Origin of the sequence: Ancylobacter pratisalsi, from assembly GCF_010669125.1 — a bacterium.
In the GTDB taxonomy this organism is placed as follows: Bacteria; Pseudomonadota; Alphaproteobacteria; order Rhizobiales; family Xanthobacteraceae; genus Ancylobacter; species Ancylobacter pratisalsi.
On the sequence record NZ_CP048630.1, the window covers coordinates 3,446,153 to 3,557,647 of the forward strand.

At 67.3% G+C, this 111,495-nt stretch carries 107 protein-coding genes and 1 pseudogene (2 of these 108 only partly in view); 59 read left to right on the plus strand and 49 right to left on the minus strand.

Features of this window, described 5'->3' with window-relative positions:
• On the plus strand, positions 1-500 hold the 3' portion of the coding sequence (locus G3A50_RS16185) for a DUF6456 domain-containing protein (RefSeq protein ID WP_163076220.1). 46 nt of this gene lie to the left of the window's left edge; only the last 500 of its 546 coding nucleotides appear in the window; its start codon lies off the left edge, out of view; it ends in the stop codon at positions 498-500.
• Here the strand turns inward: G3A50_RS16185 and G3A50_RS16190 are convergent.
• Together G3A50_RS16190 and G3A50_RS16195 are read right to left on the minus strand one after the other, a co-directional pair.
• Positions 497-961 (minus strand): SufE family protein, encoded by a 465-nt coding sequence (locus G3A50_RS16190; RefSeq protein ID WP_246251779.1) that lies wholly within the window; start codon positions 959-961, stop codon positions 497-499. The two genes, G3A50_RS16185 and G3A50_RS16190, sit on opposite strands and share 4 nt — an antisense overlap.
• 58 nt (positions 962-1,019) lie before the next feature.
• A complete protein-coding gene (locus G3A50_RS16195; protein WP_163076221.1) occupies positions 1,020-1,514 on the minus strand; it encodes a DUF5330 domain-containing protein in 495 nt (164 codons plus the stop codon).
• A gap of 206 nt (positions 1,515-1,720) precedes the next feature.
• Here G3A50_RS16195 and G3A50_RS16200 point away from each other — a divergent pair, with 206 nt between their 5' ends.
• Positions 1,721-2,413 (plus strand): peptidoglycan-binding domain-containing protein, encoded by a 693-nt coding sequence (locus G3A50_RS16200; RefSeq protein WP_163076222.1) that lies wholly within the window; start codon positions 1,721-1,723, stop codon positions 2,411-2,413.
• An 8-nt stretch (positions 2,414-2,421) separates the two neighbouring features.
• Positions 2,422-2,760 carry a DUF1491 family protein gene (locus tag G3A50_RS16205; protein WP_163076223.1) on the plus strand — a complete coding sequence of 113 codons (339 nt, stop codon included), beginning with the start codon at positions 2,422-2,424 and terminating at the stop codon, positions 2,758-2,760.
• Between the two features lie 14 nt (positions 2,761-2,774).
• Here the strand turns inward: G3A50_RS16205 and G3A50_RS16210 are convergent, their stop codons facing one another.
• From G3A50_RS16210 to G3A50_RS16225, 4 genes are all read right to left on the minus strand, one after another.
• Complete coding sequence (locus G3A50_RS16210) at positions 2,775-4,097, minus strand: DUF2336 domain-containing protein (protein WP_246251782.1); 1,323 nt, start codon at positions 4,095-4,097, stop codon at positions 2,775-2,777.
• A 315-nt stretch (positions 4,098-4,412) separates the two neighbouring features.
• Positions 4,413-4,958 carry a DUF1254 domain-containing protein gene (locus tag G3A50_RS16215; protein ID WP_163076224.1) on the minus strand — a complete coding sequence of 182 codons (546 nt, stop codon included), beginning with the start codon at positions 4,956-4,958 and terminating at the stop codon, positions 4,413-4,415.
• A 10-nt stretch (positions 4,959-4,968) separates the two neighbouring features.
• A complete protein-coding gene (locus tag G3A50_RS16220; RefSeq protein WP_163076225.1) occupies positions 4,969-5,556 on the minus strand; it encodes a DUF1214 domain-containing protein in 588 nt (195 codons plus the stop codon).
• Between the two features lie 77 nt (positions 5,557-5,633).
• Positions 5,634-7,850: a transglycosylase domain-containing protein gene (locus tag G3A50_RS16225; protein ID WP_210255322.1), complete on the minus strand. Its 2,217-nt coding sequence runs from the start codon at positions 7,848-7,850 to the stop codon at positions 5,634-5,636.
• Positions 7,851-8,098: 248 nt separating this feature from the next.
• Here G3A50_RS16225 and G3A50_RS16230 point away from each other — a divergent pair, with 248 nt between their 5' ends.
• Positions 8,099-8,590 carry a YcgN family cysteine cluster protein gene (locus G3A50_RS16230; RefSeq protein ID WP_163076227.1) on the plus strand — a complete coding sequence of 164 codons (492 nt, stop codon included), beginning with the start codon at positions 8,099-8,101 and terminating at the stop codon, positions 8,588-8,590.
• A gap of 4 nt (positions 8,591-8,594) precedes the next feature.
• Here G3A50_RS16230 and G3A50_RS16235 read toward each other — a convergent pair whose 3' ends face one another.
• Positions 8,595-9,734, minus strand: coding sequence for an alpha-hydroxy acid oxidase (locus G3A50_RS16235; protein ID WP_163076228.1), 1,140 nt, complete (start codon positions 9,732-9,734; stop codon positions 8,595-8,597).
• Positions 9,735-9,935: 201 nt separating this feature from the next.
• Here G3A50_RS16235 and G3A50_RS16240 point away from each other — a divergent pair, with 201 nt between their 5' ends.
• Positions 9,936-10,772, plus strand: a complete 837-nt coding sequence (locus tag G3A50_RS16240) for an FCD domain-containing protein (protein WP_246251785.1) — start codon at positions 9,936-9,938, stop codon at positions 10,770-10,772.
• Here G3A50_RS16240 and dcd read toward each other — a convergent pair.
• Positions 10,769-11,326, minus strand: a complete 558-nt coding sequence (gene dcd, locus G3A50_RS16245; protein ID WP_163076229.1) for a dCTP deaminase — start codon at positions 11,324-11,326, stop codon at positions 10,769-10,771. The two genes, G3A50_RS16240 and dcd, sit on opposite strands and share 4 nt — an antisense overlap.
• A gap of 196 nt (positions 11,327-11,522) precedes the next feature.
• Between dcd and G3A50_RS16250 the strand changes: the two genes are divergently transcribed.
• The 10 genes from G3A50_RS16250 (at position 11,523) to G3A50_RS16290 (ending at position 19,359) form a co-directional block, all read left to right on the plus strand.
• Complete coding sequence (locus tag G3A50_RS16250) at positions 11,523-12,095, plus strand: NADPH-dependent FMN reductase (protein ID WP_163076230.1); 573 nt, start codon at positions 11,523-11,525, stop codon at positions 12,093-12,095.
• 9 nt (positions 12,096-12,104) lie between these two features.
• Positions 12,105-12,863 carry a TetR/AcrR family transcriptional regulator gene (locus G3A50_RS16255; RefSeq protein WP_163076231.1) on the plus strand — a complete coding sequence of 253 codons (759 nt, stop codon included), beginning with the start codon at positions 12,105-12,107 and terminating at the stop codon, positions 12,861-12,863.
• Between the two features lie 250 nt (positions 12,864-13,113).
• Positions 13,114-13,716, plus strand: coding sequence for a hypothetical protein (locus G3A50_RS16260; protein ID WP_163076232.1), 603 nt, complete (start codon positions 13,114-13,116; stop codon positions 13,714-13,716).
• A gap of 247 nt (positions 13,717-13,963) precedes the next feature.
• Positions 13,964-14,548, plus strand: a complete 585-nt coding sequence (locus G3A50_RS16265) for a hypothetical protein (protein ID WP_163076233.1) — start codon at positions 13,964-13,966, stop codon at positions 14,546-14,548.
• Positions 14,514-15,824 carry a DNA-packaging protein gene (locus G3A50_RS16270; RefSeq protein ID WP_163077740.1) on the plus strand — a complete coding sequence of 437 codons (1,311 nt, stop codon included), beginning with the start codon at positions 14,514-14,516 and terminating at the stop codon, positions 15,822-15,824. The genes G3A50_RS16265 and G3A50_RS16270 overlap by 35 nt, the downstream gene beginning before the upstream one ends.
• A gap of 61 nt (positions 15,825-15,885) precedes the next feature.
• The gene (locus tag G3A50_RS16275; protein WP_163076234.1) at positions 15,886-17,043 is read left to right on the plus strand and encodes a phage portal protein; all 1,158 of its coding nucleotides are present in this window, start codon (positions 15,886-15,888) and stop codon (positions 17,041-17,043) included.
• A gap of 50 nt (positions 17,044-17,093) precedes the next feature.
• The gene (locus G3A50_RS16280) at positions 17,094-17,282 is read left to right on the plus strand and encodes a hypothetical protein (RefSeq protein WP_163076235.1); all 189 of its coding nucleotides are present in this window, start codon (positions 17,094-17,096) and stop codon (positions 17,280-17,282) included.
• On the plus strand, positions 17,279-17,449 hold the full coding sequence (locus tag G3A50_RS22410) for a hypothetical protein (protein WP_170308643.1): 171 nt from the start codon (positions 17,279-17,281) through the stop codon (positions 17,447-17,449). Before G3A50_RS16280 ends, G3A50_RS22410 begins: the two co-directional genes overlap by 4 nt.
• Positions 17,446-18,018: an HK97 family phage prohead protease gene (locus G3A50_RS16285; RefSeq protein ID WP_163076236.1), complete on the plus strand. Its 573-nt coding sequence runs from the start codon at positions 17,446-17,448 to the stop codon at positions 18,016-18,018. The genes G3A50_RS22410 and G3A50_RS16285 overlap by 4 nt, the downstream gene beginning before the upstream one ends.
• Positions 18,019-18,090: 72 nt before the next feature.
• Positions 18,091-19,359: a phage major capsid protein gene (locus tag G3A50_RS16290; protein ID WP_163076237.1), complete on the plus strand. Its 1,269-nt coding sequence runs from the start codon at positions 18,091-18,093 to the stop codon at positions 19,357-19,359.
• Between the two features lie 28 nt (positions 19,360-19,387).
• On the opposite strand, the gene G3A50_RS16295 is transcribed toward G3A50_RS16290, so the two are convergent.
• Entirely contained in the window at positions 19,388-20,167 is a 780-nt protein-coding gene (locus G3A50_RS16295; RefSeq protein WP_163076238.1) for a S1 family peptidase, read from the minus strand.
• 99 nt (positions 20,168-20,266) lie between these two features.
• On the opposite strand from G3A50_RS16295, the gene G3A50_RS16300 reads away from it, so the two are divergent.
• The 28 genes from G3A50_RS16300 to G3A50_RS16435 all read left to right on the plus strand — a co-directional run bounded on the left by G3A50_RS16300 (position 20,267) and on the right by G3A50_RS16435 (position 48,120).
• Positions 20,267-20,833, plus strand: a complete 567-nt coding sequence (locus tag G3A50_RS16300; RefSeq protein ID WP_163077742.1) for a head-tail connector protein — start codon at positions 20,267-20,269, stop codon at positions 20,831-20,833.
• Positions 20,830-21,150: a head-tail adaptor protein gene (locus G3A50_RS16305; protein WP_163076239.1), complete on the plus strand. Its 321-nt coding sequence runs from the start codon at positions 20,830-20,832 to the stop codon at positions 21,148-21,150. Before G3A50_RS16300 ends, G3A50_RS16305 begins: the two co-directional genes overlap by 4 nt.
• A 70-nt stretch (positions 21,151-21,220) precedes the next feature.
• A complete protein-coding gene (locus G3A50_RS16310; protein ID WP_163076240.1) occupies positions 21,221-21,571 on the plus strand; it encodes a DUF3168 domain-containing protein in 351 nt (116 codons plus the stop codon).
• A gap of 87 nt (positions 21,572-21,658) precedes the next feature.
• Complete coding sequence (locus G3A50_RS16315; protein ID WP_163076241.1) at positions 21,659-22,066, plus strand: phage major tail protein, TP901-1 family; 408 nt, start codon at positions 21,659-21,661, stop codon at positions 22,064-22,066.
• 11 nt (positions 22,067-22,077) lie between these two features.
• On the plus strand, positions 22,078-22,431 hold the full coding sequence (locus G3A50_RS16320) for a gene transfer agent family protein (protein ID WP_163076242.1): 354 nt from the start codon (positions 22,078-22,080) through the stop codon (positions 22,429-22,431).
• Positions 22,428-22,706 (plus strand): rcc01693 family protein, encoded by a 279-nt coding sequence (locus G3A50_RS16325; protein WP_281355859.1) that lies wholly within the window; start codon positions 22,428-22,430, stop codon positions 22,704-22,706. The genes G3A50_RS16320 and G3A50_RS16325 overlap by 4 nt, the downstream gene beginning before the upstream one ends.
• Positions 22,687-23,301 (plus strand): phage tail tape measure protein, encoded by a 615-nt coding sequence (locus tag G3A50_RS16330; RefSeq protein ID WP_425483477.1) that lies wholly within the window; start codon positions 22,687-22,689, stop codon positions 23,299-23,301. The genes G3A50_RS16325 and G3A50_RS16330 overlap by 20 nt, the downstream gene beginning before the upstream one ends.
• A complete protein-coding gene (locus G3A50_RS16335) occupies positions 23,301-23,942 on the plus strand; it encodes a DUF2460 domain-containing protein (protein WP_163076244.1) in 642 nt (213 codons plus the stop codon). Before G3A50_RS16330 ends, G3A50_RS16335 begins: the two co-directional genes overlap by 1 nt.
• A complete protein-coding gene (locus G3A50_RS16340; protein WP_163076245.1) occupies positions 23,939-24,802 on the plus strand; it encodes a DUF2163 domain-containing protein in 864 nt (287 codons plus the stop codon). Before G3A50_RS16335 ends, G3A50_RS16340 begins: the two co-directional genes overlap by 4 nt.
• Before the next feature lie 2 nt (positions 24,803-24,804).
• On the plus strand, positions 24,805-25,242 hold the full coding sequence (locus G3A50_RS16345) for an NlpC/P60 family protein (protein WP_163076246.1): 438 nt from the start codon (positions 24,805-24,807) through the stop codon (positions 25,240-25,242).
• Between the two features lie 39 nt (positions 25,243-25,281).
• A complete protein-coding gene (locus G3A50_RS16350) occupies positions 25,282-29,181 on the plus strand; it encodes a baseplate multidomain protein megatron (protein ID WP_163076247.1) in 3,900 nt (1,299 codons plus the stop codon).
• Between the two features lie 38 nt (positions 29,182-29,219).
• Positions 29,220-29,909, plus strand: a complete 690-nt coding sequence (locus G3A50_RS16355; RefSeq protein WP_163076248.1) for a DUF2793 domain-containing protein — start codon at positions 29,220-29,222, stop codon at positions 29,907-29,909.
• A 17-nt stretch (positions 29,910-29,926) separates the two neighbouring features.
• Entirely contained in the window at positions 29,927-30,232 is a 306-nt protein-coding gene (locus tag G3A50_RS16360; protein ID WP_163076249.1) for a spike base protein, RCAP_Rcc01079 family, read from the plus strand.
• Position 30,233: 1 nt separating this feature from the next.
• Positions 30,234-31,103, plus strand: coding sequence for a hypothetical protein (locus G3A50_RS16365; protein ID WP_163076250.1), 870 nt, complete (start codon positions 30,234-30,236; stop codon positions 31,101-31,103).
• Positions 31,100-32,923, plus strand: coding sequence for an SGNH/GDSL hydrolase family protein (locus tag G3A50_RS16370; protein WP_163076251.1), 1,824 nt, complete (start codon positions 31,100-31,102; stop codon positions 32,921-32,923). The genes G3A50_RS16365 and G3A50_RS16370 overlap by 4 nt, the downstream gene beginning before the upstream one ends.
• A gap of 65 nt (positions 32,924-32,988) precedes the next feature.
• Positions 32,989-33,795 (plus strand): glycoside hydrolase family 108 protein, encoded by an 807-nt coding sequence (locus G3A50_RS16375; RefSeq protein ID WP_163076252.1) that lies wholly within the window; start codon positions 32,989-32,991, stop codon positions 33,793-33,795.
• Entirely contained in the window at positions 33,792-34,040 is a 249-nt protein-coding gene (locus tag G3A50_RS16380; protein WP_163076253.1) for a hypothetical protein, read from the plus strand. The genes G3A50_RS16375 and G3A50_RS16380 overlap by 4 nt, the downstream gene beginning before the upstream one ends.
• A gap of 223 nt (positions 34,041-34,263) precedes the next feature.
• Complete coding sequence (locus tag G3A50_RS16385) at positions 34,264-34,935, plus strand: response regulator transcription factor (protein ID WP_163076254.1); 672 nt, start codon at positions 34,264-34,266, stop codon at positions 34,933-34,935.
• Positions 34,935-36,314, plus strand: coding sequence for a sensor histidine kinase (locus G3A50_RS16390; protein ID WP_163076255.1), 1,380 nt, complete (start codon positions 34,935-34,937; stop codon positions 36,312-36,314). The genes G3A50_RS16385 and G3A50_RS16390 overlap by 1 nt, the downstream gene beginning before the upstream one ends.
• Positions 36,315-36,399: 85 nt before the next feature.
• On the plus strand, positions 36,400-36,867 hold the full coding sequence (locus G3A50_RS16395; RefSeq protein ID WP_163076256.1) for a glycine zipper domain-containing protein: 468 nt from the start codon (positions 36,400-36,402) through the stop codon (positions 36,865-36,867).
• A gap of 141 nt (positions 36,868-37,008) precedes the next feature.
• The gene (ccmI, locus tag G3A50_RS16400) at positions 37,009-38,142 is read left to right on the plus strand and encodes a c-type cytochrome biogenesis protein CcmI (protein WP_163076257.1); all 1,134 of its coding nucleotides are present in this window, start codon (positions 37,009-37,011) and stop codon (positions 38,140-38,142) included.
• A 4-nt stretch (positions 38,143-38,146) separates the two neighbouring features.
• Positions 38,147-38,593 (plus strand): cytochrome c maturation protein CcmE, encoded by a 447-nt coding sequence (gene ccmE / locus G3A50_RS16405; RefSeq protein WP_163076258.1) that lies wholly within the window; start codon positions 38,147-38,149, stop codon positions 38,591-38,593.
• Positions 38,590-40,575 (plus strand): heme lyase CcmF/NrfE family subunit, encoded by a 1,986-nt coding sequence (locus G3A50_RS16410; RefSeq protein ID WP_163076259.1) that lies wholly within the window; start codon positions 38,590-38,592, stop codon positions 40,573-40,575. Before ccmE ends, G3A50_RS16410 begins: the two co-directional genes overlap by 4 nt.
• A gap of 2 nt (positions 40,576-40,577) precedes the next feature.
• The gene (locus G3A50_RS16415) at positions 40,578-41,084 is read left to right on the plus strand and encodes a cytochrome c-type biogenesis protein (RefSeq protein WP_163076260.1); all 507 of its coding nucleotides are present in this window, start codon (positions 40,578-40,580) and stop codon (positions 41,082-41,084) included.
• A gap of 96 nt (positions 41,085-41,180) precedes the next feature.
• Positions 41,181-42,728 (plus strand): Do family serine endopeptidase, encoded by a 1,548-nt coding sequence (locus G3A50_RS16420; protein WP_163076261.1) that lies wholly within the window; start codon positions 41,181-41,183, stop codon positions 42,726-42,728.
• A gap of 250 nt (positions 42,729-42,978) precedes the next feature.
• Complete coding sequence (locus tag G3A50_RS16425; RefSeq protein ID WP_210255324.1) at positions 42,979-43,659, plus strand: response regulator transcription factor; 681 nt, start codon at positions 42,979-42,981, stop codon at positions 43,657-43,659.
• Positions 43,643-45,064 carry a sensor histidine kinase gene (locus G3A50_RS16430; protein WP_163076263.1) on the plus strand — a complete coding sequence of 474 codons (1,422 nt, stop codon included), beginning with the start codon at positions 43,643-43,645 and terminating at the stop codon, positions 45,062-45,064. Before G3A50_RS16425 ends, G3A50_RS16430 begins: the two co-directional genes overlap by 17 nt.
• A gap of 47 nt (positions 45,065-45,111) precedes the next feature.
• Positions 45,112-48,120 carry a bifunctional [glutamine synthetase] adenylyltransferase/[glutamine synthetase]-adenylyl-L-tyrosine phosphorylase gene (locus tag G3A50_RS16435; RefSeq protein WP_163076264.1) on the plus strand — a complete coding sequence of 1,003 codons (3,009 nt, stop codon included), beginning with the start codon at positions 45,112-45,114 and terminating at the stop codon, positions 48,118-48,120.
• A 41-nt stretch (positions 48,121-48,161) separates the two neighbouring features.
• Here the strand turns inward: G3A50_RS16435 and G3A50_RS16440 are convergent, their stop codons facing one another.
• Positions 48,162-50,483, minus strand: coding sequence for a PAS domain-containing sensor histidine kinase (locus G3A50_RS16440; RefSeq protein WP_210255152.1), 2,322 nt, complete (start codon positions 50,481-50,483; stop codon positions 48,162-48,164).
• 323 nt (positions 50,484-50,806) lie between these two features.
• On the opposite strand from G3A50_RS16440, the pseudogene G3A50_RS16445 reads away from it, so the two are divergent.
• A pseudogene (locus tag G3A50_RS16445) lies at positions 50,807-51,276 on the plus strand (formaldehyde-activating enzyme).
• Positions 51,277-51,282: 6 nt separating this feature from the next.
• On the opposite strand, the gene G3A50_RS16450 reads toward G3A50_RS16445, so the two are convergent.
• Both G3A50_RS16450 and pepN read right to left on the minus strand, forming a co-directional pair.
• On the minus strand, positions 51,283-52,686 hold the full coding sequence (locus G3A50_RS16450; RefSeq protein ID WP_163076266.1) for a sensor domain-containing diguanylate cyclase: 1,404 nt from the start codon (positions 52,684-52,686) through the stop codon (positions 51,283-51,285).
• Between the two features lie 157 nt (positions 52,687-52,843).
• On the minus strand, positions 52,844-55,489 hold the full coding sequence (gene pepN, locus G3A50_RS16455; RefSeq protein ID WP_163077750.1) for an aminopeptidase N: 2,646 nt from the start codon (positions 55,487-55,489) through the stop codon (positions 52,844-52,846).
• A gap of 211 nt (positions 55,490-55,700) precedes the next feature.
• Between pepN and G3A50_RS16460 the strand changes: the two genes are divergently transcribed.
• Positions 55,701-56,954: an acyltransferase family protein gene (locus tag G3A50_RS16460; protein ID WP_163076267.1), complete on the plus strand. Its 1,254-nt coding sequence runs from the start codon at positions 55,701-55,703 to the stop codon at positions 56,952-56,954.
• Here the strand turns inward: G3A50_RS16460 and folB are convergent, their stop codons facing one another.
• From folB to G3A50_RS16475, 3 genes are read right to left on the minus strand one after another with little or no spacing between them, the layout of a single operon-like run.
• Entirely contained in the window at positions 56,955-57,317 is a 363-nt protein-coding gene (gene folB / locus G3A50_RS16465) for a dihydroneopterin aldolase (protein ID WP_163076268.1), read from the minus strand. It lies immediately after the preceding gene.
• A 15-nt stretch (positions 57,318-57,332) separates the two neighbouring features.
• Positions 57,333-58,373 (minus strand): hydantoinase/oxoprolinase family protein, encoded by a 1,041-nt coding sequence (locus G3A50_RS16470; protein WP_163076269.1) that lies wholly within the window; start codon positions 58,371-58,373, stop codon positions 57,333-57,335.
• Positions 58,370-59,335, minus strand: a complete 966-nt coding sequence (locus tag G3A50_RS16475) for an ATP-grasp domain-containing protein (protein WP_163076270.1) — start codon at positions 59,333-59,335, stop codon at positions 58,370-58,372. The genes G3A50_RS16470 and G3A50_RS16475 overlap by 4 nt, the downstream gene beginning before the upstream one ends.
• Positions 59,336-59,361: 26 nt before the next feature.
• Here G3A50_RS16475 and G3A50_RS16480 point away from each other — a divergent pair, with 26 nt between their 5' ends.
• A complete protein-coding gene (locus G3A50_RS16480) occupies positions 59,362-60,060 on the plus strand; it encodes a HisA/HisF-related TIM barrel protein (protein ID WP_210255153.1) in 699 nt (232 codons plus the stop codon).
• Here G3A50_RS16480 and G3A50_RS16485 read toward each other — a convergent pair.
• The 6 genes from G3A50_RS16485 to G3A50_RS16510 all read right to left on the minus strand — a co-directional run bounded on the left by G3A50_RS16485 (position 60,012) and on the right by G3A50_RS16510 (position 65,894).
• Positions 60,012-60,887: a triphosphoribosyl-dephospho-CoA synthase gene (locus G3A50_RS16485; RefSeq protein ID WP_163076271.1), complete on the minus strand. Its 876-nt coding sequence runs from the start codon at positions 60,885-60,887 to the stop codon at positions 60,012-60,014. The genes G3A50_RS16480 and G3A50_RS16485 overlap by 49 nt on opposite strands.
• Positions 60,884-61,792, minus strand: a complete 909-nt coding sequence (locus G3A50_RS16490; RefSeq protein WP_163076272.1) for an ATP-grasp domain-containing protein — start codon at positions 61,790-61,792, stop codon at positions 60,884-60,886. Before G3A50_RS16490 ends, G3A50_RS16485 begins: the two co-directional genes overlap by 4 nt.
• Positions 61,789-62,757: a methenyltetrahydromethanopterin cyclohydrolase gene (gene mch / locus G3A50_RS16495; protein WP_163076273.1), complete on the minus strand. Its 969-nt coding sequence runs from the start codon at positions 62,755-62,757 to the stop codon at positions 61,789-61,791. Before mch ends, G3A50_RS16490 begins: the two co-directional genes overlap by 4 nt.
• A 7-nt stretch (positions 62,758-62,764) precedes the next feature.
• The gene (locus G3A50_RS16500; protein ID WP_246251789.1) at positions 62,765-63,904 is read right to left on the minus strand and encodes an ATP-grasp domain-containing protein; all 1,140 of its coding nucleotides are present in this window, start codon (positions 63,902-63,904) and stop codon (positions 62,765-62,767) included.
• Complete coding sequence (locus G3A50_RS16505; protein WP_163076275.1) at positions 63,894-64,790, minus strand: NAD(P)-dependent methylenetetrahydromethanopterin dehydrogenase; 897 nt, start codon at positions 64,788-64,790, stop codon at positions 63,894-63,896. The genes G3A50_RS16500 and G3A50_RS16505 overlap by 11 nt, the downstream gene beginning before the upstream one ends.
• Before the next feature lie 84 nt (positions 64,791-64,874).
• Positions 64,875-65,894 (minus strand): beta-ribofuranosylaminobenzene 5'-phosphate synthase family protein, encoded by a 1,020-nt coding sequence (locus G3A50_RS16510; protein ID WP_246251793.1) that lies wholly within the window; start codon positions 65,892-65,894, stop codon positions 64,875-64,877.
• Positions 65,895-66,061: 167 nt separating this feature from the next.
• Here G3A50_RS16510 and G3A50_RS16515 point away from each other — a divergent pair, with 167 nt between their 5' ends.
• From G3A50_RS16515 to G3A50_RS16535, 5 genes are read left to right on the plus strand one after another with little or no spacing between them, the layout of a single operon-like run.
• The gene (locus tag G3A50_RS16515) at positions 66,062-66,457 is read left to right on the plus strand and encodes a 4a-hydroxytetrahydrobiopterin dehydratase (protein WP_163076277.1); all 396 of its coding nucleotides are present in this window, start codon (positions 66,062-66,064) and stop codon (positions 66,455-66,457) included.
• A 4-nt stretch (positions 66,458-66,461) separates the two neighbouring features.
• On the plus strand, positions 66,462-67,715 hold the full coding sequence (locus G3A50_RS16520; protein WP_163076278.1) for a molybdopterin-binding domain-containing protein: 1,254 nt from the start codon (positions 66,462-66,464) through the stop codon (positions 67,713-67,715).
• Entirely contained in the window at positions 67,716-69,383 is a 1,668-nt protein-coding gene (locus tag G3A50_RS16525; protein WP_163076279.1) for a formylmethanofuran dehydrogenase subunit A, read from the plus strand.
• Complete coding sequence (gene fhcD, locus G3A50_RS16530) at positions 69,380-70,312, plus strand: formylmethanofuran--tetrahydromethanopterin N-formyltransferase (RefSeq protein ID WP_163076280.1); 933 nt, start codon at positions 69,380-69,382, stop codon at positions 70,310-70,312. The genes G3A50_RS16525 and fhcD overlap by 4 nt, the downstream gene beginning before the upstream one ends.
• Positions 70,309-71,112 carry a formylmethanofuran dehydrogenase subunit C gene (locus G3A50_RS16535; protein ID WP_163076281.1) on the plus strand — a complete coding sequence of 268 codons (804 nt, stop codon included), beginning with the start codon at positions 70,309-70,311 and terminating at the stop codon, positions 71,110-71,112. Before fhcD ends, G3A50_RS16535 begins: the two co-directional genes overlap by 4 nt.
• 48 nt (positions 71,113-71,160) lie before the next feature.
• Here G3A50_RS16535 and mgtE read toward each other — a convergent pair whose 3' ends face one another.
• The 8 genes from mgtE to G3A50_RS16575 form a co-directional block, all read right to left on the minus strand.
• On the minus strand, positions 71,161-72,561 hold the full coding sequence (mgtE, locus tag G3A50_RS16540; protein ID WP_163076282.1) for a magnesium transporter: 1,401 nt from the start codon (positions 72,559-72,561) through the stop codon (positions 71,161-71,163).
• 216 nt (positions 72,562-72,777) lie between these two features.
• Positions 72,778-73,506: a (5-formylfuran-3-yl)methyl phosphate synthase gene (locus G3A50_RS16545; RefSeq protein ID WP_246251796.1), complete on the minus strand. Its 729-nt coding sequence runs from the start codon at positions 73,504-73,506 to the stop codon at positions 72,778-72,780.
• Positions 73,503-74,069, minus strand: coding sequence for a DUF447 domain-containing protein (locus G3A50_RS16550; protein WP_163076283.1), 567 nt, complete (start codon positions 74,067-74,069; stop codon positions 73,503-73,505). Before G3A50_RS16550 ends, G3A50_RS16545 begins: the two co-directional genes overlap by 4 nt.
• A gap of 19 nt (positions 74,070-74,088) precedes the next feature.
• A complete protein-coding gene (locus tag G3A50_RS16555; protein ID WP_163076284.1) occupies positions 74,089-75,588 on the minus strand; it encodes a DUF6513 domain-containing protein in 1,500 nt (499 codons plus the stop codon).
• On the minus strand, positions 75,581-76,147 hold the full coding sequence (locus G3A50_RS16560; protein WP_163076285.1) for a flavoprotein: 567 nt from the start codon (positions 76,145-76,147) through the stop codon (positions 75,581-75,583). The genes G3A50_RS16555 and G3A50_RS16560 overlap by 8 nt, the downstream gene beginning before the upstream one ends.
• Positions 76,144-76,719: an amino acid kinase family protein gene (locus G3A50_RS16565; RefSeq protein ID WP_246251799.1), complete on the minus strand. Its 576-nt coding sequence runs from the start codon at positions 76,717-76,719 to the stop codon at positions 76,144-76,146. Before G3A50_RS16565 ends, G3A50_RS16560 begins: the two co-directional genes overlap by 4 nt.
• A 269-nt stretch (positions 76,720-76,988) precedes the next feature.
• Entirely contained in the window at positions 76,989-77,834 is an 846-nt protein-coding gene (locus G3A50_RS16570) for a TrmH family RNA methyltransferase (RefSeq protein ID WP_163076287.1), read from the minus strand.
• Positions 77,792-79,624, minus strand: coding sequence for an ABC-F family ATP-binding cassette domain-containing protein (locus G3A50_RS16575; RefSeq protein WP_163076288.1), 1,833 nt, complete (start codon positions 79,622-79,624; stop codon positions 77,792-77,794). Before G3A50_RS16575 ends, G3A50_RS16570 begins: the two co-directional genes overlap by 43 nt.
• A 203-nt stretch (positions 79,625-79,827) precedes the next feature.
• On the opposite strand from G3A50_RS16575, the gene G3A50_RS16580 reads away from it, so the two are divergent.
• From G3A50_RS16580 to G3A50_RS16595, 4 genes are all read left to right on the plus strand, one after another.
• Positions 79,828-81,270 (plus strand): FAD-binding oxidoreductase, encoded by a 1,443-nt coding sequence (locus G3A50_RS16580; protein ID WP_163076289.1) that lies wholly within the window; start codon positions 79,828-79,830, stop codon positions 81,268-81,270.
• A gap of 354 nt (positions 81,271-81,624) precedes the next feature.
• On the plus strand, positions 81,625-82,590 hold the full coding sequence (exbB, locus tag G3A50_RS16585) for a tonB-system energizer ExbB (RefSeq protein WP_210255154.1): 966 nt from the start codon (positions 81,625-81,627) through the stop codon (positions 82,588-82,590).
• Between the two features lie 6 nt (positions 82,591-82,596).
• Positions 82,597-83,100, plus strand: a complete 504-nt coding sequence (exbD, locus tag G3A50_RS16590) for a TonB system transport protein ExbD (protein WP_163076291.1) — start codon at positions 82,597-82,599, stop codon at positions 83,098-83,100.
• Entirely contained in the window at positions 83,097-83,960 is an 864-nt protein-coding gene (locus tag G3A50_RS16595) for an energy transducer TonB family protein (RefSeq protein WP_163076292.1), read from the plus strand. The genes exbD and G3A50_RS16595 overlap by 4 nt, the downstream gene beginning before the upstream one ends.
• A 110-nt stretch (positions 83,961-84,070) precedes the next feature.
• Here the strand turns inward: G3A50_RS16595 and G3A50_RS16600 are convergent, their stop codons facing one another.
• The 5 genes from G3A50_RS16600 to G3A50_RS16620 all read right to left on the minus strand — a co-directional run bounded on the left by G3A50_RS16600 (position 84,071) and on the right by G3A50_RS16620 (position 89,826).
• On the minus strand, positions 84,071-85,063 hold the full coding sequence (locus G3A50_RS16600) for a dipeptide ABC transporter ATP-binding protein (RefSeq protein WP_281355817.1): 993 nt from the start codon (positions 85,061-85,063) through the stop codon (positions 84,071-84,073).
• Positions 85,060-86,073: an ABC transporter ATP-binding protein gene (locus G3A50_RS16605; RefSeq protein ID WP_163076293.1), complete on the minus strand. Its 1,014-nt coding sequence runs from the start codon at positions 86,071-86,073 to the stop codon at positions 85,060-85,062. The genes G3A50_RS16600 and G3A50_RS16605 overlap by 4 nt, the downstream gene beginning before the upstream one ends.
• Positions 86,074-86,076: 3 nt before the next feature.
• Positions 86,077-87,012 carry an ABC transporter permease subunit gene (locus G3A50_RS16610; protein ID WP_170308644.1) on the minus strand — a complete coding sequence of 312 codons (936 nt, stop codon included), beginning with the start codon at positions 87,010-87,012 and terminating at the stop codon, positions 86,077-86,079.
• Positions 87,002-88,015, minus strand: a complete 1,014-nt coding sequence (locus G3A50_RS16615; protein WP_163076294.1) for an ABC transporter permease subunit — start codon at positions 88,013-88,015, stop codon at positions 87,002-87,004. The genes G3A50_RS16610 and G3A50_RS16615 overlap by 11 nt, the downstream gene beginning before the upstream one ends.
• A 212-nt stretch (positions 88,016-88,227) precedes the next feature.
• Positions 88,228-89,826 (minus strand): ABC transporter substrate-binding protein, encoded by a 1,599-nt coding sequence (locus tag G3A50_RS16620; protein ID WP_210255155.1) that lies wholly within the window; start codon positions 89,824-89,826, stop codon positions 88,228-88,230.
• A 269-nt stretch (positions 89,827-90,095) separates the two neighbouring features.
• Between G3A50_RS16620 and G3A50_RS16625 the strand changes: the two genes are divergently transcribed.
• Positions 90,096-91,307, plus strand: a complete 1,212-nt coding sequence (locus tag G3A50_RS16625) for an acyl-CoA dehydrogenase (protein WP_163076295.1) — start codon at positions 90,096-90,098, stop codon at positions 91,305-91,307.
• A 9-nt stretch (positions 91,308-91,316) separates the two neighbouring features.
• Here the strand turns inward: G3A50_RS16625 and G3A50_RS16630 are convergent, their stop codons facing one another.
• From G3A50_RS16630 to G3A50_RS16650, 5 genes are all read right to left on the minus strand, one after another.
• A complete protein-coding gene (locus tag G3A50_RS16630) occupies positions 91,317-91,796 on the minus strand; it encodes an RrF2 family transcriptional regulator (protein WP_163076296.1) in 480 nt (159 codons plus the stop codon).
• A 120-nt stretch (positions 91,797-91,916) separates the two neighbouring features.
• The gene (locus tag G3A50_RS16635; RefSeq protein WP_163073207.1) at positions 91,917-92,132 is read right to left on the minus strand and encodes a hypothetical protein; all 216 of its coding nucleotides are present in this window, start codon (positions 92,130-92,132) and stop codon (positions 91,917-91,919) included.
• 24 nt (positions 92,133-92,156) lie between these two features.
• Entirely contained in the window at positions 92,157-93,503 is a 1,347-nt protein-coding gene (locus G3A50_RS16640; protein ID WP_163076297.1) for an ATP-dependent DNA helicase, read from the minus strand.
• A 35-nt stretch (positions 93,504-93,538) separates the two neighbouring features.
• On the minus strand, positions 93,539-94,381 hold the full coding sequence (locus tag G3A50_RS16645; RefSeq protein WP_163076298.1) for an EamA family transporter: 843 nt from the start codon (positions 94,379-94,381) through the stop codon (positions 93,539-93,541).
• A gap of 169 nt (positions 94,382-94,550) precedes the next feature.
• Complete coding sequence (locus tag G3A50_RS16650; RefSeq protein ID WP_163076299.1) at positions 94,551-96,008, minus strand: NAD-dependent succinate-semialdehyde dehydrogenase; 1,458 nt, start codon at positions 96,006-96,008, stop codon at positions 94,551-94,553.
• Positions 96,009-96,250: 242 nt separating this feature from the next.
• Here G3A50_RS16650 and G3A50_RS16655 point away from each other — a divergent pair, with 242 nt between their 5' ends.
• Positions 96,251-96,535, plus strand: coding sequence for a hypothetical protein (locus G3A50_RS16655; RefSeq protein ID WP_163076300.1), 285 nt, complete (start codon positions 96,251-96,253; stop codon positions 96,533-96,535).
• 10 nt (positions 96,536-96,545) lie between these two features.
• Here the strand turns inward: G3A50_RS16655 and G3A50_RS16660 are convergent, their stop codons facing one another.
• Entirely contained in the window at positions 96,546-99,371 is a 2,826-nt protein-coding gene (locus G3A50_RS16660) for a DNA translocase FtsK (protein ID WP_163076301.1), read from the minus strand.
• 171 nt (positions 99,372-99,542) lie between these two features.
• Complete coding sequence (locus tag G3A50_RS16665) at positions 99,543-99,863, minus strand: GNAT family N-acetyltransferase (RefSeq protein ID WP_163076302.1); 321 nt, start codon at positions 99,861-99,863, stop codon at positions 99,543-99,545.
• Between the two features lie 197 nt (positions 99,864-100,060).
• Here G3A50_RS16665 and G3A50_RS16670 point away from each other — a divergent pair, with 197 nt between their 5' ends.
• Complete coding sequence (locus tag G3A50_RS16670; protein ID WP_163076303.1) at positions 100,061-100,672, plus strand: nitroreductase family protein; 612 nt, start codon at positions 100,061-100,063, stop codon at positions 100,670-100,672.
• Between the two features lie 68 nt (positions 100,673-100,740).
• On the opposite strand, the gene G3A50_RS16675 is transcribed toward G3A50_RS16670, so the two are convergent.
• The 4 genes from G3A50_RS16675 to G3A50_RS16690 all read right to left on the minus strand — a co-directional run bounded on the left by G3A50_RS16675 (position 100,741) and on the right by G3A50_RS16690 (position 107,502).
• A complete protein-coding gene (locus tag G3A50_RS16675) occupies positions 100,741-103,095 on the minus strand; it encodes a mechanosensitive ion channel family protein (RefSeq protein WP_163076304.1) in 2,355 nt (784 codons plus the stop codon).
• A gap of 240 nt (positions 103,096-103,335) precedes the next feature.
• Positions 103,336-105,510 carry a malate synthase G gene (locus tag G3A50_RS16680; protein WP_163076305.1) on the minus strand — a complete coding sequence of 725 codons (2,175 nt, stop codon included), beginning with the start codon at positions 105,508-105,510 and terminating at the stop codon, positions 103,336-103,338.
• A 274-nt stretch (positions 105,511-105,784) separates the two neighbouring features.
• Positions 105,785-107,083 (minus strand): isocitrate lyase, encoded by a 1,299-nt coding sequence (gene aceA, locus G3A50_RS16685; RefSeq protein ID WP_163076306.1) that lies wholly within the window; start codon positions 107,081-107,083, stop codon positions 105,785-105,787.
• A 191-nt stretch (positions 107,084-107,274) separates the two neighbouring features.
• A complete protein-coding gene (locus tag G3A50_RS16690; RefSeq protein ID WP_163076307.1) occupies positions 107,275-107,502 on the minus strand; it encodes a hypothetical protein in 228 nt (75 codons plus the stop codon).
• Positions 107,503-107,645: 143 nt separating this feature from the next.
• Between G3A50_RS16690 and G3A50_RS16695 the strand changes: the two genes are divergently transcribed.
• A complete protein-coding gene (locus G3A50_RS16695; RefSeq protein ID WP_163076308.1) occupies positions 107,646-109,061 on the plus strand; it encodes a helix-turn-helix domain-containing protein in 1,416 nt (471 codons plus the stop codon).
• 193 nt (positions 109,062-109,254) lie between these two features.
• On the opposite strand, the gene G3A50_RS16700 is transcribed toward G3A50_RS16695, so the two are convergent.
• From G3A50_RS16700 to G3A50_RS16715, 4 genes are all read right to left on the minus strand, one after another.
• Positions 109,255-109,512 carry a cysteine rich repeat-containing protein gene (locus G3A50_RS16700; protein WP_163076309.1) on the minus strand — a complete coding sequence of 86 codons (258 nt, stop codon included), beginning with the start codon at positions 109,510-109,512 and terminating at the stop codon, positions 109,255-109,257.
• Positions 109,513-109,712: 200 nt separating this feature from the next.
• On the minus strand, positions 109,713-110,006 hold the full coding sequence (locus tag G3A50_RS16705; RefSeq protein WP_163076310.1) for an acyl carrier protein: 294 nt from the start codon (positions 110,004-110,006) through the stop codon (positions 109,713-109,715).
• A gap of 360 nt (positions 110,007-110,366) precedes the next feature.
• Positions 110,367-111,248: a class I SAM-dependent methyltransferase gene (locus tag G3A50_RS16710; protein WP_163076311.1), complete on the minus strand. Its 882-nt coding sequence runs from the start codon at positions 111,246-111,248 to the stop codon at positions 110,367-110,369.
• Positions 111,249-111,266: 18 nt separating this feature from the next.
• Positions 111,267-111,495 carry the end of a CE1 family esterase gene (locus G3A50_RS16715; RefSeq protein WP_163076312.1) on the minus strand. 740 nt of this gene lie beyond the right edge of the window, so 229 of the gene's 969 nt are visible here — the last part of the coding sequence; its start codon lies beyond the right edge, outside the window — the gene reads right to left on this strand; the stop codon is at positions 111,267-111,269.

Consider the following 111,495-nt stretch of genomic DNA (forward strand, 5'->3'; position numbering starts at 1 on the left):
GCGAAACGCTCGACGTGGTGGTGGACCTCGACGAAAGTCCGCTCGCCTGGCTGGCAAGCCGGCGCGGGCGCGACGGGCGTGCGCTGATCGCGCCGGTGCAGCTTCTCGCCGGTGAAAGGCTACGGGGCGATTTCACCCGCGCGCAGATGATGCCGCGCCTCACCGCCGACTGGAGCGCCATGCCCCGCAGTGCGCGGGGCAGCCAGGGGCCGGGGCTCGCCCTGTCCGAGGCGATCCTGGCATCCAAGCAGCGTCTGGCACGGGCGATGGACGCGGTGGGGCCGGAGTTCTCAGGACTGCTGATGGATGTGTGCTGTTTCCTGAAAGGGATGGAGCAGGTCGAGCGTGAGCGCGGCTGGCCGGCGCGCACCGCCAAGGTCGTGCTGGCGCTGGGGCTGGACCGGCTGGCACGGCACTATGGGCTGTCGGGACAGGCTGAAGGGCCGCGGCACGGCCCAATCCGGGCTTTCCGCACCCAGCCGGAGGGCGGAGCCGGCTAGGGCGCCGACAGGATGGCACGCGCATCCGAGCGGATGCGCTCGACCATCGAGCGCAGTCCATTGGAGCGCTGCGGCGTGAGATGGTCTTTCAGTCCGATGCGCTCGAATACGGGGGTCGGGTCGGTGGCGGCGATCTCCGCCACCGGGCGGCCGGAATACAGCGCCAGCAAGATCGCGACGAGGCCGCGTACGATATGGGCGTCGGAATCGCCGACGAAATCGAGATGCGTTCCGTCGACCGCCTTGGTGGGGTGGCTGATGAGCCAGACCTGGCTGGCACAGCCCTGCACCTTGGTATCCTCGGTGCGCTCGTCTTCCGGGAAGGGGGGAAGCTTGCGCCCGAGCTCTATGAGATAGCGGTAACGGTCGTCCCAATTATCGAGAAATTCGAAATCCTCGATGATCGAATCGATCGTCAGTGCCGACACCGGCGAGGTCGTCGCGTTCTGCGAAGTCATCATGAGCGCCTTTCATCGCGCATATAGGGGCGAGGGCCCCCGCGGCGCAATGGCAAGGGCCTCAGGCCGGCCGCTTCGGCGGGCGCGGTACGCTGGTCGAGGCTGGGGGCGCGTCCGCGGGCTGGAGCGTGGGCGAGGAAATCGAGCCGGTCGACGCGGCGTCTAACATGGGACGCTTGGGCCCCTGCCATTCCGGCGCCAGATCATGCGTCGTCAGGGTGTCCCCGGCGGGAGATCCCATGGCGCGGGCGGCGGCCCGGCGCTTCTGCTCTGAAATCTGCTCGGAAATATAGGAGAGCGCGTAGCGCGCGCCGGCCTCGGCCCGCTGGCCGATCATATCAAAGATCTGGGCGCCGATCGCGCAGGCTTGCGGCTGGCGTCCGCAGAAGCCGCCCGCATCCGCCATTGCCGATGTCGCCGCCGACAGCGCGTCCACCGCATCGACCTTCGCCGTGCCGGCCTGCTGGGCGCCATCATGCGAGGGGCCGCCCGGAATGCCGGGAAGCAGCAGGAAGACAAGGGTCAGCCAGAATCCAATACGCAATAGAAAGAACATAACGTGCCTCGCCACCTTGGCTTGTGCCTCCGTAGGGGCAACATAGAGCCAAGGGGTTGCTCAACCCGCCAAAGGATGGCGCGAATTCCGCGCAATGTGGAAAGCCGATGTTAAGCAAGGTGAGCGCTTTAGTGATCGCTTAAGCGTGGCGTGGCACAGTTTCCCCATGACGCCGGAAGGCGTCGCGTTGAGTCCCGGTTGATCTTATGCCCCGATCCTATGCCAGCGATCTCCTGGTGGATGATATCGATCTCGACGGCGAGCGCGCCGCGGGCCGGCCCTATCGTTCCGGCCGTCGCCGTTCCGACGTCTTCATGATCGTGATGGCCGCCGCCGCGAGCGCGGCCGTCTTGTTCAACGCGCTGGCCATGCAGGACGGCAGGCGTTCCGGTGGCGCGCCAGCCCCGCTCGCCGCTCCGGCCGAGCTGCGGGAAGGGGCCAGCGCACCCGCCACCTCGGCGGCCACACCCCGGCCGATCGCGGCGCCTTCGCCAGCCTCCACGTCCGCGCCGGTCGAGGTAACACCTCCCGCGGCTCCAACGCCTCTGGCGCCAGCCATGCCGCTGCCGCCCACGAAGCCGGCCGCGCCGCCCCCGCGTGCGGTGGCCGCGCCTCAACCCAGTCTTCCCGCGCCGACGGCCTTGACGCCCGAGCCTGCCTCGCCCGCGTCCAGCCCCCGCCCACCGGCCGAGATCGCCGTCTCGCCGCGCGTGATGGAGATCCAGAAGGCACTGGCTCGTCTGGGCTATGGACCCATCCATATCGACGGTCGTGTTGGTGAGGCGACGCAGGAGGCGATCGAGCGATTCGAACGTGACCGCCGCCTCCCGGTAACGGGCCAGATTTCCGACCGGCTGGTGCGTGAGCTCAACGCGGTTGCCGGGTTCTCCATCCAATAGGTCCGGTGATGCGGCTCAAAAGTGCCATATGGGTCTCGGCGCTGCTGCGCCGGTGCACCGTGGAGGGGGCGTTTGCCGCCGTGCGCCGGCGCGGCTCGGAAGAGGCAGGGGCAATCTTCGTCAAGGTTGCGACGCTTGACGGACGGGCCGCGCTCTATGGTCCCGCGCCACCCTCAATGGATGCCGAGCGGGACGGGCGCTACTTCGCGGTGCTGGTGCCGTCGGAGGCGCCGGAAATGGATGTCGAGGAGCGGATGAGCAAGGAAATCCGCTTCGATCCGGACCTCTGGTTCGTGGAGATCGAGGACCGTGCCGGCCGCCATTTTCTGGATCTGGCCGCCAGCTGAGGCTCCTGGGCCGTTCAGCCCGGGCGGCGCGATTCCGTGAGTTCGGCGGCAGGCTGGGGAGCGGGGCGCGGCTGGGCAAAGCTGCGCATGGATGGTGTGTCCTCGGCTTTCTCGCGCGCGGCACGCCGGCCGCTACGCCAGGACGCGACGAGGTGCTGGGCGCCGGCAGCTGTCAGCGAATCGAACATGTCGGCCAGCCGGGTCATCTCGGCGGCCGAGCGCCCAGCCACCGGGTGCAGCCGGAACAGCACCCGCGACAGCACCGCGAACGAAAGCCCAAGCGCCCGCGCGGCGACCGCGAGGGCCTGTCCGCTCGGGTCGTCGACGATACGGGCCGCGTTCTCCGACGTCACGCCGAGCGCCTTTTCCACAAGCGCGCTGACCTGCGCCGGCGTGCCGTTTCGTGCCGCCTCCAGCAGGGCTTCGGTCATTTCCTCGCCGGCCGGCGCGACGCGCTCGGCCATCGGCAGAGGGGGCACGGTGACCAACCGGGCGATGATGAAAGTCCGATCTTCCGGACTGGCGGCGAGATAGTCGGCCCTTGCAAGGGTCGAACTGGGAGTTGCGATGGCGTATTCGGCCGGCTGAGGTGGCGCGGTTTCCGCCGTCGGCTGGTCGCGCTCTGACTCCGCAGAGGTGGGCGTCGGTGAGGCTGGCGCTAAGTCTTCGGGTGTCGCGCCGTCCACGTCGCGCGGCGCGGCCGGTGTGGTCGCAGATGCGTCACCGCGGGCGGGCTCTGAAGGTTCCGCGACGACTGCAGCAATCGCAGGAACCTGGGGGGCAATTTCGATATCGGCCGCAATATGGGTTTCGATCTCCTCCGCCGGAGTGTCTTCCACGACGACCTCTTCTCCGGAAGTCTGCTCTTCGGTGGGCTTGTCTTCGGCCGGCGGGGCTTCGCTGGTGCGATGGACCAGATCCGCCAGCTTCTTGGCGAGCGCGGGAGAGACCTCGCGCCGCGCGGTGATCGCGGCGGCGTGGGAGGCGGGGAGTTCCTCGGCGAGGGCGGCCAAGGTCTTGTCGTCGAGCACCGGCGAAAGGCGCAGCACGGGACCGGCAAGCGCAAGAGGCCCTTGCGCGAGATGCAGCGCGAGCGCGCGGGGAAGGTCCGGACGCGGCGCCAGGGCGCGCATCAGACGGGCGGCGACGGGAGTATCAATGGAGTCAACCAGCCGGATGGCGAGTTGGGCGAAACGGGCCTGCTCGAACTCGTCATGACCCGGCTGGTCAAGATAGAGCTCGACCAGCAGCCGCAACATATCCGGGCGCGTGTCGTCGTGCCGGCGACGCGCTTCCTCGATCAGTGATTTGAGGCCGGAGCCGGACGTGGGAGGCATGAGGCAGACAGGTTTGAGAGAACGCCGAGCCTCGCTCGGGGATTCGCGAATCCAAGCTAGGCGTTGAACGTTAGCAAGCCGTTAACCATGACGGGCTGTTACTTGTCGGGGCCCGGTCGATTTTTCAGGAGGGTGAAATGGGCTCCGTGGTTGCTTTTCCGCCGTTCCGGTCGTCGGGCGAGGCCCGGCCCGCCCGCGCGACGCCAGATCGCCCGGGCGAGGTGATTATTCTTCCCGTGGTCCAGTTGCTAAGGCCCGGCACCGTACCGCGCCTCGAAAACAAGGCTCCGGTTGAATCCCTTTGAACCTGAAAGCCTAAAGGGCCGAACCGCAGCTTGCCGCGTTCATGCGCGCGCGGATCGCGTCACGTGCGCTGCGCTCACGCACCATGGAGCGAATGAGCACGATACCTTCGTCGCTGGGCGATTCCACGACCAGGCGATCGGCGGCGGTCACTTCGCTGTTCTCAGGCAGCGCGGCCTTCTGCATCGTGTTCATAAGGTCCAGCTCGATAACCCGGCGCCCGGCCGAGCGGTCGTTGATGGCGTAGAAGGGCAGACCGAAGCGGGTGTAGAAGGACACTGAGGTGTAGTCGTCGGTTGTCGGCACCCGTACCTTAAGCGGCCCCTCGCTCAGATCATAAAGACACACCGCCGAGACGAAGGCGGGATCCGAATCCGGAAGCACCGCTCCGAACGCGTCGGGGTCGTCGATCTGCGCGAACATGTTGATGCTGCCGACGGCAGAGAGCCGCGCGTAGGCGTCCTGCTCCGCGTAATAGGGCAGGATCAGCACCGCCACCAGATGCACGATGACGCCAAGGACGAGGCCGGCGAGAACCGGCAGGGCGAGCCATTTCATCGGGGTTTCCTCACGATCCCGACCACGGACAGCGCTCGGTCACAAGGCGCGGCATTTCCGGTGCATCGCTGGTGCGGCTGGCGAGGCCGACGGGGGTGTCGTAGAGCCGGAGTGTCAGGACGATGCGATCGCGTGCGCCGGTCGGCAGCCAGTTGCCGGCGCGGGCGCGGGGGCCGAGGGCGATGTCCAGCGTGCCGTCGCGGTTCCACACCACCTCCGTGCTGGTGAAACCGCTGCGCATGGCCGCGTTGTCGATGAGCCGGCCGCGCGCATCGGTTACGGTCAGCGTCCAGAACCGGGCCTGCGGGATGCCGCCGGTAAGGCGGATGTCGCACCGCCCGTCCAGCGCGGCGCCGCTGCTGTCGGTTCGGGCGACAAAGGCGAGCCCGTCGGCGAGCTCAAGCGGGAGCTCACCCGCCCGCGCCAGCGCGGCGCGCGCATAGGGATCGGCTTCCTCGGTCCCGGCCTTCGGCCAGGCTTCCCAGGGACCGGATCGGATCAGACCGGGGCCGTAGCCGTTGACCGTGGTGACCCAGGTCAGGCCAAGGCCGACGGCGGCGCCGATGACAAGCGTCAGGAGAAAGAAGAAAGCACGCACGGCACAGAGCAATCCGGTGAGACGGGAACGCCCTCATCGATGGGCGCGTGGGGCGCTGGGGTCAATCGTGCTGGCCTTCAATTGCTGCCGGTCGGCGATATGTCGGGATCCCGGCCGGCGAGGATACGGTCTTGCTCCAGCGCGGCGGAGGGGCGGGCGAGAGGTTGGCTGGCGGCATCGCGCATCCGGGCGGACAGTCCCATCAGACGCTCGGCCGCCGCCGGCGAAAGCGTCACGGGCCGCTTCACGCCATCGATTTCGAGCAGCGAGGCCTGGGCGATGGCATTGCTTGTCGGCGCCGGCTGATCGTCGAGGCCGGGCGTCGGCTTGATCTCGATGCCCTGATGAGCGAACGCCATGACCTTCTGCCAGGTCATGGCCGGCAGGGAACCGCCGGTCATGCGGCGGGTCGAGGTGTAGTCGTCATTGCCGAACCAGATCGCCGCCGCGTAGTTACCGGTGAAGCCGACGAACCAGGCATCGCGATAGGAATTGGTCGTGCCCGTCTTGCCCGCTACCTTGACGCCGGGAATGATCGCGCGGCGGGCGGTGCCGTGTTCCACGACGCTGTTCAGCATCGGGTTGATCATGGCGATGATCTCGGGCGGGATGACGCGCTTGGGTTTTCCACCGTCCTGCGCGAAGTTCCACACCGGATCGCCATTGGGCGTGCGCATCTCGATGACGGCGTGCGGGTCGACGGCATAGCCGCCATTGGCGAAGACGCAATAGGCGGTCGCCTGGTCCAGCACGGTGACCTCGGCCGCGCCGAGCGGCAGCGAGCGGGTGATCTTGAGTTCGCTTTTCACGCCCATGGCGTGTGCGAGATCCACGATCCGGCCGCGTCCGATCGACTCCGCGAGCTTGACCGCCACGGTGTTGAGCGAGCGGGTGAGGGCGGTGATCAGGGGAATGCGGCCGGCATAGGAGTGGCCATAGTTCTGTGGGCACCAGTTGCCAATGCAGATCGGCCCGTCCACCACCATGGTCTGCGGCGTGTATTTACCCGTCATCAGGGCGGCGGTGTAGACGTAGGGCTTGAACGAAGAGCCGGGCTGACGCAGCGCATCCGTAGCCCGGTTGAACTGGCTTTCGCCATAGTCGCGGCCGCCGACCATGGCGCGCACGGCCCCGTTCGGCTCCATCACCACCATGGCGGACTGGCTGGCACCGTAGTCCTTGCCGAACTGCTTGAGGCTGTCGCGAATGGCGGTGTCGGCGGCCTTCTGGATATTGGGATCAAGCGCCGTCCGGACGACGAAGGAGCGCTCCGAATAGCTTCTGGGCAAGCTGTCGACGATCGACTTCACCTGATCGAACGCATAGTCGAGATAGTACTCGGGAACATCCTCGCGCTTGCGGTCGATCGGGGTGGCCGGGTTGCGGCGGGCGCCGAAAACCTGACCTTCGGTCATGAAACCGGCATCGACCAGATTGTCGAGCACCACGCTGGCGCGGCCGCGCGCGGCGGGCAGGTTGACGTGAGGGGCAAATTTGGACGGGGCCTTGAACAGGCCCGCCAGCATCGCCGCCTCCGCCAGGTTCACGTCGCGGGCGGACTTGCCGAAATAGTACTGCGCGGCAGCGTCGACGCCGAAGGTGCCCCCGCCCATATAGGCGCGGTCGAGATAGAGCTTGAGGATCTGGTTCTTGGTGAGATGAAACTCCAGCCACAGCGCCAGGAAGGCTTCCTTGATCTTGCGCTCAAGCGTCCGCTCGTTGGAAAGAAACAGGTTCTTCGCGAGCTGCTGGCTGATCGACGAGCCGCCCTGGACCACGCCTCCGGCCCGCGCATTGGACAGCACGGCGCGGAAGGTGCCGGGGATGTCGATGCCGAAATGCTCATAGAAGCGCCGGTCTTCGGTGGCCAGCACGGCCTTGATCAGATGGTCCGGGAATTCCTCCAGCGGCACGGTGTCGTTGTGACGGATACCGCGTTCGCCGATGGTGTTGCCGTAGCGATCGAGAAACGTCACCGACAGTTCCGAGCGCTTGAGCCAGTCGTCCGAGGTCTCCTGGAAGGCGGGAATGGCGAGCGCGAGCATCAGCACCGCCCCGACCGCACCCCAGGTCATGCCCTCAGAGGCGATCTCGACGCCCCAGCGCGCGGGACCCTGGAGATTGAAGCGCTCGGTGAAGGCGACGAAGCTTTGCCAAAAGGCCCGCAGGCGCACGCCGCCCATGTAGATCGTGCTGTCGATCCAGGAATCGATGGCGAGCAGAACGTTGCGCAGACGCTTGCCGCGCGACCGCGTGCCGGGAGGCGGCACGGCCTCCTTCGGGTCTTCCGGCATGTCGGGGTTCGGCGTCTCACTCAAGCCCGGTACTCCATGGGCGCTCTACCCGGCCCACTTTCGCGGGGCCACTCTCGAACCTGAACCACCCTCGACCAGCGGCGGCGTCTGACCTTATAGACGAGACGTCCACGCAGGACGAGGCCATCGGCGGGCTCGCCTTGTGGCACGGTGAACGCTATCTAAGCACGGGCGGCCGGTTCGTGAAGCGCGGCCCTCTCTGTTACGCACCCTCTCGCGGAAGCTTGATGACCTTAAAGACGACCGAGCCGTTCTGGCGCACCAAGACCCTCGACCAGATGGATACCGCCGAGTGGGAAAGCCTGTGCGATGGCTGCGGGCGCTGCTGCCTTGTGAAGCTGCAGGACGAGGACACCGAAGCGATCGCCTACACCGACATCGGATGCCGGCTGCTGGACGACCAGGGATGCCGGTGCCGGGACTACCCGAACCGGCAGGCGCAGGTGCCCGACTGCGTGCGCCTGACGCCGGAGACGGTGCGGGCCATCGACTGGCTGCCGCCCTCCTGCGCCTACCGCCTCATTGAGGAGGGGCGCGACCTCTACTGGTGGCACCCGCTGGTTTCCGGTGATCCTGAAACCGTTCATGCCGCCGGCGTGTCGGTGCGGGACAAGGTGGACGCCGCCGAGGACGAACTGCCGCTCGAGGACTACATCGACCACATGGTGCGCTGGCCCCTGCGCCTGCCGCGCGCGGCGGCGCGGCGCACGCGGAGCTGAGGCCTCACAGCGCCAGCACGCTCGCGTCGACCTGCTCGATGTCCTTGGTGCCGGTCAGCGCCATGGAGACGTCGAGTTCCCGGCGCATGATCTCGATCGCCTGGGCGACGCCGGCCTGGCCTCCGGCCGCGAGCGACCACAGGAAGGCCTTGCCCATCATGCAGCCGCGGGCGCCGAGCGCGCGGGCCTTGAGGATGTCCTGGCCCGAGGTGACGCCGCCGTCGAACCAGATCTCGCTCTTGCCGCCACCGATGGCGTCGACGATGCGAGGCAGGGCCGAGATGGACGAGACGGCGCCGTCAAGCTGACGCCCGCCATGGTTCGAGACCACGATGGCATCGGCCCCGGTTTCGGCCGCGATCTTCGCGTCCTCAACGTCGAGCACGCCCTTCAGGATCAGCTTGCCCGGCCAGATCGAGCGCACCCATTCGACGTCCTTCCACGACAGCGAGGGGTCGAACTGGCCGGCGATCCACTGCGACAGGGTGGTGAGGCTGTCGGCGCCGGGCACGCGCTCGGCGAGGTTGCCGAAGGAATGGCGCTTGCCCATGAGCACGCTCAGCGCCCAGGCCGGCTTGGTGGCGATGTCGATGGCGTTGGCCACCGTCAGCTTGGGCGGCACGGACAGGCCGTTCTTGATGTCCATGTGGCGCTGGCCCTGGATCTGCAGATCCAGCGTGAGCACGAGCGCGGAGCATTTGGCGGCCTTGGCGCGCTCGATGAGGGACTCGGAGAACTTGCGGTCCTTCATCACATAGAGCTGGAACCAGAACGGTTTGCTCACGGCGCCGGCCACGTCCTCGATGGAGCAGATCGACATGGTCGAGAGGGTGAAGGGAATGCCGGCGGCGTGGGCGGCGCGGCAGCCGTGGATCTCGCCGTCGCCATGGAACAGGCCGGTCAGGCCGGTGGGCGCGATGGCCAGCGGCAGGGCCACCTTCTCGCCGATCATCGTGGTTGCGGTCGAGCGGTCCGACACGTCGATCATCACGCGCTGGCGCAGCGGGATGGCGGACAGGTCCGCCTTGTTGGCCCGGATCGTCGCCTCGTCATAGGAGCCACGATCGGCGTAATGGAAAACAGCGCGGGGAACCTTGCGCATCGCGATGGCGCGCAGGTCCTGGATGTTGGTGACGACCGTCATGGACGAGGTTTCCAGATTTCAGCCCGGCACCGGTGCCGGGCGTGCCCAGGGAGAGCCGCCCCTGCGCTCACACCACAGGCCCGAGGGCCGGCGGAGTGCCGCGACGGTCAGTTGGTTTGGTAAGAAAAAATTACCATGTATGTCAACGGGTCAAGATCTCGATCCTTGGTTGAACATTGCTGCCTCGGCGGGCATAAGATTTTGAACGAGAAGGACTTGGCCGGCAACGGGCAGATCGGCCAGCCGCGAGCTGGCGGAACGACGGGGGTGCACATGGTCGAGGGGCTGCGCGCGCCGAAGCTGGCGGAAGCCATCGCCGAGCACATCGAACGGCTTATTCTGGAAGGCGTGCTGCGGCCCGGCGAAAAGCTCGCCAGCGAGCGGGAGCTGGCCGAGCGGCTGGAGGTCTCGCGGCCCTCGCTGCGCGATGCGCTGCAGATGCTGGAAGGGCGGGGCCTGCTTGCCACCAGCCGCGACGGCACGCGGGTAACCGAGTTTCTGTCCGGGCTCACCGATCCGCTGGCCGGCCTGCTGCAATCCAACGACCGCGTCACCGCGGACTATTTCGAATTCCGCGCCGCCGTGGAGCGAACCGCGGCGGGGCTTGCCGCGCGCCGCGCCAGCGAGCCCGAGCGGGCGGCCATTCGCGAATGCCTGGCCGAAATGGAGGCCGCCTCTCGCGAGCAGAGCAGCACCCGCGAGGCCGAGGCCGACATCGTGTTTCACCGGCTGATCTACGCCGCCTCGCATAATCTGGTCATTCTCCACGTCATGCGGGCGTTCTCGGAAATGCTGCGCCGGGATATTTTCTTCAATCGCACCAGCCTGTTCGCGCGCGAGGACCTGAGCGCCGGGCTTCTGGCTCAGCACCGGGAGATCGCGGAGGCGGTGCTGAAGGGCGACAGCGGGGCGGCCGAGGAGGCGAGCCATCGCCATCTCGCCTTTGTCGGCGCCAGCGTGGAGGAGTTCCGCCGCGACGAGGAGCGCGCCGACCTCGCCTTGCGCCGGCTCAATCGCTCCACCCTGCTGGGAAGCTAGCCCGCCGCGCGCTGGCCGGCGAACTGGCCGCCATAGGCGCGCTGGGGAACGCCCAGCGTCTGTTCGAGGATCAGCTGGCACACCTTCATGCCCGCCCGCAGCCGGATCGGGCGGGGGCCGAGATTGATGATCTCAAGCTGGATGCGCCCGGTGGAGCCGGCGTGGATGGTGGGTGCGGTGAGGTGGACGATGAGGCCGATGCGGGCGAGGGAGCTCTTTCCCTCGACGCGGGCGGCGAGCCGTCCGGCGGGGCGAAGGTCGACCCGCTCATGGGTCCAGCCGAGAACGAGGCGTCCGGGATCGAGCACGAAACCGTCCGGACCGATCTCGATATCGTCGGCCATGGTGCAGATCGCCTCGCTGAAACGGTACCCCGGACGGGCCGGATCGATGACCGGATCCTCGCCGGGCGCGGGGTCGCGATACAGGCTCAGGCGTGAATCCAGCCGGAGGTCGACGCCGTTGGGCGCATAGAACTCCATCGGCGGCGCCGGCTCGATCACGAGCAGGTCTTCTTTCAGGGCGTCGAGGATGTCGCGGTCTGTCAGGATCACGGGTGGCAGGTCTCCCGGCTGGGGGACAGAATCGGTAGCATGGTTTGCCGGGCCGGGCGAGCGCGGGACAAAAAGCCGTGGAATGCCGAGAAGAGCTTGCGCGATTGCAAGTTCATTCCCGCCCGATTGTGGTTAGATTGATACTGATCAGTATCAATTCGCGATGCCTCAAGCGACCACAGCCGGAGTTTTCTCTATGACCGATCGTTCACCCGTCAAGCTTCTCGGCATTTCCGGCAGCCTGCGCGCCGGCTCGTTCTCGACCGCCGTGCTGGAGGCGCTGAGCGCCGCACTGGGTTCCAATGTGCAGATGAGCGTGTTCCGTCTCAACGATGTCGCGCTCTACAACCAGGACGAGGACAACGAGCACCCGCCGGCGGGCGCAGCGGCGCTGCGGGCGGCGATCGCGGCGGCGGACGGCGTGATCCTGGCCTCGCCGGAATATAATTACGGCACCACCGGCGCGATGAAGAACGCCATCGACTGGGGTTCGCGCCCCTATGCGCGCGGCGCGCTGCTCGGCAAGCCGGCGCTGGTCATCACGTCCTCGCCCGGCTCGACCGGAGGCATCCGCGCCCAGGCGCAGCTTCGCGAGACGCTGTCGGCCGCCGGCGCGCGCGTGGTGCCCTATCCCCACCTCGCCATCCCCGGCGTCGCCGAGAAGGTGAAGGACGGCGTGTTCGTCGACGACAAGACGCGCGAGTTCGTGCTGGGCGGCGTCAACGCCCTGCTCGCCGAGATCGCGCTCATCGCCACCAAGGCGGCCTGAGGGCGCGCGATGTCCGGGCGCGCGGCGCAGGAACGGGCGGGGCGCGAGAAGACCACCGCCCCGCGCTGCCCGAGCCGGCGCACGGAACGCGGCACGGCGGCCTGCGCCGAGCTGCGTCGGGTCGCCGCCGAGATGTTTCTCGCCCACGGCTATGACGGCACCCACCTCGACGCCATCCTCGCCGAGGTGGGGGGCTCCAAGACCAATATCTATGCCTTCTTCGGCGGCAAGGAGGGCTTGTTCGAGGCCGCGATCGCCCACGCCTGCGCCGACATACTGGCGCCGCTGGAGGAGGTGGCGCTGGACGGCCTGTCGCTGGAAGACGGGCTGACCCGGCTCGGCCGCGCGATGCTCGACCTGGTGCTCACCCCCCGTTCCGTGGCGCTGTACCGGCTCGCTATCGGCTGCAGTGCGCGCTTTCCCCGCCTCGGCGCGGTGTGGTTCGCCAGCGGACCGGCGGTGTCGCAGGCCGTGGTCGCGCGCTTTGTCGCCGACCGGCTGCACGCCGCCGCGCTTCCCGGAGCGGCGCCCCCTTCCGCACACGCGTCCCCGGACCTGTCGCCCGACCATACGGACCCGTCCGGTCGCGATCCGGCACTGCTGGCGCGGCTGTTTCACGACATGACGGTGCAGGAGCTGCTGTACCGCGCCCTGTTCGAGCCGGCAGCGGGGGAGGATGCCCGCACAACGGCCGCGCGCTTGGCGGCGCGGGCGGTGGTGGCGCTGTTTGTTACGCGAAACATTCGAGCTGACCAAGAATCGATATAGTATGCTGATTTGGTATATTTAATCGTGGTTTCCGATGGATAATTATGATTCCATAATATTGCCGTCTAAATTGAAGATCGAAAGATCAAGACGTCATATCGACGAATTAAATGTAACTATAAAAAAATATTTGAATCTTAGGCCTTTTAGATTATTTAGACGTTTTGATCCCAAAAAGAAAATTGGTTATATTATAGTTAAAACCTTAATTCCTATACCATAATCAATATCAATTATAATTGGAGATGTATTGCATAATATAAGATCATCATTAGATATTATTATTTTTTCGATGATTGGAAAAAATTCAGATAAAATTCGTGAATTGTACTTTCCATTTTCGTATAATTTAGAATCTTTTGAGAAGCAGCTAATTAATGGATCAATTAAATATGCTGGAAATGAGGTTATTAATGTATTAAAAGATATTAAACCATATAATGGAGGTAATAATTTACTGTATAATATTCATAGACTAAATATAATTGATAAGCATCGTTTGTTGATAATATCCCATCGTGTTGCAGTGCTTACTGATCGTCAAATGTCTGAATTGATAGGAATTAAAATAATAAATGGAAATTTTATATTTAATGGAATTGGTGATGAGTTGGTCAGGGTGTCCTTGAATATTCAAGGGAATCGGAAAGAGCGGCGGACCGTTCGTTCCAAAGGTTCTTTTGATGTTGAGTGCGAAGGAGATGTGAAATTTTATTTAGGATTTGCCAAAGGTCAACCTTGCGCGGGGCAGGACGTAGTTGAGACGTTGGCGCAGTTTGCGAATCTGGCGGAAGCTACGGTGGATAGACTGACGCGAGCATATTTATCCCCCAGCAACCGGTTTCCGACCTAGGAAAATAGTCCTTGACAGCGTAACGCTGGCCGGGTAGGTTTTGGGCATGCTCCACAACTGTGTCGAGACGCAGAGCTTTCGGCGCGGGTGTCCGGCTTTCGGGTCGGGATGAACGCGTGGGTGGAGCGGGTCGCCCCGTGCAGGGCGAACCCTTTGATTTCGCAAGCCGGCCGAGAGGCCGGCTTTTTTATTTTCCGAACATGGTTCGCCGGCTCCGGCCTGCGAACCTCCGTCGTCGGGGGGTGCGATGTCGGTTCCGGCACGAGCCATCTCGCCGGAGGCGCTCGACGAGGCGCGCCGGCTCTATGAACTCACCAGCGTTCCGGTGCAGCAGGTGGCCGACATGCTCGGCATTGCCAAGAGCACCCTGAACAAGAGGGCGCGGCTCTGGGGCTGGCAGCGGCGCATGGCGCGCATTCCGGGCGGACCGATGCCGGGCCTTGGGCCGGGGTCTGCGCCGGATGCCGGGCCTGCTTCGGTGCTGCTTTCCTCGTCGGCGGGCGACCGGGTGGCCAGCGAGCGGGTGGGGCTGGCGGCGCCGACCTCGCGTCGTGCCCTGATCGGGCGGCTGGTGAAGCGGGTCGAGAACGAAATCGCCGCCGTGGAGCGGCTGGTGGCCCGCGCCGGGCTTTCCGCCGACGGGGCGGCCGAGGCGGAACGGGCGGCGCGCACGCTCGCCATTCTGGTGCGCTCGCTGCGCGAACTGGCGGCGCTGGAAAAGAACGAGCCGGGCGGGGATGAGGATGACGCAGGCCTGCGCGACGCCGACGCCTACCGACGCGAACTTGGTGAAACTCTTGAACGCGTGCTGGCAGGACGGACGGCTGGCTGAAGTCATCGCCGCGCTCGATGCCGGCACCATGGAATGGCTGGCCCATCACTGGCCGCTGCTCGGGCGCGCCTCGCAGCAGGCGCCGGCAACGGCGCAGGGTGGGGGCGACTGGCTGACCTGGCTGGTGCTGGGCGGGCGCGGCGCGGGCAAGACCCGGGCCGGTGCCGAATGGGTGCGCGCACTGGCGCTTGGCCATGACGGGCCGAAGGCCGGGCGGATCGCGCTCATCGCCGAGAGCCTCGGGGATTTTCGCGAGGTGATGGTGGAGGGCGTGTCGGGCATTCTCGCGGTGCATCCGCGTGCCGAGCGCCCGACCTGGGAGCCCACGCGGCGGCGGCTGGAATGGCCCAATGGCGCGGTGGCGCAGGGCTTTTCCGCCGACGACCCCGAAAGTCTGCGCGGGCCGCAATTCGACGCGGCGTGGTGTGACGAACTGGCCAAATGGCGCTACGCGCAGGCCGCGTTCGACATGCTTCAGTTCGGGCTGCGGCTGGGACGCCGCCCGCGCCAGATGGTGACGACCACGCCGCGACCGACCAGCCTGGTGCGGGCGTTGCTCGCGGATCCGCGCACCGCGGTGACGCGGATGGGTACGGCGGAGAACGCCGTGCACCTGGCGCCGACCTTCCTCGAAGGCGTGGTGGGACGCTACGCCGGCACACGGCTTGGCCGCCAGGAACTGGAGGGCGAGCTGGTGGAGGACCGGCCGGATGCGCTGTGGACCCGTGAGGGGCTGGAGAGCGGACGGCTGGCCGCGCCGCCGCCGCTGATACGGATCGTGATCGCGGTCGACCCGCCCGCCTCCTCGCGCAAGCAGGCGGATGCGTGCGGCATCGTCGCCGCGGGAATTGACCGCGAGGGGGTGGTGCATGTGCTGGCGGACGAGAGCGCGCAGGGGTTGACGCCCTCGCGCTGGGGAGCGCGGGCGATCGCGCTGTTTCACAGGCTGGAGGCCGACCGCGTGGTGGTCGAGGTCAACCAGGGCGGGGAGATGGTGCGCACCATTCTCAACGGGCTGGACCCCGGCGTGCCGGTGGCCGAGGTGCGTGCGACGCGCGGCAAGTGGCTGCGCGCCGAGCCGGTGGCCGCGCTTTACGAGCAGGGACGGGTGCGCCATGCCGGCGCCTTCCCCCAGCTTGAGGACGAATTGTGTGATTTCGGCCCCGAGGGGCTTTCCAACGGGCGCTCGCCCGACCGGCTCGACGCGCTGGTCTGGGCGGTGACGGCGCTGGCGCTCGGCCCGAAGGAGACCGCGCCGCGGGTGCGCCGGATGTAAGCGCCCGCGCCGGGCTGAAGCGGGCGCGGTGCATGGGTTTTCCTCGACCACGGAGCCTTTCATGAAGCTCTTTCCCTTTCGCCGTCCTTCGGCACCGCCGGAGGCGAAGGCCTCGCGCACCCAGGGGCTGGTGGCGCTGATTTCCGGCCATCGGCCGGTCTGGACGCCGCGGGACTATGGCGCGCTGGCCCGCGAGGGCTACCTGCGCAACGCGGTGGCGCATCGCTGCGTGCGGCTGGTGGCCGAGGCGGTGGGACAGGTGAGCTTCACGCTGCTCGACGCCGGGCGCGAGGTGGGCGACCACCCGCTTACCGAGCCGCTGGCGCAGCCGAGCCCGAAACTCTCCGGCACCGCCTTTCTTGAGGCGCTGTCGGCGCATCTGATGATCGCCGGCAATGCCTATGTGGAAGCGGTCGCGATCCAGGGCGAGCCGCGCGAGCTTCATGTCCTGCGCCCCGACCGGATGCGCGTGGTGCCGGGCGCGGATGGCTGGGCGGAAGCCTATGAGTATTCCGCCGGCGGGCGTGCGGTGCGCTTCGTGCAGGAGGGGCCGGGCGTGCCCCCGATCCTGCATGTGGCGCTGTTCAACCCGCTCGACGACCATTACGGCGCCCCGCCGCTGGAGGCCGCGCAGATCGCGCTCGACCTGCACAACGCGGCCGGCGCCTGGAACAAGGCGCTGCTCGACAATGCCGCCCGCCCTTCCGGCGCGCTGGTCTATGGCGGCAGCGGCAATCTTTCCGACGAGCAGTTCGAGCGGCTGAAGGAGGAGCTGGAGGCGAATTTCGCCGGCGCCGCCAATGCCGGGCGCCCGCTTCTGCTGGAGGGCGGGCTGGACTGGCGCCCGCTCTCGCTCAGCCCCAAGGACATGGACTTCCTGGAGGCCAAGAACGCGGCGGCGCGGGAGATCGCGCTCGCCTTCGGCGTGCCGCCGATGATGCTCGGCATTCCCGGCGACGCCACCTATGCCAACTATGCCGAGGCGAGCCGGGTGCTGTGGCGCCAGACCGTGCTGCCGCTGGCCCGCCGGCTGGGCAACGACCTCGCCGGCTGGCTCTCGCCCGCCTATGGCGAGACGCGGCTGAGGCTGGAGCCCGACCTCGACGCCATCGAGGCGCTGAGCACGGAGCGCGAGGCGCTGTGGCGGCGGGTGAGCGAGGCGAGCTTCCTGACCGACGACGAGAAGCGCCAGGCGGTGGGCTACGGCATCGCCGGCTAGCGCGTTCGCCCCATTGCATTTTCCCGCCACCGCCGAGCCGGACGCCACCGATGCAGACCCTTATCGACGCCTTCGCCGCGAAGGCGGATCTCGCGCATCTGGCGCTGCTGATGTGGGCGCTGGGCGCTTCCACGCTGGCGGGGACCGCGATGCGCGAGCTTGGCCGGGCCTCCCGGCGCTTTGACGACTTCGTGCGCGAGATCGCGCGCTTCAACGCCACGTTCGGAGACCAGCCATGAAAGGCACACCCCGCATACGGGCCTTCCTGCCCAGCCGTCCGCGCCTGCCGGCCCCGAGCCGGGCCGGCGACGCGCCGCAGGTGTTCCGCGAGTTCGGCCGCACGCTCGGCCGGCTCGAACGCGCCGCCGCCACCCGCAAGCCCAAGGGAGGCAAGGACGGCGCATGAGTGCATTCGCGATCCACAAGGCTCCCGCGATCGAGACCAAGGCCCAGTCGGGCGCGCTGGCGGCGATCGAGCCCGATGGCAGCTTCGAGGGCTATGCCGCGCTGTTCGGCCGGGTCGACCTCGGGCGCGACCTGATCCTGCCCGGCGCCTTCACCCGCTCGCTCGGCGAGCGCGGCGTCTCGGGCGTGCGCATGCTGTTCCAGCATGACCCGGCCGAGCCGATCGGGGTCTGGACCTCGATCCGCGAGGATGGGGTCGGGCTCCAGGTGCGCGGCCGGCTGACGCTGGATGTCGCCCGCGCCCGCGAGGTGCTGGCGCTGATGCACGCGGGAGCGATCGACGGGCTCTCCATCGGCTTTCGCGCCGTCGAGGGGCGCACCGACCCGCGCAGCCGGGTGCGCCGGCTGGTCCGGATCGACCTTTGGGAGATCTCGGTCGTCACCTTTCCGATGCAGCCCGATGCCCGCATCGCCGGGGTGAAGGCGGGCGCCCGCAGCCTCGCCGCCACGATACGGCGCGGCGCACGGCGGCTGCGCACGCTGCCCGGCCTCGTACCGCTGCCGAGCTGATGAGCGGCTGACACGGCCGCTTTCCACGATGCCTTTCCCACGACATGCCCTTTGAACAGGAACATGAGACACATGGATCCCAAGCATTCCGCTTTCGAGACCAAAGCCGCCGTTGAGACCAAGCACCTCGCCGGCCCGGAAGTGAGCGCGGCCTTCGAGGAGTTCATGGGCGCCTTCGAGGCGTTCAAGGACGCCAACGACCAGCGCCTTTCCGAGCTGGAGCGGCGCGGCGGCGACCCGGTGACCACCGACAAGGTGGAGCGTATCAACTCCGCGCTCGACACCCAGAAGGCGCTGATCGACGAACTGGTGCTGAAAGCCCGCCGCCCGGCGCTGGGCGGCGCCGGCGACCTGGTCTCCGACATCGCCGCCCGCGAGCACAAGAGTGCCTTCGACGCCTATGTCCGCCATGGCGAAACCGCCGGGTTGAAGCGGCTGGAGGCCAAGGCGCTGTCCGCCGGCGTCGGCGCCGATGGCGGCTATGTGGTGCCGGGCGAGACCGAGCGCGAGATCGGCCGGCGGCTCGCCGCGCTGTCCCCGATCCGCGCCATTTCCGATGTCCGGGTGATCTCCTCCGGCACCTACAAGAAGCCGTTCATGACCTCCGGCCCGGCGGTGGGCTGGGTCGCGGAGACCGCGGCGCGCACCCAGACCACCAGCCCGGTGCTGGATGAGCTGAGCTTCCCGGCGATGGAGATCTACGCCATGCCGGCGGCGACGCAGACCCTGCTCGACGACGCGGCGGTGAATATCGACGAGTGGCTTGCCATCGAGGTCGAGGCCGCCTTCGCCGCCCAGGAAGGCGCCGCCTTCGTGATCGGTGACGGGGTGGGCAAACCCAAGGGCTTCCTGGCCTATGACACCGTGGCCGAGGACAGCTGGGAATGGGGCAAGCTCGGCGTTGTCGCCACCGGCGTCGATGGCGATTTTCCCACCGCCAGCCCGGCCGATCCGCTGGTCGACCTCGTCTATGCGCTCAAGAGCGGCTACCGCCAGAACGGCAGCTTCGTGATGAACCGCCGCTCGCAGGGCGCGGTGCGCAAGCTGAAGGACGAGAACGGCCAGTATCTGTGGGCCCCCCCGCTCGCCGCCGGCCAGCCGCCGAGCCTGATGAACTTCCCCGTCCATGAGGCCGAGGAGATGCCGGACATCGGCGCCGACAGCCTGTCGATCGCCTTTGGCGACTTCAAGCGCGGCTATCTGGTGGTGGACCGCGCCGGGGTGCGCGTGCTGCGCGACCCCTATTCGGCCAAGCCCTATGTGCTGTTCTACACCACCAAGCGGGTGGGCGGCGGCGTGCAGGACTTCGACGCCATCAAGCTGCTGCAGTTCGCGGCCTGAGCGGGCGAGCGGCCCGCATGACGCGCGGCTAGCGCTGCATGGCCCGCGTGGTGGCGTCAATCCAGGCGCGCTGGGGACCTACCAGCGTCGCCCCGGTGACGCCGCCGCAGCCGCGCGCGCCGCCCGCCGCGGTGGACCAGCCGATGATGCCGGCGACCTCGCCGTCGAGATAGACCGGCCCGCCGCTGTCGCCGGTGCATCCCCCGCGCGCGGGCCCGTCCGACAGGCGAACCATGATGCCGCCGGTGGTGCCGATGCTCGGCAGCTCGGTGGTGCGCAGCTGCCCGCCCGAGGCGCCGTCGCCATCCTTCGTCACGCCATAGCCGGCGAGGGTGAAGGCGGTGCGGCGGGCGGGCAGCGCCATCTGCGAGGACAGCCGCGCCGGATGGAAGCTTGCGGGCAGGGCTTCCGTCAACCGGACCACGGCGAGGTCCGGGGTCGGCCGCCGGGTTTCGAAGGAGTGCGGGTCGAACGAGGGATGCAGCGCGATCCGCGCCACCGGGATCAGCTTCGGGTTTGAGCCCTCGAACACCAGCGCCGCATAGTCCGCCGCCGGCTGCACGCAGTGGGCGGCGGTGAGCAGCACGCCCGGCGCCAGCACCACACCGGTGCAGAAGGCGCCGCGCGTCGAGGTGATCATCACGACCTCGCTCTTCAGCGCCGGGTCCGCCGGGCGTCCGCCAATGATGGCGTGCGCGGGCAGGGCGAGCGCCATCGCGCCGAGGGCGGCGAAGGCGAGGCAAGCGAACAGACGGCGCGCAAAGAGCGATCGGACGAAGTGCGGGCGAATGGGGAGCGGGACGCGCATCGGGACTTCCGTGTGAGGGACCGCCGCCGTTCTGGCGTCCAGGGCCGGGCACGTCAATCGCCGCCGCTTCCCGCAGACACCACCATCCGGAGATCCATGATGCCTGCGATCCTTCTCACCGGCCCCGCCGCCGAGCCGCTCACGCTTGCCGAGGCGAAGACCTATCTGCGCGTCGACCATGACGGCGAAGACGCCATGATCGGCTCGATGATCACCGCCGCACGGGCCACCGTGGAGGCCCTGACGCGGCGGGTCCTGATCGACCAGAGCTGGCGCATCGTGCGCGATGCCTGGCCGGCCTCCGGCCTCATTCCGGTGCCGGTGAACCCGCTGAAGGCGATTACCGGCGCGCATGTGATCGACGCCGCGGGCGCCGAGATCGAGGTGCCGCTGGCGGCGCTGATTTCCGATACGGCGCGCCTGCCGGGCCTGATCCGGGTCGAGCGGTGTGCGGTGCCCGAGCCGGGCAGGGTCCTTGCGGGTATCGCCATCGACGTGGTGGCGGGCCATGGCGCGGATGCCGACCATGTGCCCTCGCCGCTGGTGGAGGCGGTGCGGGTGGTGCTGGCGCACTTCTACGAGCACCGCGACGAGCCCGGTGCCGGCGCCGCGTTTCCCGCACGGCTGGACGCGCTGGTCGCCCCGTTCCGGGTCACGCGGCTATGAGCGGGATTTCGGAGCTGCGGCATCGCTTCATTCACCAGGTGCCGGTGGAGACGCCGGACGGCATGGGCGGCGTGAGCCGGAATTTCCTCGCGGTGGATTCGCTCTGGGGGGCGGTGGAGACCTCTGCCAGCGCCGCCGAGATCGCGGACCGTCCCGGCGCGGTGCTGACCCATCAGGTGAACGTACGCGCGCCGGCCACGGTGCAGCCGGGCGACCGGCTGCTTCTGGGGGCGCGGTGCTTCCTGGTCGAGACGGTGCACGACCGCGACGGACGCGGTCGCCGCCTTGTCTGCGGCTGCCGGGAGGAGACACCATGAAAATCGACATGCGGCTGAAGGGTCTCGCGGCGCTGCGGCGCCGGCTGCTGCAACAGATCGGGAGACGGCCATGAGCGCGGCAACGGCGCTGCGCGGGGAGCGGGTCTACGACGTGCCCCCGGCCTCGCCGGAATTTCCCTATGTCACGCTTGGCGAGGCGCAGGTGCTGGACTGGTCGACCGCCACCGAAGCGGGCGAGGAGCACCGGCTGACGCTGCATGTCTGGTCGCGGCAGGGCGGGCATGGCGAGGCCCATGCGATGGCTCACCTGGTCCAGCAGGCGCTGCACGACGCGCCGCTGACGCTGGCGGGCGCCCGGCTGGTCAATCTGCGCTTCACCCAGGCCGACATCCGCCGCGAGGCCGGCGGGCGGACCTACCACGGGCTGGTCCGGTTCCGCGCCGTGATCGAGACGGCCTGACGGCCGCGCGGGCGGCGTCTCCCGCCAGCATGGTTAACACAACCTTTACGCCGCGCAGATCGCGGCCAAGCAGGAAAGGATCCGCCCATGGCGGCGCAGAAGGGCAAGGACCTCTTGCTGAAGATCCACGACGGTGCGGCGTTTTCGACGGTGGCCGGGCTGCGCTCGCGCCAGATCGCCTTCAATTCCGAGACGGTCGACGTGACCCACGCCGAGAGCGCGGGGCGCTGGCGCGAACTGCTGGCGGGGGCCGGGGCGAAACGGGCCTCGATCTCGGGCTCGGGCGTGTTCAAGGACGCCGAGTCCGATGCGCTGATCCGGCAGACGTTCTTTGACGGGCTGATCCGCAACGCGCAGCTCGTGGTGCCCGATTTCGGCACCCTCGCCGGGCCGTTCCAGATCACCACGCTGGAGATCGCGGCCGAGCACGATCGGGAAGTCACCTTCGACATCGCGCTGGAAAGCGCGGGCGAGATCACCTTCACCGCGCTCTGAGGGAGGCTGGCATGGCGAACCGGCATCGCGGCGAGATTTCCGCCGAACTGGACGGGCGTGCGCGCACGCTGGTGCTGACGCTTGGGGCACTGGCGGAGCTGGAGGATGCCTTCGGCGCCGACGATCTGGTGGCGCTGACCGAGCGGTTCGGGCACGGCCGGCTTTCGGCCCGCGACGCGATCCGCGTGGTGGGCGCGGGGCTGCGCGGGGCGGGGGAAGAGGTGAGCGACGCGATGGTGGCGCAGATGCGCGCGACCGGCGGCGCGGCCGGGTTCGCCCGTATCGTCGGCGAGCTTATCGCCGCGACCTTCGGCGCCGGGGAGGGCGCCGCACCCGCCCCTTTGCCGCATCCGCCGACCGGCTGAGGCCACCGGCCCGCAGGGAAGGGCGCACGCCGTTTCCCTGGGCCGAGGCGATGGCCTTCGGCCTGGGGCGGCTGGCGCTGTGCCCGCGCGACTTCTGGCGAACCACCCCGCGCGAACTGGCGGCGGCGATGGAGGCCGTGCTCGGCCCGGCCCGCGCCCCGCTCGACCGGGCGGGGCTCGCCGCGCTGATGGCGCGATTCCCCGACACGCGGCGCGTCACCGCGCCCGCCCCGCCCACCTCGCCAATGGAGAATGATGATGGCCGACATCGATAGCGGCGGCGCCGTGGACGGGCTGACGGTGGAGATCACCGCCGACACCTCGGCCTTCCGGCGCGAGATTTCCGAGGCCGAGCGGCTGGCGCGCGGCTTCGGGCGCGTGGTCGGCGACGCGCTGACCGGGGCGGCGCTGAAGGGGCGCGAGACCGACGATGTGTTCCGCTCTCTGGTGAGCCGGCTGTCCACGCTGGCGCTCGATTCGGCGTTCCGGCCCATCGAGCAGGGCGTCGCGGGGCTGTTCCAGAGCCTCACCGGCGGCGCGCTCGGCTTTGCCCATGGCGGCGTCGTCAGTGCCCTGCCGGGCGGAGGGCGCGTGGTGCCCTTCGCGGCCGGCGGCGTGGTGTCGGCGCCGACTTATTTTCCCCTCGCCGGCGGCCGCACGGGCCTGATGGGCGAGAGCGGCGCCGAGGCGATCCTGCCACTCCGGCGCGGGCCGGATGGCCGCCTCGGCGTCGCCAGCCAGGGGCAGGGACGGGCGACCCATGTGACGGTGAACGTCACCACGCCCGACCCGACCTCGTTCCGTCGCTCCGAGAGCTATCTCGCCGGCCTCGTCGCCCGTGCCGTGGCGCGCGGCGAAAGGAGCCTGTGATGGCCGCGTTCCATGAGATCCTGTTTCCGCTCGACATCGCGCTCGGCGCCGCGGGCGGGCCGGAGCGTGCGACGGAAATCGTCACCACGCTGACCGGGCGCGAGGAGCGGAACACCCGCCTGCAGCATTCGCGCCGGCGCTGGGATGCCGGCTACGGCGTGACCTCGCTCGACCAGCTCGCCAGCGTGGTCGCCTTTTTCGAGGAGCGGCGCGGGCGGCTCTATGGCTTCCGCTGGCGCGACCGGCTGGACCATTCGTCGGCTTCGCCGGCCGCCGCGCCGACGCCGTTCGACCAATTGCTGGGCACCGGCGACGGCACGCGCACCGCGTTCGCGCTCGCCAAGACCTATGGCGCCGCCCATGCCCCCTATGCGCGCCCCATCGCCAAGCCGGTCGCGGGCACGGTGCGGGTCGCGGTGGGCGGGGCCGAGCAGGTGGAGGGTGTCGCCTTTGCGGCCGACGCCGGAACGGGGGTGGTGAATTTCCTGGCCGGGCATGTGCCGCCCGCAGGGGCCCCGGTGACAGCGGGTTTCCTGTTCGACGTGCCGGTGCGCTTCGACACCGACTTTCTGGAAGTGAACCTCACCGCCTTCGAGGCCGGGGCGATCCCCCGCATTCCCGTGCTGGAGATACGCCCATGAGGGAGATGGCTGACGGCCTTGCCGCCTCGCTGGCGGCGGGCGTGACCACGCTGGCGCGGTGCTGGCGCCTGACGCGCGCCGACGGCGTGGTGATCGGGCTGACCGAGCATGACGAGGATCTGGTCGTCGACGGCACGCTTTTTCGCGCCGGTGGCGGCGTCGGCGGCAGCGAGGACCGCTCGACGCTCGGCTTCGCGGTGGGGGGCGGGGAGCTTTCCGCGGCGCTGACGAGCGAGCTGATCGAGGAGGGCGACCTTCTGGCCGGCCGGTTCGACGGCGCCAGCGTCGAGCTGCTGATCGCCGACTGGAACGTGCCGGCGGATTTCATCCTGCTGAGGCGCGGCACGATCGGCGAGGTGCGGCGCGAGAACGGGGCGTTCGTTGCTGAACTCCGAAGCCTTGCCACCCAGCTCAACGTGGTGCGCGGGCGGCTGTTCACCGCCGGCTGCGATGCGGATCTGGGTGACGCGCGCTGCGCCGTCGCGCTTGGGTCACCCGCCTATCGCGGGACAGGAAACATCAGCGCGGTGGAGGGCGCGGGCCTGTTCGTCGCCAGCGGCCTTGATGGCTTTGCCGGGGGCTGGTTCACCCAGGGGCGGCTCGAATTCACCAGTGGCGCCAATGCGGGCTTTGCCTGCGAGGTGAAGAGCCACCGGGCCGATGGCGGTGTGCGGCTGGACCTATGGCAGCGCCCGCCCGAGGCGCTGGCGCCCGGTGATGCCTTCACCGTGTCCGCCGGCTGCGACAAGCGCTTCGAGACCTGCCGCGACCGCTTCGCCAACACGCTCAACTTCCGTGGCTTTCCGCATATGCCCGGCAATGACGCGGTGCTTGCCGTCTCCCGCCCCGGGGAGGGCTGAGCATGGCGGAAAGCGACCTGCGCACGCGTCTGATTGCCGAAGCGCGCGACTGGATCGGCACGCCCTATCGCCACCGGGCCTCCTGCAAGGGGCATGGCACGGACTGCCTCGGCCTGGTGCGCGGGGTCTGGCGGCAGGTGCTGGGTCCGGAGCCGGAGACGCTCCCCGCCTACGCGCCCGACTGGGCCGCGGCCACGCGCGCGGAGCAGATGATGGAAGCCGGGCGGCGGCATCTCCGGCCGGTGCCGGTGGCGGACATCATGCCCGGCGACGTGCTGCTGTTTCGCTGGCGCGACCACCTGCCGGCCAAGCACGCCGCGATCCTGGTGACGCCGCAGCGCATGGTCCACGCCCATGACGGGGCCGCGGTGGCGGAAGTGTTCCTCGCGCCATGGTGGCGGCGTCATCTCGCCTTCGCCTTCGCCTTTCCCGAGGCCTGATACCGGCCTCGCGACATCCTATTCCAGGGACCCGTAACGATGGCCACACTTCTTCTCGGCGCGGCGGGAGCCGCGGTCGGCGGGGCGCTGCTCGGCCCTGTTGGGGCGGTCGCGGGGCGCGCGCTCGGCGCTCTCGGCGGCACGGTGCTCGACAATATGCTGGTCACACGGGGCCGCCATATCGAGGGGCCCCGGCTCAACGACATCGGCACCATGACGTCCACCGAAGGCGCACCGATTCCGCGCCTGTACGGTCGCGCGCGGATGTCGGGACAGGTGATCTGGGCGGCCCCGGCCGAGGAGGTGGTCTCGACCCAGGTCCAGTCCGGCGGGAAGGGCGGCACCAGCTTTGGCCCCAGTGCCACGACGACGACCTACAGCTATTTCGGCAGCTTTGCGGTGGGGCTGTGCGAGGGGCCGGTGAACCGGATCGGCCGGATCTGGGCCGATGGTCAGCTGCTCGATACGCAGGGTTTGACGCTGCGCCTGCATACCGGCGGGCCGGACCAGCTTCCCGATCCGCTGATCGAGGCCAGGGAGACCGCGCCGCCGGCCTATCGCGGGCTGGCCTATCTGGTGTTCGAACGCCTGCCGCTGGCGGATTTCGGCAATCGCCTGCCGCAGATCTCGGTCGAGGTGGAACGGGCGATCGGCGCGCTTGAGACCCGGCTGACGGCGGTGACGCTGATCCCCGGGGCGACCGAGTTCGGCTACGACACCCGCGAGATCCGCCGGGTCCAGCACCCCGGCGCCTATGAGCCGGAGAACCGGCACAACACGCTGGCCGACACCGATTTCGACGCGGCGCTCGACCACCTGCTGGCGCTGTGCCCCAATCTCCGGCGCGTGGCGCTGGTGGTGTCCTGGTTCGGGGACGACCTCAGGGCCGGCCAGTGCCGGATCCGCCCCGGCGTCGAGCGGCGCGACAAGACGACGAGTGCCGCGCAGCCGGTGGAGTGGCGGGTGGCGGGCGAAATTCGCCCCGGCGCCTATCTGGTGACCCAGCATGACGGCCATCCCGCTTATGGCGGTACGCCCTCCGACGAGAGCGTGCGCTATGCCATCGAGCGACTGAAGGCGCGGGGGCTGGCGGTCACGCTCTACCCGTTCGTGATGATGGACATTCCGGTCGGCAACACCCTGCCGGATCCCTGGAGCGGGGCGGGCACGCAGCCGACCTATCCCTGGCGCGGGCGCATCACCTGCGATCCCGCGCCCGGCCGGCCGGGCACGCCCGACGGCACCGGCGCGGCGGCGTCCCAGGTCGCGGCGCTGTTCGGCACGGCGGCGGCGGCGGACTATGCGATCGGCGGCGGACAGGTGATCTACACCGGCCCGGAGGAATGGACCTTGCGGCGCATGGCGCTGCATTACGCCAAGCTCAGCGTGCTGGCGGGCGGGGTCGAGGCGATCCTGATCGGTTCGGAGATGCCGGCGCTGACGCGGGTGCGTTCGGCCTCGGGGATGTACCCGGCGGTGAGCGCCTTCGCGGCGCTGGCCACCGATGTGAAGGCGATCGTCGGTGCGGGAACCAAGGTCGGCTACGCCGCCGACTGGACCGAATATGGCAGCCATGCCCTCGATGGCGGGACCGAGCTGCGCTTTCCGCTGGATCCGCTGTGGGCCTCGCCCGCCATCGATTTCATCGGCATCGACTGGTACGCGCCGGTCGCCGACTGGCGGGACGGCGACGCCCATCTGGACGCCGCGTCCTTCGCCAGCGGCTATGACCGCGCCTATCTCGCCGGCAATGTGCGCGGGGGCGAGGGGTTCGACTGGTACTACCCCGACGACGCGGCGCGGCTGGCGCAGAACCGCGTGCCGATCACCGACGGCGCCTATGGTGAACCGTGGGTCTTCCGGCAGAAGGACATCGCCGCCTGGTGGGGCAATGCGCATTTCGAGCGGGTTGGGGGGGTACGTTCCCCGACGCCGACCGCCTGGGTGCCCGGCGCCAAGCCGGTGCGGCTGACCGAGTTCGGCTGCGCGGCGGTGGACAAGGGCGCCAACCGGCCGAGCGTGTTTCCCGACCCGAAATCGGTCGAAAGCGGCGTGCCGCCGTTCTCCAACGGGCAGCGCGACGACCTGATGCAGCGCCGGCACCTGGAAGCCACGCTCGACGCCTTCGAGACCGTGGCGGCGAACCCGGTGTCCGGCCTGCCCTCCGGCCGCATGCTGGACACCGCCTCGCTCTATGCATGGACGTGGGACGCGCGGCCCTATCCGGTGTTCCCGCTGGCCGGGCAGGTGTGGGCGGATGGCGCCAACTGGGAGACCGGCCATTGGCTGAGCGGGCGGCTGGGTGCGGCGCCGCTTGCCGAACTCTGCGCAACCATGGCCGCGGATTTCGGCGTTGGGAACCTCGACAGCTCGACCTTGCGCGGCGTGGTCGACGGCTATGTCGTGGACCGGCCGATGAGCATGCGCGCGGCGCTGGAATCGCTGGCCGCCGCCTTCGCCTTCGATCTTGTCGGCGACGGGGCGGTGCTTCGGCTGCGCCCGCGCGGCGGGGCCGAGGTGATGAGCGTTCGCGACGACGACATCGTGGCCGGAGACGACGTGGCCGCGCCGTCCTTCACCCGTGCCGCCGAGAGCGAGCTGCCGCTTTCGGTGACGCTGAGCTTTCTTGACGGTACCGCCGATTATCGCCGCATCACCGCGGCCTCGCGCCGGCTCGCCGGGCAGGCCCGTGCCGATGCCGGGCTGGACATCGCCATGGTGGCGCCGAGCGGGCTCGCCTCCGGCCTCGCGGAGATGTGGCTACAGGATGCCTGGGCGGGGCGGGAGAGCGTGCGCTTCACGCTGCCTCCTTCCGCGCTGGCGCTGGAGCCCGGCGATGTGGTGCGCTTTGAACGCGACGGCCGTGCGCGGCTTCTGGAGATCACCGAAATCGAGGATCGGGAGGCGCGCGTGGTGAGCGCCCGGGGTATCGATCCGTCGATCTTCGCGCTGGCGGTGCGCAGCTCGCGCGCCGTGACCATCGCCCTGCCGCCGAGCCCCGGGCCGCCCGAGTTGATGGTGATGGCGCTGCCGACACTGTCGGCGTCCGAGCCGGCTCCCGTGCTGGCGCATCTGGCCGCCTTCGCCGACCCCTGGCCGGGCTCGATGGCGGTGTGGCGCAGCCTCGACGGGGCGAGTTTCCAGCGCGTCGAGACCGTGGCGGCGCCGACACCGATGGGCGAGACCGTGACCGAGCTGGCGCCCGGTCCCAACTGGCACTGGAATCGCGGGGCGACGCTGGAGGTCCAGCTCTATAGCGGGGCCATCGCGGCGGCCAGCGAGGAGACGGTGCTGGGCGGCGCCAATGTTCTGGTGCTGCTGGCGCCGGGCCGGGCGGCCGAGATCATGCAGTTTCAGGACGCGGAACTGATCGGCGCCATGCGCTGGCGGCTGCGGGGGCTGCTGCGCGGCCAGGTCGGCACGGAGGCGGCCTCGCGCGCGCCCTGGCCTGTGGGGACGCGGCTTGTGCTGTTCGATGACAATCTGGTTTCGGCGGCAACGGGGCTCGACCTGCTCGGGCGTGCCGTCACCTACCGGGTGGGACGCGCGGATCGCGACCATGGCGATGCCGGGGTGAGCGAGGTCTCGGCGCAGATCGGGCCGGCGGCGCTGCTGCCGCTGTCCCCGGTCCATGCCCGTGCCCGCCGCACCGGTGCGGGTGTCGAGATCAGCTGGATACGGCGCACGCGCATCGACGGCGACTCATGGGAGCTGCTGGAGGTGCCCCTGGGCGAGGCCAGCGAGGGCTATCTCGTCGAGGTGCTGAACGCAGGCGCCGTGGTGCGCTCCTTCACCGTGGGAACACCCGCGCTGCTCTATGCGGCAGGGCAGGAGATCGCCGATTTCGGCGCGCCCCAGAGCTTTCTCGACCTTCGCATTGCCCAGCTCTCCGCGAGCGTCGGCCCCGGCGCCGCGCTGGAGGCGCGGGTGCGGCCGTGATCGGTCGCCCGATTTCGTGACAGCGGACGGATTTCATCATGAGCGAGACCACACCCCTGCTGGCGCTGCCGCTGATCGCGGCGGCGCAGGCGCAGAAGCATGTGACCCATAATGAGGCGCTGATGCTGCTCGACGCGGCGACCCAGCCCGCCGTCATCGATCGCGGGCGCACCACGCCACCCGGGGCGCCAATGGCGGGCGATCGTCATCTCGTCGCGGCCGGCGCCAGCGGGGAGTGGGCCGGGCATGACGGCGAGATCGCACTTTACGACGCCGGCTGGCGCTACCTCCTGCCGCGCGCGGGGTGGCGGGTCTATGTCGCGGCCGAGCGGATCACGCTGGTGCACACCGGCGTGGACTGGTCCGACCTGATCGCCGGCACGCCCTCGGGGGGCATGGCGGCGCTACGCGCCAGCGAAATCGAGGTCGATCTGGCGGGCGCGTGGGTCGCCAGCGGCCTTGTCATTCCCAACCGAGCCATCTGCCTCTGCGTCGCCAGCCGCACTCTTGTCACCGTGACCGGTGCGAGCGCCTACGAGGTCGGCATTGCGGGCGAGAGCGACAAGTTCGGCGCCGGGCTGGGTGCCGCCGCCGGCTCCAGCAACATCGGCGTGATCGGACCCCAGGCTTTCTACGCCGACACGCCGCTGCGCGTGAGCGCCGTGGGGAGCGCTTTCACCGGCGGGCGGGTGCGGCTTGTCCTCACCACGCTTGCCTTCGCCATCTGACCCATCGGGAGCCTGACATGCCCTATGACCCCGCCAAGGACCCCTGGCGTGGCAACGCCGTCTCGCCCACCAGTCTCGGCCGCGCCGGCGCGCTGGTGACACCGAGCGACGCCACCGACCTCGCCCGCTACGCGCGCATCCGCGTCTTCGTTCCCCCCGGTGGGGAGAGCGCGGAGGTCTCCATTCTTCCCCTCGACGCGGCCGATGGAGAACCGCTGACCCTGCCTGTGCCGGTGGGCCAGGTCAGCATTCTCGAATTCCTGGTTCGGCGCGTCCTCGCAACCGGCACCACTCCTGGTCTCATCATACACACGGTGAACTGACATGACCGACACCATCCAGATTCCGCTTCACTGGAACACCAACGCGCCCATGCCGGAAATCCGGCTGGAGGCCTATGACTTCACGGACAAGCAGATCGAACTCGCGATCACCCCGGACGGTGGGCCGCTCGCGCCCTTCGTGCTGTCGACCGAAGCCGAAGGCGGGCTTTCGCTGCTCGCGCCCAATGGCGAGGGGCATATCGAGGGCTGCCGCATCGACGACTACAGCGCGTTCGTGAACCAGCTGCCGCTGGGCGAGAACACGCGGGTGGACATGTTTGCCCTCACCGGCGCGCAGCGCCAGAAGGTGGCGGCCGGTACGATCACCATTGGTGGGGCAGGTGAGTATCTCGGTGCCGAGATGGCGCTGGTGCAGGTGCCCGGCATTCAGGGCGCGCCGGGCGTGTCTCTTTTCACCGGCGACGGCGCCCCCGCGCCCGAACTCGGTGTGACCGGCGATCGCTATATCGACAATCTGACGCTCGACCTGTGGGGCCCGAAGAGTGAGGGCGGCTGGGGTGCGTCTGCGGCGGGGTCGTGGCTCGGCCCGATCGTGAGCGCGCCGAACGCGTCCTACCTCATCACGGGCGACATCACCTTCGATCATGCGGTGCATGTCGGTCAGGGTCGGGTCACCGTGGCCGGCGAGGTCGAGATCACCCTTCCCAATGACACGCCGGTCGGCTTCGGGGGCATCGCCTTCTCGCCCGACGGTTCCACCATTGCGATGGTCGCGGCCTCCGGCGCCAGTCTCGAAAATCCCTATGACCACACCCACAGCCTCCCGAAGGGGCTGATCGTCTGGCAGTGCGTCGCCAATGCCGACGATGAAAGCGCGGTGTGGGCGATTTCCGGAGCGACCCAGCCATGAGCCTCAATCTCGGCATTTCCCTCTTCTCGCTGGCAAGCCGCGTGGCGCTTGCCGGCCCGCATTACGAGCCCTGGCGCGACACCGTCACCGCTCTCGCCCGCCAGATCGAGGCGCGGGGCGGGCAGCCTCCCGCCATGGCCGCGTCACCTACTGTGTCCATCAGCGCCACTTCGGTGCTGGCGGGTCCGCTTATCGACAAGGGCGACGCACGCATCAAGGCGTATGGCGGCATCCTGCGGAACCCGGCCGGGGATGTGTACCCCTCAAACCAGTTCTCGCAGATCGACAATCTCACCTATGAGAGCGGCGACCGCACCGCGCGTCAGGTGCAGCGCAAGTTCGGATGTTCGTCGCCGCGTTTCGAGATCCTGGTGTCGAGCGGCGAGCTGCTGCGGATCATCGTGGATGGCGAGGAAAGCGCGAACTATCTCAGCGCCGGTATCCTGCCCGGCGACACCACGCCCCGCTGGCTGCTGGTCGACTTCAGCGCGATCGACCCGGGCATCAAGCGCCGGGAGATCCGCATCGAGGGGCAGAGCACCCGCATCGGCGGCATCAAGCTCGACACTATCGGCCAGCTTTACGCACCCCGCGACGATGCCGGCCTGCGGGCCATTGCCCTGACCGACAGTTTCGGTGAGGCCGGCGCCGACTTCGCCTGGACGACGCTGTTCGCGAAGTCGTTCAAGGACCTCGGCTTTGAGGACTACGGCGTCTCCGCTTTCGGCGGGACGGGAATCAACACGGGCATCGCATTCGGCGGCCAGTACCGGCCGGCGCTGATCGACCGCATCGTGGACGACGGCGTGAATGCCAATGCCGACGTCTATGTGCTGGCGGAGGCGCTCAACGACAGCGCGGGCGTCGGCCCGTCCATGGTGTCGATCCTCAACCAGCTCCGCGCGGCACGCCCCGCCGCCGTCATCCTGGTGGTCAAGGCATGGTGCCCGACCGCGCCGACGCCCACGCCGACCAAGGTCATCGTCAATGCCGAGATCGAGGCGGCAGCGGCCGGGCGCGGGGGCGTGTTCCTGTTCGACCCGACCACGGTCAGCTACGAGAAGGTGGGCGGCGGCGACGAGACGCACCCCAGCCAGAACGGCCATAACACGTTGCAGGCGTGGCTCACCTCCGTGGTGACGACGGCCATGGGCGAGGCGGAAGCGGGGCTCTATCCCCCGGTCAACACCGTGGCGCCGTCGATCCAGGGCACGTTCCTGGAGGACGACATCCTCTATGCCGACGTGGGGACGTGGCGGAATGAGCCGACCGCCTTCAGCTACCAGTGGCTGCGGGATGGCGTCGACATCTCCGGGGCGACGCAGGAGTACTACACGGTCGGCCCGTCCGATCCGGGGACGGCTCTCTCGGTGCGCGTGACCGCGACCAACGCCGATGGCAGCGCGGTGCTCACCAGTGCCGGCATCACCAGTCTCTATGGGCCGAACCTGATCAGCAACGGCACATTCGATGCCGCCACCGGGTGGACGCTCGAAACGGGCTGGAGCATTTCGGGCGGCAAGCTGGTCGGCACCGCCGTGGGGAGCCCGAACGCGGCGATCAATGTCAGCGCCCCGGCGGGCAAGGTCTACCGCATGCAGTGCGACGTGGTGCGGACCTCCGGTTCCGGCACGTTCAATGTGCAGGTTGGGGGCGTTGGGGTGACGTTCGGCGGGGTGACCTTGAGCAGCACCGGTCAGAAGGTCTCTACGGTTGACCTAACGCTGACCGGGCCGGCCACACAGTTCCGCGTCTTGGGTAATTCGGCCCAACCCTTCACGGGCGAGATTGATAACCTGAGCCTGCGCGAAGTGCTGTAGCGCCGCGCGGGCGCGGCCTGTGATGGCCGCCTGAACATCTGCTCCCTGACAATCCGGAGACTGCCATGACCGCGTCGAGCTTCGACGAGGCGCTGAAGCGCGTGCTCGTCCATGAGGGCGGCTATGCCAACCATCCCGCCGACCCCGGCGGGGCGACCATGAAGGGCGTGACGCAGCGCGTCTATGACGGCTGGCGCCGACGCAAGGGCACGGTCACGCGCTCGGTTCGCCTCATCGAGGCCGTCGAGGTCCGGGCGATCTACCGGAAGCAATATTGGGATGGGGTGAGGGCGGATGAGCCGCCCACCGGGCTCGACTACTGCGTCTTCGATGCCGCGGTGAATTCGGGGGTCGGGCAAGCCGTCAAATGGCTGCAACGCGCCCTTGGGGTTGCGGCCGACGGACAGATTGGCGAGGTGACGCTCGCGGCCCTCAATGGTCGGCCTGTCGTGCCGCTCATCGAGGGTGTGTGCGATCGCCGCCTTGCCATGCTCAAGTGGCTGACGACCTTCCGCACCTTCGGCGCTGGCTGGCTTCGCCGGGTCGGCGAGGTGCGCGAGGTGGCAATCCGGATGGCGCGGGGTGGACCCGACCGGGCCATGCCTCGCGCCACCTTTCCCACCTCTTCGGAAATCGCGAAGGCGCAGCCTTCCGATATCCGGCTGGACCGGACACCGGAAGGGGCGGGCGGGTTGATGGCGGGCGCCGGCGGCGTGGCCTCCATCGTGGCCGAACAGGCGGATCGGCTGGCACCGCTGGCGGGTTTCGCCGAGCCGCTGAAATGGGTTTTCGTCGTTCTGATGCTGGCCGGGATTGCGCTCACGCTCCATGGAGCCCTGGCGCGCATCCGGGCGGGGGAGGCGGTTCAATGAGCCTTCTCCTCGGCCTTCTCGCCGGCCGTGCCGGGCGTGCGGCCGGCCTGTTCGTGCTCGCGGCTGCGATGGCGGGCGGGCTTTATGTCAAGGGCAGGTCCGACGGCCGGGCCGCCTGCCTGGCGCAGGGAGAGCGCGATGTCACGAAGACCATCCAGCGCGCAGATCGCGCGCGTGCTGCTGCTGAGCGGCGCAACGCTGACGAGCGCCGGTTGCGCGACGACGACACCTTCCGCCGCAACTAGGGGCGCGTGCGGATCCTTCCGCGCCATCAGCTGGGCCAGCGCCGATACCGATGAGACGATCCGCCAGGTGAAGGCGCACAATGCGGTGGGTCGCACGCTGTGCGGATGGACACGGGCCGATGTCTCGGCCGGGGCAAAATGACGCCGACCTGACAGGAGCGCTTCACGATGGCATTCTCCGCGCGCCGTACGCGTGGTGCGGCGCTGCCGTGAGGAACGATTCGTGCGCCTGCTCGTCGTCGAGGACGATCCCGATCTGAACCGCCAGATGTATGACGCGCTGGTGGAGGCCGGCTACGCGGTCGACCGCGCCTATGACGGCGAGGAAGGCCATTATCTGGGAGAGACCGAGCCCTATGACGCGGTCGTGCTCGATATCGGCCTGCCGAAGATGGACGGGCTTTCCGTGCTGGAATCCTGGCGGCGGGCGGATCGCAAGATGCCGGTGCTTATTCTCACCGCCCGCGACCGCTGGAGCGACAAGGTGCAGGGTTTCGATTCCGGTGCCGACGACTATGTCGCCAAGCCCTTCCACATGGAGGAAGTTCTCGCGCGGATCCGCGCCCTGCTGCGCCGTTCCGCCGGGCATGCCGCGAGTGAACTGAGCTGTGGACCGGTTATGCTGGACACCCGCTCCGGGCGGGTGACGGTGGACGGCAAGCAGGTGAAACTGACCTCCCACGAGCATCGCCTTCTCGCCTATCTGATGCATCACACCGGGCGGGTGGTCTCACGTACGGAGCTGGTCGAGCATCTGTATGATCAGGATTTCGATCGCGATTCCAACACCATCGAGGTGTTTGTCGGCCGTTTGCGAAAGAAGCTCGGCATTGAGGTGATCCAGACCGTTCGCGGCCTCGGCTATCTGCTCACGCCGCCGGAGCCGCCGCGCTGATGCGCGCCGGCTCGCTCGCACTCCGCCTTTTCATCTCGGCGACGGTAGTAGGCGCGCTGGTGATGCTGATCACGGGTCTCGCGCTGTCCTCGATCTATCGGGATGCGGTGGAGCGTTCTTTCGACCAGCGGCTCGACGTCTATCTCAAGACCATCGTCGCCGATGTCGCCAATGCGCCGGCCGGCACCATGCCCGAGCCGACCACGCTGGGCGACCCGCTTTTCAATTTCCCCATTTCCGGCTGGTACTGGCAGATCGCCCGCGTCGACGGCCCCGCGCGGCAGGTGAAGACCTCGCGCTCTCTGCCCGAAGGGACATTGCCGCTGCTGTTCGAGCAGCGCACCAAGCCCGACCTCACCGGCATGCGCTACGGCTATGTCAAAGGACCGGAGCAGCAGAACCTGCGGATCGTCGAGCGAATGGTCGACCTTGGCGAGGACGGCCGCTACGCGGTTGCTGTCGCCGCCGACGCCGGCGAGATCGAGGATGAGGTCACAGGCTTCAATCGCGCTCTGATGGTGACGCTGGCCGTGCTCGGCGCGGCGTTTGTGCTGACCCTTCTGTTCCAAGTGGTGTTCGGCCTGCGCCCGCTCAAGCGCATGCTCGTCGCACTTCACGAGGTGCGCATGGGCCGGGCAGACCGGATCGCGGGTGCTTACCCGGTCGAGATTGCGCCGCTCGTGGCGGAGGTGAACGGGCTGATCGAAACCAACCGCGAGATTGTCGAGCGAGCACGCACCCATGTCGGCAACCTCGCCCATGCGCTGAAAACGCCGATTTCGGTGCTGCAGAACGAAGCCGCGCGCGGCGCGGATGCCGGCGATGCGTTCGCGGTCAAGGTGGCCGAGCAGGCCGATGTCATGAAGGGACAGGTTGCCCACCATCTGGAACGCGCCCGCATGGCCGCGCGCGCCTCGGTGGTCACGACGATCGAGGACGTTGGCCCGGTGGCCGAGAAGCTCGCGGCCACGCTCGCCAAGGTCTACCGCGCCAAGGGCGTGGCCGTGGAGACGGATGTCGCCGGGCGGATCCGATTCCGCGGCGAGCGACAGGACCTGGAGGAAATTCTCGGAAATCTCGTCGACAATGGCTGCAAATGGGCCCGTTCGCTGGTCGAGATCACGATTTCACCCGCACCGGGCGCTGCCGGAGGGCGCGACTTCTTCGAGATCGTCATCGACGACGATGGGCCCGGCCTGACGGCCGAGCAGCAGGCGCAGGCCCTGAAGCGCGGAAAACGGCTCGACGAGACCAAGCCGGGTTCGGGGCTTGGCCTTTCTATCGTCTCGGAACTGGTTTCGCTCTATGGCGGACAACTCGGCTTCGCGCGCTCGCCTTTTGGCGGGTTGCGCTGCGTGGTGAGGCTGCCGGCGGCGTAACTCTGGTGACGGAGCCTAGGTTTCGCCCTATTCCTACCGCTTCGTGCCACAGATGCTTCGTGACCGAGTTTGAGGGAACTGTTTCATGCGTGCTTACCACCTCGTCGCCATTGGCCTGACTGCCGGGATGCTGGCTGGCTGCACCACAGCACAGGACAATCCGAACACCGTTGGCGGTGCGGCGATCGGTGCCCTCGCAGGTGGCGTGATCGGCCAGATCGCTGGCGGTAATACCGGTGCGACGCTGGCCGGCGCGGCGATTGGCGGTCTCATCGGCGGCGCCATCGGCAATTCCCTGGACGAACAGGATCGGCAGCGCGCGCAGGCCGCGCAAATGCAGGCGCTCGAATATGGCTCCCCCGGCGCTCCGGTAAGCTGGCGCGGCGACAGTGGCGCATACGGCACCATCGTGCCCGGCCCGACCTATGCCCGCGGCGGCTCGCCCAAGTGTCGCGAGTTCACCCACACCATCTACATCGATGGCCAGCCGCAGACCGCGCGCGGCACCGCCTGCCGCAACCCGGACGGCACCTGGTCGCCGGTTGCGGGATGATGTTCGCCCCGGTTGCATCACGCTCGCGTGAAGCGGCGCCGCAGACGCTTGCTAAGGTGAGCCTGCGGCGATCCGACTGAGGGTGTTACGGATTGGCGATAGCCTGCCGGTCGGCTACCTCAGCGCATTAGAGGAAGACTAATGTTGCTGTGGATCGCCTTTTCGCTGATGACCGGTGCCGCCATTCTGGCGGTGCTGTGGCCGTTGCGCACGGGTCTGGGTGTCGCTCGCTCGTCCGGCAGTGCCGCCGAGGCGGACCTTGCCGTGTACCGCGACCAGCTTGCCGAGATCGAGCGCGACCGGGTCAGCGGACTGATTGGCGCAGGGGAGAGTGAGGCCGCGCGCTCGGAAGTGGCGCGCCGCATCCTGCGGGCCTCCGCCGAAGTGCAGACGGTGGGCGAAGCGGATAGTGGTGCCGCGTTCCGCCGGCGCGCCGTGGCGGTCATTGCCCTCATCGTTCTACCCGTTCTGGCGGGCACGCTTTATGTCGTGCTTGGCTCGCCCCAGCTGCCTCCCCAGCCGCTGGCCGCACGGCTTCAGGCGCAGCCCGACAGGGCCGATGTCGCCGTATTGATCCGCAAGGTGGAGGATCATCTCGAAGCCAATCCGCAGGACGGGCGCGGCTATGAGGTGATCGCGCCGATTTACCAGCGAACCGGGCGCACGGGGGATGCCGTACGGGCCTGGTCCAACGCCATCCGCCTGCTCGGCCCAAGCCCGGCGCGGCAGACAGGGCTCGGCGAAGCGTTGATCGCCGAGGCCGGCGGGGTGGTGACCAGCGAGGCTTCCGCTGCATTCAAGCTGGCTTTGAGCGAAGACCCCAAGGATCCCAAGGCCCGCTATTTTCTCGGTCTTGGTGCCGAGCAGGATGGCAAGCCTGCCGAGGCTGCGTCCTATTGGAGCGCCCTTGTTGCCGATTCGCCCGCCGATGCGCCCTGGCTGCCGATGGTGCGTGCGGCGCTGGCAAGGGTAGGGGCAGAGGCTCCCGCGCCGCTGTCAGGGCCGAGTGCGGCCGATGTCGCCGCGGCTCAGGAAATGACGCCCGAACAGCGCAGCCAGATGGTGCGCGGCATGGTCGACCGGCTTTCCGCGCGGCTTGCCGAGGATGGCAGCGACCTTGAAGGCTGGCTGCGGCTTATGCGTGCCTGGACGGTGCTCGGAGACACGGACAAGGCGAAGAGCGCCGCCAGTGACGCGCGAACCCATTTCGCCAAGGACGACGGTGCGCTGACACGCATCGACGCGCTGGCGCGTGAACTTGGCATCGGGAGCTGACGACATGACCCGCAAAGGACGGCGCCTCCTGCTCATCTCCTCCGCGCTTGGCGTGCTCGGCATTGCCGCCGGCCTGGTACTGTTCGCGTTGAACGACACCATTGTGTTCTTCCGCACCCCAAGCGAGCTTGCTGCCGAGCATGCGATGCCGGGGACCCGGCTAAGGCTCGGCGGACTGGTGAAGGATGGCAGCGTCGTGAAGCAGGACAATGCCCATGTGAGCTTCGTCGTCACCGATGGTGGCGGCGAGATTGCCGTGAATTTTGCCGGGCTGCTGCCCGATCTGTTCCGCGAAGGACAGGGCGTGATCGCGGAGGGGACGCTCACGCCGGACGGCAGCTTCCGCGCGGACACCGTGCTGGCCAAGCACGACGAGAACTACATGCCGAAGGAGGTCGCGGACGCGCTGAAGAGGCAGGGCGTCTGGAAGGAAGGCGAGGCGACCCCATGAACCCGGAAATCGGCCATTACGCTCTCGTGCTCGCCCTCGCCGTAGCGATCCTGCAGACGACGATCCCGATATGGGGCGCGCGAGCCGGAGACGCGGCATTGATGCGCGTGGGGCCGGCGCTAGCGGTGGTGCTGTTCGGCTTCATAAGCCTGTCCTTCGCCACGCTGGTCTCGGCCTATGTCCAGTCCGATTTCTCGGTACTGAATGTCGTCGAGAATTCGCACTCGATGAAGCCGCTGCTGTTCAAGATCACCGGAACCTGGGGGAACCACGAGGGTTCCATGCTGCTCTGGGTGCTGGTGCTGGCCCTGTTTGGTGCGCTGGTCGCGGTGTTCGGTTCCAACCTGCCGGCGACCCTGAAGGCGAATGTGCTGGGCGTGCAGGGCTCGATTGCCACGGCTTTCCTGCTTTTCATCCTGCTCACCTCGAACCCGTTTGTCCGGGTGATGCCGGCACCGGCCGAGGGGCAGGATCTCAACCCGATCCTCCAGGATATCGGCCTCGCGATCCATCCACCGCTGCTCTATCTCGGCTATGTCGGTTTCTCGATCACCTTCTCTTTTGCCGTCGCTGCGCTGATCGACGGGCGCATCGACGCCGCCTGGGCGCGCTGGGTGCGTCCCTGGGCACTGGCGGCGTGGGCCTTCCTGACGGTGGGTATCGCGATGGGCTCCTACTGGGCCTATTACGAGCTCGGTTGGGGCGGATGGTGGTTCTGGGATCCGGTCGAGAACGCGTCGTTGATGCCCTGGTTCGCCGGCACCGCGCTGATCCATTCCGCTGTCGTGATGGAAAAGCGCGACGCGCTGAAGGTGTGGACGATCCTGCTGGCCATTCTGGCTTTCTCACTCTCGCTGCTTGGCACCTTCCTGGTGCGCTCCGGCGTGCTGACCTCGGTGCACGCTTTCGCCACCGATCCCTCGCGCGGCGTGTTCATCCTCTGCATCCTCGTATTCTTCATCGGCGGCTCGCTGGCGCTCTATGCGCTGCGCGCCCCGATGCTCCGGCAGGGCGGCCTTTTCGCGCCGGTTTCGCGCGAGGGCGCGCTGGTGCTGAACAACCTGCTGCTGACGGCGGCGGCGGCGGCGGTGTTCGTGGGTACGCTCTATCCGCTGGCGCTGGAGGCCTTTAACGGCTCCAAGATCACCGTCGGCCCCCCCTATTTCAACCTGACCGTCGGGGCGCTGATGCTGCCGGTGGTGTTTGCCATGCCGTTCGGCCCTCTGCTGGCCTGGAAGCGTGGCGACCTTGCCGGCGCGGCGCAGAGGCTGATGGCAGCCTTTGGCGCCGCCATTATCGCCGCGACGCTCGCCGCCTATGTGCAGGGTGGGGGCCCCGCACTTGCGCCCATCGGCATGGGACTGGCGGCGTTCATCATCATCGGCGCGGTGGTTGATCTTGCCGAGCGCTCCGGTTTGGGACGGGTGCCAGCGGCGACGGCGTTTGCACGCTTCAGGGGCCTGCCGCGCGCGACGTTCGGCGCCGCGATCGCCCATGCCGGCGTGGGCGTTTGCCTTCTCGGCATCATTGCCGAGACAAGCTGGAATGCCGAACGCATCATCGGAGCGAGGATCGGCCAGGCCTTCGAACTGGGCGGTTACGAGCTGACGCTTGACCGGCTGGAGCCGCGCCAGGGTCCGAACTATCGCGACGTTGTCGGCGTGTTCACGGTGCGTCGGGGCGGTGTCGATGTCGGCACCATTGAATCGGCCAAGCGCCTGTTCACCGCGCGCAACATGCCGACGACGGAAGCAGGCATCCGTACCTATGGCTTCAGCCAGCTCTATGTGAGCCTTGGCGACGAGCTTCCCAATGGCGCCATCGGGGTCAGGGCCTACTGGAAGCCGCTGGTGACGCTGATCTGGCTGGGTTCGATCGTTATGGCGCTCGGGGGGGTGCTTTCGCTGTCCGACCGTCGTTTGCGGGTCGGCGCCCCCAAACCGGCACGCAAGCCGAAATCCGCTCCGGTGCCAGCGGAATGAGCATGAAACGCCTTCGCTTCCTGTTGTGCGCGGCGGTGCTGATGGTCGCCCCCACCGGGCCGCTGCGTGCGGTTCAGCCTGACGAGGTACTGCCCGATCCCGTACAGGAGGCCCGCGCGCGCACGCTCTCCAAGGAACTGCGGTGCATGGTCTGTCAGAATCAGTCGATCGACGATTCAGACGCGCCGCTGGCGAAGGACCTGCGTATCCTCGTGCGTGAGCGGATCAAGGCGGGCGACAGCAACGACCAGGTGCTGGATTATCTCGTCTCCCGCTACGGCGAATTCGTTCTGATGCGGCCGACCTGGCATGGCACCAACTGGATCCTGTGGCTGGCGCCCTTCCTGGTGCTGGTGGTGGGCGGAGGCGGGCTGGTGTTTGCTTATCGCCGTCGCCGCACCCCGGCGCCTTATGCGCCGCTCAGCGCGGAGGAGGAGACGCGGCTGCGCGAGCTCCTCGACGCAGAACCGGCTGCGGACCACAAGGGCGGCAACGTTACAAATGTTTAAGCTCGCCGCCAGCCTGCGTTAAGGCGCGGGGCTCTACGTTCTCGTTCAAGCCTCCCCGGTCGGGGAGTGACACGACCGTCGAACGAGGACATCCCCATGTCGCGCAACGCGCTTCCCGAGAATTCCAAGCCCGCCTCTTCCACTCTGCGCCGCAGCCGCACGCGGCTGCTCGCCGGTGTGTTTACTCTTGCCCTCGCGGGTGGCGCTGTTGGCGCCTACGTGCTTCCCGAGGCCGTCACCCCGGCCTTCGCCCAGCTGTCGACCAACCAGCCGGCCAGCACCTTCTCCTTCGCCGACATCGTCGAAAAGGTCTCGCCTGCCGTGGTGAGCGTGAAGGTGAAGAAGGACTCCGAAGAAGACGTCGCTATGGGCGACGACAGCATGGAAGGCAAGGTTCCCCCGCAGATTGAACGCTTCATGCGTCGCTTCGGCCTTGGCCAGGGCGGCCCCGAGATGGGCCCGCGTCGCGGCGGTCCGGGGCATGGTCGTGTCGTCGGCCAGGGTTCTGGCTTCTTCATCTCCGCTGATGGCTACGTCGTGACCAACAACCACGTGGTCGAGGGCGCCTCGGAAGTCGACGTCACCCTGACGGACGGCAAGTCCTACACCGCCAAGGTGATCGGCACCGATCCGCGCACGGATGTCGCGCTGCTGAAGGTTGACGGCCGTACCGACTTCCCGTGGGTGAAGCTTGCCGAGAAGGCGCCGCGCGTCGGCGACTGGGTGGTTGCTGTCGGTAACCCGTTCGGCCTGGGTGGCACCGTGACGGCGGGCATCGTCTCCGCGCGTGGTCGCGATATCGGTTCGGGCCCGTATGACGACTTCCTCCAGATCGACGCTCCGATCAACCGCGGCAATTCGGGCGGTCCGACCTTCAGCCTCGACGGCGACGTGATCGGCATGAATACCGCCATCGTCTCCCCCTCGGGCGGCAATGTCGGCATCGCCTTCGCGATCCCCTCGGAGACCGTGTCGCAGGTTGTCGACGCGCTGAAGAACGGCGGCCAGGTGGCGCGCGGTTATGTCGGCGTGCAGATCCAGCCGGTGAGCGATGAAGTCGCCGAAGCCATGGATCTCAAGGACGCCCAGGGTGCGCTGATCGCCCAGGTCCAGCCCGGCACGCCCGGCGAGAAGGCCGGTCTGAAGCCTGGCGACATCGTCACCGCGATCGACGGCCAGAACATCAAGGACTCCCGCGAGATGTCGCGTGAGGTCGCCAGCCACAAGCCCGGCTCGACCATCAAGCTGAGCGTGCTGCGCGACGGCAAGCCGATCACGGTCTCGGTGACGCTCGAGCAGCTCCCCGAACAGGTGGCCTCGGCTGATGGTCAGGATGCCGAACAGGGCACCAATGATCTGCCGCGCCTCGGTCTGTCGCTGGCTCCCGCAAAGGGTGTCGCCGGCGCCGGCGAGCAGGGCGTCGTGATCACCGAAGTGGATCCCAATGGCCCGGCAGCCGAGCGTGGCCTGAAGGCGGGCGATGTCATTCTCGACGTTGCCGGCAAGCCGGTGATGAACCCGAGCGATGTTCGCGATGGCCTCGCCGCCGCGAGCAAGGAGAACCGCAAGGCCGTGCTGATGCGGGTCAAGAACGATCGCGGCACGCGTTTCGTGGCGATCTCGCTCGGCAAGACCAAGGGCTGAGGATCGGTTCCGGCTGCTGCCCGTTCCGTCGCCCCCCTGGGTTGCAGTCGGTCCGGTGGCGCGGGGAGCCCCGAAAGGGCTTCCCGCGTCGTCATTTCTCCCGCCGCGATGCGCGGCTCCGATAGGCGCGAGGCTCGAAATGACGTACATGGAGACGAGTTCGAATCCTCACTCGACCCATCCGGTCGGCTCGGCACCGGAAACCACGCTGGAGCCGGCGGACCTCAGGAACGCGTCCGAAGCCTCTGCCATGCGCCTGCTCGTCGTTGAAGATGATCGCGATGCCGCCGACTATCTGCGCAAGGCGTTCCGAGAATCCGGCCATGTTGTCGATCTCGCCTCCAATGGCGAGGAGGGGCTGACCTATGCGTGTGAAGGCGGCTACGACGTTCTGATCGTCGATCGCATGCTTCCGCGTCGCGATGGCCTTTCACTCATCACTGAGCTGCGCGCGCGCGGCGACCAGACGCCGGCGCTGATCCTTTCCGCGCTGGGACAGGTCGACGACCGTGTCACCGGCCTGCGTGCCGGCGGTGACGACTATCTTCCCAAGCCCTACGCCTTTTCTGAACTTCTGGCGCGGGTGGAAGTGTTGGCGCGCCGCGGTGCGCCGCAGGCGGCCGACACGGTCTATCGCGTCGCCGATCTGGAGCTCGACCGGCTTGCTCATAGCTGCACGCGAGCGGGCCAGGAAATCCCTCTGCAGCCGCGTGAATTCCGGCTGCTGGAATATCTGATGCGGCATGCCGGCCAGGTGGTGACCCGCACCATGCTGCTGGAGAATGTCTGGGACTACCATTTCGATCCGCAGACCAATGTGATCGACGTGCACGTGTCGCGGCTGCGCTCAAAGATCGACAAGGGCTTCGACCCGCAATTGCTGCACACGGTGCGCGGCGCCGGATACATTATCCGTGACGTCGCTCGGTAGGCTCATCCGCACGACGGCGTTCAAGCTGATCGCAGCGTATCTTCTGGTGTTCGCGGTCTTCGCAGGATCGGTGATCGCCTATCTGGGCTGGCACACACAGCGATTGGTGACCCGGCAGGCGATCGAGGCGATCGATGCCGATACGCGCTACATGCAGACGCAGTTCGAGCGCGGGGGCATCACCCGGCTGGTACAGGTGGTGAACCGCCGGGCGCGTGCGCCCGATGCCGGCCTGCTGCTCGTGACCAGCTTTAATGGCGATCCGTTGGCGGGAAACGTGCTGAATCTCCCGTTGGAGGTTCTCAGCCGACCAGGCTGGAGCGAGATCGGTTATGTGCGCTCGGAAGAAGCCCAAGGCCCCCTGAGCCGGGCCCTCGTCAATGTCATCTATTTGCCAGGCGAATTCAGGCTCCTGATCGGGCGCGACGTCGTCGAGCGCGAAGAACTGCGGAAGATCATCATTGGTCCGGCGGTGTGGGGGCTCGGCCTTCTGGTCGTGCTTGGTGTGGCTGGCGGACTGTTCGTGACGCGACGCGTGCTGAAGCGCATCGACCAGATGACGGCGGTCTCCGAGAGCATCATGGCGGGAGATCTTTCCGGCCGCCTCGCCGTCGCGGGTACGGGCGACGAGTTTGACCGCCTCGCCCTCAGCCTCAACGCCATGCTGGAGCGCATCGAGACTTTGATGGTCGGGCTGAAGGATGTCTCCGACAACATCGCCCACGACCTGAAGACGCCGCTCACGCGATTGCGCAACCGCGCGGAGGACGCGTTGCGCACGGCCGAGGGTGACGATGAGTGGCGGCTTGCGACAGAGAAGACCATTGAGGAATCCGACGGGCTGATCCGCACCTTCGACGCCTTGCTGATGATCGCGCGAGCTGAAGCCCGGCAGGCGACAGCCGCTATGGTGAGCATCAATCTGGCGGATATGGCAGCGAGCGTTGCCGAGCTTTACGAGCCGGTCGCCGACGAGCGCGGTCTCGACCTCGTCCTGCGCGCCGAGGCAGAGTTGCGCGTGACCGGCGTGCGGGAATTGCTGGCCCAGGCGCTCTCAAATCTGCTCGACAATGCGATCAAGTATTCCGCGCCGGAACCGGATGGGGGCCGGCGCAGCATCAGCCTCGTCGCTGAACGGATCGACGGACGGGCGCGAGTGATTGTCGCGGATGCGGGGCCGGGTATTCCGGAGGCTGATCGACCGCGCGTGCTGGAGCGCTTCGTGCGTTTGGAAGCGAGCCGCACCCTTCCAGGCTCCGGCCTTGGTCTGTCGTTGGTGTCGGCGGTCGTGCACCTGCATGGCGGGAGCCTGACACTTGAAGACAATGAGCCCGGCCTGAGGGTAATTGTCGAGCTGCCGCTGGAACCCGCTGCCGACGAAGAAGCCCCCGCTAGCTCTTTTTGAACGAAACGCTCCTAGAGTGTGTTTGGCATAAAGAAAGCGGGGCATGAATGGCGCTTGCGAGCGGAAGGAAGGCGGCGGTCAAGACGGGCGTGCAGACAGCGGGGCTCGCCGCGAACCTGCGTGGCACCAGTTCGCCGGTCGCCGGTTCCAGGCTGGCGCCCGCGCTGGGTCGGCTGTTTGAAGATGCGTCCGTTGAGCAGCGCCGCCATCTCACGTCGATCATGAAGGCGCATCCTGCGGCCCATGCGGTGCTGGCTGCGGTCGCCGAGCATTCTCCCTTCCTTTCCGATCTGATCCGGCTGGATCCCGACCGGATTCTTGGCATTCTGGAAAGCGATCCGCACGAGTATCTCGGGCAGGCGCGCGCGGCCGCCACGAGGGCCGTCGGCTTGAGCCGGGACGAGGCCGAGGTGATGGCCGTACTCCGTCGGCTGCGGGCGCAGACGGCGTTGGGCGTCGCCCTTGCGGACATCGGTGACGTGTTCGACCTGGCGAGCGTCACGCGTGAACTGACCGCGACGGCCGATGCCGCGATATCTGCCGCGGTCGCCTTCCTGCTGCGCGACGCGGCAGACGCGGGCAAGCTCGATAAGGCGCGGTTGGGTGAAGGGGGTGGAGGTTCGGGCTACGCCGTGCTCGCCATGGGCAAGCACGGTGCGGGTGAGCTGAACTATTCCAGCGATGTCGATCTGATTGTGCTCTTCGATCCTGAAGTCGCTCCACTCGCCGACGGTGTGGAGGCGGCACCTTTTTTTGTGCGGCTGACGCAGCGTCTTGTCCGCCTGCTCCAGGAGCGCACAGCCGACGGGTACGTGGCGCGCGTAGACCTGCGTCTGCGTCCCGACCCGGCCTCGACGCAGGTTGCTCTCTCCATCGATGCCGCGCTCGATTATTACGAGCGCGAGGGCGCCACCTGGGAGCGGGCGGCCTATATCAAGGCGCGGCCAGTCGCCGGTGACATCGAATTGGGCGATAGCTTCCTGAAGCGGCTTGCCCCCTTTGTCTGGCGCCGCTCACTGGACTACGCGGCCGTCGCCGACGTCCATGCCATGAAACAGGACATTCACGCCTTTCGCGGTCATGAGGCGATTGCGGTCGAGGGGCACAATGTGAAGCTTGGGCGCGGTGGCATTCGTGAGATCGAGTTCTTTGCCCAGACCCAGCAACTGATCGCCGGCGGCCGCGACCCGCGCCTCCGCACGCGGCGTACCCTCGAAGCACTTGTCCTGCTCGCTGAATCCGGCTGGATCGGGGAAGCGGCGCGCGCCGAACTCGACGAAGCCTATCATTTCCTGCGCCGGGTCGAGCACCGGCTCCAGATGGTCGCTGACGCCCAGACCCATACCCTTCCGGAGGGCGCTGAAGATCTCGCGACCTTTGCTCGCTTCATGGGCTACGCAAACGGTCGCGACTTCGCCGAGGCCCTGACACGACGGCTGACATGCGTTCAAAATCACTATTCGCGGCTGTTCGAGGATGTGCCTCCCCGGGCGGCAGTCGATGGGCGGTTGGAATTCCCCGCCGAAAGTGACGATCGCGAGACCCTCGCCACCTTGCACAAGCTGGGCTTTGCAGACCCACGCTCGGCGAGTGCCACGGTCCGGGGCTGGCTTTCCGGCGAGCATCGCGCGTTGCGCCCGCCCACCGTGCGCGCAAATCTCGCCGTCGTGGTCCCGTTGCTGATCGACGCGTTGGCGCGCGGCGGTGCGCCCGATGCCGCACTGAACGCGACGGATCGCTTCTTTCGCGACCTGCCGACCGCCCATAGACTGTTGCCGGCGCTGGTCCGCCATCCTGATCTGGTGCGCCTGTTGGCGACGATACTCGGGACCGCGCCACGGCTGGGAGAGATGCTGGCGCATCGCCCCTCGCTGATTGATGCCTTGCTTGATCCTGCCTTCTTCGGCGCGCTGCCTGACGAGGCCGCACTTGCCGATAGACTGTCCTCCTTGCTCGATCAGGCGGAGGATGAAGAGGATCTGCTCGACCACGCGCGCCGGTTCCGCCAGGAACAGCATGTGCTCATAGGTGTGCGCATCCTTTCCGGCACGCTGCCGGCGGCGCGTGCAGGGGAGGCCTTCGCTCGGCTGGCAGGCGTGATCATTCGTGCTCTTTTCGGTGTGGTGGAGAGACGGTTTCGCGCGGCGTATGGCGTTATTGCCGGTGGCGAAATCGCGGTACTTGCCATGGGCAAGCTTGGTGGCCGCGAGATGACGGCCGGCTCGGACCTGGATCTGATCGTGCTCTACGATTTCGATCAGGATCACCCTGAGAGTGATGGTGCGCGTCCCTTGTATGGCGGGCAGTATTTCGCACGCTTCACCCAGCGTCTCATAAGCGTCCTGACGACGCCGACCAATGCCGGCCAGCTTTATGAGGTCGATCTTCGGCTTCGCCCCTCGGGTCGCTCAGGTCCGGTGGCGACCAGCCTGCCACGCTTCGAGGTCTATCAGGCCGAGGAAGCCTGGACCTGGGAGCACATGGCGCTCACGCGCGCGCGTGTCGTTTCAGCGTCTCCCGCCTTCGCTGGCAAGGTCGAGGCGACCATCAGGCAGGTACTGCGGCGAAAGCGCGACCTGCCCCGGATCGCCGCCGACATTCGCGACATGCGCATCGCCGTCGCCGAAGAGAAGGGTGAGGATGAGCCGTGGGACCTCAAATATGCGCGTGGCGGATTGGTTGATATCGAATTTGCCGCCCAATTTCTGGTGCTTGCCCACGCTTCGCGGCATCCTCAGGTCATCAATACCTCGACATTGCGCGTGATCGAGGCGGCGCGATCGATCGGTCTCATTGACGCGGAGGATGGACAGGTTCTGGCGGATGCCTGCCGGTTACTGCACGACCTCACACAGGTCCTGCGCCTCGCGCTCGTTGGTCCGTTCCAGCCCGCCGAGGCAAGCCCCGCGTTGCGCCGGCTTCTGGCGCGGGCGGGTGGCATGCCGGACTTCTCCACTTTGGAAGCCCATCTTTTCGAAACGCAGGCCGAGGTCCGCCTGATTTTTGAGCGGGTGCTGGCTCAAGCGGAGGTCGTGCCCGTGCGCCGCAAAGGCTGACGCCCTTATTTGCCGCATTGTGGAGTGCGCGCAGGAGAACTTCAGTTCACGGGGGCGTGGCGTGCGCTGCGATAGTGCAGGGCGGGACGGCCGTTCAACGGCAGGCGGATGACAACCGTCGTGCCGACTCCCTCCGAAGAGCGGATCCTCATCGTGCCGCCATGCAGTTCGACAAGTGACTTGGCGATGGCAAGGCCAAGGCCCGACCCCTTGTAGGTCTTGGTGAACTGGCTCTCGACCTGCTCGAACGGCTTGCCGATCTTGGCCAGCGCGCTTTTCGGGATGCCGATGCCGGTATCTTCGATGACCAGCAGCGCCGCGCGGGCGAACTGCCGCGTTCGCAGCGTGATGCGCCCGTGCTCCGGCGTGAACTTTATGGCGTTGGAGATCAGGTTGAGCGCGATCTGCTTGAGGGCGCGCTTGTCCGCCTCGACGGCGACGGCTTCTTCGCTTTCACTGGTGATGGTGAGGTGCTTCTCGTCCGCGCGGACCGACATCACCCGTATCGCGTCAGTGACGACTTCGTCGAGTTTGACGGGCTGGAGGTTGAGCTGGAAACGGCCGGCCTCGATGCGCGACATGTCGAGAATGTCGTTGATGACATCGAGCAGGTAGCGCCCGGAATCGCGGATGTCGCGGCAGTACTCATTGTACTTGTCGCTGCCGAGGGGACCGAAAAGGCCACTCTCCATGAGTTCGGAAAAGCCGATGATCGCGTTGAGCGGCGTGCGCAGCTCGTGGCTCATATTGGCGAGGAACTCGGATTTGGCGCGGTTGGCGTCTTCGGCTTTGGTTTTTTCATCGGCGTAGTTCTGGGCGAGCTCGGCGAGCTGGAGCGCCTGCATCTCCAGAGTCTGCTGGGACTTTCGAAGGTCGGCGACCAGCGCCATCAGGCGCTTCTCGCTGTCCATGAGGCGTTCTTCGTGGCGTTTAAGCGCTGTGATGTCGGTACCCACCGACACGAAGCCGCCATCCTTGGTCCGGCGCTCGGCGACCTTCAGCCAGCGGCCACCTTCCAGTTGCGCTTCGAAGGCGCGTGCGCCTTCTTCCGGGCGGTCTTCCGTGCGCAGTGGAATGCGCAGGAGCGGCTTGCGGGCCTGTTCAGCCACGGTTTCGAATGGTGTGCCGGGGGCCACGTTCGCATCCCCGAAGCCGTGCAGGGACTGGAACTTCGAATTGCACATCACCAGCCGGTTCGTGCTGTCCCACAGCACGAAGGACTCGGAAATGCTCTCGATGGCATCGCGCAGGCGCATATCGGCGGTGGCGGTGCGCTCGGCGAGCCGTCTTTCCTCGGTAATGTCGACCGCGATGCCAACAAGATGAGGCGGCTCGCCATTCTCCTGCGCCACGACCTCGGCGCGGGCGCGCAGCCACAGCCAGTGCCCGTCCGCATGCTTCATGCGAAACATGCGGTCGATGGTACGACCGGGCTTGTCGGCGATTTCCTTGGCGATGTCGTAGAGATTGGTGTCGTCGGGATGGACGAGGGCGGCCACTTCACCGAACGAGATCAGATCATCGCGTGGCGGATGGCCGAGCATCTCGAACATGGACTCCGACCAGAACATCCGCCCGCGCCCCATATCCCAGTCCCACAGACCGCAGCGGCCACGCGAGAGTGCGGTGTCGATGCGGGCGCGCACCGTGTCGTAGATGCCGTCCGCTTCCCGGGCACGGGTCGCCTGCCAGTGGAACGCAAAGCCGAGGATCAGCAGCACCGCCCCGGTGGTGCTCAACAGGGTCACGGTGAGAATGGTATCCGACTGCCAAGTCGACAGCGCGCGGCCCAGTGGCTGGATGGCGACGAGCTGGAATGGGGCGCCACGCAGATTGTGCACGGTGGCAAGCGCCGTGGAGCCGTCAGGCAGTCCGACTTCCAGCACGCCAGCATCCTCAGCGAAGATGGCAAGTGCCTGCACGCTGGTGAGCAAGTGGCGAATTTCGTCCGCGATATCGGTATGGCTGTCGCCGTCATGAGTCGCGACGACACCGCCGGCGCTGTCGATCAGACCATAGCGCCGACCATCCTCGGTCGCTCGCGGCGGGAGGCTGGACGTCAGCAGGGTATTGGGGGCCGATATATCGGCGCCGGCGCGCCCGATTTCGCTGGCGATTGCCGCGGCGAACAGCGCGAGTTCGTCCTTGGCGTTGGCCACGGCATCGGCGCGATAGGCGCGCGTTTGCACAATCGCCGCAATCGCCACGATAGCTATAAAGGCGACGATAAGCGCCGGCACAGCCTTGCGCATGAAGGGTTCGGCGTCGACCAGCCGCTGATATGCGGGACGCGCAACCGAACGTGCCAAACCTCGCATGGCCTGTACACGCACAGAGCTTCCCGCAGCGTTGGCGCGAGCCATCGCCGGCCTCCCCCGAAGTCCCAGAACCCTTTCCCAGTCGACCTGGAGTGATGTGCCGCATCTCTCCGAATCACCCCGATTTGAATCGAATCCGCCCCCTCGTGTCCAGAGTCCTCGGGAGTCAAGTTTGAGGTGTGATCAACTTAGGGTAGCGGTGTGGTGTTTTGGTAGGGCATGTCCGGCATTGGGCGATGGGCGCGCAGATGGGCGCGATGCTATGCGCTGGATGCCGATAGCACCTCAGGGAGACGACGATGAGCGAGATCTGGTTTCGCACAGGAGAGGCCACCGTTCTGGCAGCCGATGGTCAGTTCACCGACGCTATGCCTGAGGTTCTGATTGGCTCGGTGCGCGGGCCTGCCGGGAATGCCTTCGCCTCCATGATGGGGCAGGTGCAGGGGCATACGCGCATGTTCGAGTCCGCGATCTCAACCAGATGGTGCGCCCGGCTACGATGATGACAACAAAGGCGACAATCGAGTCGCTGGCGTATGTTGAGCTGCTTGGCGGTGTTGTTCAGGCCGCTATCGGCGATGCAATCGTGGACGCGCTCTCGGAGGGTATCCTGCCGAAGGAGCAGGCCGATGACATCTGCATGATTGTGATGGTCTGGCTCGATCCGCGTTGTGCGGAGGATGCGAACCTCGACAAGGCGGATCTTTACCGCACCAATTATGAAGCGATGAAGATCGCGGTAGAACGAGCGATGACCGGGCGTCCGACCGTTGATGAGCTCATCGCCAACCGCAAAACCGTCAAGCACTACGCGCTTGAGGATGTCATCGAGTACTGAACCCGCCTAGCCGTGGGCGTTGTCGCCGTCGTCGATGTGCTTGGGCGGGGAGGGTGCGCCGCTCTCGGTTACGGCCGCGGTGCGCAGCGCACCGCTTGGATCCACGCTTGACGTGACGATGCAGTTGCGCCCCGCCTGCTTGGCAGAATAAAGCGCGCGGTCAGCGGCGGCGATCAAGTTGCCTATGGGCATGTAATCGTGCCGGGAGGCGGGCAGTTCGTAGACGGTGACTCCGATACTCACCGTGACGATGCCCATCGCGCTGCCGGAATGCGCGATCCTGAGGGATCGAACCGCCTCCAGCATGCGGCCTGCGAGGACAGTGGCATCGGCTTCATTGGTGTCGGCGAGAATGGCGGCAAATTCCTCGCCGCCATAACGAGCGATGACGTCACCCGCTCGGCGTGCGCAGCCACTCAGGGTCTCTGCCACCTTGCGCAGGCACTCATCGCCCTCCGGGTGGCCATAGAGGTCATTATAGCTTTTGAATTGATCGACATCGATCATGAGAAGGGCCATCGCTGGCGAATGGCCCCTATTGCGACGCATCTCGCGCGAGAGCACTTCGTCGAATTTACGCCGATTGGGTAATTCGGTGAGGGAGTCCATTTCCGACAGCGCCGTCAGCCGCCGATTGGTGGCAACAAGCTCGCGTTCCAGCTCTTCGCGCCGGCGCACAGTGGCCGCCAACTCCTGTTCCGTCCGCTTCTGCCGACTGATATCGACGCTGGTGGCCAGCAGGCGGAGGGGCTCTCCGTCGGGGGACCGCTCCACGATGCGGCCACGGCCCATGATCCAGAGCCAAGTGCCGTTTCTATGCTGTATCCGATAGGTCGCCTCAAAAACGTCGGTCCGACCGTCGATGAGATTCTTGTAGCTTTTGAGTACCTGCGGTAGGTCCTCCGGATGCACCACACTCCAGGCGACATGTTCGGCTCCGCCGATGGTCTCCTCCGGCAGGTAGCCAAGTCCGGACTTCCAATGTGATGAGCGGCGGACGCGGTTCGCCGGAATGTCCAGTTCCCATATCCATTGGTTTGCGCTTTCCATCGCGAATGCGATGCGCTTCTCCATTTCGACGAGCGCCTCCGCCATTCGTTTGCGCTCGGTTATGTCCACCAGACCGATGGAGAGGCCCGTCAGCACTCCACTCTCTCGGAAGGCTTCGGCGGAGGCGAGGAATACCTTGCCGCGTTCACCGACCGGAAGTTCGTAGTCGTTGAAAGCCTCCCCACCCTCGGCTTTTTCCAAGGCGGTGATGACAAACTCTTTTGATCCGGGAAGCAGCGAGTTCAGGTCCTCGCCACGGATTCGGTCGAGAGGGCACTCCAGAGCTTCGGCGAAGCGCTCATTGGCGGCCAGGCAGCGTCGATCGCGATTGACCACACATAAAGCCAGAGGCGCGCTCAAGTAAGCCGCCGCGAGTGTCGTGCCATCCCTTGAAGCTACCGAAGGCTGAGAGTTTTCCATTGGCCGCTAGGCTGTACATTCTGTCACAGCTTATCGCTGGAATTTGCATACTGAAACGATCAATGTGCGTGAAGCCTTTGGAATATTAAGTCTTTGGCTAGCCCAGCGAGCGCGCCACGATATCGGCGACATCCGGCGACAGATCCCGCTTGTCGGCCACGCGCTTCAGGTTCCGTTCGGCAGATGCGCGGCGGACAGGCTCCAGCGAACGCCAGCTTTTGAATGCGCCCAGAAGGCGTGCGGCAACCTGCGGGTTGCGGGAATCGAGTTCCAGTACGGCATCGGCGACAAAGGTGTGCCCCGCCCCGTCGAGGCGATGGAACTGGGTCTGATTGGCGGTTGCGAAATTTCCAATGAGGGCTCGGACCCGGTTCGGATTTCCCATCGAAAAGGCAGGGTGTCTGGTCAGCTCACGCACTCGGTCCAGCGCGCCCGGTTCGGCGATCTGTGCCTGCAGGGCAAGCCACTTGTCGACTACCAGCGGATCGTCCTTGAAGCGCTCATGGAACGCGGTGAGTGCCGCTTCGCGTACATCAGGTGCATTGTGGGCGAGGACAGACAGAGCGAAGAAACGATCCGTCATATTGTCAGCGGTCTCAAAATGCGTGAGCGCCCGGGCGATATCGGCCTCTCCGCCGGTACAGGCGAGCAGGTCGAGGCTCGCATTGCGCAGAGAGCGCCGTCCCGCTGAGATCGCGTCAGGGGAGTAGGTGCCGGTGGGTGCATGCTGAACGTAGACGCGCTCCAACGTCGGCCGCAGTGCCTCGCCAAGCGTATGGCGGAGCGTACGGCGCGCGGCATGTATGGCATCGGGATCGACGTCCGTCCCGATCTCTCGCCCGACTTCTCCTTCGGACGGTACCGAGAGCACCTGGGCAACGAAGGCAGGATCGAGTGAAGCGTCGTTCAGGCTCGCGTCCATCGCCTCGACCAGAGCGGTCGGGTCATCGATCCTGATTCCCTCACGGGATTGGCCGCTGGCCGATACCAGATGATGGAGCGCCAAGGTCTGGCCGGCCTCGAAGCGGTTAAACGGATCGCTATCATGGCGGGCAAGGAACGTCAGATCCTCGGTGCCGAGGTTCGCGTTGAGTTTGACGGGTGCGGAGAAGCCGCGGTTGATCGAGGGAACCGGGCGCTCTGGTACATCGCGGAACAGGAAGCTCTGTTCCGGCTTGCTGACAAGCAACACCGTTCCCGCGGTATTCGTGCCGTCATCCGGATTGAGCGGCATGTCCTTCCCGTCCGGCCCAACCAGACCGAGCGCGAGCGGAAACAGCATGGCGTGCTTGTCGGGCTGGCCGGGCGTCGGGGGGAGTGTCTGCCGGATATCGAGCCGGTAGCTCCGTGCATCTGCGTCCCAGTGGCCGCTCACCTCGACCTGCGGGGTTCCCGACTGTGCATACCAGAGCGCGAACTGCGAGAGGTCGACACTGTTGGTTTCGGAGAAGCAGGTCAGAAAGTCCTCAACCGTCGCCGCCTGACCGTCGTGACGGTCGAAATAAAGATCCATGCCGGAACGGAAGCCTTCTTCGCCGAGAAGGGTCTTCAGCATGCGCACGACTTCGGCACCCTTCTCGTAGACGGTGGCCGTGTAGAAGTTATTGATTTCGCGATAGGTCGAGGGGCGTACGGGGTGAGCCAGCGGGCCGGCGTCTTCGGCGAACTGGTGACTCTTGAGTAGGCGCACATCGCCGATGCGCTTCACTGGACGCGAGCGCTGGTCGGACGAGAATTCCTGGTCCCGAAAGACCGTCAATCCCTCTTTGAGGCAGAGCTGGAACCAGTCTCGACACGTAATGCGGTTGCCGGTCCAGTTGTGGAAATACTCGTGGGCGATGATCGCCTCGATGTTCGCATAATCGGTGTCTGTCGCGGTCTCGGGGCTTGCGAGAACGTATTTGTCATTGAAGACGTTCAGACCCTTGTTCTCCATGGCGCCCATGTTGAAGTCTGCGACGGCGACGATGTTGAAAACGTCGAGGTCGTATTCGCACCCGAAGGCTTCTTCATCCCAGCGCATCGAACGCTTCAGCGCGTCCATGGCGTAGCTGGCACGGTCGGCCTTGCCGGGTTCGACATAGATGCCAAGCTCGACGGGCTTGCCGGTGGCGGTGACGAAGGGTTCGCTGATGCCGTCGAGCCGTCCGCCCACAAGAGCGAACAGATAGCAGGGCTTGGGCCAGGGATCGTGCCAGACGGCATAGTGGCGTGTGGTGCCTTCCACGTCGCCGCGTTCGACCGGGTTGCCATTGCCGAGCAGCACGGGGGCCTCGTCGCGCTCAGCCTCGATGCGGGTGGTGTAGACCGCGAGAACGTCCGGACGGTCGGGGAAATAGGTTATGCGGCGAAAGCCTTCGGCCTCGCACTGGGTGCAGTAGGTGCCGCTCGATCGATAAAGTCCCATGAGCTTTGTATTGGCTGAAGGGTCGAGCACGGTCTCGATCTGCAAGGTCACAGCGGCCTGTGGCGGCGCCAGAATGGTGAGCGAGGACGGGGTGGCCGCGTAGGCGGAGCCTCCCAGCGGCGTACCATTGAGGGTGATCGATTTCAGTTCGAGTTCGTCGCCATCGAGAACGATTGGTGAGCCGTGGCGACCGAGCGGATTGGGGCGCATCCCTAACCGGGCGATGACCGTCGTCACGCTCGGATGAAGCCGCACGTCGAGATCAACCGTGTCCACGAGCCAGTCCGGTGGGCGGTAGTCGGTCAGACGGACGGGCTTGGGATCGGCGTCGCGCATCGCATTACTCCTACAGGTGGGCATCCAAGAACTAGGACTTTGACCAGACGACAGGAAGCCCCCAAATGGCGCGAATGCCGTCCCATATAGGAGGCTACGCTGAACAAGCCGCATTGGATGAATATCGGAACCTCGAGCGTTCTCTCTGGTTAGGGAGACACTACCCACTCGCATAGGCGGGATCGCTGCTGGTTCAACGAAGGCTTTCGGTATGGGGTCGATCACGAAAAGCGGTCGCTTTGAAGCGCTGGATGCTTGGCGTGGTATAGCTGCGGTATTTGTATTATTATATCATTTTATATTAATATTCAAAATAGATGTCTTAAATTCGAAATTTACTTTGAACGGATATCTTTTCGTCGATTTCTTTTTCGTCCTTTCCGGCTTCGTTGTGTGCCATGCCTATCGCGGAAGGCTCCGTGACGTTCGGCAGGCTGGCGGATTCCTGATGCGTCGGGTCGGCCGGCTTTGGCCGCTGCACCTTGTGATGCTGTTCGCACTCATGATTGCGGTGATCGCCATCAACATTGCCGGCCACCATCCCGATCGACTGATGATCGAAGCGGACAGCGGTAGCTACTCCATGAAGGGACTGCTGCTCAATCTGGTGCTGCTGAATTCCATGGGGTTCTATGGTGTGGCGTGGAATGGCCCTGCCTGGAGCATCGGCGCCGAGTTCTATACTTACGTTCTCTTTGCGACAGTTGTGCTCGCAGTGGGTTCACGTCGCCTGCTGCTCGCAGCTATCGGGCTGTCGTTGACCTCTGCTGCGACCCTTCTGGTCGTCGCCCCCAGCTATATGAACTCTACGGCGGACTTCGGCTTCATCCGTTGTGTCGCGGGCTTTTTCGCGGGTGTCGGCGCCTGCCATGCATACGACTATCTGCGTGACAGGGAGCTGCCGCTGGCGAGTGTTTGGGAATTCGCGGTGGTTGCTCTCGCCGGCCTGTTCATTGTCGCTGCGGGATCTGGTCCGGACGAGGTGCGCCCGCTGAGCGTCGCCGCGCCATTAATCTTCGCCCTTGCCGTGCTTGTCTTCGCTCGTCAGCGGGGAGCTCTATCCCGGCTGCTGTGCACGCGGGTCTTCCGTGCACTGGGCGAGTGGTCGTTCTCGATTTACCTCATCCACATGCCGCTGCTCATCCTGCTCAGCTACGGGCTTTGGCTTTATGGCGATCGGTCCGGAACGTCCCTACGCGTCGAGGTTGACGTGTTTGGTCACACGAAGCTTCTCTATGATCTTGGGAGCCCACTCGCGACCTTCTGTCTGCTCGTCGTCTTTGCCACGGTCGCCATCGGCCTTGCGGCACTCAGCTATCGGGTGATCGAGGTGCCCTGGCGCGACCGCTTTGCCCGCCTTGCGCGCAACCATGAAACGGGTGGCCAGGCCTTCGCGCTGTTGCCGTCCCGCTCGACAATGGGGTCGCCCGTGCCGGTGCGCCTGCGCTCCAATGGCGGGCGCTGATTACCGCGAGCGGGTAATCTCGACGCCCGCATCACGGAAGATGCCGGCAATCGGAGCTGCAGGTTTGTGAACCTCGACCCGGACCTTTTCAACGATCGGATAGCGGTCGAGCACGAGGCGAGCGATGGCATCCGCAAAGGCTTCCAGCATCTTGAAGCGCCGGCTGTTCGAGGCTTCATGGATGATGGCGAACACCTTCTCGTAGCCGACCGTCCTGTCATAATCGTCGTGCGTCGCGGCAGGTCCGGTATCAAGCCACCAGTCCATATCCACAATGAAACGCTGCCCCAGTCGCGCCTCCTCCTCATGAAGCCCGTGATGGGCATGCAACTCGACACCTCGGAGGAAGACACGGTCGATCATTGAGGGTTCCTGTGTTCAAGCAGGCGTAAGGGCGGCAGCAAGGAGACCGACGGCTACGGCTGGTGCGCAATCGGCGGCGTCGCCGGCAAGCGCGGGATCGTCTGTAAGCACGTCGGCGAGATCGAGGTAGGCGCTTTCTCGCCGTTCCGCGAGCCGAGCGGCGAGAAAGCGCCCCACACCCGCCCCGACCACAAGCCCCAGCTCACTCTCCATGCCCGAGGTGACGCAGTCCAATGCCCGCGACAGGCGATGAAGCTGTGCTTCGGAAAGATGCCGGGCGAGATTGCGCGCTCGGGGAAGGTTCGTCGCAGTGAGGTCCTGCCCGACCGTACGCATCAGGCGCCGTGCGCTCGCGTCTTCGGTCTTGGGTCCATCATCAGCGCTGGGGTGAAGGTCGGCCTTGGCAGGCAATTCGCCGGTCAGTCGGTGAACATCGGCGGTGGTGGCGTAGAGCTCGGCCATCATCGGCACCCACCGCCCTCCGAACGGGGCCTCGCCGGCAAGTGCCATAACCGGTGTGCGGGCGACGCCGCTATAGATCAGTTCATTATTGGCGAGCCTTTCGGCGTCGCTGAAACCGCGTGCGGCAACCCGGCCCGACCTGAACGGGATGATGTCCGTAGTGGTGGAGCCGATGTCGACAAGCACTCCTTCGGGCAGAAGATGGGCGAGTACTGCGGCCGTCGCGTACCAGTTTGCCGAAGCGATGGTTCCTGCATGTCCCGTGGCCTGATCCGCGGGCACAAAGCCTTCCGGGCCCGCGAACAGCGCAAGCGGGGCAGGGCCCAGCTCTTCAATCATGATCGCCGCGGTTCCGATCACACCTGCATGCCGATCGGGCCAAAGATCGGCGAGTTCGGCCGTCATCGTCGCTGCGGAAGGTATGTCCGGCGCGAACTCCGCGCGCAGCGTGCGCAGGGCCTGGCGCAGGTGGTGTTCGCCCTTCCACACAGGGCAGGGTGCGATCCGAACCGCGCGCAGTCGGCCATCCTGACCGAAGGCGGCGAGCTTCACATGCGCTCCCCCGACATCCCATCCCAGACGCGCGATATTCATCTTGCAATCACCTCGACCGATACGGTGGGCGGCAGGCGCGGCAGGTCGGGCACCGCACCATCCCGGATTAACTCGGCAACGAATGCCAGTGGATTGATGCCGAGTGCCTGCCGCAACCCGGCGTAACTGGTGGTCAGGCGCGGGTTGACCTCGACCACAACGGGACCCGTCTCGGTGACGATATAGTCCATCCCGACAATGCCATGCAGCCCCGGGAACGCCGCACCGACCCTGTCCGCCAACGCACGCAACGTGTCGTCGATGGGCAGAGCGCCGACGCTGACGCCGCGAAAGCTCAGCCGGTCCGCGGTTCGGCCGATATTCTGACGGTTGGCCGCCAGCACATGGGTACGACCACTCTGGCACAGCAGGGAGAGGCTTGCCGGCATACCTTCCACGTAGGGTTGAATGATGGTTTGTTCGGGAAGGTGCATCTGGGGTCGGTCAGAAAACACGAGCACGCCCAGCGCTCCAGCGCCGTCATCGGGTTTGACGACGAAGGGACCTGCCTGATCCTCAGGTATTTCGTCAACGCGCCAGGTTGGCACGGCACGAACACCCGCAGCCGTCAGGATTTCAGCTGTGCGTGTCTTGCTCGAACAGTCGCGCAATGTTTGTAGGTCGGGGGCTATGACGCGTCGGTTGTGTGTGCGCAGTGTGGCTACGAACCGCTCCAGAATGCCGTCGGTTTCCGGCGCAATGGGCCAGCAGCAGTGGGCTTGGCGGGCCAGGGCATCCCATGTTTCGTGAGGGTCGTCACCCGCCTCCAGAGGCGTCGAGTGGCCGCGGGGGGGAGGGGGGAGGCGGGCGTCGTGGGTGGTGAGGACGCTGACGCCGGGCAGATCCTCCAGATCGCCGATAAGCGCGTCGCGCATCAGCATTCCTTCGGCTATCAGACCCTGTGGCAGGTCCTGGCCGATGAAGCCGCCGGCCGTGACTGTTTCGCAGACGAAGACGAGCATCAGGGCATCCTGAGGGGAACCGAGCAGTGGAACTTATACCGGTGATCGACCTGATGGGCGATGCGGTCGTGCACGCAAGGCGCGGCGCGCGCGCGGCGTATGGGCCGATCCGCACGCCGCTCTGCGCGGGGGCGGCGCCGCTCGACGTGGCGGCCGGCCTCATGGCGCTGGCGCCGTTCAAGCATCTCTATGTCGCTGATCTTGATGCCATTTCCGGGCAGGGTGGGCATGACCAGACACTTGCCGCGCTGGCCGCCGCCCACCCGGGCCTCGCGCTCTGGGTCGATGCCGGCGAGGCGCAGGCGCAGGCGGTGGCCCGCCGGGCCGAGCAAGGGCCGGGGCGCGCCGTGGTCGGCAGCGAGACCATGGTGGACCTCGGGTCCGGGCTGAGCGCGCTCGCGGCCGGCGCGGTGGCGCTCTCGCTCGATTTTGGTCCCGAGGGGCCGCGCGGGCCGGCGGCGATCCATCACCGGGCCGAGCTGTGGCCGGAGTCCGTGATCGTGATGACGCTGGCGCGGGTAGGGGCCACGGAGGGACCCGATTTCGCGCGCCTCGCCGACATCGTGGCGCGCGCGGGAGGCCGGCGTGTGTACGCGGCGGGTGGGGTTCGTCAGGCGGACGATGTGGAGCGTCTGGCCGATATGGGTATCGCGGGCGTGCTGCTGGCGAGTGCGCTTCACGACGGGCGCCTTTCGCCGGCGGAGATCGCGCGCTTCATGGCGTGAGCCTGCCCGGCCATCAGGCCATGGGCGAACAGGGTCGCCACCGTGAGGTCGGCGCTGGTGCCGGGGTTCAGGCCGCGCCGCTTGAGGGAGGCGTCGAAGGCGAGCAGCGGGGGATGGCGCACCGCCTCGGGGGCGTGAAAGTCGACAAAGGCCAGCAGCGCTGCGGCTTCCTCCCGTACCGTCTCGGCGACGGCGGGGCCGAATTTGCGCGCGATATGGCTGTCGGGGAACGCGGCCATGAAGCCGAGATGGGTGGCTTCCGCCTGCGCCTGCGGCCGCGCATCGGCAAGGGCCTCCAGCCTGGGCAGGCCGCGCTCGAAGATGTCGGCAAACCCGGTCACGTACTGACAGGCGATACGGTCGCGCTCGGCCGCCAGCGCCATTGCCTGCACCAGCCCGATGGTGGCGGGGGTGGAGACGTCATGGGCTTTCGCGCGCCCCAGACCGCCGGGATTGGCCCGCGCGATCGCCCTGAAGGCAGCCTGCGCATCGGCGAGGTCGAGACCGGCGAGCACGGCCCGCAACTCGTCGCGCAGCGCGCCGCCCCGCTCGGCGGCCGCCGCCAGCGGCGCGCAGAGCAGCACGATGCCGAGATTGGTGTTGAGGCCGGTCGCCGCGAAGGAGGCGAAGACGGCCTCCTCGATGCGGGCGCCCACGCGCTCGCCTGGGGCGGCGATATAGGGCGCGGCGGCATCGGCGGCGGTTTCGAAATGGCCGACATCCATGCCGTGCCCGCCGCTGAAGCGGTGGACATTTCCCGCCTTCAGCGCGTCCAGTTCGGCTCGGCAGGCCGCCCGGAAGGCGGCGGCAATGTGTGCCGCCTTCACAGGGCGGGCACCGGTTCCAGAGCGCGCACCAGATGGCCCGCCATGGTGGCGGCGATGTCGATATCGGTGGTCTTTTGCAGGCCCTTCCAGGCCGGCATCGAGTTCACCTCCAGCACGGTGAAGCTGCCGTCCGCGGCCTCGATGAGGTCGACGCCGGCATAGTCCGCGCCGACGGCGGCGGTGGCGCGGATGGCGAGATCGTACGCGCGTTCGTTACGCGGGGCGGGGGCGCCGACCGCGCCCTGATGGATGTTGGTGATCCAGCGCGGCGAGCGGCGCAGCATTGCCGCGACAACGCGCGCGCCGACCACGAAGACCCGCCAGTCCTCGAAGGCGTCACCCGGCTTCTGGGCGACGAATTCCTGGAGATAGTAGACCGCACCGACCTTTTCCGGCTCGGGCAGCGCCGCGCGGGGCGGGACGCGCTTGATGCCGCGCCCCTGCGCGCCGAACAGGGGCTTGAGCACCATGTCGCCCGGCGCCTCGTCGACCAGCGCCTGCATCGAGGCACGATGCTCGCCGACAAAGGTGCGCGGCGTCGGCAGCCCGGCCTTGCCGATGAGAAAGCTGGTCATGCTCTTGTCGACGCAGCGCTCGACCGCGCGCGCGTCGTTCATCACCTTCACGCCCAGCTCGCGCAGGGCATGGAGCAGGCCGAGCCGGGCGGTGATCTGCTCGGTGGTGCCGTTGGCGATGAGGCGGATGAAGGCGGCCGCCGGCAGCTGGTCGCCAAAGCCCGGCAGCAGCAGCCCGTGCGCGGTTTCGCCGATGGCGAAGCCGCAATCATTGAGCGAGAGCACGGCCACGCCGAAGCCCTCGGCCTCGATCGCCGCCTTGAGCCTGCGGGTGTGCCAGTCGGCATCTTCGGTGAAGATGACGACGGTATCGCTGATCGCGGCACTCATGCGAAGGAGCGTTCCAGAATGTCTTCGTGGAAGGCGCCGAAGGTGAAGCTGCGCCCGGTCTGCAGGGCGGTCACGGTCACCCGCGCCGGGCTGAACAGCATCGGGTCCATGGCATAGAAGTCGCCCTTATAGGCGGTGAAGATCTCCGCGAAGGTGCGGCCATGGTCCCGCGAGGACGAGCTCGGCAGCCCTTCCGCGAGGGCCTCGGCCTCGTCTTCCGGCCCCTCGACGAAGAGCTGGACATTGCCGCCATACAGCGTGGCGTCGTTGGTGCGCCCCATCGCCGAGACGAAATCGGGCGCGGGCGGGGGCAGCGGCGAGGAGCCGATGCCGTCCACCACGCGGTCCAGCGGAAAGTGCAGGGCGTGGGTCTTGTGCAGCGCCACTTCCAGCACCCGCGCCACAATCTGCACCGTGCCGGCGAGGCTGGAGGTCGGCGTCAGGATCAGCGTCAGCTGTTCCGGCGCGACGCCGCAATCCTGCGCGACGCGGGCCACCAGCATGTCCGGGGGCATGCGGTCGACTTCGAGCACCAGGCAGGCATGGTCCGCCGCGTCGCGGTAGCCCAGCTCCTGGAACAGGGTCTCCTTGGCCCACAGCGCGCGGGCGGGCCCGGAGCCGAGCGCGAAGAAGTCGCCTTCCGACAGGCTCCAGCCGGCATACTGGCTGCCCAGGCACGCCAGCACCGGATCCGCCGTGGTCACGGTGATCATGCTCATCCAGCGCGAGAAGCGCGCGCCCGAGGCGATGTTGACCGAGCCGAGCCCGCCAAGGCAGATCTCGGCGATGCGCCGGCCGGCTTCCATGCCGCCCCGCGCATTGATGCCGGCGTCGATGATGCGGGCACCGCAAGGGCTGCGGGAGATGCCGAGCCGCAGCACCGCGGCGTTCTCGACAAGGTCCTCGACCAGAGGGCGGGTCAGGTTTGAAACGCTGGGGCGCAAATTGCGCAATTGCTCGCCCATGAAACGGTTACTCCGCAGCCTTGCGGCTGGCCATGCTCAGGTCACGCCACAGTTGATCCCTGCGCCGGGCCAGGGTGTCGCGAACCTCGCGCACATCCCGTCCGGCAGCGAAAAGCGTACAAATAGGTTCCCCGGTCTCGATCCGGGTGCCTTGCGGCGGCCGGTCCGCCACCCAGTCCGGCAGCGGGTCGAGCCGCATTTCGAAGCTGAACGGGGCGTAGAACACGCCGGCCCCCCTCACCATGCCGGCCGCCTCGGGGGTGAGCAGGGCAAGATCGGGCAGCTCGCCACGGCAGGCCTCGAAATGCAGCCGCAGCAGCGGGGGCAACGGCTCGTGGTCGAACACGTCCAGCGAGGCACCCGGACGCGGGTTGATCTCGATCAGGCTCCAGCCATCGCCGGTCAGCATCAGGTCGGCGCTGGCAAGGCCGACAATGCCGGCGGCGTTCACGACGGCGTCGAGCGCGGAGGCGATCGAGGCTTCGATCGAGGGATCGAGGCGGATCGGTCCCGCCGCGCCGCCATAGCGGTAGGGCGCATCCTCGGAGGGTTCGCACCACTGCTCCGAGAAGGCGAGAAGACGCGCCTTGTGCCCATTGCCCAGGAACAGCGCCGACACCGTGCGGCCCTGAAGCTCTTCCTGGAGATACCAGCCCCATCCGCGCGACTCGCTCGCGGGTTTGACGTGCCAGCCGCCCGAGCCGCCGATGCGCTTTTCAAGCGTTCGCATTCCCGCCGGCGCATGGTCGGCGAAGACCTGCGGGTGGGGAATGCCGAGATTGTGCAGCAGCCGCGCCAGCATCAGCGGCTCCTTGGTCCAGGCGAGCGTCGGCGGACCGTTGCCGACCAGCCGGAACCGCGCGGCGAGCCGCTCCACCACCTCGGGCTGGTGCTCGAACCCGGTGCCGAGCACGACAGGAATGTCGGGTCCGGCGTGGATCGCGAGCTGCTCGTAGAGGTCGGCCGGGTCGATGGCGAAAGCACCGATACGGCGCAGCGGGATCGCGGCGAGCGCGAGCTCGCGGGTGTCGTCGTCCCCGAACAGGTCGAGCACCAGGGCGCGCAGGCCCGCGCGCCGCGCCGCGGCGGCGAGGCCGCGAGCGGCGACGCCAACGATGACGACATCTGCCGCATCCTTAGGCGACAAGGGATCGTGCGAGAATGAAGGCATCCTCGAATCCGAATGTGAGGGATTTGGTTGCAACCCGCATGCGTTGCAACAGCTCATGCTGCACACGGTATTTGAGGTGCCCGATGGTCAGTGCACCAATACCGAGCGTCCCGTTCGCAAGAACCTTGCCATCTGCATGGGCATCGATGCCGGCAATACCGGAGGGCGGCACGGCGTTCACATCCGCCGCGACAGCGAGCTTGCGCGCGCCGGCGAGCAGATCGGCCGAGAGGATTTCGACGCCGGCGCGGCCGCAGGCGAGCACCACCTCGGCCTCCGCCAGGAGCGCGCGCTTGTCGTCGTCGGTGCGGCCCGCGGCGCCGGCCAGGTCGACGCCGAAGCGCTGCTTGAAATCGCCCGCCTTGGCGGTGACGGCCTCGATCTCGCGATGGCTGACCAGCGTCACCTCGGCGCCGGCCTGCGCGGCGATGACGCCGGCAATGCCGCCGACCACGCCGGTGGCGCCATAGACCTGGACCTTGGCGCCCTTGATGCCCTCGGGGCGGGTGGGGCGCAGCTTCTTTTCCACCTCGGCCACCATGGCGGCGGCGGTGGTGAAGGAACCGGCGGGGTCGACGAAGACCGAGATCTCGAAGGGCGGGAACAGCACGCTCCTGGCCTTGTCAGCCATGTCGAGCGCGAGGCCGGCATCCTTGCCGCCGATGAAAAGCCCGGTGCGGGCGGCGGCGTCGGGGTGGCGCGAGAACATCATGTCCTGCGTGAGGTCACCCACCTCGTCCAGCGTCACGCCGTCATAGGGCAGGATGGTCGCGTAGCCGGCATCAACCGCCATGTTGACGTCGAAAGGCGAGACGTGGCGCAGCGGCGAGAGGATGTGAAGAATCGGGGCGTAGTCCGCCATGTCGTTTCATTCCCAGGTCGAATCGGGCCTTGCGGCCTCTGTTGAGGAGATGAAGAGCGACGCGGGCTTTCTGCCAATCCGCCGCTAGCACTGCTCGACGCAGGCAAGCCATTCGATCCGTGCACCGGCATTGCCGCCGCGCACGCAGTCGAAAGCCAGAGCGGGCCGCCCCGCAAAACGGGTACGGGCCTCGCTGATAATCCGTTCGCCGTCTTCGGGGCTGCCAAGGATGGCAAACCCGGTGGGGCCCCAGGAACTTTGGCCAAGGCCGCGCAAACCGCGACTCTCCAGCCAGTCCATCACCTCGGCTACGGAAGTGCTTGTATAGCGGCCACCCTGGGCATCCGCATAGTGCTCGCCGAGCAGACGCTGCATTTCACCCACCGCGGCGCTGAAGTAATCCACATCCGCTTCGGCGAGCGCGGGCAGCGCGACCATGACCGCGAGCCGCGCCATGTGGCCGGCCAGCGTGTCCGCGAAGACGGGAAGGGTCTCCATCGCCGTGGACTCGGCGGTGCCGCTAAGCCCTTGATGGTCGGTGTCATATACCAGAAGGATGCGCCAATCCTCCGGGAAGGGCAGGCGCGAAAGGATGGGCGGAGGGGCGTTGGAGCCCTGCTTCTTGCCGCCGTCGAGGATGACGCCGCCCTCGGTGAAGGCGCCGATGCCGATCGAGGAGCGGGCCCCGCGACCCAACGCCGCGCCGATTTCGCGCGGGGTCAGTTCAAGCCCGCCCAGCAGACAGAGCCCGGTGGCGACGGCAAGGCCGAGCTGGGTGCCCGAACCGAGGCCGGAATGCGGGGGCAGGGCGGCTTCCACCGTGACCTCGACGCCGGTGCCAAGGCCGAAATGGCGCGCCGCCTTCTCCACCGCCGCAACCGCGCGCCCCGCGTCCGGCCCGGTGGCGGTGAGCCGCGCGGCGGGGCGCATGCGCACCACGGTGGCCGGGCGATCGAGCGTGATGCCGAGGCTGCCGAAACGGCGGCCCAGCGTGCCGGCGAGATCAAGGAATCCCAGATGCAGGCGACCCGGCGCGGTGATGCGCACCACGCGGTTCTCCTCCTGCTTGTTCGCCGCTTTCAGATCGAGCGTCGTCTTGTTCACGGGCGTTTCCTCAGGGCGCATGGTAAGGCGCGAAACAGGGCGAGGACAAGCGCCCTCGATTCCGCCATCGGCAGAACGGCGTTTGCCGCCGGCCCCGGGACCGTGCTACCGAATCGGGTAACGCAGCCCACGACAGAATGGGCGCGACGCCCAGGAGGACGCCCGAGATGGCGGTGGACCCGACCAAACCGGATCCAAAGAAAACCCTTGCCGACGGGGAGGTGATCGCACGCCTTGCCGCCGAGCTTCCGCGCTGGAAGCTTGAGGACGGGTGGATCCGGCGCACCTACCGCACGAACAGCTGGAAGGGCACGCTGATGGTGATCAACACCGTCGGCCACCTCGCGGAGGCCGCCTGGCACCATCCTGACCTCACCGCCTCGTATGCCTGGGTCGAGGTGCGGCTCATGTCGCACGACGTCAAGGGCATTACCGAGCGCGACCTTCAGCTCGCGAAGAAGATCGAGGCCGTCGTCGACTGGCAGCCCGGCACCGAGCCGGGCAGTGCGCTGGAAGGCACGCCCCGCAGCGATCTGCGCTTCGCCTACATCAAGCACGATTGACGCCATGGCAGATGCATCCCTCCAGACGATCAACGACGTGGTCTGCGGCTTCTGCGGGCTCGGCTGCGACGACCTCATCGTCGAGGTCGAGGGCCGCGACATCCGGGCCAAGGGCGCGGAAGGCGGCCCGATGTGCCCGGAAGCGGCCCGGCTGCTGCGGCGCATGGACGTGCCCGACCAGCCGGCCCGCATCGCCGGCGCCGAGGCGAGCCTGACCGAGGCCGCAGGGGCGGCGCGGCGGCTGCTGGGCGAGGCGCGCGCGCCGGTCTTCGCCGGGCTCGGCGTCGACATGGCCGGTGCCGGGGCGCTGGCCGATCTCGCGGTGCGCTTCGGCGGCGTGCTCGACCATTATGCCTCCGATGGGCTGTTCGCCAATTACGCCGCCGCCCAGCGCACGGGCTGGCTTGCGAGCACGCTGGCGGAGGTGCGCAACCGCTGCGACCTGCTGCTCGTGGTCGGCGAGGACCCCTCCCAGACCTGGGCCCGGCTGTTCGAGCGGCTGTTCCCGGAAAACCCGCTGTTCGCGGGGAGCCCGCGCAAGGTGGTGTTTCTGGGAAGTGCGCCGGGCGAGAAGGCGCGCCAGCAGCTCGCCGGCACGGAAATCTCCCATATCGCGAGCGATGATGTCGTCGCCACGCTGGAGGCGCTGGGCGTTCTCGTCGCCGGCAAGCAGCCGCCCGGCGCCAGTTTCGGCGGCGTATCGGCGGATCAGGCGGGAGAGCTGGCCGCAGCCCTGCGCGCCGCGCGCTATGCCGTGGTGACCTGGAATGCGGGCACGCTGGACGAGGGTGCCCTGGTCGCCGAATACGCGACCAAGCTGGTCGACGTGATCAGCGTGGAGACCCGCGCCGGCGTGTTCCCGCTTGGCGGGCGCGACAACATCATCGGGGTGAACCAGCTTCTGCTGTGGCGGCTGGGCTATCCGATGCGCACCGCGGTGCGCGGCCAGACCAGCAGCCATGACGGCACGCTCTACGCGAGCGGGCAGGCGCTGGCCGATGCCGACCTCATGGTCTGGGTTTCGGCCTTCCGGCCGGAGCCGCCGCCGTCCTTTGCGGGCAAGGTGATCGCCCTTGCCCATCCCGATACGGTGTTCGACAAGGAACCGGACATACTGATCCCGGTTGGCACCCCCGGCGTGGACCACGCCGGCACGGTGTTCCGAATGGATTCGATTGTGAGCCTGCCGCTCGGCGCCTTGCGCGTCGCGACGCTTCCCAGCGTCGCCGAGGCTGTGCGATGCCTCGCGGAGGGTTAAATGAGACTGAGGCTCAAGGGCGGGCGTGTGCTCGATCCGGCCAATGGCGAAAACGGGGTCGCGACCGGCGCGCGTCGTGACATCGAGATATTGGACGGGCGGGTTGTCGCCCCGACCGACCTGCCGGCCCAGGCCGAGTACGAGCTGAACGGCGATGTCGTGATGGCGGGCGGCATCGACCTGCACAGCCATATCGCCGGCGGCAAGATGAACCTCGCCCGCCTGCTGATGCAGGAAGACCGGCGGGCCTACCCCGAAATGCCGGGCAATTTCTGCGGCTGCGGCGGCGGACGCGCGGCGCCGACCGCCCACGCCACCGGCTGCCGCTATGCGGAACTCGGCTACACCACGGTGTTCGAGCCGGCGATGGTGGGCGCCAATGCGCGCGCCGCGCATCTGGAAATGGCGGACATTCCCAATCTCGACACCGGCGCCTATCTGGTGCTGGGCAATGACGACTTCTTCCTGCGCCTGCTCGCCGCCGGCGCGGGGCAGGAGCAGGTCAACGCCTATGTGGGCTGGATGATCGAGGCGACGCAGGCCTTCGCCATCAAGATCGTCAATCCCGGCGGAATCAACGCCTTCAAATTCAACGCCCGCAAGATGGACCTCGACGAGGCCAGCCCGCATTACGAGGTGACGCCGCGCAAGGTGCTGACCACGCTGATCCGGGCGGTGACGGAGCTGGGCCTGCCCCATCCCATCCACCTGCACGGCTGCAATCTCGGCGTGCCGGGCAATGACGAGACCACGCTCGCCACCATCCGCGCGACGGAGGGGCGGCGGCTGCACCTGACCCATCTGCAGTTCCACTCCTACGGCACCGAAGGCGACCGCAAGTTCTCCTCGTCGGCGGCGCGCATCGCCGAGCTGGTGAACGCCAACCCCAACATCTCGGTCGATGTCGGGCAGGTGATGTTCGGCCAGACGGTGACGGCCTCGGCCGACTACATGTCGCAGTACCGCAACCGCGGCATCGCCACGCCGAACAAGTCCATCGGCATGGACATCGAGCTGGATGCCGCCTGCGGGGTGGTGCCGTTCGAGTATCGCGACAAGTCCTTCGTCAACGCGCTGCAATGGGCGATCGGGCTGGAGCTGTTCCTGCTGGTGGAAGACCCCTGGCGGATCTTTCTCACCACCGACCATCCCAATGGCGGGCCGTTCACCACCTATCCGCACCTGATCCGGCTGCTGATGGACCGGGACTTCCGCAACGCCCAGCTCGCCACGCTGCACAAGGCGGCGCAGAAGCACACGCTGCTGGGCGGGATCACCCGCGAATACTCGCTGGAGGAGATCGCCATCCTCACCCGCGCCGCGCCCGCCCGCATTCTCGGTCTGGCGGACAAGGGCCATCTCGGCCCCGGCGCGGTGGCCGACATCGCGGTGCACCGCGAGGATGCGGATCGCGAGGCGATGTTCTCGACCACGCGCTACGTGTTCAAGGACGGGCGGCTGATCGTGAAGGACGGCCTGGTGGTCGAACTGGCGCAGGGCACGACCCATGTCGCGCGTCCCGGCTTCGACCGGGGAATCGAGAAGGATATCGGGCGCTGGTTCGACGAGGCGGTGGGCCTGAAGGCCCGGCATTTCCGCGTCGCCGACGGTGAGCTGAGGGGCGGCGCGGGGCCGACCATTCTCAGATGCGAGGGGGTGGCGCCATGATCATCAACGGCGTCGAGATCCGCGATACCTTCGCGGAGGCGTTCCCGATGGTCGGCACCCGCCTCATCGTCACCGCCGACACGCCCGAATGGGCGCTCACCGCCGGGCGCACCACCACGGGCTTTGCCACCTCGGTGATCGGCTGCGGCTGCGAGGCGGGGATCGAGCGCACGCTGGCGCCCGAGGAGACGCCGGACGGGCGGCCGGGCGTGTCGCTGCTGATCTTCGCCATGGATTTCAAGAGCCTGAAGTCCGTGGTGCCGCTGCGGCTGGGGCAATGCGTGCTGACCTGCCCGACGACGGCCTGCTATGCCGGTGTCGAGGGCGGCAAGCGGGTGCCGCTGGCCAAGACCATCCGCTACTTCGCCGACGGCCACCAGATCTCCAAGAAGATCGGCGACAAGCGCTTCTGGCGCCTGCCGGTCATGGAGGGCGAGTTCGTCTGCGACGAGGACACCGGTTCGGTGGAAGGCGTGGGCGGGGGCAATTTCCTCATCCTCGCCCATACCCGCGGTGCGGCGCTGAAGGCCGCCGAGGCGGCGGTCGCGGCGATGACCAAGGTGGAGGGCGTGATCCTGCCGTTCCCCGGCGGCATCGTGCGCTCGGGCTCAAAGGTGGGCTCCAAGTACAAGGGCCTGTTCGCCTCCACCAACGACGCCTATTGCCCGACCCTGCGCGGCACGGTGCCGAGCCAGCTTCCCGCCGAGGTCGGCTCGGTGATGGAGATCGTGATCGACGGCTTCAGCTTCGAGGCGGTGGCGGAGGCGACGCGGGTCGGCATCGCGGCGGTCTGCGCGCTGGGCGTGGAGGGCGGTGTGGTGGCGATCGATGCCGGCAATTACGGCGGCAATCTGGGACCCTTCCATTTCAAGCTGCGCGAGATCATGGCCGGCGATGGTGCGGCGAACGGCGCGGGAGCGGGGACATGAGCGGGGTCAGTCTGAAACCGCGCGCGCCTTTCGAGGCCCGCGTCGACATGGCCGGCATCACGCCGGCCGTCACCTGTTCGCTCACGCTTCGCGAGCTTGAGCCTCTCGCGGTTCCCTATGGCGCGCGGAGCGTGCCGCTGGCCGAGCTGTTCTTCATCGAAAGCGCGCCGGAGGGCGTGCTGCTGATCGAGATCGGCGATGCGCGGCTCGACGGCGTCGGCGCCGGCATGACCCAGGGCGAGCTGATCGTGGACGGCACGGTGGGCGCCTGGGCCGGGCGCGGCATGACCGGGGGAATGCTGCGCATCGGCGGGGATGCGGGCGATTTTCTCGGGGCGGAGCTTTCCGGCGGGCGGATCGAACTCGGCGGCAGCGCCGGGGCGTGGGTGGGCACCGCCTCGTCCGGGTCGCGACGCGGCATGTCGGGCGGAACCATCGTCATCGCCGGGTCCGCGGGCGCGCAGGCGGCGGCACGCCAGCGTGGCGGGCTGATCGTCATCGCCGGGGATGCCGGCGAGAGACTGGCGACCGACATGATCGCGGGCACCGTCAGCGTGGGCGGGGCCATCGGCCCGCTGATGGGACGGGGCATGCGCCGGGGCACGATCTTCGCCTCCGCCGTGCCCGACGCACTTCCCGCCGGCTTCATCGACACCGGGGCGCATGAACTGGTAGCGGTCAGCCTGATGGCCCGCCGCGTGCCCGAACTCAGCGCCATGCTCAAGGGCTGGACGCTGACGCGGCGCATCGTCGGCGATACGCTGATGGGCGGGCAGGGCGAAGTGCTGGTGAGCGCCTGAGGCAACAATGCGGATCGGCCGCGCGCGGCGCGGCCGATCGTTTCCGCCTCAGAGCAATGTGCCGTGCAGGATCACCAGCGCGACGCTGAAATAGATCACCAGCCCGGTGACGTCGACAAAGGTGGCGACGAACGGGGCCGAGGCGCTGGCGGGGTCGAAGCCCAGCCGGCGCAGCACGAAGGGCAGCATCGAGCCGATCAGCGAGCCGAAGGTGACGATCGCCACCAGCGCCGCGCCGACCGTGGCAGCCACCAGCCCCCAGTGCTCGCCATAGTCATGCAGCTCCAGCAACTGCCAGGCCGTGATGCGGGCCATGCCGAGCGTGGCGAGGATGGCGCCGAGCACGAGGCCCGAGGGCAATTCGCGCAGCGCCACGCGCCACCAGTCCTTCAACGTGACCTCGCCCAGCGCCAGCGCGCGGATGATGAGCGACGTCGCCTGCGAACCGGAGTTGCCGCCCGAACTCATGATCAGAGGGATGAACAGGGTGAGCACGATGGCGCGCTCCAGCTCGCCCTCGAAATGCTGCATGGCGTTGGCGGTGAGCATTTCGCCCAGGAACAGGATGGAGAGCCAGCCGGCACGCTTCTTCAGCATGGCGAAGAACGCGATCTCCATATAGGGCTCGTCCAGCGCTTCCATGCCGCCGAACTTCTGCGCGTCCTCGGTGCCTTCCTCGATGATGGCGTCGATCATGTCGTCGACCGTGACGATGCCGAGCACATGGGCGTCCTCGTCGACCACCGGCACGGCGAGAAGGTCGTATTTGGAGATCAGCCGGGCCACGTCCTCGCGGTCCATCCGCGGATCGGCGGTGATCGGATCATGCTCCGGGGCCACCGACAGGATGGACTGGCCGGCCTCGCCGGTGATGAGGCGGCGCAGCGTCACCGCCTTGAGCAGCTTCAGCGAGACCGGATCCAGCACATAGATGGCGTAGATGGTTTCGCGCGTGCGCTCGATCTCGCGCAGGTAGCGCAGTGTTTCGCCCACGCTCCAGGTGGAGGGCACGGTGACAAATTCGGTCGTCATCAGGCTGCCGGCGGTGTGCTCGGGCCAGGCAAGCAGCCGGTTCAGCTCGGCCTGCGTCGCCGGGGGCAGGCGCGCGAACAGATGGGTGCGGGCCGGCTCGTCCATCCAGCGGAACAGGTCGGCGGCACGGTCGGCCGACAGCTCGGTGAGCAGATGCACCGCTTCCTCGACGGGCAGCGCCTCGATGAGGTCGCTGGAAAGGTCGAAGTCGGGAAGGTCCAGAATCTCCACCTGGCGCTCGCGCGGCAGGCTGGCCAGCACGGCGGAGGCGGTCGCGGGTTCTTCCCCGTCAAGCACCTCGGCGATGTCGGCGGGATGCTCTCCGGCGAGTTCGGCGGCAATCGAGGCCGCGCGGGCGGCGGTGGTGGCGAAGGCGTCGTCGCGGCGCGGGTCCGCCGTGTTGCGCAGGTCTTCCATTTCGGCTCGCTTTCCGACGTCCGATCCGTCGGCGGCGGAGCGCGGAGCCGAGCCTCAGGTCATGCCCGTGGTCGGCTCACGGCGCCGGCCGCCAACGGCCGGACGTTCGACTGTAACTGTCGCTGGGCATGGGTAGAGGGTTCCGATTGCGCCACCGTGACGGGCGGCGGCGGGGACATGGACCTTGTGGCGCGCTGCGTCAAGCCGGGGAGTTGTTCAGCCGCCGGCCTGCGCCAGCAGCCGTGCGCGGACCTGCGCCAGCCGCTCGGGCTCGAAACGCCCGGTACGCCCGCCGCTGCACAGCGCGCCGCGAAAGCCGAGATAGTCCGCCCCCACGCCTGCCAGCGTCGCGATGTCCTCAAGGGCGAGCGAGCCGGCGAGGCCGCTCATCAGCCCGTGGCGTTTCGCCTCGGCGATGAACTGGCCAAGGGTGAGCGCATCGAAATGATCGGTCAGCCGGCCGGCCGTCTTGTCGGCGGTGTCGATCATCACGCCGGTAAAGCCGGCGCGGCTGAGACTGGCGAGGATGGCGAAGTCCGGCCTCTGGTCGGCGAACAGCACGCCGATCATCCGGGCGCGGCTGGCGAGCGGGGCCAGCGCTTCCACGCACTCATTGGTGTGTTTGGAGGCGAACAGCCCGACCTTGACGATGGGCACGCCCGTCGCCGCCACGCGCTCGGCGGCGGCGCGCAACAAGGCGGGCACCATCGGCTGGTCACCCGCCGTGGCGCTCAGCAGGGGGCGGACGGAGGAGACATCCTGCGCTTCCCAGGCGTTCCACAGCATGACGGCGGCGGTGAGCGATTCGCTGCTCCATGCGCCGAGGGCTCCGAAGGCGGGCTGCTTGAGATCAACGATATCGGCGCCGCCGACGCGCGCCAGCTCCATCTCGTGGAGATCGGCAACGCTGGCCAGCAGGCCGGGGGTGGGGGCGGCGTTCATCATGACGCCCGCTGACGCCGGTGCTCGTCGATCGCCTCGATCATCCAGCCCCAGGCTTCCAGCTCCTCGGGGCCGGCGGTTTTTTCAACCGCGATGGCGAGATAGGCCATCTCCTGGTCGACTTTCTCGTCGGGCAGCAGGCTCAGCCGGCTTACCAGAACGGCGGCCTCCAGCACGGCCGCCTTGGCCCGGTTGAGGCCCTCGAAGCGCTTGTGGCCGTCGGAGAAATAGGTCTTGCAGAAGAAGCGCGGGCGTTGCGGGTCGTCCTCCATCCGCTCCACGGTCACTTCGTCATGGGACAGCGCGTCGGCGAGGCGCGGGCAGTCGATATTGTTCGCCCGGCGCACGTCCACCGCCACGCGGCGACCCACCACGCAGCCGGCGAAAATGCGCACGTCGTCGGTGAAATTGACCACGGCAATGCGCGTGGTGGCGAGGTTGGTGAGGGTGCGCGAGGGACGGAAGGGCTGGAGCAGATAACCGCCCTCGATCACGGTCGCCCCCATCGGCGCGATGTGCGGTTCGCCCTCGATCGAGCGGGTGGTGACGATGACTTCGCGGATCATGGGCGCATCTTCTCGGGCATCAGGTCTCGTTGGAACCCGTCCCGTGGGGGCGGTTCTGCTCGGGGCCGGTCGGTTCGGGGGCCGCACGGGCGGCTTTGGGCGCGAGGGTCGTTCCCGCCTGCTTGAATGTCAAACGGTGGGCCGCCTCGGGGCTGCCGGCGATCTCGCCCGCCGCGCCCCATTTCAGGCCCTCGTCCTGCGCATAGCGCTTTCCGAGCTTGTAGGCGATCTCGGCCCGTGCCGTCTCGACGCCGAGATAGAAGGCGTGGGCGCCGTCGGCCTCGACCTTGAGGTGGGGGAACAGCGCGAACGGGTCGTCGCCGACATGGTGGCCGTCGCGGTTGTAGATGTGGACGCCGGCCTCGGTGACATCGATGCGGAAATTGGGGTCGCGCACCGCGCCCGCCAGCCGGGCGATCTCCTCGGGCGTGGCGGCGTAGGGCTTACGGTCGCGCAGCGCCATCAGCCCGCCGCCGAAGCCCTGCGGCAGCGCGCCGGCCTGCCGGGCGGCGAAGAACTCGCGCCGGGCGCGGTCGAATTCGCGCACCGCCGTGCGGCAATGCGGACTGACCTGCACCGCGAGCACAGCGGTGATGTGCAGTTCCGAGATCATCCCCATCAGGATGGCGTTGATGCCGGTGGTGTCGGCATCCGTCAGCTCGGTGACATTGCCGATGCCCATGAGGATCGGGATCTCGGGAAAGCGGCGTCTCAGCTCGGCATAGCGAACGATGGACGCGGTGAAGCCGTAATGGATCGGGTCGAGGATCGGGTCGGCGTAGAAGGGCTGGCCGCTGGCGAGGCAGGTCTCGACGGCGCGCACCAGCGAGTCCAGATCGCCCTGCCGGGCCGGCACCAGCACCGGCACGGCGGGGCCTTCCTGCGCGATGTGCAGGGTGTCCTCATTGAGGCTGAGCAGGAAATCGGCGCCGGCGCGGGTGGCGCGGGAAAGCTCGGAAAGGTCGAAGGAATCGACGCTGACCTTCAGCCCCTCACCATGGAGCGCGGCGATGGCTTCCTCCAGATGGGGAAACGGGGTGTCCGGCAGGCAGCCGAGATCGATGACATCGGCGCCTTCGCCCTTGAGAAGGCGCGCCCGCGCCAGCAGCCCCTCGATGTCGAGCCGGGTGGCGTCGACGATCTCGGCGAAGATGGTGACGTCGTGCTGCGAGAGGTCGGCGGCGCGGCGCTTCTGGCCGAAGAAGTCGGGGAGGTCCGCCATCTCGTCCGGCCCGCGCGCGAAGGGCACGCCGAAGAAGCGCTCCAGCCGGTCGAGGTCGCCGCTAAAGCGGCCCGGCATCAGCACCCGGTCGGTGCCCTCGGGCAGCTTCAGCCGCCGCTCGATGATTTCCGCCGTCATCAGCGCCGCGACCTTGACCCCGACATTGACCACGACCGGTTCCAGCGCCGCGTCCGAGATCTCCCCGGCGATCCGGGTCAGGCGCGGTTCGGCCAGCGAGCCGGTGACGAGGGCGACCCGTTCGGGTTTGTGCGCGAGGGGGGTGTCCTTGTCAGCCATCGACCGGGGCCGCCGTCTCCGCGAGAAGGCGCCGGCGGGCGGCGATCGCGTCCTCCAGCGCGCGGATGGATTCGACCACGGTGGTGTCGTCGAATTCCTTGAGCTTTTCCGTGTTCTCCAGGTCGATCCGGCGCGGATAGACCGGGTAGAGGCCCTTCGGCGCCATGGTGATCATTTCCGGCGCGGTGTCGCAGGCGAACACGATCGCATGGACGCGGCACTTTCCGGCCTGCGCGAAACAGTTCGTCACCAGCGTGTCGGAGATGCCGAACACGCATTTCGCGACGGTGTTGGAGGAGGCCGGCGACACCACGAGCGTGTGGTAGAGCTGCTCGTAGAAGCGCCCCACCGGGGCGGAACTCGCCGTCGTTTCCTTGAAGATGCGCGTGTGCTTCGGCAGGTCCTGCTTGTACATGCGCAGCACCTCGTCGGCGGCCCTGGAGACGAACAGGTCGACGGCGCCCAGCTCCTTGATGAGCGCGATGGACTCGGTGAAGAAATGCCCCGAGCCGGTCAGCGCCCAGGCCCAGCGCGGATAGGTTCCCTTGTCGCCGCTCATGCCGCGAGGCTCCCCTTGGTGAAATGACTGAGGGCGTCGTCGAGGGTCATCACCTCGACAGGGCCCGGCACGCGTGCGGCATAGCGCGGAAACAGCGGATCGACGAGGCCGGCCTCGGCCCACTGGTTCGGGCCCGAGCCGGGGGCGGGGGGGGCGGACTTGACCAGCGTCAGCCGTTCGGCACCGCTCTCGCCTGCGATCCAGGCCGCGAGGCTGTCGGATGTCAGCTCCCAGCTCTGCGGCAGCTCGCTTGCTTCCAGCGCCAGCCGCGCGGGCCGCCAGATCGCGACGCGCTTCGCCGCGCCCGCCTCCGCAATCGCTTCAAGGCTGTCCACGGGCACAAGGCCGGGGGCGAGGTCGGCAAAGGCGAGGGCGGTCTGTTCCATGGCCAGGATCGCCATCCGGTGGCAGGCGGGGTCGGAAAGCCGAAGCGTCGGCTGGAGATCGCGCACGGCGTCGGCGAAAGGCCCGCCTCCGGTGACGAGCAGCGTGGGGGACGCATGGCGCGCCAGGGCGCGCAGCAGCTCGGGCAGGCGCGGCGCTCCGAGCAGGCTGCCACCCAACTTGACCACATGCCCTCGCCGGAGGGCGGAGTGTTCTGGCATCGTCGCGTCCTTCATGCAGTACCGGCAATACCGGAACGGAGGCCGCAAAACTAACGCAGGTTGTGGTTGGATCAATCGGACCGTATGCCGCCGAAAAAAAGACCCGAAGCAGAGCTTCGGGTCTTGAAAAGGTAGACGGTCATTCAGACGGAAGGTCCGTCCGGCATTTCACTTAGGAGTGTGAGCCTAGTTTTCCGGAATGTCGAGAACTGATTCGCGCTATCACGCGGCCGTTATCACGTGAAATTTGTCAATGCGTGTAGCGTGATACCGCTGGTCGTGGCGACGTTCAGCGAGTCGAAATCGCCCTTCATCGCAATGCGCACCGTGCGGGCGCGGGCCATCACGTCCGCCGGCAGGCCCGGCCCCTCGGCACCGAGCAGCACCGCCGTGCGCGGCGCGCGGGCGAGATGCGACAGCTCCACGGCGCCCGCCGGGCTCAGCGCCACAAGCTCGAAACCGTTGGCGCCGAGCAGGTCCAGCAGGTCGTGCGCGGTGCCTTCCCGCGCGAAGGGAACCACCAGACTGCCGCCCACCGACACACGGATCGCCTTGCGGTACAGCGGATCGCAGGAGGCAAAGTCGAACAGCGCCGCATCCGCCCCGAAAGCGGCGGCGTTACGCATGATGCCACCGGCATTGTCGTGGTTGGTGATGCCCAGCGCCACGACCACGAGCGCTTCGGCCGGCAGTCCGGCGACGACCTGCGCCGCGGTCGGCATGTCGCCGCGCAGCCCGACACCGAGCAGGCCGCGGTGAATGTGGAAGCCGGTGATGCCGTCGAGAATCGGCTGGCTCGCGGTGTAGATCGGCACGTCGGCCGGGGTCTGCGCCAGAAGCGGCGCCAGCGCGTCGGCGCGGCTCTCCGCGATCAGCAGCGATTCCACCGCGAAGCGGTTGCGCGGGGACAGCGCCACGTCGAGCACCGTGCGCCCTTCCAGAATGAAGCGGCCGCCGCGCCCGACGAGATCGCGCTCCTTGATGACGCGATAGGCGTCGATGCGCGGGTCGTCCGGCGAGGCGAGGGCCGTGAGCGGCCTCAAGCGCCCAGTTCCTCGCGCAGCACTTCCAGCTCCAGCCATTCCTCCTCGGCCTTGGCCAGCTCGTTCTGGGTACGCGTGAGCTCGGCGGTGGCCTTGGCGAAGCCGGCGGGATCGCGGGTGTAGAAATTCGGCGTATGGAGGGTGTTGCTCAGCCGCGCAATGTCGGATTCCAGCTTGGCGATGCGCTTGGGCAGCTGCTCCAGCGCGTGCTTTTCCTTGAAGGACAGCTTGCGCTTGGCCGCCGCCTTGGGGGGCTCCGCAGCGGCAGGGGCATTCGCGGCCTTGACGGTGCTCTTGTCGGTCTTGGCGGCCTTCTCGGCCTGCGCGCGGGCGGTCACGCCGCGTCCGCGCTGGGCCACCATGTCCGAATAACCGCCCGCATAGACCTCCCAGTTGCCATCGCCCTCGAAGGCGATGGTGGCGGTGACCGTGCGATCGAGGAAGTCGCGATCATGGCTCACCAGCAGCACCGTGCCGGCGTAGTCGTCGATCATCTCCTCAAGCAGGTCGAGGGTTTCCAGATCGAGGTCGTTGGTCGGCTCGTCCAGCACCATGAGGTTCGAGGCCTGCGCCAGCGCGCAGGCGAGCAGGAGCCTTCCGCGCTCGCCGCCCGAGAGCCGGGAGACGGCGGTGCCAGCCTGTTCCGGCGTGAACAGGAAGTCCTTCATGTAGCCGATGACATGGCGCGGATTGCCGCCGACGAACACCTGATCGCCGCGCCCGTCGGTGAGCGTGTCGCGCACCGAGCGGGTGGGATCGAGCGCCGCGCGACGCTGGTCGAGCGTCGCCATCTCGATATTGGTGCCGAGCTTGGCCTTGCCGCGATCGGGGGCCAGCTCGCCGGTGAGCATCTTCAGCAGCGTGGTCTTGCCGGCGCCATTGGGCCCGACAATGCCGATGCGGTCGCCGCGCTGGATGCGGATCGACAGGTCGCGCACGATGACGCGATCGCCATAGGCCTTGGAGATGTGCTCGGCTTCCATCACCAGCTTGCCGGAGACGTCGGCCTCCGTGGCGGTCACGGAAATGGTGCCGACCGCACCGCGATGGTCGCGGAACTTCGCGCGCAGATCCGCCAGCTCGCCGACGCGGCGCACGTTGCGCTTGCGCCGCGCGGTGACGCCGTAGCGCATCCAGTGTTCTTCGGCGACGATCTTGCGGGCGAGCTTCTGCTGGTCGCGCTCTTCCTCTTCCAGCACCTGGTCGCGCCATTCCTCGAAGAAGCCGAAGCCGCGTTCCATGCGGCGCGTGGTGCCGCGATCGAGCCAGACGGTGGCGCGGGTCAGGTCCTGCAGGAAACGGCGGTCATGGCTGATGAGCACGAGGGCGGAGCGCAGCGAGGCGATCTCGGCCTCCAGCCATTCGATGGCGGGCAGATCGAGATGGTTGGTCGGCTCGTCCAGCAGCAGGATGTCCGGCTCGGGTGCCAGCACGCGGGCCAGCGCGGCGCGACGGGCCTCGCCGCCGGAGAGATTGGCCGGGTCTTCCTCCCCGGTCAGCCCCAGCTCGTTCAGCAGGTAGATGGCGCGGTATTCCTGGTCGCCCGGTCCCATGCCCGCTTCGACATAGTCGAGCGTGGTCTTGAAGCCGGAAAGGTCCGGCTCCTGCGGCAGGTAGCGCACGGTCGCGCCGGGCTGCACGAAGCGTGCGCCGCTGTCGGCCTGGACGAGGCCGGCGGCAATCTTGAGTAGGGTGGATTTGCCCGAGCCATTTCGGCCGACAAGGCCGACGCGCTCGCCGGATGAGACGGACAGCTCCGCGCCCCCGAGCAGCGGGGTACCGCCGAAGGTGAGCCGGGTGTCCTGGAGCAGAAGAAGAGGAGGAGCCATGGCGCGGGGATAGGAGGAAAGCCCCGGCGGGGCAAGGGGCGAGCGAGGGCCAAATGGCCAATGCACGGCAAACAGCGCCGATGAGCCGCGGGCGGGCGGGTGTCGTTGATCTCCGGCGGTCCTTGCCCGGCGCCCCGGCGGACCTATGGTGGGAACGGCCGACCCGAACCGGCCGCCGTGAGCGCCAGCCAGTTGAGAGTTCCATGCCCGTCACCCCGACCACCGTGCCGCCCGCTTCCGCCGACCTCTCCCGGCTTCTCGACGCCATTGCCCAGCGCATCGGCGCCGCGCATGTGCTGAGGGCGGCGGACGACATGGCGCCCTATCTGCGCGAGGAGCGCGGGCTCTATCAGGGCCGCACCCCGGCGGTGGTGCGGCCGGGCACGACCGAGGAGGTGGCGTTCATCGTTTCAGCCTGTGCCGAGGCGGGGGTGTCGATCGTCCCGCAGGGTGGCAATACCGGGCTGGTGGGGGGGCAGATGCCGTTCGGCGAGCTGCTGGTCTCGCTGGCGCGCCTCGACCGGATCCGCGACGTCGACCCGGTGGACATGACGATGACGGTGGAGGCCGGCGTCATCCTCGACACCGTGCACCGGGCGGCGGAAGAGGCGGGATGCCTGTTCCCGCTGCACATCGCCTCGCAGGGCTCCTGCCGGATCGGGGGAAACCTGTCCAGCAATGCGGGGGGCACGGCGGTGCTGCGCTATGGCAATGCGCGCGAGCTGGTGCTGGGTCTCGAGGTGGTGCTGGCCGACGGCCAGGTGTGGAACGGGCTCAGGTGCCTGCGCAAAAACAATGCGGGCTACGATCTCAAGCAGCTGTTTCTCGGCACCGAGGGTACGCTCGGCCTCATCACCGCTGCGGTGCTGAAGCTGTTTCCCCAGCCCGCGCAACGCTCCACGGCCTTTCTCGCCGTGCCCGATCCCGCCGCCGCGCTGGCGCTGCTGAAGCGGCTGCGCGGCGAGGCGGGGGATGCGCTGACCACTTTCGAACTGATGGCCGGCTTCGGGGTCGAGACCGTGCTGAAGCACATGCCCGGCACCGTCCGCCCGTTCCGCGACGCCTACGCGTGGTATGTGCTGGTCGAACTTTCCGCGCCAACGCGGGCGTTCGACCTGCCTGCGCTGCTGGAGCAGGGCCTCGCCGATGCGCTGGAGGCGGGCGAGGTGCTGGACGCGGTCATCGCGGCGAGCGAGGCGCAGGCGCAGGGGCTGTGGCGGCTGCGCGAGGACATGTCCGAGGCGCAGAAGCACGAGGGCGGCTCGATCAAGCACGATGTGTCGGTGCCGGTGTCCCGGGTGCCCGAATTCCTTGAGCGTGCCCTGCCGGCAGTGATGGCGGCACTGCCGGGCCTGCGACCCTGTCCATTCGGGCATGTCGGCGACGGCAACATCCATTTCAACCTGAGCCAGCCGGTGGGCATGGAGAAAGCCGCCTTCATCGCGATGTGGGAGACGTTCAACCGCATCGTCCATGACATCGTGGTGGAGATGGACGGCTCGATCGCCGCCGAGCACGGCATCGGCCTTCTGAAGGCGCATGAACTGGCCCACTACGCCGACCCTGTGAGCCTCGACCTGATGCGGCGGCTGAAGGGCGCGCTGGACCCGGGCGATCTGCTTAATCCCGGCAAGGTTATTGAGTGACAGGCGACAATATTGATCTTTCTAGAATGATGATAATGTAGAATTCAGCATCGACTTCACTGTTTTGAAGAATTCTACATTAAAGGAGTTGAACGTTTTCGTATTGTCGGCAGCGTACTCGCGGGTCTATGGAAGCTGGTAACTGACAAGACCGGCGGCCCGACACGTCTATGCGTCCTGTGCATTGCGGGCGGGCGGCCAGAACTGCGGGTCACCAGCATGTCGAACCTTCGCCGCACCGCTGCCTGTCTGCCGAGACGTCAGGCTCTCGTGGCCGTCCTTTTGTGCGGTCTGCTGACGCCGGCCACGGCGCAGCAAGTTCCGCCAGAGCCGCAGTCGCCGGTGCAAACGCAGATGCCCGCCCCAGCGCCCGCATCGGTGCCGGCGGCGCCAGCGGTGACGCCTTCGGCCATAGCCTCTCCCCCGCAGGCGGGTAACGGCGCCGGGGGCGACGACGGGCTGGTGCCGCCGATGTCGGCTGCCGATGGCGCTGCGCCCTCCGTCGTTCCTTCCGCCGAGACGTTCTCCTTGACCGGGGGCGAGGCGGTGCCGGAACCGGGCTTCGATGTCGGGGCCGCTTCCCCCGCGGAGGAAGACACGTCCATTTCCGCCCAGCTTCCCCATGACCTGTCGCCCTGGGGCATGTTCATGGCGGCGGACTGGGTGGTGAAGGCGGTGATGATCGGCCTGGCCTTCGCCTCGGTCGTCACCTGGACGGTGTGGCTGGTGAAGACCTTCGAGCTGCTGTTCGTGCAGCGCCGGCTGCGTGTCGCGCTGCGCGGCTTCCTCGGCTCCGCCTCGCTGGACGAGGCGCGCCGCGTGGCGCCGAGCGGTCCGGCCGGCGCCATGCTGCGGGCGAGCGATCTTGAAATCATGCGTTCGGGTGACCTGCCGGCCGAAGGCATAAAGGAGCGGGTATCGATCTCGCTGGGCCGGATCGAGGTCGCGGCCGGGCGGGCGATCACGCGTGGCACGGGGCTTCTGGCGACGATCGGCGCCACCGCGCCCTTCGTCGGCCTGTTCGGCACGGTGTGGGGCATCATGAATGCCTTCATCGGCATCTCGAAGGCGCAGACCACCAATCTCGCCGTGGTGGCGCCCGGAATCGCCGAAGCGCTGCTGGCGACCGCGATCGGCCTGGTGGCGGCGATACCGGCCGTGGTGATCTACAACCATTTCAGCCGGCAGGTGTCGGGTTATCGGGTGCTGATGGGCGACGCCGCCGCCGAGGTGCTGCGCCTGCTGTCGCGGGATCTCGACCGTCGCGATGCCAACCACACCCGCCACCCGCCGGCGCGGCTGCGCGCGGCGGCGGAGTAACGCGCCATGGCGGCGAAGCTGCAGAGTTCCGACAGCGACGAGCTGGTCGAGAACCACGAGATCAACGTCACCCCGTTCATCGACGTGATCCTGGTGCTGCTGATCATCTTCATGGTGGCGGCGCCGCTTTCCACCGTCGACGTCAAGGTGGACCTGCCGGCCTCCAACGCGGCGGTGCAGCCGCGCCCGGATACGCCGGTCTATCTCACGGTGAAGAGCGATCTCATGCTCGCGCTGGGCAATGACGATGTCGCGCGGTCCGCGCTCGGGGCCGAGCTGGCGCGTGTGACCGAGGGCAAGAAGGACACCCGCATCTTCCTGCGGGCCGACAAGACCGTGGCCTATGGCGACCTGATGGAGGTGATGAACCTTCTGCGTGCCGCCGGCTATCTGAAGATCGCGCTGGTGGGACTTGAGTCCGTCGCGGGCGCCGCCCCCGCTTCCGACGCCGCGCCTGCTTCCGACGCAGCCCCCGCTTCCGAAACGTCACCGGGAAGCGCAGCACCATGAGCCTGCTGCTGCTCAAGGGCGGCCCCGGCCACAGGCTGCGCGTGGCCGCCGGCTGGGCGGTGTGCGGCTGCGTGGTGCTGGCCGCCCATGGCGGCGCGCTGGGCTATCTCCTGTCCAAGCCTCCCGAGGTGGCCGCCGACGCGCCGGCCGCGATCATGATCGAGCTGGCGGAAATGCCGGTGTCGCCGGAATCCGAGCCGACCGAGACCGCGCCGGGACCGCCCATGGTGGAAGCGCCCGAAGAGGTGGAGGAGGAGGTGAAGCCCGACCCGTTGGCCGAGGTCGAGGACGCCCCGCCGCCTCCACCGATGCCTGAGCAGGAGCCGCTGCCCGAAGTGGCGGAATCCCCCGCGCCCGATATCGAGGTGCCCCTGCCGCCGCCCCCGCCTCTGGCTTCCGAGCTGACCCCGCCGGAGAAGGAGATCGAGAAGCCGAAGGAGCGGCCGAAGCAGAAGCCGAAGCCGCGCAAGAAGAGCAAGAAGCCGCCGGCGCCGCGCACCGCCGCCGCGCCCGCGCTGGACGCCGCGCGCGCCGACCGTGTCGCCGCGCCCTCGCAGGGGGCGAGTTCGTCCAACAGCCGGGCTGCCGCCACCTGGCGCTCGCGGCTGATGGCGCATCTCAACCGGCACAAGCGTTTTCCTGCCGGGGAAAACGGCAGCGGCAAGGCCCGCGTGGCTTTCACCATCGACCGCTCGGGGCGGGTGATCGCGGCCCGCCTTGTCGGCAGCTCGGGCGTCTCGACGTTCGATCAGGAGGCGGTGGCGATGATCCGCCGGGCGTCCCCGGTGCCGCCGCCGCCGCCCGATGTGGGCGGCAGCCGGATCTCGTTCACGGTGCCGGTGGACTTCGCGCGGCGCTAGGGCGTTTTCGTTGAACTCCCGTTCACCCGAAATGCCGCAGCTGCTTGTTTCGACACGTAGTGGTCATGCGAGCCGCAGACCGCTTCGCCCGAAAACGCTCCCGCCCCGGCTTACTCGGCCGCCCAGCAGGCGACGAGCTGTTCGCCCTTGCGCTCCAGCGGGGGCATCTCGACGCGGCAGCGGTCCATCACCAGCGGGCAGCGCGGGTTGAAGGGGCAGCCGGCCGGTGGGTTGAAGGGCGAGGGCAGCTCACCCTGCAGCACAATGCGGTCGCGCTTGGAATCGGGGTCGGCGACCGGCGTCGCGGAGAGCAGCGCGCGGGTATAGGGGTGTCGGGGCGCGTCGAAGATGGCGTCGCGCGGGCCGTGCTCCACCGCGCTGCCGAGATACATCACCAGCACCTCGTCCGCCATGTGCCGGACCACGCCGAGATCGTGGGAGACGAACACATAGGCGACGCCCAGGGTCTGCTGCAGCTCGACCAGCAGGTTCAGCACCTGCGCCCGCACCGAGACGTCCAGCGCGGAGACCGGCTCGTCCAGTACGAGGATCTTCGGGCGCAGCACCAGCGCGCGGGCGATGGCGATGCGCTGGCGCTGGCCGCCGGAGAACATGTGCGGGTAGCGCCCGTGATGCTCGGCGCGCAGGCCCACATATCTCATCATGTCGAGCGCCCGCTCGCGCCTCTCCGGGGCGGATAGCTTGGTGTTGACGAGCAGCGGCTCCTCGATCGCCTTGCCCACTGTCTGGCGCGGATTGAGCGAGCCATAGGGGTTCTGGAACACCATCTGCACCTCGCCGCGATAGCGGCGCAGGGTGGAGGTGTCCGCGTCGGCGACGTCGACATCGTCGAGCAGGAGCGAGCCCTCTCCCGGACGCTCGATCATGGTGAGCATGCGGGCCAGCGTCGACTTGCCGGAGCCGGATTCGCCGACAATGGCCAGCGTGGAGCGTGCGGCGAGGCGGAAGCTGATGCCGGCGACGGCCTTCACCACCGCGGACTTGGCGAACATGCCGCGCGCCACCTCGTAGGACTGGGCGAGGTTCACCGCTTCCATGACCGAATCTGCGGCGGAGGGTTCGGACGGGACGATCTGGTTCACGCGGCGATCTCCCTGGTCTGGGGCACGCCATGGATCAGCGGCGTGTGGCAGAGCGCGAGGCCGAGCGCGGCGCCGGCGCGCGGCGGCGGCATGGTGCGGCAGGTCTCGGTGGCGAAGCGGCAGCGCGGCGAGAACAGGCAGCCCGCCGGCCGGTCGGAAAGGCCCGGCACGACGCCGGGAATGGAGGGCAGGATGCGCCCCTTGGCCCGCTCGGGCAGCGCCGCGAGCAGGGCGGCGGTGTAGGGGTGATGCGGGTCCTCGAACAGACCGCGCGTGGTCTGCATCTCCACCTGCTGGCCCGCATAGTGGACGCATACGCGTTGCGCGGTTTCCGCGACGACGCCCATGTCATGGGTGATCAGCACCAGTCCGACGCCGCTTTCCTTCTGCAGCCGCAGCAGCAGGTCGAGGATCTGCGCCTGGATGGTGACATCGAGCGCGGTGGTCGGCTCGTCGGCGATGATCAGCTTGGGGCGGCAGGCGAGCGCCATTGCGATCATCACGCGCTGGCTCATGCCGCCGGACAGCTGGTGGGGGAAGGCCTTGAGCCGGCGCTCGGGTTCGGGAATGCCGACGAGTTCGAGCAGGTCCACGGCGCGGGCCTGCCGGCCGGCGCGGTCGAGATCGAGATGGGCCTTCATCGCCTCGCGGATCTGGAAGCCGACCGTGAAGCACGGGTTGAGGCTCGACATCGGCTCCTGGAAGATCATCGCCAGGTCGCGGCCGATGATCTTGCGCCGCGCCCGCGCCGACAGGGCGAGCAGGTCGTGGCCGTCGAAGGTCATGACATCGGCGGTGATGGTCGCGGTCCAGGGCAGCAGGCCCATGACCGCGAGCATCGCGACCGACTTGCCCGAGCCGGACTCGCCGACAATGGCGACCAGTTCTCCGGTATCGACATCGAGATCGACGCCGTCCACCGCCTTGAACGGCCCGCGCGAGGTGGCGAAGGTGACGCAGAGATTGCGGATGGACAGCAGCGGATCGGGACGGGTCAAAAGCTCCGGCATCGCTCAGCTCCTCCTCAGCTTCGGGTCGAGCGCGTCGCGCAGGCCATCGCCCATCAGGTTGATGGCGACCACCGTGGAGAGAATGGCGAGGCCCGGCAGCGTCACGATCCATGGCGCGGCGCGGATGAACTCGCGTGAATCGGCCAGCATGGCGCCCCATTCCGGCGTCGGCGGCTGGGCGCCAAGGCCCAGGAAGCCCAGCGCCGCCGCTTCCAGGATGGCGTCGGAAATGCCGAGCGCGGCCTGCACGATGAGCGGGGCCAGGCAATTCGGCAGCACGGTGACGAACATCAGCCGCAGCTTGCCCACGCCCGCCACCTGCGCGGCGATGACGTATTCCTTCGACAGCTCGGAAATGGCGGCCGCGCGGACCAGCCGCACATAGCGCGGCAGGTAGACCACGGTGACCGCGATGATGGTGTTGAGAAGGCTGGGACCGAGCACGGCGACCACGAGGATGGCGAGCACGAGGCTCGGTATCGCCACCACGAGGTCCATGATGCGCATCACCACCACCTCGACGACGCCGCGCATGAAGGCGCTGGCGAGGCCGAGCACGATGCCGAGCGCAACCGACACCAGCATCACCGACATGCCGATGCCGAGCGAGATGCGCGCGCCGTAGATCAGACGCGAGAGCACGTCCCGGCCCACCGCGTCAGTGCCGAAGGGAAAGGCCCAACTGCCGCCGGCCCAGACCGGCGGCTGCTGCACATGCTCGCGGAACTGCTCGATCGGCGAATGCGGGGCGACCCACGGCGCGAACAGCGCCAGAAGGGCGATGAACGCCACCACGATGAGGCCAAGCACCGCGCCGCGGTTCTCGCTGAAGGCGGACCAGAAGGCGGCGAAGGAAGAGACTTCGGGCGGCACCGTCTCGATGACCGGATCGGTCATCGTCTCGGGAGCGCCGGCGGCGAGCAACGGTTCATCCGCCATGCCGGATCCTCGGGTTGATCGCGACATAGAGCACGTCGACGATGAGATTGACGAGGATGACGACACCCGAGATCAGCATGATGCCCCCCTGGAGCGCCGGGTAGTCGCGGCGCGAGATCGATTCGATCAGCCATTTGCCGACACCGGGCCAGGCGAAGATGGTCTCGGTCAGCACGGCGCCCGCGAGCAGCGTGCCGGTTTGCAGGCCGATGACGGTGACGACCGGGATCAGGGCGTTGCGCAGGGCGTGAAGCCCGACCACCCGGAGCGGGGAGAGGCCCTTGGCGCGGGCGGTGCGCACATAGTCCTCGCTCAGCACCTCCAGCATCGAGGAGCGCGTCATGCGCGCGATTACCGCGAGAGGGATGGTGCCGAGCACGATGGAGGGCAGAATGAGATGGGCCACGGCCGCGCCGAAGGCGCCTTCCTGCCCCGAGAGCAGGCTGTCGATGAGCATGAAGCCGGTGACGGGCTCGAAATAGTAGTTGATGAGGTCCATGCGGCCGGAAACCGGGGTCAGACCCAGATATTCCGACATGAACATGATGAGCAGCAGGCCCCACCAGAAGATCGGCATCGAATAGCCCGCGAGGGCCACCGTCATGACCGAATGATCGATGATGCCGCCGCGCTTGACCGCCGCGATGACACCGGCGGGGATGCCGAGGATGACGGCGAACAGCAGGGCGCAGATCGACAGTTCCAGCGTGGCCGGGAACAGGGTCGCGAACTCATGCAGCACGGGGGTCTTGGTAACGATGGAGACGCCGAAATCTCCGTGGGCGAGGCCGTTCACGTAATCCAGGAACTGCTTCCACACCGGCTGGTCGAGGCCGAGGTCGTGGCGCAGCGCGGCGAGGCGTTCCGGGGCGATGCCGCGCTCGCCGGTGCGCGCCTCGATCGGGTCGCCGGGCACGAGGCGCACTGCGACGAAGGTGACGAACATCAGCGCCACGAAAGTCGGCACCGTCAGCGCGACGCGGCGTATGAAGAGTTTCAGCATGTATTTCCCGGGCTAGGCCAACCCCAGATCAGCCCCGCGTCGCACGCCGCGCGCGCATGCGGGCGCCGAAGACGACAGGAACGGGGGTCAGGGACCGTCGCGAACGACGGAATGCGCGAGGCGCGCCGCTTTCCTAATGGCACGGAAGCGGCGGCCGTTTCGCAAAAGCACGGCGCCGGCGGTAGGCTCCTCCCCGCCGGCGCCGCCTCACATCACTTCAGGTCGACGCCATAGAACTCGTGGCGACCGAACGGGCTCACCTTGTAGTCGACGACCTCGGTGCGGGTCGGCTCGTAGACCACCGAGTGGGCGATGGTGAACCAGGGCGCCTCTTCCTTGAAGATGACCTGTGCCTGCTCGTAGAGCTTGGTGCGCTCGTCGATGTCGGAGATCGTACGTGCCTTGTTGATCAGCGCGTCGAAGTCCTTGTTGCACCACTTGGCCAGGTTCTGCCCGCCCTTGCGCGCGGCGGGGCAGCCGAGAAGGAAGAAGAAGTTGTCCGGGTCGCCATTGTCACCGGTCCAGCCCAGCTGGCCGGTCGTGTGCTCGCCTTCCTGCATGCGCTTGCGGTACTCGCCCCACTCATAGGAGACGAGCTTGGCATTGATGCCGACCTTGGCGAGGTCCGACTGCATCATTTCGGCGATGCGCTTGGCGTTCGGGTTGTAGGGGCGCTGCACCGGCATCCACCACAGGTCGATCTCGAGCGGATCGCTCACCCCGGCGTCCTTGAGCATGGCCTTGGCCTTCTCGGGATCGTAGGGGTAGTCCTTGATCGAGGTGTTGTAGGACCAGATGGTCGGCGGGATCGGGTTGATCGCGGCCTGGCCGGCGCCCTGGTAGACGTCCTTGATGATCGCGGCCTTGTCGATCGCCATGTTGAACGCCTGGCGCACCTCCTTCTTGTCGAAGGGCGGCTTTTCGTTGTTCAGCGCGAGATAGGCGATGTTGAGGCCCGGCTGCGAGAGCAGGTTGATCGTGGAGTCCGCCTTCATCGCCTGGATGTCGGCCGGGTTGGGCGCCATCATGACGTGGCACTCGCCCTTCTTGAGCTTGGCGTAGCGCGCGGTCGCGTCCGGGGTGATGGCGTAAACCAGATTGTCGAGCGCCGCCTTGCCCCCGAAATAGTCCGGGAAGGCCTTGTAGCGGATCACCGCGTCCTTCTGGTAGGCGACGAACTGGAACGGGCCGGTGCCGACCGGGATCTGGTCATACTGCTCCGGGGTGCCCTTCTTCAGCAGGTAGTCGGCATATTCGGCCGACATGATGGTGCCGAAGTCCATGGCGAGATTCGCCAGCATGGGGGCGTTTGGCTCGTTCAGCGTGAACTTGACCGTGTAGTCGTCGACCTTGTCGATCGACTTCAGAAGGTCGGGCATGCCCATGTCGTTGAAGTAGTCGTAAGCACCGCCCGTGACCTTGTGGTAGGGATTGTCTTCCTTCCACTGGCGGTTGAACGAGAACAGCACGTCGTCGGCGTTGAATTCGCGGGTCGGGGTGAAGCCGTTGACGCCGGAGTGGAATTTCACGCCCTTGCGGAGCTTGAAGGTGATTTCCTTGCCGTCGTCGCTGACCGTCCAGCTCTCGGCGAGGGCGGGGACGACCTTTGTCGTGCCGCGCTCGAATTCGACCAACTGATTATACACCGGCCGCGCCGCGTCGAAGCTCGTACCCGTGGTGTTGAGCGCCGGCGTGAAGTTCTCGGGGCTGCCCTCCGAGCAATAGACCAGGGTCTTGGCGGCATAGGCGGGCGCCGCAAGAACCGTCAGCATGGCGGCCGCAAGGGCCACTTTGGCATTGAATACCGGCATGATTGGATATCCCTCTCGTGGACAATAACGGCAGCTGCCCGTTTGGCGGGCGCGCTTAATTGTTGATCTCCGTCGTCCTGAATTGGACTCAATCATGCCATTTCGAGTTGCGCAATCTCATCTCACCCCTAGACGAAGGTCGAATAAGGTATTCAAGTAGCTCTAATGACGTCTCCCGGAGTGGGGATGCGCGCGGTGGAACGACGTTGTATGACCAGACGCGCCGGTGTTAGGCCGGTGGTTCGTGCATCCGTTCGGAGATCCGCCTCATGAGTGCCGCGTCGTCCACCGAAAAACCCGTCCGCGCCATGTTTGACTGGGTCGACCCGTTCGACATCGACAGCCAGCTCACCGAAGACGAGCGCATGGTTCGCGACACCGCGCACGACTACGCCCAGGAGAGGCTCCAGCCGCGCGTCACCTCCGCCTATATGGAGGAGCATTTCGACCGTGCGATTATGGAAGAAATGGGCGCGCTCGGGCTGCTCGGGCCGACCATACCGGAGGAATTCGGCGGCGCCGGGCTCGGCTATGTGGCCTACGGCCTGGTCGCGCGCGAGGTGGAGCGGGTCGATTCCGGGTATCGCTCGGCGATGAGCGTGCAGTCCTCGCTGGTGATGCACCCGATCAACGCCTATGGCTCGCCGGAGCAGAAGACGAAGTTCCTGCCCAAGCTGGCCACCGGCGAATGGGTTGGCTGCTTCGGACTGACCGAGCCGGACGCGGGCTCGGACCCCGCCGGCATGCGCACGCGGGCGGAAAAGATCGATGGTGGCTACCGTCTCAGCGGCGCCAAAATGTGGATCACCAATTCGCCGATCGCCGATGTCGCCGTCGTGTGGGCGAAGTCGGCGGCGCATGACAACGGGATTCGCGGCTTTCTGGTGGAACGCGGCATGAAGGGATTCTCCACCCCGAAGATCGAGAACAAGCTCTCGCTTCGTGCCTCGATCACCGGCGAGATCGTGCTCGACGGGGTCGAACTGCCGGAGGAAAATCTCCTTCCCGCCGTCTCGGGGCTGAAGGGTCCATTCGGCTGCCTCAACCGGGCGCGGTACGGAATCGGCTGGGGCACGATGGGTGCGGCGGAGGCCTGCTATGCCGCCGCGCGCAACTATACGCTCGATCGTCAGCAGTTCGGCAAGCCGCTGGCCGCGATGCAACTGGTGCAGAAGAAGCTCTCGGACATGGCGACCGAGATCGCGCTCGGCCTTCAGCTGGCGCTGCGCGCCGGACGGCTGTTCGATGAAGGACGCCTGCCGCCGGAGGCGATCTCCATGCTCAAGCGCAACAATTGCGGCAAGGCGCTCGAGATCGCGCGCAACGCCCGCGACATGCATGGCGGCAACGGCATCTCGGCCGAGTTTCCGGTGATGCGTCACATGGTGAACCTGGAAACGGTGAACACCTATGAGGGCACGCACGACATCCACGCGCTGATTCTCGGCCGGGCGATCACCGGGCATCAGGCGTTCTATTGAGATTGGCCGTCAGAGGTCGATCAGTGCCTCGACGGGCGTGCTGCCGGAACCGGATCTGCCGGGGCCGCCCTTTTCCGAGGAAACGACCATCTCGGCCAGCGTCATGCCGTCGAGAATGTCGGACATGGCGTCGCGCACCCGGCTCATGGTCAGGCGCACGGCGCAGCTCTGCAGGTCCTCGCAGTCCTGGCAGGGCACATAAGCGCTCTTGCTGGCGCAGCTGATCGGGGCCAGCGGGCCGTCGAGGGTGCGGATGATGTGGCCGATATTGATCTCGGCCGAGGTGCGCGCCAGCGCGTAGCCCCCGCCCGGCCCCTTCTTGGAGCGGAGCATGCCGGCGTTCCGCAATTCCAGAAGAATCGCGTCCAGGAACTTCTTGGGAATGTTGTTGGCGGTGGCGATTTCCTGGCCCATCGCGCTCGCGCCGGGCTCGAGATGAGCCAGATACAGCATCGCCTTAAGGCCGTACTTGCCTTTGTTGGTCAGCATAACCGCTTGAAATCCGACGAAACGTGCGTGCCTAGGGCGAATCCCTGAAGGCCGAATATAGGAGAGAGTGGGCCGATCAGGCGGAGACTTAGCAGATTTCGCCGGAATTGCCGAATAGCTTCAAGGTGCTGGGGTCATCGCCGCGGCGACGACGGGCGCGGCACGCTCACCGGCAAAGGGATGGGCGTAGACGATCGCGACGATGATGGCCCCGTAGGCGAGGGCGAAAAGCAGCTTGTCGCGATAACGGCGGAAGCCGGCACGGCCCATCTGCATTCCCCCGTTGCCCCGCGTCGCCTCGACCCTGCGACGTCCGCCGCTCGGCAGATTTCCCATGAAGTAGTCTACGGAAGACGTGGATTATGTAAAGTCGGGAAGCTCCTGCATGGCCGGCGCTGTGGACGACGCCTCGAAGGCGGCGGTGAAACCGGCCACGCGCCGGTCGATGCGGATGTCGCTGGCGCGCAGCGGGCGGGCGAGCGAGAGCCCTTCCAGCGAGCGGGCGCGCGACAGCGCGACATAGGCCTGGCCGGCGGCGAAGGCGCCGGTGTCGAAATCGATCCGCACGTCGTCGAGCGTCAGGCCCTGCGCCTTGTGGACGGTGACCGCCCAGGCCGGCACGAGCGGGAGCTGGGTATAGGTGCCGACCACCTTGGCGGCGATTCCCCCCGTCGCCTCGTCCCAGTCGTAGCGGATGCGCTCCCAGCTGGTGCGTTCGATCTCCACCACGCCGGCCCCGTCGAGCCGGACGAAAGCGCTGGTCGGGGCGAGGCCGATGACGGTGCCGACCGAGCCGTTGACCCACTGCTTTTCCGGGTCGTTGCGCACGGTCATGACGCGGGCGCCGACCTTGAGGACCAGCAGCTCGGGAACCGGCAGGCGGTCATTGGCAAGGTCGAACTCGCCCTCGCTCTTGCTCTCATAGATGCGCCCGGCCTCCGTCAGGGTTTCCATGCCGCGCCGGTTATAGGCGTCCACGCGCATGTTGGTGGGCGCCAGCACCACGGGAATGCGCCCCTCGCGATGGGGACGATAGGAAGCCGCGTTGATCGCGGCGACCGCGCGCTCCACCTGGCGCCCGGCCCGCAGGTCCGCGAGATGGCCGACAAAGGCGGCGTCGGTCTGGCGGTACACCTGCAGGAAGGGCAGGCGCGCGACCTCGACCTCGCGCAGCACCCGCGCGTCAAAGGCGAACGGGCCCTCATAGCCGAGCCGGCCGAGGATCTCGCGCTCGGCATAGGGCACCACGGGAGGCAGCTGGAGGAAGTCGCCCACCAGCACCACCTGCACACCGCCGAAGGGCGAGGGGTCGCCGCGTGCCAGCCGGAGAACGCGGTCGACGGCATCGAGCAGGTCGGCGCGCACCATGGAAACCTCGTCGATGACGAGGCGTTCCAGCTTCTTCATCAGCCGTCGCTTCTGCGCGCGCGGTTTCACCTCGTCGGGATCGAGCAGGCGCGGTGGCAGGCCGAAGAAGGAATGGATGGTCTGCCCACCCAGTTGCAGGGCGGCGACGCCGGTCGGCGCCAGGAAGGCCTGTTTGGTGCCGCCATGCTTGCGCAGCGCGTGCAGGAAGGTGGTCTTGCCGGTTCCCGCGCCTCCCAGCACCATGACCAGCGGCGCGCCGCGTCCGACAATGGCGAGGGGGCCGGCGAAAGAGTCGTCGGTCGGGACGGGGCGAATCTCGGTGGAGCTTGATGCGATCATGGCCCCAATGGAGCACAGCCGGGCGCGCGAAGGAATCAGTGCAGCTTGATCAGCACAAGACCGGCCAGGATTAGCGCCGCCGCGACGATGCGCTCGGCGCGCAACGGCTCGCGCAGCACGACCACGGCGATGACCGCGCCGAACAGCACGCTGGACTCCCGCACGGCGGCGACAAGGCCGATCGGCGCGCGCGTCATCGCCCAGATCGTGATCCAGTAGGCGGTGAGCGACATCGCCCCGCCGGCAAGGCCCGGGCCGAGGAAGGACAGGGCGGGTTTGAGTTCGCGCCGGCCTTTCCACGCCAGCCCGACGGCAAGCAGCACGAGGCTGTCCACCACGAAGAGCCACGAGGTGTAGAGATGCGGGCTCGCGGAGCTGCGCGCGCCCAGCCCGTCGACCAGCGTGTAGATGGTGATGCTGACGCCGCAGGAGAGCGCGAGGCGCAGTGCCGTGCCGTTGAGTGCCGCCATGCCCCGGCGCCGCCACGCGATGGCGAGAATGCCGGTGGCGAGAACCACCACGCCGAGAAATCCCTGCGCGTCGACCGCCTCGCCAAGCAGCGCCACCGACAGGATGGTGGTAAGCAGCGGCGCGGTGCCGCGCGCGATCGGGTAGACCACCCCCATGTCGGCCAGCCGGTACGCGCCGCTGAGCGTCAGGTAGTACATCAGGTGGACGACGACGGAGGCGAGGATCCAGAGCCAGACATGAGGGTCGGGCAGGCCGAGATAGAGCGCGACCGGCAGCGCGATGATTCCGCAGGCACAATTGACCAGCACGACCGCGACGAAGGGGTCGAGCCGGATCTTGAGGATCGCGTTCCACCCCGCATGCATGGCGGCGGCGGCGATGACCGCCATGAAGACGCTGGGATCCATGAAAATGCCGGGGGAGCGAGGGACGCGCGTGCTCTAGCCGATTCCGCGCCGTCTGCCGAGTGGCGTCCGCGGCCGCCATGCTGCAATGCCGGAACGCAAGGGGCGCGCGGTGAGGTCGCGTTGACCGCTTCCCCGCCGCGCGCCCCCGTTTTCAACGCCGGATCGGGTGTCAGACCCCGAGCTGGGTGACGAACTTGGTGTTCACATAGGCTTCCATGGCCTCGATGCCGCCTTCCGAGCCGTAGCCGGAATCCTTGATGCCGCCGAAGGGCGTCTCGGGCAGGGCGAGGCCGTGATGGTTGATCGAGATCATGCCGCTCTCGACGCGGCGGGAAAACTCGTCGGCGTGCGCGGAGGAGGTGGTGTAGGCGTAGGCCGCCAGGCCGTAGGGCAGGCGGTTGGCCTCCTCGATCATCGCCTCGGTCGAGGTGAAGGGCATGATCGGCACCAGCGGACCGAACGGCTCCTCATTGAGGATACGGGCGTCGGGGGCGAGGTCGGTCAGCACGGTCGGCTGGAAGAAATAGCCCTTGTTGCCGATCCGCGCGCCACCGGTGCGCAGCGTCGCGCCCTTGGCAAGCGCGTCGGCGGTGAGCGCTTCCATCGCCTCGACGCGGCGGGAATTGGCCAGTGGGCCCATGCGCACGCCGTCCTCCAGGCCGTTGCCGACCTTTATGCCCTGCACCGCCTCGGTGAAGCCGTCGACGAAGCGCGCATAGATGTCCTCGTGAACAAGAAAGCGGGTGGGCGAGACGCAGACCTGGCCCGCGTTGCGGAACTTGGCGCCCGACAGCATCTTCACCGCCAGGTCGACATCCGCATCGCCGAACACTACCGCGGGGGCATGGCCGCCAAGCTCCATGGTGACGCGCTTCATGTGCGCGCCCGCCAGCGCGGCAAGCTGCTTGCCGACCACGGTGGAGCCGGTGAACGTGATCTTCTTCACGATCGGATGCGGGATGAGGTACTGCGAAATCTCGGCCGGCACGCCGAACACGAGGCTGATCACGCCCTTGGGCAGGCCGGCATCCTCATAGGCCTTCACCAGCGCGGCGCAGGAGGCGGGGGTTTCCTCCGGACCCTTCAGGATGATCGAGCATCCGGCGGCGAGCGCGGCGGAAATCTTGCGCACGGCCTGGTTGATCGGGAAGTTCCACGGCGTGAAGGCGGCGACGACGCCAACCGGCTCCTTGTGGACGATCTGCTGCACGCCGGCGGCGCGGGCGGGAATGAGCCGGCCATAGAGGCGGCGGGCCTCCTCGGCGAACCAGTCGATGGTATCTGCGGCGGCCTGGGTCTCCATGCGCGCCTCGGGGAGCGGCTTGCCCTGCTCCATGGTCATGAGGTGCGCGATGTCTTCCGCGCGCTCGCGCAGGATCTCGGCGGCCTTGCGCATCAGCTTGTAGCGCTCATGGGCGGAGACGTGGCGCCAGGTGGCGAAGCCCTTTTCGGCGGAGAGCAGGGCGGCGTCGAGATCGGCCCGGCTGGCGTGGGCGAGCGTGCCGATCACTTCCTCGGTCGCCGGATTGATGATCGGCTGGCTACTCACCGTCCCGTCATGGCCATGACCCTCGCGCCAAACGCCGTCAATGAAAAGCTGGACGTCGGGAAAGCTGACGGTGGACATGGGTGACCTCTCAAGGGAACAAGGGGCGCGCGCGGGCGCCGGTCTGGCGGGTTCGGTGCACAGGTAATGTGCCGGACGGGACGGCGAAAGGGGGGCTGGCTGGAATACCAGCCCTTCGCGCGGCCTGATGCGACGGAACGCCTTGGGGACGCTGCGGCAGGGAGGGCGAAAGTTGGAACCCTCCGGCGGCGGGCCCGTTTCCCCGAGGTGGGTATCGATCCATCGACGAACGGGACGGCACGATGAAAACGGCCGAAAGACTGGGCGAGGATATCGATCGGGGGCGCGCCGGGGACAAGGTGCCCGACGGCGATCCGGCTGCGGTGCTGCGGGAGGCGGATGACGAGGCCGCCGGACCGCCCCCGATACCTGAGCGGGTCGGCCCGGGAATAGGGCGCCCGCCCGCGCACGGCAGGACGCCCTGGCCGCGTGGAAAGCGGCGCAACTGGCGCGCCGCCTTCATGCTGGGCAGCGCGGTGTTCGTGATGAGCGCGCTGCTGACGCTCTGGGCCTGGCTGACGGCCTGACCTGAAAGGCTTAGTGCGAGTCCCTCAGGATCTCGCGCTTGCCGGCATGGTTGGCCGAGCCGACGATGCCCTCATTCTCCATGCGCTCCATCAGCGAGGCGGCGCGGTTGTAGCCGATCTGCAGGCGGCGCTGGATGTAGGAGGTGGACGCCTTCTTGTCGCGCAGCACGAGCGTGACGGCCTGATCGTAGAGATCGCCGCTGTCCTCGCCCATGGAGGTCTTGTCGAACACGGCGGCATCGTCCGGGACCGGCTCGTCCTCTTCCTCGGCCGTCACCTCGTCGAGATATTCCGGGCGGGCCTGGCACTTGAGGTGCTCGACCACGCGCTCGACTTCCTGGTCGGAGACGAAGGGTCCGTGGACGCGGGAGATGCGGCCACCGCCGGCCATGTAGAGCATGTCGCCCTGGCCGAGCAGCTGCTCGGCGCCCATCTCGCCGAGAATGGTGCGGCTGTCGATCTTGGAGGTGACCTGGAACGAGATCCGGGTCGGGAAATTGGCCTTGATGGTGCCGGTGATGACGTCGACGGAGGGGCGCTGGGTGGCCATGATGAGGTGGATGCCGGCGGCGCGGGCCATCTGGGCGAGGCGCTGGATCGCGCCTTCGATGTCCTTGCCGGCGACCATCATCAGGTCCGCCATCTCGTCGACCACGATGACGATATAGGGGAGGGGCGAGAGATCCATGATCTCCTCCTCCTCGATCAGCTCACCGGTCTCCTTGTCGAAGCCCTTCTGCACCGTCCGAGTGATGATCTCGCCTTTGGCGGCCGCCTCGGCGACGCGGGCGTTGAAGCCGTCGATGTTGCGCACGCCGAGGCGGCTCATCTTGCGGTAGCGGTCTTCCATCTCCCGCACCGCCCATTTCAGGGCGACGATCGCCTTCTTGGGGTCGGTGACGACGGGGGTGAGCAGGTGCGGGATACCCTCATAGACCGAGAGTTCGAGCATCTTGGGGTCGATCATGATCAGCCGGCACTGCTCGGGCTTGTGGCGGTAGAGCAGGCTGAGGATCATGGTGTTGATGGCGACCGACTTGCCCGAGCCGGTGGTGCCCGCGACCAGCAAATGCGGCATGCGGGCGAGATCCACGATCACCGGCTCGCCGCCAATGGTCTTGCCAAGCCCGATGCCGAGCTTGGCCTTGGCGCCCTCGAATTCGTGGCTCGCCAGCATCTCGCGCAGCCACACGGTCTCGCGGCGCTGGTTGGGAAGCTCGATGCCGATGACGTTGCGCCCTTCCACCACGGCGACGCGGGCGGAAATGGCGCTCATGGAGCGGGCGATATCGGCGGAGAGCCCGATGACGCGGCTCGACTTGATGCCGGGCGCGGGCTCAAGCTCATACAGCGTCACCACCGGGCCGGGATTGGCGTCGATGATCTCGCCACGCACGCCGAAATCGTGCAGCACCTGCTGGAGCTTCACGGAATTGCGGTCGAGGAATTCCTCGGAGAGCTCGTAGTCGGGCTCGTTCGCCGGGGGCTCGGTGAGTAGTTCGAGCGGGGGGAGTTCATATTCACCGGTTTGCCCGACAGCGCGGGGAGCGGGACGTGGCGGCTCGGCCGGCCGGGCGATGGCGACCGGCTGCGGCGCCGGTGCGATCTGGACCGGCTCGGGAACCGGCGCGACCACGGGCGCGACCGGAGCGGCCGTTGCGGCGGGCTGGGCGGCGGGCTCGGCGGTGACCGTGAAGACCGGCCAGGAGAACGAGGCCGGCGTCGGCGCGACATCATAGCTGGCGAGCCTGGCGATCGGCGCGGCGATCCAGGCCGGCACGGGCACGGTCGACGCGCCTGCCTCCGCGGGGGCAGGCCGGGGCATCTCTGGCTCCGGCGATGTATATGCCTCGACCGGGCCGGCGACGGGGGATGCGGGGACAGGGCGCGAAGCCGCGGTTTCGGGCGTCGTGTCCTGATGCGAGGGGGCCACGGGGGGCACCTCCCAGCCGAGCCGGATCATTTCGCCGATGAGCTGTATCGAGCGCGGCTGCTCGCCACCCGCGTCGACATGGGACGGGGCCACAGCGAGCGGGGGCACAGCGAGCGTGGGAACGTGGACTGCGCCGGTATCGATCAGCGCGGCGTCGATCGTCTGCACCACGTCGGCCGGAGGCGCGACACTCTGGGCGGCGGCGGGCGGAGCGGCAACCATGGGGTCGGCGTGGCTCTCGTCGGCCTGAATTTCGGAGGCGCCCGTCGCCGGGGTCTCTTCGGGGGCGTGACCCGTGGCGGGCTCGGCCGGCGCCGGGGCGGCGTGCTGTTCCGCCTGCGCGATGAGCCGGGCGGCACGGGCCTCGCGGGCGAGCGCGGCGATCAGCGGCTGTGCGCCGGCGGCAATCGGGGGCAGGCGCGGGGGAGCCCGCAGCACCGGTGTCTGCGAGGGGCGCGGCGGGAGGACCGGCGGCACGTCTGCCTCCGCCGTCGCGGGAGATTCGAGTTCAGCGGTCGGCTGGGCCACGGGGGGCGCGACGGTTTCGGGCACCTGGGGACGCAGCAGATAGTCCGGCGTGCGGGTGAAACGCGTGTTCGAGGGAAGGGTGAAAGGCTGAAGCCAGCTGGGAACCGGCGTGCGCGGGGCCACGGGAGGCTGGCTGGCGAGTGGCACACCCATCAGCGGCATGGGCGGCAACGGGGCATTGGGCTGCGGCTTCGCGCTCCGTGTGCCATCGGCGCCCTTGGGGCGCTTGGACGGGGCCGGAAGGTGCATGGTCTGCGGATTGGCACGCGTGAAGCGATGCCCGCTCACGCCCGAAGTGCCCGCAGGCTGGTCGCGCGTCTCGTCCTCGGAAGGGGTGGTCTCATAGGCGGTATAGGGACGCGCGGGGTTACGCATGGGTACCGGAACCTTTGCCACTCAGGAACATCTGGCATCAACCGGCGGGTGCGATTGCTCCCTGCCGGTCGTGTTCCCATGGTTAGGTGCACAGCGTTAATGAAGGGTATGGAACGCCCCTTTTTCCCTGCGCGAATGGAGGCTGGGCGCCGATCGGGCGCCCGCCCTCGCTCAGACCGGAAGGCCGAGTGTGGCGCGGATCTCGGGCGCCAGCATGTCGTGGGTTTCCGGGTGCTTCATCATGTAGCGGCCGAACATGGAGCAGCGGGGAATCACCGACAGTCCGCGCTCGCGCGCGCTGGCAAGGCCGGCCTCGACAAGGCGCGTGCCAAGGCCGCGGCCACCCAGCTCGGGCGGAACCTCGGTGTGGGTGAAGATGATATGGTCCGGCGCGAGGATGTATTGGGCGATGGCGAGGTGGCCATCCTGCTCGATTTCAAAGCGATCGGCGGCGCGGTTGTCGCGTACCGGGATTTCGCCATTCATGCTCATGCGGATTCCTCCTCGTGGCGCCTGTTGTGGATGACGGACCGTCAGGTGGCGCTCATGGGATAATGTCGACCATAACGGCCACCATGTCGCCCCTCTACCCGGTCAGCCGACGACTTTATCGCCACTGTCCTATCTAGGGTGCGCGCGCGGGATTGAAACCTGCCGCCTTACACGCCTCGCCGAACAGGAAGTCCTTCATGTCGACCACAACCGATCTGCCCCCTTCCGCCCACTGGCTCAACGCGATGGCGCGCCGACGTTCCGTGCCGGCGGCGGGGCTTGTCGAACCGGGCCCGGATGGTCCGACGCTGGAGCGCCTGCTGGAGCTGGCGACGCGTGTGCCCGACCACGCCATGCTCACGCCCTGGCGCTTCATCGTCATCGAGGGCGACGCGCGCAGCCAGCTTGGTGCGCGTCTGCCGCAGGCCTACCGGGATGCAAATCCGCAGATGGACGAGGCCAAACGCGAGAAATTCGCCGGCATCATGTCGCGCCTGTTTCCCGCGCCGGTGGCTGTGGTGGTGGTGAGCCGGCCGAACCGGGACACCATGATCCCGGTGTTCGAGCAGGAGCTTTCGGCGGGGGCGGTGTGCATGAACCTTCTCCACGCCGCCCATGGCCTCGGCTTCGCGGGGATCTGGGTGACGGGGTGGGCGGCGACCAACGAGAAGGCGCTGGGCCTGCTCGGCGTGGGCGAGGACGAGAAGGTCGCGGGCATCATTCACCTGGGCACGGCGCGCGAGGCCCCGGCCGAGCGCCCCCGTCCCGACGCCCGTGCGCTTACCGCGCGCTGGACGCCGCCGGACTAGAGCGCTCTGATCCGACGCGTGTTGTCCACGCGAACCGGAACCCGCTTCGGTTGGGAACGCCCGGAGGCTCAGCTCGCCGCGGCCTCTTCTTCCGCCTGGCGGGCGAGATCATTGGCGATCCGCGCCCGGGTGACAGCGGCGGCCGCGCCCTGATCGGCCGCTGCGTCCCCGCTCATCGACTGCACCGGCACCATGTTGTTGGCGAACTGGATGCCCTGCTGGGGCAGCTGGTTGACCATGCGCTTGATCGCCTCGCGGCGCACCACTGTGGGTTTCACGGGTCGCACCGTGAATTTGAAGCGCACGACCAGCGCGTTATCGGCGATGTCGGCGACGCCCTGCATCTTGAGCTGGGTCAGGAACTCGTCCTTCAGCTCGGGGTCTTCCAGCATTTCCGCGCCGATCTTTTTCACCGCCTTGCGAAGCTGTTCGAGATCGGTATTGCGGGTGAAGCGCAGGTTGAACTTCATCGTGGTCCAGTCGCGGCTGAAGTTCGTGACCTGGCCCAGCTGGCCGAAGGGGATGGTGTGAATCATGCCGTTCTGGTGGCGCAGCTTCAGCGAGCGCAGGGTGAAGCCTTCCACCGTCCCCTTGGCCTTGCCGCAATCGATGTACTCGCCGACACGGAAGGCATCGTCCACCAGGTAAAACACGCCCGAGACGATGTCCTTCACCAGCGTCTGGCTGCCGAAGGAAATCGCGAGGCCGATGATGGAAGCGCCGGCGATCAGCGGTGTCACGTCGATGCCGAGCTGTCCCAGCACGGTGAGGCCGGCCAGAATGATGATGGCGAGCATGAGTGTGACGCGCAGCAGCGGCATCAGCGTGGTCATGCGCGAGCGCGGCCCGTGGTGCCCTTCCTCGACGTCGGCGCCCGGCGCCGCCGCCGCGCTGCGTCCGGGATGCAGCCCGGTGAAGTACTCCACACCCTGCCACGCGCAGTAGGCGGCCAGGAGAATGGCGCCCGAGGGGAGCGCGGCGCGGGCGATGGCGTCGTAGCGGCTCATCTCCATCATGCCGACGCCGTGCACCAGCCAGATGCGCACCAGCAGCGCCAGGGACACAAGGAGGATGGCCATGCGCACGCAGCGCATGATCGCCTCGATGGCCGCCTCCCGGGACCCCTTCTCGGTATCAGGGTCCGCGCGCATCAGCCGGCAGACCTTGTCCATGAAGGATTCCAGCGCGAACAGGCCGATCAGCACGTTCATGGTCAGCAGGATGGCTGTATGGATCCCGTCCCACGTCGTCAGCGTGCCGTAGATGCGGGCGAGGCCAAGAGCGAGGAAGGCGGGCACCGCGACCACCAGCCACCAGCGGGCGAGCATGGTTACCAGCGGGCCGGGCTGGCCGTCCTGCGACAGGCCGTGCAGCCATTTCGCCACCGGCTTGCGCACCACCACCACGGTCGTCAGCAGCAGCGAGGTCAGCAGGATGGTGTTGATCACGATGGCGCAGGCCACCACGAGCGGCGAGGACTGAATCGCATCCAGAATACGCCGGAAATCGGCGAGGATGATGGCCACCGCGATGACGAGCGAGGCCCAGCGATAGATGGTGCGCGCCTCATGGTCATTGATCATCGCCAGCCGGGCCGGAGGCAGGCCGGGGCGCAGGGTGATGTGGAAGACCAGCAGGTAGAGCCGCCAGTAGAACACGCTGGTCAGCACCAGAAAGCCGAGCCGGGACTGGGGCAGGGTGCCGTCGAACAGGCCGATGACGAGGCCGTGCGTCACCAGCCACAGCGCGCTCAGCATCACGATGTCGATGCCGACCAGCGCGCTCAGCGCCCAGATCGATGCCGCGCCTTCCACCCGGCTGCCCAGATACTCGCGCACTGGCTTGAGGGCGAGGCGCATCAGCGCCTCGGCGCCCAGCAGGACGATGACGCAGCCGAGGAGCAGCAGGAGGAAGGTGCCGCGCTCGCGTCCCTCGTTCATCCCGGGGCCGAGCAGGTGCGGAATGCGCGCGCTCTGCTCAATCAGCCCGGGAAACTGCGCCAGAACATCGTCGCCGCGCTCGATGATCTCGATGAAGACCTCGCTGAAGGGTTCCTCGTCGGTCATCTCCATCATCGGCGTTTCGGGGGTCGATGCTGCGGTGGAGGAGGTGGATGTGGCGGGCGTGGAGGCGGCCGGGATGTGAGGGGAGGGCGCGGACGTCGCCGGGGCCGACGTGCCGAGGCGTTCGGCGACGGATTTGGAGAGCGCGTCGACCAGCGCGTCGAATTGCTGTTGCGACAGGGGCAGCGGCGCGCGCGCCGATGGGGTGGGTGACTGCGCGGGGGTGGTTGCCTGCGTCGAGGCAGGGTCCGAGGCAGCGGTCTGGCTCGCCGCTGCCTGGGCCCACGCTGTCGCGGGCGCCCCGACCGTGACCAAGGCGAGCCAGACGAGCAGAAGGCACCAGAAGCGATTGAACATCATAGCCAGAACCGTGCACACGACCGCCGGGGTACGCCGCCCTGGGCCTGTCGGCCCTTTCAAGCAGGTCGCGTCAAGGCAGTCATCAACAGGCGACGTTGCAATATCTTGTGCTCGGCGCGGCGTGTCCATCCGCAATTGCCGGAACGACAGCGCCGCACGGCATCGATGCGGGGCTATCCCATGAAAAAGGGCCGCGCGGCGGGTTCCGCGCGGCCCTTGATAGGCACGACTTCAGACGGGTCAGGCCGCAGCCTGGGCCTGCTTGGCCTCGCGGCGGCGGCGGGTGAGGATGAACTCGGTGTAGCCGTTGGGCTGGGTGCGACCTTCGAGGATCAGGTCGCGCGCGGCCCGGAAGGCGAAGCCGTCATAGGCCGGCGCCATCGGCGTGTAGTCGGGATCGTCCGCGTTCTGCGCGTCGACGACCTTGGCCATGCGGCGCAGCGTCTCCTCGACCTGCTCGCGCGTGACCACGCCGTGCATCAGCCAGTTGGCGACGTGCTGGGAAGAGATGCGCAGCGTGGCGCGGTCTTCCATCAGCCCGATATTGTGGATGTCCGGCACCTTGGAGCAGCCAACGCCCTGGTCGATCCAGCGCACGACATAGCCGAGCACGCCCTGGATGTTGTTGTCGAGTTCCTCCTGAACCGCCGCCGGCTCCCAGTTGCCACGGTCGACAACCGGAATCGTGAGCAGGTCGCGCCGCGAGGCGGGCTGGCGCGTGCGCAGTTCTTCCTGGCGCTCGAACACGTCGACCTTGTGATAGTGCAGCGCGTGGAGCGTGGCCGCGGTCGGGGAGGGCACCCAGGCGGTGTTGGCGCCAGCCATGGGGTGCGCGATCTTCTGTACCAGCATGTCGGCCATGCGGTCGGGCATCGCCCACATGCCCTTGCCGATCTGGCCGTGCCCGTCGAGATGCGCGGCAAGGCCGGCGTCGACATTGTTGTCCTCATAGGCCTTGATCCAGGGCTGCGCCTTCATCTCGCTCTTGCGCACCATCGGCCCCACCTCCATCGAGGTGTGGATCTCGTCGCCGGTGCGGTCGAGGAAGCCGGTGTTGATGAACACCACGCGCTCGCGGGCGGCATGGATCGAGGCGGAAAGGTTCGCGCTGGTGCGGCGCTCCTCATCCATGATGCCGATCTTGAGGGTGTTGTGATCGAGGCCCAGCAGTTGCTCGACGCGGGCGAACAGGTCGACCGCGAAAGCAACCTCCTCCGGCCCGTGCATCTTCGGCTTCACGATGTAGACCGAGCCGGTGCGACTGTTGCGCAGCGCGGCATCGCCCTTAATGTCGTGGATCGCGATCAGTGAGGTGACGGCGGCGTCGAGAATGGATTCGGGGATTTCACGTCCCGCCTCGTCCAGCACCGCATCGGTCATCATGTGCTGGCCGACATTACGCACCAGCAGCAGGCTTCGCCCGTGAAGGGTCAGCTCCCCGCCATTGACGCTGTGATACTGGCGGTCGGCGGCGAGGCGCCGCTCGAACGTATCGCGGCCCTTGGCGACGGCCGCGCTCAGCGTGCCGGTCATCAGGCCCAGCCAGTTGCGGTAAACGTGGACCTTGTCCTCGGCATCCACCGCCGCGACGCTGTCTTCGCAATCGACGATGGTGGTGACCGCCGCCTCCATCACGATGTCGGCGATGCCGGCCGGGTCGGAGCTTCCCACCCGGTGGCCGCGGTCGATCTCGATATCGATATGCAGTCCGTGATTGACCAGCAGCACCGAGTTCGGCGTCTCGGCCGCGCCGCGATGGCCGGCGAACTGGGCAGGATCCTTAAGGCCGACGCGCGCCCCGGTGTTCAGCTCCACCTTCAGCGCCCCGTTCTCGACCCGGTAGGCGACGGCGTCGACATGGCTGCCGGTGGCGAGCGGAACGGATTCGTCGAGGAAGATGCGTGCTCGCTCGATCACGCGCTGGGCGCGGATCGGGTTGAACGCGCCCGCGCGGGTGGCGCCATTGTCCTCGGGCAGGGCATCGGTGCCGTAAAGCGCATCATAAAGGCTGCCCCAGCGGGCATTGGCCGCGTTGAGCGCATAGCGGGCATTGGTCACCGGGACCACGAGCTGGGGGCCGGGAATGCGGGCGAGCTCGTCGTCAACCTTCGCGGTCACGACCTCGAAGGGCTCGGGCTCGGGCAGCAGATAGCCGATTTCGGCGAGGAAGACCTCATAGGCGGCCGGGTCCACCGGCTTGTTGCGGTGGGCGCGGTGCCAGGCGTCGATCTGCGCCTGAAGCTCGTCGCGGCGTTCCAGCAACTCCTTGTTCCGTGGCGCGAAATCCCGCACGAGACCGGCGAAGCGCTCCCAGAACGTGGCACCCTCCACCCCGGTGCCGGGGATCGCCTCATTATTAATGAAGTCGACAAGTGCGGAATCCACCTTCAGGCCGGCGACGTCGGTGTAGCTCATGTGCGGGGTTCCTCCGTTGGTCTGGGAGCCGCCCGTGGTGACAGGGAACGACTCACTTTGTGCTATGCGGCAAATATTAGATGCGACGCAATATCGCAGATAGTCGGATAGGCGCCCCACGCAAGGGGCGCCTGCTCGCGGCCGCCACGGAGCGAGGCGGGCCGGCTGGTGAAAATGTCATCCCGGGGCGCCCGGCCAACGCCGGACCGTGAGGCGGGCTCTCCCCGAACCCGCGCCAAGGCTCGCCACGCTCGCGCCCCGGGACGACAAGCCCTCAGAACTGGGCGGTCTCGGTCGATTCCTTCATCGCCGTGGTCGAGCTCATGCCTTCGCTGAGCACGGTGGCGATGGCATCGAAATAGCTGGTGCCGACCTCGCGCTGGTGGCGCGTGGCGGTGAAGCCATCCTTCTCCGCGGCGAATTCGGCCTGCTGCAGCTCCGAATAGGCGGCCATGCCCTCCTCACGGTAGCGGCGGGCCAGATCGAAGGTTGTGTAGTTGAGGTTGTGGAAGCCGGCGAGGGTGATGAACTGGTAGCGGTAGCCCATCGCCCCCAGCTCGCGCTGGAAGGTCCTCATCTGCGCGCGGTCCATGTGCTTGGACCAGTTGAAGGAAGGCGAGCAGTTGTAGGCCAGCATCTTGCCGGGGTGGACCTTGTGCACGCCTTCGGCGAAGCGCCGGGCGTCATCAAGGCTCGGCGTCGAGGTTTCGCACCACAGCAGGTCGGCATAGGGCGCGTAGGCGATGGCGCGGGCGATGCCTGCCTCGAAGCCGCCCTTGTAGCGGTAGAAGCCCTCGGGCGTGCGCTCGCCGGTGATGAAGGGGCGGTCGATCTCGTCGATGTCCGAGGTGATCAGCCGCGCCGATTCCGCGTCCGTGCGCGCCATGATGACGGTGGGCACGCCCGCCACATCCGCCGCGAGGCGCGCCGCGTTCAGCGTGCGGATGAACTGGCGCGTGGGCACCAGCACCTTGCCGCCGAGATGGCCGCACTTCTTTTCGGAGGCGAGCTGGTCCTCGAAGTGGACCGCCGCCGCACCGGCCTCGATCAACGCCTTGGTCAGTTCATAGGCGTTGAGCTGACCTCCGAAGCCGGCTTCGGCGTCGGCGATGATCGGCACGAAATAGTCGAGCTCCGGCCCGATGACGCCGTCCGCCTTCTCCATGGTCTGGATCTGGTCGGCGCGGGTCAGCGCCTTGTTGATGCGCTTGACCACGGCGGGGACGCTGTCCACCGGGTAAAGGCTCTGGTCCGGGTACATGTCGCCGGAAGAGTTGCCGTCAGCGGCGACCTGCCAGCCGGAAAGATAGATCGCCTCAAGGCCGGCCTTCACCTGCTGCACCGCCTGGCTGCCGGTGTAGGTGCCGAGGGTGGGCACGAAGTCCTGGGTCTGGAGCAGCTCCCACAGCCGCCGCGCGCCGTTCTGAGCCAGCGTGTGCTCGATGCGCAGCGAACCGGAAAGGCGGGCAACATCCGCGGCACGATAGGAGCGGTGGATGCCCTTCCAGCGATCCGGGGCCCAGGGGGGTGTCGGGATCCGGTCAGGCGAGGTCTCGCGGATGGTGTCAAGCATGGTCGTTTCCTGCGGCTGAAGTGTCGGTGGCAAAAGAACGTGTCGCCGGCTTCGTCGCCGCGGGGCGCTGTGCCGCGCGCGGCGTCGGGCGGATCACGGGGCGAGGGAGCACGGATGCCGCGGAGGAGGCGGCACCCGTGTCGTGCCAGCCAGCCCGTCCATCGAGGGCGTGGCGGGCATGGAAGCGCGGTCTAGCGGCCACGGCGGGTGTAGGTCGCGGCGACCAGGGCGCTACCGTCGAGCAGCGAACCAACGTCACGGCCCGGTGCCATCGCAAAGCGGTGGCGGCCGATGCGGTGAACAATGGTGAAATCCTTGTCGGCGAGACCTTCCGCCTGGAAGGCCCGACCGATCTCCTCGGCGTCGCCGCCGACGATGGTGACGAATTCCTCGTCGCCGTTGTGATGGTGCTGTCTCATGTCAATTCCTCCGCTTGAGGTGTGATGTAAAGATTTCACACTCGACACGGAGTCACAAGAAATATAGCAATAAGAGCATGTTAAGCTGAAAAGGCTTGTAAAGTTTACAGGCCTGTTTTGTAAACTGAGCAAAGGAGCGGGCGATGTCCGCCACGGAAACGCGCATTGGCGGCCGGGTGCAGAGGCTGCGTCGGGCCAAGCGCATCTCGCAGGCGGACCTGGCGAGCGCGCTGGGTATTTCCGCGAGCTATCTCAACCTGATCGAGCACAATCGCCGGCGCATCACCGTGCCGCTGCTGATGAAGCTGGCCGGCTATTTCGGCATCGAGCCGGGCGAGTTGGTGGAGAATGACGAGTCCCGTCTCGTCGGCGACCTGATGGAGCTTTTCAGCGACGACATCTTCGCCGAGAACGCGCTCACCAATCAGGACATACGTGATCTCGCCGCCTCCAACCCCACGGTCGGGCGGGCGGTGGTGCGATTGTTCGACCAGTACAAGACCATGCGCGACGCCCGGCGCCGGGGCGGCGATGTGGTGCAGGAGGATGGAGGCTATCACCCCGCCACCGACGCGGTGTCCGACTTCATCCAGGAAAACGCCAACTATTTCCCTACGCTGGAGGCCGCTGCCGAGCGCGTGCGCCGGGATGTGGATGTGGCCTCCGATTCCTTCGAACACGGGCTGAAGACCTATCTGTTCAACGTGTTCGGTCTGAACTGGCGTTCTGCGTCGCTGCCGGCGGGTATCGCGCGGCGCTACGATGCGCATGCGCGCGAGCTGATCACCGCCGAAGTCCTGCCACCCGAATCCGCGCTTTTCGCCGTGGCCCACCAGCTTGGCCTGCTTGCGGCCTCGATGGAGATCGAGGCGCTGATCGAGGCCGGCAATCTCGGTGGCGATGCCCCCGTGCTCACGCGCAATGCGCTGGCGAGCTATTTCGGTGCGGCGCTGGTGATGCCCTATGAGCCGTTCCTGCGCGCCTGCCAGGAAACCCGCTACGATATCGAGCGCATTCAGCGCCGCTTCCGCACCAGTTTCGAGCAGGTGTGCCACCGCATGACCACGCTGCAGCGTCCGGGACTGGGCGGCATTCCGCTTCACCTGGTGCGCACCGATATCGCGGGCAACATCTCCAAGCGCTTCTCGCTGTCGGGCATCCACATCTCACGCCATTCGGGTGCCTGTCCGCGCTGGAACGTCTACTCCGCGTTTCTGCATCCCGAGCGCATCAACGTGCAGATCAGCCAGATGCCGGAGGGCCAGCGTTACTTCTGCATCGCGCGTTCGATCACCAAGGGCGGGTATCGGCACAACGCGCCGCGCCGGCATCTGTCCATAGGGCTGGGCTGCCACATCAGCCATGCCACGTCGATGGTCTATTCGGACGGGATGAACCTGGCGGATCCCTCACAGACGGTGCCGATCGGGGTGGGCTGCCGCATCTGCCCGCGGCTCGACTGCGAGCAGCGGGCCCAGCCGCCGACCGACCATCGTTTCACCCTGAACGAGACCGACATGGCGGAAAGCTTCTACGCCACCGCCCGTCGCGGCCTGTGACCCCTCCTCGGGCAGGCCTATGCCCGCCGGAGAGGCTGCGCTGGGGAATTGACCGCGCCAGCGTGGGCGGGCGCGGCATTGCGGCACGCGGCGCCCTGCCGGGCATGGGCGCACGGCTCCGGTCGTCTTCCTTGCCGCCGCGCCTCTTCCCGCCCGTCGGGTGGGCCGAAAGAGCGTTGAGGCGTTGACGTGACTACTGCTGGTTGCGCTGGGCCATCACCTGCCGGAGCGCGGACTGGCAGGGCTGCGAGAAGCTGCGGAAATTGTCACGCACACATCCCTTCACCGCGCCGTTCCCCGGCTGTACCCCGGAGCAGTGGGTGGCGATGTCCTGGCGGCAGGTCTGGACCAGCACCTGCTTCATTTCCGGCGACATGGCGTTCTGCGCCGAGGCCGCGCCGGCGAAAAGCAGGCCGCCGAACAGCGCGCCGATCATGATTGGATGTCTCATTGGCGATCTCCCAGGGGTCGCGGCAGGCGCGAGAACATAATGGCACGCGAACAACGTCCCGTCGCCGGCAAGGGTTCCATGCCGGTGGGCCGAAGCGTCATTCAGGGTGTTGATTATGGTCGCCTGATGGCGCCGACAGCCCGCGCCGTCGGGCGGTTTCGTGCCTGCTGCCGGGACGCGCCTCTGAGGCGCGGCTCGCGTCAGTGGACGCCCAGTTCCTTGCAGAGGAAGTCGCTCACCTCGCGCAGCTCGACATCGTCGACATACTCGCCTTCCTTCATGAACAGCTTCTCGAAGGGCAGGCCCTTGCGCTCGACCGCCTGCTCGATGGCGACGGCGAACTGCACGACGTCGATCGATTCGAAGGACAGGTCCTCCATCAGCTTGGTCTCTGACGTGATGCCGTTGGGCAGATCGATATCCCAGCCAGCGACCATGTCGTTGGCGACATTAATGACAGTAACTTCGACATCCGCACGCGTCGCAAGGCTCATAACAGACTACCCCCTCAAGGCAGGCTCCGGCTTCTGCCGACGCCCCCGCCACCCCAGTATGCAATATTCCTCATAGTGCCTGTGCGGCACCTGAGGAAGTCTCAAGACGCTGCAGGCAATGTTCGGGCCGGCGATGCGACGATTCTGCCGCACCTGGAAGCAAACATCATGCGGGCGGCATGGTGGCTCGTCCTACAGGACAACGGTACGCCGCCATCGGCATGGCCGAGGTCGCCGCAAGCCTGCACGTTTGACCCCTCTTTCCGCGCAACAATTCCGCATCATGAAAAGGCCTGACGCGCCCAGCGCACCAGGGCGGTCATTCGTCTTCCGGCGCCTGCGCGAGGAGGCCGCGCGCGGTCAGCGGCGGGCCTTCATTTCCATCCAGTATCTGGGCACGGACTCGATGCCCATTTCATCGAACGCCCGGTCCACCCCCTCGAACAGGCACGCGGCTGCGATGTCGACGGGATAGCCGCTCATCAGCACTTCCGCGAGGCCACCATAGGCCCCGATGAGCTGGAGGCCGCTGCGCGAGATAATCGACTCGCTGCGGCCCACGCTGGTGACCGTCATGCCGGCGGCCGCCACCTTCTCGGCCCAGCCCTCGGGCGACAGCCAGCCCTTGGCGAAGGCGCGCCCGCCACCCCCACGCTTGCGCGGGATCGGCGGTTCGCCGGCTGCGATGCGGGCCCGGTTCTTTTCGTCGAGAATGATCGCCGACTGCTTCAGCCATTCGGTGTAGATCGGCTCGCTGCCTTCCGGGAAGGTGCCGACATAGAACAGCGAGTTGAAGATGAATTCGCCACCGGGCCGCAGGATGCGGGCGACCTCGGCAAGGAACTTGTCCTTGTCGGGCATCAGGTGGATGGCGTTGCCGATCATGACGAGGTCAACCTCGCCATCTTCCAGCGGCAGTTCGTCCGCGCTCTGCGTGAGGAAACAGGCGCCCTTGGCCCCCTCGGCGCGGAACGCTTCGAGGCCGGAAAGCAGACGTCCGCGTCCGGCGAAGGTGCGGCCGGCGATGCCGGTCTGCTCCGGGTCAAGGTCGACGCCGCAAATGGCGACATCCGGCGCGCGGTCGAGCAGCAGGCCGGAGAGCAGCCCCGTGCCGCAGGCGAGGTCCGCGACGCGCCTCACGCCGTCAAGATCGATCTGGTCGATGAGGACCTGATTGACGGAGATGTATTCGGGCAGGTTGGCGTAGGATTCGTAGGTCGTGTCGACCAGGTTCAAGCTCATGAGACTGCCCCCCTTCGGCTAGGCTCTGGCGGATCGTGAAGCGTCACGCTGTCGAGCACCGACCGAGGGGCCGACGGCGTGGGCGAAGAAGTCCAGCGCGACCTCGCCGGCGTCGAAGCCGGTGGTGCCGCGATAGGCCGGCCAGCGCGGCCAGCGATGCCCCTCGCCGGTGACAGCGGCGAAGCGCAGCGGCGCACCGCCCGGCTGGGCGCTAAAATCCTGGATGTCGACAAAGTGGCCTTCCGGG

Excerpts from the sequence above, each read along its gene's own strand:
- G3A50_RS16190 (WP_246251779.1), bottom strand. The coding sequence starts at position 961 with ATGATGACTTCGCAGAACGCGACGACCTCGCCGGTGTCGGCACTGACG.
- G3A50_RS16195 (WP_163076221.1), bottom strand. The coding sequence starts at position 1,514 with ATGTTCTTTCTATTGCGTATTGGATTCTGGCTGACCCTTGTCTTCCTG.
- G3A50_RS16200 (WP_163076222.1), top strand. The coding sequence starts at position 1,721 with ATGCCCCGATCCTATGCCAGCGATCTCCTGGTGGATGATATCGATCTC.
- G3A50_RS16205 (WP_163076223.1), top strand. The coding sequence starts at position 2,422 with ATGCGGCTCAAAAGTGCCATATGGGTCTCGGCGCTGCTGCGCCGGTGC.
- G3A50_RS16210 (WP_246251782.1), bottom strand. The coding sequence starts at position 4,097 with ATGCCTCCCACGTCCGGCTCCGGCCTCAAATCACTGATCGAGGAAGCG.
- G3A50_RS16215 (WP_163076224.1), bottom strand. The coding sequence starts at position 4,958 with ATGAAATGGCTCGCCCTGCCGGTTCTCGCCGGCCTCGTCCTTGGCGTC.
- G3A50_RS16225 (WP_210255322.1), bottom strand. The coding sequence starts at position 7,850 with ATGCCGGAAGACCCGAAGGAGGCCGTGCCGCCTCCCGGCACGCGGTCG.
- G3A50_RS16230 (WP_163076227.1), top strand. The coding sequence starts at position 8,099 with ATGACCTTAAAGACGACCGAGCCGTTCTGGCGCACCAAGACCCTCGAC.
- G3A50_RS16235 (WP_163076228.1), bottom strand. The coding sequence starts at position 9,734 with ATGACGGTCGTCACCAACATCCAGGACCTGCGCGCCATCGCGATGCGC.
- G3A50_RS16250 (WP_163076230.1), top strand. The coding sequence starts at position 11,523 with ATGACCGATCGTTCACCCGTCAAGCTTCTCGGCATTTCCGGCAGCCTG.
- G3A50_RS16255 (WP_163076231.1), top strand. The coding sequence starts at position 12,105 with ATGTCCGGGCGCGCGGCGCAGGAACGGGCGGGGCGCGAGAAGACCACC.
- G3A50_RS16265 (WP_163076233.1), top strand. The coding sequence starts at position 13,964 with ATGTCGGTTCCGGCACGAGCCATCTCGCCGGAGGCGCTCGACGAGGCG.
- G3A50_RS16275 (WP_163076234.1), top strand. The coding sequence starts at position 15,886 with ATGAAGCTCTTTCCCTTTCGCCGTCCTTCGGCACCGCCGGAGGCGAAG.
- G3A50_RS16280 (WP_163076235.1), top strand. The coding sequence starts at position 17,094 with ATGCAGACCCTTATCGACGCCTTCGCCGCGAAGGCGGATCTCGCGCAT.
- G3A50_RS22410 (WP_170308643.1), top strand. The coding sequence starts at position 17,279 with ATGAAAGGCACACCCCGCATACGGGCCTTCCTGCCCAGCCGTCCGCGC.
- G3A50_RS16285 (WP_163076236.1), top strand. The coding sequence starts at position 17,446 with ATGAGTGCATTCGCGATCCACAAGGCTCCCGCGATCGAGACCAAGGCC.
- G3A50_RS16290 (WP_163076237.1), top strand. The coding sequence starts at position 18,091 with ATGGATCCCAAGCATTCCGCTTTCGAGACCAAAGCCGCCGTTGAGACC.
- G3A50_RS16295 (WP_163076238.1), bottom strand. The coding sequence starts at position 20,167 with ATGCGCGTCCCGCTCCCCATTCGCCCGCACTTCGTCCGATCGCTCTTT.
- G3A50_RS16300 (WP_163077742.1), top strand. The coding sequence starts at position 20,267 with ATGCCTGCGATCCTTCTCACCGGCCCCGCCGCCGAGCCGCTCACGCTT.
- G3A50_RS16305 (WP_163076239.1), top strand. The coding sequence starts at position 20,830 with ATGAGCGGGATTTCGGAGCTGCGGCATCGCTTCATTCACCAGGTGCCG.
- G3A50_RS16310 (WP_163076240.1), top strand. The coding sequence starts at position 21,221 with ATGAGCGCGGCAACGGCGCTGCGCGGGGAGCGGGTCTACGACGTGCCC.
- G3A50_RS16315 (WP_163076241.1), top strand. The coding sequence starts at position 21,659 with ATGGCGGCGCAGAAGGGCAAGGACCTCTTGCTGAAGATCCACGACGGT.
- G3A50_RS16320 (WP_163076242.1), top strand. The coding sequence starts at position 22,078 with ATGGCGAACCGGCATCGCGGCGAGATTTCCGCCGAACTGGACGGGCGT.
- G3A50_RS16330 (WP_425483477.1), top strand. The coding sequence starts at position 22,687 with ATGATGGCCGACATCGATAGCGGCGGCGCCGTGGACGGGCTGACGGTG.
- G3A50_RS16335 (WP_163076244.1), top strand. The coding sequence starts at position 23,301 with ATGGCCGCGTTCCATGAGATCCTGTTTCCGCTCGACATCGCGCTCGGC.
- G3A50_RS16340 (WP_163076245.1), top strand. The coding sequence starts at position 23,939 with ATGAGGGAGATGGCTGACGGCCTTGCCGCCTCGCTGGCGGCGGGCGTG.
- G3A50_RS16345 (WP_163076246.1), top strand. The coding sequence starts at position 24,805 with ATGGCGGAAAGCGACCTGCGCACGCGTCTGATTGCCGAAGCGCGCGAC.
- G3A50_RS16350 (WP_163076247.1), top strand. The coding sequence starts at position 25,282 with ATGGCCACACTTCTTCTCGGCGCGGCGGGAGCCGCGGTCGGCGGGGCG.
- G3A50_RS16355 (WP_163076248.1), top strand. The coding sequence starts at position 29,220 with ATGAGCGAGACCACACCCCTGCTGGCGCTGCCGCTGATCGCGGCGGCG.
- G3A50_RS16360 (WP_163076249.1), top strand. The coding sequence starts at position 29,927 with ATGCCCTATGACCCCGCCAAGGACCCCTGGCGTGGCAACGCCGTCTCG.
- G3A50_RS16365 (WP_163076250.1), top strand. The coding sequence starts at position 30,234 with ATGACCGACACCATCCAGATTCCGCTTCACTGGAACACCAACGCGCCC.
- G3A50_RS16370 (WP_163076251.1), top strand. The coding sequence starts at position 31,100 with ATGAGCCTCAATCTCGGCATTTCCCTCTTCTCGCTGGCAAGCCGCGTG.
- G3A50_RS16375 (WP_163076252.1), top strand. The coding sequence starts at position 32,989 with ATGACCGCGTCGAGCTTCGACGAGGCGCTGAAGCGCGTGCTCGTCCAT.
- G3A50_RS16380 (WP_163076253.1), top strand. The coding sequence starts at position 33,792 with ATGAGCCTTCTCCTCGGCCTTCTCGCCGGCCGTGCCGGGCGTGCGGCC.
- G3A50_RS16390 (WP_163076255.1), top strand. The coding sequence starts at position 34,935 with ATGCGCGCCGGCTCGCTCGCACTCCGCCTTTTCATCTCGGCGACGGTA.
- G3A50_RS16395 (WP_163076256.1), top strand. The coding sequence starts at position 36,400 with ATGCGTGCTTACCACCTCGTCGCCATTGGCCTGACTGCCGGGATGCTG.
- ccmI (WP_163076257.1), top strand. The coding sequence starts at position 37,009 with ATGTTGCTGTGGATCGCCTTTTCGCTGATGACCGGTGCCGCCATTCTG.
- ccmE (WP_163076258.1), top strand. The coding sequence starts at position 38,147 with ATGACCCGCAAAGGACGGCGCCTCCTGCTCATCTCCTCCGCGCTTGGC.
- G3A50_RS16410 (WP_163076259.1), top strand. The coding sequence starts at position 38,590 with ATGAACCCGGAAATCGGCCATTACGCTCTCGTGCTCGCCCTCGCCGTA.
- G3A50_RS16415 (WP_163076260.1), top strand. The coding sequence starts at position 40,578 with ATGAAACGCCTTCGCTTCCTGTTGTGCGCGGCGGTGCTGATGGTCGCC.
- G3A50_RS16420 (WP_163076261.1), top strand. The coding sequence starts at position 41,181 with ATGTCGCGCAACGCGCTTCCCGAGAATTCCAAGCCCGCCTCTTCCACT.
- G3A50_RS16425 (WP_210255324.1), top strand. The coding sequence starts at position 42,979 with ATGCGCCTGCTCGTCGTTGAAGATGATCGCGATGCCGCCGACTATCTG.
- G3A50_RS16435 (WP_163076264.1), top strand. The coding sequence starts at position 45,112 with ATGGCGCTTGCGAGCGGAAGGAAGGCGGCGGTCAAGACGGGCGTGCAG.
- G3A50_RS16440 (WP_210255152.1), bottom strand. The coding sequence starts at position 50,483 with ATGGCTCGCGCCAACGCTGCGGGAAGCTCTGTGCGTGTACAGGCCATG.
- pepN (WP_163077750.1), bottom strand. The coding sequence starts at position 55,489 with ATGCGCGACGCCGATCCCAAGCCCGTCCGTCTGACCGACTACCGCCCA.
- G3A50_RS16460 (WP_163076267.1), top strand. The coding sequence starts at position 55,701 with ATGGGGTCGATCACGAAAAGCGGTCGCTTTGAAGCGCTGGATGCTTGG.
- folB (WP_163076268.1), bottom strand. The coding sequence starts at position 57,317 with ATGATCGACCGTGTCTTCCTCCGAGGTGTCGAGTTGCATGCCCATCAC.
- G3A50_RS16470 (WP_163076269.1), bottom strand. The coding sequence starts at position 58,373 with ATGAATATCGCGCGTCTGGGATGGGATGTCGGGGGAGCGCATGTGAAG.
- G3A50_RS16475 (WP_163076270.1), bottom strand. The coding sequence starts at position 59,335 with ATGCTCGTCTTCGTCTGCGAAACAGTCACGGCCGGCGGCTTCATCGGC.
- G3A50_RS16490 (WP_163076272.1), bottom strand. The coding sequence starts at position 61,792 with ATGAGTGCCGCGATCAGCGATACCGTCGTCATCTTCACCGAAGATGCC.
- mch (WP_163076273.1), bottom strand. The coding sequence starts at position 62,757 with ATGGGCGAGCAATTGCGCAATTTGCGCCCCAGCGTTTCAAACCTGACC.
- G3A50_RS16505 (WP_163076275.1), bottom strand. The coding sequence starts at position 64,790 with ATGGCGGACTACGCCCCGATTCTTCACATCCTCTCGCCGCTGCGCCAC.
- G3A50_RS16515 (WP_163076277.1), top strand. The coding sequence starts at position 66,062 with ATGGCGGTGGACCCGACCAAACCGGATCCAAAGAAAACCCTTGCCGAC.
- G3A50_RS16520 (WP_163076278.1), top strand. The coding sequence starts at position 66,462 with ATGGCAGATGCATCCCTCCAGACGATCAACGACGTGGTCTGCGGCTTC.
- G3A50_RS16525 (WP_163076279.1), top strand. The coding sequence starts at position 67,716 with ATGAGACTGAGGCTCAAGGGCGGGCGTGTGCTCGATCCGGCCAATGGC.
- fhcD (WP_163076280.1), top strand. The coding sequence starts at position 69,380 with ATGATCATCAACGGCGTCGAGATCCGCGATACCTTCGCGGAGGCGTTC.
- G3A50_RS16535 (WP_163076281.1), top strand. The coding sequence starts at position 70,309 with ATGAGCGGGGTCAGTCTGAAACCGCGCGCGCCTTTCGAGGCCCGCGTC.
- mgtE (WP_163076282.1), bottom strand. The coding sequence starts at position 72,561 with ATGGAAGACCTGCGCAACACGGCGGACCCGCGCCGCGACGACGCCTTC.
- G3A50_RS16545 (WP_246251796.1), bottom strand. The coding sequence starts at position 73,506 with ATGATGAACGCCGCCCCCACCCCCGGCCTGCTGGCCAGCGTTGCCGAT.
- G3A50_RS16550 (WP_163076283.1), bottom strand. The coding sequence starts at position 74,069 with ATGATCCGCGAAGTCATCGTCACCACCCGCTCGATCGAGGGCGAACCG.
- G3A50_RS16555 (WP_163076284.1), bottom strand. The coding sequence starts at position 75,588 with ATGGCTGACAAGGACACCCCCCTCGCGCACAAACCCGAACGGGTCGCC.
- G3A50_RS16560 (WP_163076285.1), bottom strand. The coding sequence starts at position 76,147 with ATGAGCGGCGACAAGGGAACCTATCCGCGCTGGGCCTGGGCGCTGACC.
- G3A50_RS16570 (WP_163076287.1), bottom strand. The coding sequence starts at position 77,834 with ATGGCTGGAGCTGGAAGTGCTGCGCGAGGAACTGGGCGCTTGAGGCCG.
- G3A50_RS16575 (WP_163076288.1), bottom strand. The coding sequence starts at position 79,624 with ATGGCTCCTCCTCTTCTTCTGCTCCAGGACACCCGGCTCACCTTCGGC.
- G3A50_RS16580 (WP_163076289.1), top strand. The coding sequence starts at position 79,828 with ATGCCCGTCACCCCGACCACCGTGCCGCCCGCTTCCGCCGACCTCTCC.
- exbB (WP_210255154.1), top strand. The coding sequence starts at position 81,625 with ATGCCCGCCCCAGCGCCCGCATCGGTGCCGGCGGCGCCAGCGGTGACG.
- exbD (WP_163076291.1), top strand. The coding sequence starts at position 82,597 with ATGGCGGCGAAGCTGCAGAGTTCCGACAGCGACGAGCTGGTCGAGAAC.
- G3A50_RS16595 (WP_163076292.1), top strand. The coding sequence starts at position 83,097 with ATGAGCCTGCTGCTGCTCAAGGGCGGCCCCGGCCACAGGCTGCGCGTG.
- G3A50_RS16605 (WP_163076293.1), bottom strand. The coding sequence starts at position 86,073 with ATGCCGGAGCTTTTGACCCGTCCCGATCCGCTGCTGTCCATCCGCAAT.
- G3A50_RS16610 (WP_170308644.1), bottom strand. The coding sequence starts at position 87,012 with ATGGCGGATGAACCGTTGCTCGCCGCCGGCGCTCCCGAGACGATGACC.
- G3A50_RS16615 (WP_163076294.1), bottom strand. The coding sequence starts at position 88,015 with ATGCTGAAACTCTTCATACGCCGCGTCGCGCTGACGGTGCCGACTTTC.
- G3A50_RS16620 (WP_210255155.1), bottom strand. The coding sequence starts at position 89,826 with ATGCCGGTATTCAATGCCAAAGTGGCCCTTGCGGCCGCCATGCTGACG.
- G3A50_RS16625 (WP_163076295.1), top strand. The coding sequence starts at position 90,096 with ATGAGTGCCGCGTCGTCCACCGAAAAACCCGTCCGCGCCATGTTTGAC.
- G3A50_RS16630 (WP_163076296.1), bottom strand. The coding sequence starts at position 91,796 with ATGCTGACCAACAAAGGCAAGTACGGCCTTAAGGCGATGCTGTATCTG.
- G3A50_RS16635 (WP_163073207.1), bottom strand. The coding sequence starts at position 92,132 with ATGGGAAATCTGCCGAGCGGCGGACGTCGCAGGGTCGAGGCGACGCGG.
- G3A50_RS16640 (WP_163076297.1), bottom strand. The coding sequence starts at position 93,503 with ATGATCGCATCAAGCTCCACCGAGATTCGCCCCGTCCCGACCGACGAC.
- G3A50_RS16645 (WP_163076298.1), bottom strand. The coding sequence starts at position 94,381 with ATGGATCCCAGCGTCTTCATGGCGGTCATCGCCGCCGCCGCCATGCAT.
- G3A50_RS16650 (WP_163076299.1), bottom strand. The coding sequence starts at position 96,008 with ATGTCCACCGTCAGCTTTCCCGACGTCCAGCTTTTCATTGACGGCGTT.
- G3A50_RS16655 (WP_163076300.1), top strand. The coding sequence starts at position 96,251 with ATGAAAACGGCCGAAAGACTGGGCGAGGATATCGATCGGGGGCGCGCC.
- G3A50_RS16660 (WP_163076301.1), bottom strand. The coding sequence starts at position 99,371 with ATGCGTAACCCCGCGCGTCCCTATACCGCCTATGAGACCACCCCTTCC.
- G3A50_RS16665 (WP_163076302.1), bottom strand. The coding sequence starts at position 99,863 with ATGAGCATGAATGGCGAAATCCCGGTACGCGACAACCGCGCCGCCGAT.
- G3A50_RS16670 (WP_163076303.1), top strand. The coding sequence starts at position 100,061 with ATGTCGACCACAACCGATCTGCCCCCTTCCGCCCACTGGCTCAACGCG.
- G3A50_RS16675 (WP_163076304.1), bottom strand. The coding sequence starts at position 103,095 with ATGATGTTCAATCGCTTCTGGTGCCTTCTGCTCGTCTGGCTCGCCTTG.
- G3A50_RS16680 (WP_163076305.1), bottom strand. The coding sequence starts at position 105,510 with ATGAGCTACACCGACGTCGCCGGCCTGAAGGTGGATTCCGCACTTGTC.
- aceA (WP_163076306.1), bottom strand. The coding sequence starts at position 107,083 with ATGCTTGACACCATCCGCGAGACCTCGCCTGACCGGATCCCGACACCC.
- G3A50_RS16690 (WP_163076307.1), bottom strand. The coding sequence starts at position 107,502 with ATGAGACAGCACCATCACAACGGCGACGAGGAATTCGTCACCATCGTC.
- G3A50_RS16695 (WP_163076308.1), top strand. The coding sequence starts at position 107,646 with ATGTCCGCCACGGAAACGCGCATTGGCGGCCGGGTGCAGAGGCTGCGT.
- G3A50_RS16700 (WP_163076309.1), bottom strand. The coding sequence starts at position 109,512 with ATGAGACATCCAATCATGATCGGCGCGCTGTTCGGCGGCCTGCTTTTC.
- G3A50_RS16705 (WP_163076310.1), bottom strand. The coding sequence starts at position 110,006 with ATGAGCCTTGCGACGCGTGCGGATGTCGAAGTTACTGTCATTAATGTC.
- G3A50_RS16710 (WP_163076311.1), bottom strand. The coding sequence starts at position 111,248 with ATGAGCTTGAACCTGGTCGACACGACCTACGAATCCTACGCCAACCTG.